The following is a 111,423-nucleotide window of genomic DNA, read 5'->3' as shown; positions in this document are numbered from 1 at the left end:
CGGCGGCCTCCCACAGCCGGGACTGCGCGTGCTGTCGGTCGCGCTCGCGTTGCGCTGGGCGTCCCCGCGCTGGGACTTCGTGGAAGACGAAGTGGCGGGTCTGCGGCCGCTGGTGCCGCCGGGCGCCGTCTGCCTGGACATCGGGGCCGAGTACGGCCTCTACACCTGGAGCCTGTCCGCGCTGGCCGGACCGTCGGGAAAGGTGCACAGCGTCGAACCGCTGCACGGCCCCGCGCACTGGCTCAGGACCGTGGCCGCCGCCCTCGGCTGCGACAACGTCACCGTGCACCGCATGGCGCTCGGCGAACGCGCCCACGAAGGAACGATGAGCCTGCCCCGGCGCCGCCTGCTGCCCGTCCACGGACGCGCCTACCTCACCGACGGCGCCTCGGGACCCGGCCCCAACGTCGAGTTCGCCACCTCCCGCCCCGTGACCACGCCGGTGCGGACGGTGGACGGTCTCTGTCACCACATGGGCCTGGACCGGGTCGACTTCATCAAGGCCGATGTCGAAGGGGCGGAGGCGGCCGTACTGTCCGGCGCCCGGCGCACGCTGCTGCGCCACCGGCCCGCCCTCTTGCTGGAGATCGAGGACCGGCACCTGGAGAAGTACGACATCGGCGCGGCCGACCTCGTCGGCCGGCTCACGGCGCTCGACTACGCCATGTACCGCTGGCGGAACAGGAGTTGGGTACGTGTGGCCGACGTTACCGACGACTGCCGCAACTACCTCTTCACGGCTTGCCCGACCCCATCCAGCTGAAGGATCCAACACATTCATGGGCTCCACCCTTGTCATCACCAACGACTTCCCGCCGCGTCAGGGAGGCATCGAGACCTTCGTGCACGCGATGGCGACGCGAATACCGGACGACGACGTGGTGATCTACACGTCGCGCGAGCCCGGCGACGCCGCCTACGACGCGGCGCTCCCGTTTCCTGTCGTACGTGACACCAGCGGCATGCTGCTGCCGACCAAGCGGGTCACCCGCAGGGCGATCGAGATAGCCAGGGCCCATGACTGCGACCGGGTCTGGTTCGGGGAGGCCGCGCCGCTCGCCCTGATGGCGCCGGCACTGCGTCGCAGTGGCATACGGCGCATGGTGGCGACCACCCACGGCCACGAGATCTGGTGGGCCAGGACGCCCGGTGCACGCCGGATGATGCGCCGCATCGGTGCGGGCGTGGATGTCGTCACGTATCTCGGCCAGTACACACGGGCCCGGATCGAGCCGTCCCTCGGTCCGCGTGCGCGGATGAGCCGCCTGGTGCCGGGGGTCGACGCGCAGGTGTACCGGCGCGACGCGGATGCCGGGTCCGCGCTGCGGGCCGAGCTCGGTCTGCAGGGCAAGCGGGTGATTCTGTGTGTGGCCCGGCTGGTCCCGCGCAAGGGCCAGGACATGCTGATCCGGGCTCTGCCACTGATCCGCCGGGAGGTGCCCGACGCGGTGCTCGTCGTGGTCGGACGCGGCCCCGACGAGGCACGGCTGCGCAAGCTGGCGCTGCGCCACGGCGAGGGGGCGGTCCGCTTCGTGGGCGGGAAGTCGCACACCGAGACCCCGGCGTACTACGCGGCGGCGGACGTCTTCGCGATGCCGTGCCGCACCCGGAAGGCGGGACTGGAGGCGGAGGGCCTCGGGATCGTGTTCCTGGAGGCGGCGGCGAGCGGTCTGCCGGTGGTGGTCGGCGACTCGGGCGGTGCCCCGGACACGGTGCTCGACGGCCGGACCGGCCGCGTCGTCGACGGCACCGACGCCACGGCGGTCGCCGGTGCGCTGACCCGGATACTCCTTGACGCCGGTCTGGCCGCCGAGATGGGAGCCGCGGGCCGCGTCTGGGCGCGGGAATCCTGGTCCTGGGACACCTCGGCCCGCCATCTGACACAGCTGCTGAACCCCGAGAACATCCCGGCGGTCACGCCGGCGCAGGAGTAGGTCCGGCGAACGGCGACGGCCCCGCGTACCGCAGCGCTCTTCGAGGGAGCCGTGGCTGTGTCCCGGCGACGGCGCCCGCGAGCCGGGGGACCGGATGTCGTGGCCGGGGCCGGGCCGACAGGGCCCGCCGGTGCCCGAGCGCGGGCCCGTGCGCGCCGGGTGACGGAGGTGCCGGGGGAGGGGAGAAGCCAGAAGTCAGGAGCGCGATCCGCGGGTTTCTTCGCCGCGGGCTGCGTCCTTCTCCTTCTTCTCCTCCTTCTTCTCCTTGATGCGCACCGCTTCCTTCCGGACCTCGGCCTGGGTGGTGCGCTCCTGCTGCAGCCAGTCGGGGTTGTCCGTCTTCAGCGCTTCGATCTGCTCCGTGGTGAGGGCCTCGGTGATTCCGCCACGGGCGAGACCCGAGATGGAGACACCCAGCTTCGCCGCGACCACCGGCCGGGGGTGCGGGCCGTTGCGTCGCAGTTCGCGCAGCCACTCGGGCGGATCGGACTGCAGTGCGTTCAGCTCGGTGCGCGAGACGACACCCTCCTGGAACTCGGCGGGGGTGGCCTCTAGGTACACACCCAGCTTCTTTGCCGCGGTAGCGGCCTTCATTGTCTGGGCGGTCTTGTGCGACGTCATGGTGTCAAGGGTATCGAGCATGTGCGCTACCTCTGACCAGGGCCGGTAACCTGGCGGAGTGACAAGCTCGGAAGAAACCCCTTCGTTCCGGCTCGCGTATGTCCCGGGGGTGACGCCCACCAAGTGGGTGCGGATCTGGAACGAGCGGCTGCCCGACGTCCCCCTGAACCTCGTCGGGGTGTCGGCCGCCGAGGCGTCCGACGTGCTGCGGGGCGGTGGCGCCGACGCGGGTCTCGTGCGGCTGCCGATCGACCGGACGGGCCTCAGCGCGATCCCCCTCTACACCGAGACGACGGTCGTGGTGGTCCCGAAGGACCATGCCGTCGCGGCGGTCGACGAGGTCTGCGCCGAGGATCTCGCCGACGACATCGTGCTTCACCCGCTCGACGACACCCTCGTCTGGGAGCAGCGGCCGGGACGGCCCGCGGTCGAGCGACCCGCCACGACGGCGGACGCCATCGAGCTGGTGGCGGCGGGAGTGGGCCTTCTGGTCGTCCCGCAGTCGCTTGCCCGGCTGCACCACCGCAAGGACCTCACGTACCGGCCGGTGTCGGACGCCCCCGAGTCACGCGTCGCGCTGTCGTGGCTGGAGGACGAGACCACGGACCTGGTGGAGGACTTCATCGGGATCGTCCGGGGCCGGACCGTCAACAGTTCACGGGGCCGCCCCAAGTCCCCGGCACAACCGAAGGAATCGAAGACCGAACGCTCCGGTACGGGCACCGCACGGCGCACGCCCGGCACCGGGAAGGCCGCCGGGAAGACAGCCGGGAGGGCCGTCGGCAAGGCGTCCGGGAAGAGCCCGCGGAGCGGTTTTGGCAGTGGCGCCAAGGGCGGCGGCAAGCGCGGAAAGCCCCGCCGCCGGTCGTAGCCACGGGCAACGCGGGTGGGCCCGCCAGGACCGTCAGCGCCTGCGCCGCACCTTCGGTTCCGGGACGAGACGCACGACCCCGTTGAGCAGATGGTCGATCAGGTCGTGCGAGGGCTTGTCCGTGAGGTTGGTGAGCAGCCGGGCCAGGGTGTCGAGCAGGAACGGCGACCCCATGACGTAACGGTTGAGGACCGGCTGGAAGCCGGACCGGCTGAAGACGAGGTCGGCGGCCGTGTTCCCCAGCCGGTAGTACCGCCCCCAGCGGCGGTTCAGCTCGACGGGGTAGCCGTGCAGCGCCCGCTCCCGCCCGGGTCCCCGCGGAAGCGCGAGAGCGAGCGTGGCGGTCTCGGCCGCGACTTCACCGGCTTCCATGGCCTGGCCGATGCCCTCGCCGTTCCAGGGGCTGATCATGCCTCCGCAGTCGCCTACGAGGAGCAGCCCCCGGGTGTAGAGGGGGTGACGGTTGAAGCCCAATGGAAGGGCCGCGCTCCGGACGGGGCCCTCGGCGTTCTCCTCGCGCAGCCCCCACGCGTGCGGGGTACGGGCCAGCCACTCGTCCAACGTGGCGCGCAGGTCCGCCTTCCCGTGCCGTCGGTGCGGCAGCGCACCAAGACCGACGTTGACGCGGCCGTCACCCATGGGGAAGATCCACCCGTATCCGGGCAGGAAGTGATCACTGCCCGGGAAGCGGAGGTCGGCCCACAGCTCCAGGTACTCCTCCCGGGAGCGTTCCGGACTGCGGTAGTAGCGGCGGGCGGCCGTCGCGATCTGCCTCTTCCTGTCCCGCTGCAGGCCCATGGCAAGGGCGAGGCGGGCGGAGGCACCGTCGGCGGCGATGACGATCGGGGCGTGGAAGGCGAGCGGCTCCTTCGCCTCGGTCGTGGCACCGACGCCGGTGATACGGCCGGCGCGGTCGGTCAGCGGATGGGTCACCTTCACGCCGCTGCGCAGCCGGGCTCCGGCGGCGACGGCGTGCCGGGCCAGGATGTCGTCGAAGTCGTGCCGGCTGCGTGAGAGTCCGAAGTCCGGGTAACGCCCGAGCGCGGGCCAGTCGATATGCACCTGATGGTCCCCGGCCACCCAGCGCATCCCGCGCGAACGCGTCCACCCCGGAGCCTTGATGTCGACGCCCATCCGGATGAGCTGGTGCACGGCCCGTGGAGTCAAGCCGTCCCCGCACACCTTCTCCCGGGGAAAGCGGGACTTCTCCAGGAGCAGGACATCGACGCCCGCCCTGGCGAGGTGGAAGGCTGCGGCCGAACCCGCCGGCCCCGCCCCCACCACGATCACCTGGGCATCCTCGTCCGAGCCGTGGACGGCCGGATCGTCCGACGGAGACCGGTCCGGCGTCGTTTCCCGCATGGGGAACCCCTTCCTGTTCCTGGGACAGCAGGTGCCGTACCGAGAACGGCGGCCCCGGGCATCATCATCGATCAAGGAGAGCCGGTACGGAACCATGCCTCGACGCCCGGAACCGGCCTGACACGACGTCAACCACCCTGGGCAGAACCCCGGGCGGGACGCCGGGTGCCGGAGAGCCGCCCCGTCCCGCCGTCACCGTCCTGGGCATCGACTGCCTGCCGGTCGTCGGCTCCGCCGCCGCCGTCCAGGCCACTGCGCGGGCCAGGGTCAGCCTCCGCGTGCCCCGGGCAGGGACGCGGACGCCGCCCTGTCGGCGCTGACGGCCCATCTGGAGAAGGCCGCCTTCTGGAACGCGCACATCCGTGTCGAGCCTGAAGGAACCGGCTCGCCCTTCCGGGCGCGGCGATGCGGGGCTGAGTCAGTACGGCAGCGGGCGGCCGGACGGGGTCCGTAGATCGAGGGGCGGCGGCTGCGACGGCCGCTGTGGGCGTCGGACGATCCTGATGCGGCCCATTGCCACCACCCCCCTGACGGTTACCCGTCATATGCCCGGTGGGCCGCCCCTTCATGCGGGTTCGGCCCGTCCAACCGATCGACCGGACACGGGAGTTGAGCGAACTGCCCACAGTGCCTGGCGAACCGCGGCAGGGCACGGGAAGCCGCTGCGGCCGTTATGGGCCGTCCGCGGTGCCGTCGTCCGTGATCGAGCGACCGAACATATTGTCATGGTCGCGTCAACGAACTGCGAAGGCTGCGGGGGGACTTGGCAAGTTTGGTCAAGCCGCGGTGGTGGGATCGCACAACGATGCCGGACCGCGGAGGGTCTGCTTCAGGCCGGAGAGCGCCCAGGCCCCGGCAGGAGAACCACCTCGCACTTGCTCGGACCCGGAGCGGAACTCAGTCCTGTTCGTCGCCTCCGCCGTCCCCGCTGCCCCTGTCGTCCTCGCCGTTCCCGTTGTTCCCGCCGTTCCCGTTGTTCTGCGCCGGCTGGCCGGCCGGTGCATCGGGTCCGGTGGTCGCGGTGGAGCCGGTGTCCGGCGTGCCGGCCGAGCTGGAATCCGGCGAGAACAGGCTCATCCCCAGGTACACGGCCGCGAGGAAGGCGACCGTACCGGCGATGGCGCTCGCCACTCTGGGCCGACGTCTGATGGCCTCGCGGGCGCCGGTGCGCCGCGGGGTGGGTGCGGCCCGCTCCGCCGCACGCCGTCTGTGCCCACCGGCCTGCGGCAGGCGGTACGTCGTCGGGCCTTCGGCCTGCTGCGCGGCGGCAGGCGCCGGGGCCGCGCCGAACGCGGCGGCGGACGCCGGGGGGCGGGGAACGCCGGGCGCCATCGGAGGAGGGGCAGGGGTGTACATCGGCAGGGGCTCCGGCTGTCCCCGCCACGCGTCGCTCTGGAACCAGTCGGCGACCTGCTGGGCGGTGGGCCGGTCTTCGGGCTGCTTCGCCAGCAGCCCCAGCAGATAGGAGTCGAAGGCCGGGGACAGGTCGACGCCGCGCTGCCCGAGCGGCACGGGCGCGGTATCGACATGCTGGTAAAGCGTGGCTGTGGCCGTATCGGAGCGGAACGGCGGCTCACCCAGCAGGAGTTGGTAGATCACACAGCCGAGCGAGTACATGTCGGACGCCGCACCGGCCGTACGGCCCAGGGCGCGTTCCGGGGCGAGATAGAGACTGGTGCCGACGATCTGTCCCGTGGTGGTCAGCGCTGCGGAAGGGTCGTCGACGAACTGGGCGATGCCGAAGTCGCCGATCTTGACGGAACCTTCGGCGTCCAGCATCAGGTTCCCGGGCTTGATGTCCCGGTGCACGATGCCCTGCCGATGGGCGGCGGCGAGCCCCGCGGCGGCCTGACCGGCGATCCGGGCGACCTGCTCGGCGCCGAGCCGCTCCTCGGCCGCGAGCAGATCGCCCAGGCTTCTGCCTTCGACGAGCTCCATCACGAGGAAGAATCGGTTCTCCCAGGACCCGAAGTCGAACACGGCCACCAGATGAGGGTGGCTCAGGCGGGCCGCCGTCTGCGCCTCCAGGCGGAACCGGGCGGTCGCCGACTCGTCCGCGTGATCGCCCAGCAGCAGCTTCACGGCCACCGCCCGGCCGAGCACTTCGTCGGAGGCTCGCCACACCTCACCCATGCCGCCGCGGCCGATGGGGGACGTCAAGCGGTACCGACCAGCTACCAGCACCTGTGCACCAATCTCGAATTGTGGGCCGTTCGACTGCCACGGCGGCGCCCCGACGGGGGTCGGGGCGGGTGGGGGGACGCGCGGCATGATCAGGATATCGGGCCGCCGCACCTCAATGGCACGCCGCGTGGGCATCCCGCTGCTCTCAGGCGCTTCACAGCGGCGCTCGGCCCCGTACAAGCTCCCCGGGAGCAAGGGACTTTCGTTCGGAACCAGGGTCCCGTCGAGGCCGAAAAGGGCCGAAGAGTGCCGAAGAGGGTTGAAGGGGGCCGAAGAGGCCGGAATGTGTGGTGAGTTCAGGGCATCCGGCAGGACGGCACGGTGATCACTTCGGGCCGCCGGGGGCCGAGCGGCCCACCGATTCGACCAGCGGCAGCAGCCGGTGCGGCACCCGCTCGCGCAGCGCCACCTCGGTACGCGTCCTGACCACGCCGGGCAGCCGGATCAGCCGCTGGATCACATCCTCCAGATGCCCGTTGTCGCGGGCCACCACGCGGGCCAGCAGATCGCCGCCGCCCGTGGTCGAGAAGGCCTCGACGATCTCCGGCACCACGGCGAGCGCCTCACCGACCTCGTCCAGATGCCCCTGGGTGACCTCCAGATGAACGAAGGCCAGCACCGGATGACCCAGCGCGGCGGGGGACAGGACCGGTCCCGTACCGGTGATCACACCGTCCCGCTCCAGCCGGTCGATCCGGGCCTGGAGGGTGCCCCGGGCGACGGAGAGGATGCGCGCGTACTCACGGACGCTGGTACGGGGTTGCTCGATGAGCAACCGCAGGATGCGGGTGTCGAGGGCGTCCACCGCCATGGTCCGTTGGTCACTTCCTGGTAGGCCGATCCGGGCTGCGACTGTACCAACGGCCCGTCGGCCGCCCGTTCACACCGATCCGGCGCAGCCCCGGCTCCCGTTTCGTGCCTGTCTCATACTCGTAGTCCTCCAGACCTACGAACGCGGTTCACACCCCGGCGTGACGCGGACTACGAGGTCCCGTCCATAGCTTCTGTACCCGAATCACCGCAAGCCGTCCGGTACGGAAGGAACCCTCGCCATGGTTTGGATCGTGGTCGCAACGGCCCTGCCCGCAGAGCCCTCGGGAGAGCGCCATGCGTGACTTCGTCCGGCGGATCGAATCCGCCACTCCCGCCGATCGCGACCGTGCCCTCGACGCCCTGCGCGCCCTCGCCATCCTCGGCGTCGTTCTCGGCCACTGGATGGTGACCGCGCTGGTCGTCGACAGCGGCACCATGCACGGTTCGAGCCCGCTGCACTACATGCCCCAATTCACCCCGGTCTCCTGGGCGTTCCAGACCCTTGCCGTCTTCTTCCTGGTCGGTGGACAGGTCGGCGCGAAGAGCTACGCCTCCGCCCGCGCCCGGGGCGAGAACTACGGCCGGTGGCTCCGCACGCGGCTGGCCCGGCTGCTACGGCCGGTGGTCGTCGTGCTGCTCGTATGGACCGTGGCGGCGGGCGCGATGCTCGCCTTCGGAGTGGACCAGGACACCGTGCGCGCGCTGTGCAAGCTCGTGTGGTCCCCGCTCTGGTTCCTGGTGGTCTTCGCGGTGCTGACCGCGGCGACCCCGCTGGTGGCGAGGCTGCATCCGCTGTGGCCGTTCGCCGTCGTGCTCATCACCGACCTCTACCGGTTCGGCCTGGACGCCCCCGGCGGGTTCGCCTTCGTCAACGTGCCGGCCGGCTGGCTCGTTCCGTACTGCCTGGGCGCGGCCTGGGCCCGGGGCGACCTGTGCGGTCGCAGGACCGGCTGGGCACTGCTGATCGGCGGCGCCGCCGCCACCACCGGACTCGTCCTCCAGGCCGGCTACCCCGCGGCGATGGTCGGAGTGCCCGGTGCGAGTATCTCCAACCTCGACCCGCCGACGCTCGCCGTGGTCACCTTCGGCCTCGCCCAGTGCGGAGCTGCGCTGCTGCTGCTCGGCCCGCTGCGCCGGGCGCTGCGACGCCCGGCCTTCTGGGCGGCGGTGGCGGTGGTGAACCTCTCGGCGATGACAATCTTCCTGTGGCACCAGACCGCGATGATCGCGGTCACCGCCACCGGCCTCCTGGTGGGCGGGACCCTGACGGGCCTGCACACCGTCCCCGACGCCCCCGGCTGGGTACTCGCCCGGCTTGTCTGGCTGCCCGCGTTCGCCGGGGCGCTGTTGATCTGCTGCGGGGCGTTCCGCGGTCACGAGCGGGGCCGGGCGCGGAGCAACAGCCTGGTCGTCCGCGAACGGCGTCCCGCACAGGCTCAGGCGGCGCGGCATGTCTGAGACCGACAGGCAACTGGGGAGCGGTCTAAGGTGCGGCTCATGAAACGGGGAGACATGGCCAAGCGGTCGGTACAGATGCTGCGGGCGGTGCCCCATATCCTGCGCACGGATCTCCTGACGTCGTCGGCCGACCCGAACGGGCAGCCGGGGCAGCCGCGTTGGCTGGACTGGCGGCCGGTGATCGCGGTGCCGCTGGGGATGGTCGCGGTGGGCATGTTCATCGTCCAGACCAACCAGTTCGCCTTCCGCTACGGGACGGGCATACAGCTCGGCATCCTGTTCGCCGGGATCCAGTCGGCGGCGGTCGTTGCCGCGCTGTTCCGCCCGGTCCAGGCGTGGTGGGCCTCGATGCTCGTCATGGTCGTGGTCACGCCGTTCGCCGCGGCTTCCGCCCCCGGTCCGTTAGCCGAGGTCCCGGTGTCCGGCGGTTTGGCGTACCCCTGGGACGCGGCCGGGATCGCACTGCAGACCGCGGTGCTGTTCCTGCTCGCCCTGCGGGTCCGGCCCCGGATCGCGGCCGAGACCTTGACGATCACCCTGCTGGTCGGACTCGCCTGCGGCGCGAGCAGACGCTGGCCCGACCACGGCGACATCCGACTCGCCGTCGCGCTCCTCATCACCACGGTGGTGGTCGGGGCCGCGCTCCGCGGTCTCGGAGTGGCCCGAACGCAGTTGGTCGTACAGGAGGAACTCACCGCCGAGGAGCGCGCGCGGCGCACCCTTCTGGAGGAACGCAGCCGGATCGCCCGCGAACTGCACGATGTGGTCGCCCACCACATGTCGGTCATCTCCATCCAGGCGCAGGTTGTCCCGCACCTGGTCGAGAACCCGTCCGACGCGCTGAAGGAGAACGTCGAGGGCATTCGCAAGAACGCGGTCGACGCGCTCACCGAACTGCGCCGGGTGCTCGGCGTGCTGCGCTCCGAGGACCCCACGCCGCACGCCGCCCGGCACGCCCCCCAGCCCACCCTCGACCGGCTGGACGAGCTGATCGCCAATGCGCGCGGCGCCGGGCTCACCGTCACCACCGAGACCACCGGAGAGCCCCGCCCCCTGTCACCGGGCGTCGAGCTTTCGGCGTTCCGCATCGTGCAGGAGGCCCTCAGCAACGCCCTGCGCCATGCCCCGGGTGCGCGGGTACGGGTGGGGATCGACCACCACGCATCAGGGGTCACGGTCCGGGTCACCAACACCCCGCCGGACCGGGCCGCCCAGCCCTCGGCGGGCGCGGGCCACGGCCTGCTCGGCATGCGCGAGCGCACCGCGATGCTGGGCGGCGAACTCGCCGCGGGAGCCACCCCCGACGGCGGCTACGAAGTGACCGCGACACTGCCCGCGCAGCCCCCCGCCAAGTACTGACGACCACCCGCCCGGTCGAGGCGGCAGCGACTCATGCGTACACGCGACGGCCACACCCGGGCCCCATCCTGCGGGTCCGGTCCCGTTCCGGTCCGTTGGCCCATCCGTGGCGCAGAAAATCGCCAGGAATTTGGGCCAATGGTTCAATGATCTACCGCCGGGTTGAGCCACGGGTCGCAGAGATGTTGTGATGGGCCCGTCGATGGCGCTGCGGATTCCCGCGGCGCCTTTTTCATGCCGGTGCGCAGGGCCGGTGTGCGGAAGCGGGAGCATGCGGTGCTCCGTAAGGTGTGACTCCTGGGTGGTGGCACGACGGCGTACTCACACGAATCCGCCGCTGCCATGAGGGGCGTAGAGATCGAGCAGACGGATCCGGGTGGCCTGCAAGCGGTGGGCGAGAACCTGCCCGACCCAATGGCCGATGGCCGAACCGAAGGCGGGATCCGCGTCCATCATCATGCGTACGGTCACCGCGTCGAACTCATGGGTACGGACGGGCGTCATCGCCTCTGCCCCGAGGTGCCAGATGTAGGGCTTGAACAGCCAGGCCCAGCCGACCAGTTCGCCGGACCCGAGACTGTCGATCACCACCGGGGCACTGCCCGGCACACGGATGTCCAGCGTGACGGTGCCCGAACGCAGGATCCAGAAGCGGTCCGCGTGGTCCCCTTCTCGGAAGAGACGGACCCCCTGGGAGAAATTGACCTCCTGCCCGATCCCCATCAGGCGGGCACGGTACCGGGCGGGCAGGGCCGCGGTGATGCGAGTCGGAGAACCGCTCATCGGTGGCCTCCTCTGTAGTTGCCGGTGTCAGCATCGCCGGGCAGCCGGTTAACGGACATGGGTCATCCGGCCCCTGCCGCAGGCCCGTCCGGCCCCGGGCGGGCTCTGCGATCCCGGAGCACTCGGCGGCCCTGTCGGCCGGGCCGCTCCTTGCGCCAGATCACAAGACCGGACCAGGCCGCCTGGTCCCTCCACTATCGCCTCCCGTGCATCGCGGGCCAACCGGATGCCGGGGCGGCGACGAGCACATCCGGCCCTCGCCGTGCTGCTGCCGAAAAGCACGTCGTGTATGTGGTCCAGCCGGACCACCAAGAGGGTCGGACGTTCCCCATCCGGGCCGAACCGGCTCTCACCGCCGACCCGCTCCGGTGCGACCGTGAAAGCAGGCGCTCTCCCTCCAGCAGGCGAACGGAAGGCGGTGGGGATGATGAAGCTGCCCCTGGTCTCGGGTGTGGACGGATCGGAGAGCAGCCTGAGGGCGGTCGACTGGGCCGCCGATGAGGCAGCCCTCCACGGGCTGTCGCTGCGGCTGGTGTACGCGTCCAGGTGGGAGCAGTACGAGGGCGCCGCACTCGCACTCGCCTTGGGCCGCCCTTCGGAGCGGGCGCTCGCCGACCGCATCGCCGAAGTCACCGCTGAGCGGGTGCGCCGCCGTCATCCGGAGGTCGACGTTTCAGCCGATGTGACACCCGAGGACGCGGTGATCGCCCTGCTGCACGAGGGGCGCAATGCCGAGGCGCTGATCACCGGAGAGCGAGGCCGTGGCGGGCTCACCGGCCTTCTGCTCGGCTCGGTCAGTCTGGCCGTGGCCGCGCGGGCCCCGTGTCCCGTCATCGTCGTGCGCGGTGACAGGGCAGGAATCGAAGGCGGGCACGGGCGGATCCTCCTGGGCGTCGGGGAACCGGAGGGAGGATCGGCGGCGGTTCGGTTCGCCTTCCGCGAGGCCGGGGCGAGGGGCTGCGAACTGGACGCCGTACGTGCCTGGCGCTGTCCCTCGCACGATCGCGCAGACCATCCGCGTACCGTCGACGAGCCGCACCTCTACTGGAAGGAACGTGCGGCGACCCTGATCGACGAAGCGGTGGCCGAGACCGTACGCGAACACCCGACGGTCCGGCTGCACTCGGCGGCGGTCGAGGGAACGGCCGCAAAAGTACTGGTCCGGCGCTCGGCCGCGGCGGACCTGATCGTCGTCGGAGCGCATCGCCGCCGGGGCTACCTCGGACTCCAACTCGGCCGAGTTGCCCATGCCCTGCTCCACCACGCCGACTGTCCGGTGGCCGTCGTTCCTCTCGCGGCCTGATCGTGTGCCGCCTCGCCTCACTTCCCGAGTCGCGACGCGTGGTCGGGGACGTAGGTCTGAAGCTCTCTCGGCGGTCGCTGGTACCCGGTGGCCGGTGGCCGCGGGGGCAGTTCGATCACCGGCGGATCGGCTGTCTCGTACGGCACGGTCGACAGGAGATGGGCGATCATGTTCAGCCGGGCCCGGCGCTTGTCGTCGCTCTCGACGACGTACCACGGAGCCTCCGAGATGTCGGTGTGGACGAACATCTCGTCCTTCGCCCGCGAATAGGCCTCCCATCGGGTGATCGACTCCAGGTCCATCGGCGAGAGCTTCCACCGGCGGGTGGGATCCTGCAGCCTGCGCCGGAACCGTTCCTCCTGCACCGCGTCGCTGACCGAGAACCAGTACTTGCGCAACAGGATGCCGTCCTCCACCAGCATCCGCTCGAAGATCGGGCACTGGCGCAGGAACCGCTGGTGTTCCTCCATGGTGCAGAAACCCATGACGCGCTCGACGCCGGCGCGGTTGTACCAGCTCCGGTCGAGCAGGACCACTTCCCCCACGGCAGGAAGGTGCTCGACGTAGCGCTGGAAGTACCACTGGCCGCGCTCGCGCTCGGTGGGCCGCGGCAGCGCGACGATCCGGGCCACCCGAGGATTGAGGTGCTCGGTGACGCGCTTGATCGTGCTGCCCTTGCCCGCCGCGTCACGTCCCTCGAACACCACGACGAGCCGTGCGCCTTCGGCGCGTACCCACTCCTGGAGCTTCACCAGCTCGGTCTGGAGCCGGTACAGCTCCCGCTCGTACAGCGAGCGCGGCAGCTTCCCGGGCGTGCCCGGGTTCTTCTCGTCCGACATGGGTCGACGTTACGGAGGAGACCATGCCCGAAGTCAAGTGTCAGCGCCGAACGGGCTCCGCCGTGCAGATCCGGTACGACGCGTTCAATGAGCCGGGTCGGCCAATGGATCGGTCCCATCAAATCGGTCCCATCAACTCGCCGATCACTCTCGACCATGCGTTCCGCCCCCCGTAGATCGCCTTGTAGCTGCCATGCCACGCTCGTAGAAGTAAGCGCCCTATGCCGGGATTGCGGCCACCGTCGGCCACCTCCACGATGAAGGCATGGCTCCTGTCGGTTCGGCGGACCGCTTCGATGCGTTTCGAGCCCTGGCAGGCCGAACTCGGCGGCGGCCTGAAGGACGGCGCCGAGTTGACCGCGCTCCAGGTGGGCGGACCGCTGGGTGGCTTCCTGGCCGCCGACGCGCTGGACGTGCCGCTGACCGAGACCGACCTCGCCGCACGGGGCGCCGCACTCGGGCACGCCGGACTGGTCGCCTTCGACCAGCACGTGGCCCCGGAGGACGTGCTGAGGCACATCTGGCAGTTCGCCGCCGACGAAAGCTGCGGCGCTTGCTCACCCTGCCGCGCGGCTCGCGCCGAGGACTTGAACTGGCGTCTGCGGGCACCCCGCCCGGCGAGGAGTACGGACGGTTGTCGCGTGTCCTGGCCGAGGCGATCCTGTGCGCCTTCGGGCGTCGGACTCCACCCGCCGTACGCAGCCTCGTCCGGGCCTACGGGGGCCGGCTGACGGGATGGGACCAGTGACCAGGATCGAGATCGACGGTGCCGCCCTCGACGTGCCCGAGGGAACATCCCTGCTCGCAGCGGTCCGCGCGGTCGGGACCGAGATGCCTGCGCTCTGTCACGACGACCGGCTCAGCCCGGCCGCATCCTGCCGCACCTGCCTGGTGTGCGCCGACGGGAGAACCGTGGCGGCATGTGTCACCCCGGCCACACCCGGAGTCCGGGTCGAAACCGCCACGGAAGACCTTCGTACGTTGCGCCGGGAAGCGGTTGAGGTCATTGTTTCCGCCCTGCCACCTCGGGTCCTGGCCTCCGACGGCCGCAGCAGAAGCTGTGGGCACCGTGACGCGATGACGGATTGGGTGGATATGCCTGCGGAATTTATGGACGCCAAGGCGACGGCGGAGTACCTGAACATGTCGATCTCCTGGGTGTACCGCGACGCCCCGTGCTCGGGCTCGTTCCGAACGAGTTCGGGCGCGGCCGCAAGGCCGAGATCCAGTTCGGCGTTGGGGACCAGCGGTACAGCCGTTGGCGCTAAGGACTTGATCTTGGTCGCCTAGCACAGGTGATCGGTGCGGTGCGGGGTTCTCCGGAAGATCCTCGATCACTGCTGGGGGCTGGCTACCGTCCGCCGCATGCCGGTGGAATTTCTGACTGATGAACAGGCCGAGGCGTACGGGAAGTTCGCCGAGGAGCCGACGAGGCGCGAGCTGGAGCGGTTCTTCTTCCTCGACGACGAGGACCGGAAGCTGATCGCGAAGCGGCGTGGTGACCACAACCGGCTCGGCTTCGCCCTCCAGATGTGGTGTGTTAACTGCACCAGTGTCTCCGATCATGGAGCGAGATGATCTCCGCCTGCAAGGAAGAGTCTGTTGCAAGACCTGCATCGCCAGCTGATCGAGGGCCGGGCCGATGTGCCGCGTGTCGGCTCGGTCGTCGAGCTGGAATCCATACCTCGGTACGCCGTTCTCGACGCTGACAGGTCCGCCGTCGCCTCCGTCGTTCCGTACCTCCGCGGCCTGATCCTGGACGACAACCGGCCGCTGACCGCCAAGAGTTACGCGTACGACCTGCTGCGCTGGTACCGGCTGTTGTGGTTCCTCGGCGTCCCCTGGGACCGGGCGACCGAGGCAGAAGCGTCCGCGTTGGTCGGATGGCTCCGGGTCGCCCCGAATCCGCAGCGCCGCCGACGGAACCCGAGCGCACCGCAGCCCGGCTCGGTGAACCCCCGCACGGGCAAGCCGTACCTGATGGCCGGCTACGCCCCCAGCACGATCAATCACTGTCTGACCGTGGTCAGCAGCTTCTACGCCTACCACAGGCATTACGGCCGGGGCCCGCTCGTCAACCCGGTTCCGGAGTCACGGGCACAGCGCCGGGCCCTCGCTCACCGGGCACCGGACAGCGAGGTCCCTCAATTCCGGCGGGCCAGACTTCGACAGAGGGTCCGGCGGACCGATCCCCGTTCGATTCCCGACTCGATGTGGGACGAGTTCTTCGGGGCGATGACCTGCGACCGTGACCGGGCCGCGGTCCTGCTCTACGTCTCCAGTGGCTCCCGCGCCAGCGAACTCCTCGGGGTCACCCCGGGAGACATCGACTGGGCCAAGCAACTGATCTGGGTGATCACCAAGGGGACCGACGACCGCGAGGCGGTCCCGGCCAGCCCGCAGGCGCTGACGATCCTGGCCGCATACCTCGACCACATCGGGCTGCCGCCGGCCGACGAGTCGGTTCTCCGCACGCGGCGGGGCCCGGACCGGCCGCTGACCTACTGGGCGATGCGGCGCGTGATCCAGCGCGCGAACGAGAAACTCGGCACGAACTGGACCCTGCACGACCTGCGGCACACCGCCGCGACTCGGATGGCGAACGACCCCAACCTCACCCTCGCCCAGGTCCGCGCGATCATGCGGCACACCGACCTGGCCACCACCGGCCGCTACCTCAATGCCCGAGTGGAGGACCTTTTCGACGCCCTGCAGGCCCACTACAACCGCCCGCGGGTACAACGGACCTTCGCCGCTGGTTACGACCCCGACGACGTCAAGGCGGTGTTCGGTGCCTAACCGCACGACGGTCGAGACCTACACGGTCCGCAACCGGCGCCAGAACTACGACTCGGCGCCCAATCAGGCGGAGCCGAGAAGGTTCACCAGCGCATCGTTGAAGGCGGCCCCGGCTCCCCGGCCCGCGAAGCCTCCGGCCCCGTTCGGGGACCTGTCGCAGGCCAGCATCGACGATCTGTGTGAGCTGGCTCGTCACGCGTGGCCGAACCAGGGCCGCTCACTGGTGGAGAAACGCACGGCCGGCATCCGGATGCTCTTCGGGCACCTAGAGTCGCTGTCGGGGCAGACCTGGCAGGAGCGCTGGGAGGCCAGCGGGTTCAACGAGGAGAACGCCCTCTCGGTCAATGTCCTGGGACGGCCAGGGGTCGGCTACGACGGCAGCAACATGGTCTCGGCGCTGAAGACGGCGTTCGCCGCCCGGATCATCCAGCCCTCGCTCTCCGGGTTCCGGGCGAACAAGTTCTCCGACTACGCCGAGCCGTTCCGGAAGATCCAGCAGGACCACCGGCTGGACGAGTTCTTCAAGACGGTCGACGCTCAAGAGCGGCTCACCACGATCCACCGGCAGCGGGCGAAGTTCGATCTGACCTGCGCGCTCACGACGCAGGGCATCGACCTGGAGGACCTGACCCCGCCGGCCCTGCTGCACTACTCGCTGGAGAACAAGCGTCTGGGGCTGACGCCCGGCGCGACCAAGAGAACCACGCGTTTCGCGGCCCTGGGCGCCTGGGAGATCCTGCACAGGATGGGGCACTTCCCTCCTGGGACGGCCCCGACCCTGAGGACGTTCATCTATGACGGTCAGCGAAGCGTCGAGGAACTCGTAGACCGCTACAACATCAAGAACGCCGCGGTCCGGCAGCTTCTGATCGACTACCTGGCACGGCGCAAGGCCGACACCGACTACATCACCCTCGAAGGTCTCGCCCGCCAGCTGGCCAGCCTGTTCTGGGCGGTCATTGAGGAACTCAACCCCGAGCAGAAGGACCTGAACCTCAGCCAGGAGCTCTACGACCAGTGGCGGGCCGAGATCCAGTACTGGCGGAAGAACGGCAGGGCCGACCGGACCCGCTTGCGCAAGGACGCCGCTTCTGTGCTGCTGGCCGTCCGCTGCCTCTACGTCGACCTTCACAGTTGGGCCGTCGCCGAACCGGAGCGGTGGGCTCGGTGGGTGGCTCCCTGCCCGATCCTGCCGCGAGATCTCAAGGGGTTCGGTAAACGGCGCCGCGAGATCAACCGGCGGATGGCCGACCGCACCCGCGCTCGCCAGCCTCTGTTGCCGGTCCTCGTCCGACATGTTGAGGACCGTTACGAGCACCTGGCGGACCTGCTGGAGGCTGCCCGTCCCGTCCCTCTTGGCGAGCCGTTCGAACACCAGGAGCGTCGTTACAGCCGCACGGATTCCCGCGAGGACCGCCGCCGGGCCAAGACCCTGGCCGAGCCGTCCGTCCGGATCATCGACCACAGCACCGGCGAGATGATCAACGTGACCATGGCGGAGGAATCGGCGTTCTGGGAGTGGGTGGCCGTTGAGATCCTGCGGCACAGCGGCATCCGGGTCGAAGAGCTCGTTGAACTGACCCACCTCAGCATTCGCCAATACGAACGGCCCAACGGCGAGGTCATCGCTCTCCTGGTCGTCGCCCCGTCGAAGAGTGAACGCGAGCGGGTTATCCCGATGTCCGCCGAGCTGTTCCATGCCATCGCGCAGATCATCCACCGCCAGACCCGCAACGGCCAGGCCATTCCCCTCGTGACCCGCTACGACTCGCACGAGAAGCTCTGGTCAGAACCCATGCCGTTTCTGTTCCAGCGTCAGCTAGTGTCCTGCGCCGGAAATCACGGTCTTAAGTTTGCTGATGGTTTTCAGTATCTGGTGGGGTGATCCTGGTGAGGTAGTCGGCGAGGGAGTTGAGGATCTCGTCGGCGGTCTTGGTCCAGGTGAACGGCCTGGGATTCTCGTTCCAGGTGTCGATCCACGCCTTGATGTCGCTTTCGAGGGCTTTGACGGAGGTGTGGACGCCGCGGCGGATGAGCTTGTCGGTCAGCAGGCCGAACCATCGCTCGACCTGGTTGATCCAGGAGGATCCGGTCGGGGTGAAGTGGACGTGGAAGCGGGGGTGCCGACCCAGCCATGCCTTGATCTCGGGGGTGTTGTGGGTGGCGTAGTTGTCGCACACCAGGTGCACGTCGAGTTCACGCGGTACGGCCTTGTCTATCGTGACCAGGAACTTCTTGAACTCGATTGCCCGGTGGCGGCGGTGGAGTTCGCCGATGACGGTGCCGTCGGCGATGTTGAACGCGGCGAACAGGCTGGTGATGCCGTGGCGCAGGTAGTCGTGGGTGCGGCGCTCGGGCATGCCCGGCATCATCGGCAGCACTGGCTGGGACCGGTCCAGCGCCTGGATTTGGCTCTTCTCATCGACACACAGCACCACCGCCTTCTCGGGCGGGTTGTGGTAGAGGCCGACGACGTCGACGACCTTATCGACGAACTGCGGGTCGGTGGACAGCTTGAACGCATCCTGCAAGTGCGGCTTGAGGTCGAACTTCTTCCAGATCCGCCCGATGGTGGACTTCGACAATCCGGTGCGCTTCGCCATCGAGGCGCGCGACCAGTGGGTGTCCTCGCCCGGAGTGGACTCCAGCGTCGCGACGACCACGTCCTCGACCCGGTCAAGCAGGATCGAGGGCGGCCGGCCCGGGCGCGGCTCGTCCGCGAGCCCGTCCAGACGACCCGCGATGAACCGCGACCGCCAGCGGCTGACCGTCGCCTGCGCGATGCCGAGTTCGGTGGCGACCTGCTTGTTCGTCCCGCCCCCCGCGCAGCGCAGCACGATCTTCGCGCGCAGCGCCAGGAACTGCGCGGTCTTCGCCCGCCGCGCCCAGCGCGTCAACTGTGCATGCTCGGCCTCGGTGAGGACCAGGTCCGGCTTGCGCCGGCCCGGCCGTGGCTCGTCGGCCAGGCCCGCCAGCCGGTGAGCCGCGAACCGGGAGCGCCACTTGCGCACCGTCGCGACGTTCACGCCCAAGTCGGCCGCCACCTGGGCACTTGACGCACCATCCGCACACGACAGGACGATCCGCGCACGCTCGGCCGGACGAGATCCCGCCCCACCACCCGCCCAACGCGACAACTCGGCGCGCTCCTCCTCAGACAGCACGACCTCGACAGCACGCGGACCCCGACGCGACATGAAAACAGCCTACAGACTTACAGCCGCAATTTCAGGCGCAGGACACTAGGGACGGTCCGCAATGTCATCGCCCCGCACACGATCCTCAACATGCTCGCGCGCAGCTGCGAGGAGATCGCCGAGAGCGCCCCGGCGTTCGCCGGCACCAAGTTCACGCCGCACGACTTCCGTCGGCTCTTCGCTACCGAGATCGTCAACGGCGGCCTTCCAATCCACATCGGTGCCGCCCTCCTTGGACACCTGAATCTCCAGACGACACAGGGTTACGTCGCGGTCTTCGCCGAGGACATCGTCAAGCACTACCAGGAGTTCCTGAACCACCGCCGAGATCTGCGTCCCGAGCACGAGTACGGCGATGTCACCCCGGAGGAGTGGGCGGAGTTCGAGGAGCACTTCGACAAACGCAAGGTCGAACTCGGCAACTGCGCTCGTCCCTATGGATCACCCTGTCAGCATGAACACGTCCCGTTGACCGAACTAGGTTGGACGCGTCCTGGGCTCGTGCTGAGGTCAACGCATAGTGACCGCAAGGTGGTTGTAGCTGCTGCTGGAGCTCGTTGTAACTGCGCGTGTCGGGGCGGATCTGGTCTGATCGCGTGTCGTCGAGCACGTACGCCCCGTGGAGGTATGGATGCCAGAGCACAGCAGGACGGTCCGGGATGTGGCGGCGTTGACGGTGGCGCGGGTCGGCCGTGTCGAGAAGAGCGGTGACCCGCTGCGGCCGTTCCGGCTCGTGGACGCCGATGGCACCGAGGTGGCAGCGGTCAGTGAGTTTCTGCATCACATGCTCGCCGACGATGCGAGTCCGGCGTCGTTGCGGTCCTACGCGTACGAGCTGTTGGCGTGGGTCCGGTTCTTACGCGCGGTGGAGGTGCCCTGGTATCTCGCGAGCCGGGTCGAGGCCCGTGACTTCACACTGTGGCTGAAGACCACGAAGAAACCGCCGCGGCAGCGCCGTCCCGATGCGCCCGCGCCGGGCTCGGTGAACCCGATTACGGGGAAGGCCGCGCCTGGCGAGAACTATGCCGCTCGGACCAGGCGGCACGCTCGCGCGGTGATCCGGTCGTTCTACGAGTACCACCGTGAGACGCACGGCCGACCGCTGATCAACCCGTTTCCCCAGGGCGGGGCAGCTGAGGAGGGGAGCCCGAATGCCCACCACAATCCGATGCAGCCGTTCCGGCGCCCCGCCCGCCGGGGGACGTATCAGCCCAAGGAACCCAAGCCAACCCCGCGGATCATTCCTGACCAGGCATTCAATGACCTGTTCGCCGCGTTGAAGTGCAACCGGGACAGGGCCCTGGTCGCGTTCTACATCTCCACCGGCGCTCGCGCCTCTGAGCTGCTCGGCGTCGAGCAGGGCCTGGTCGCGCCCGAGGGCCAGACGATCGGCGTGGTCCGCAAGGGCAGCCAGACCCTCCAGCACCTTCCTGCCTCTGCGGACGCGTTCGTGTGGTTGCGGCTCTACCAGCAGGAACTCCGCAGCATGGTTCCCAAGGGCCCGTCGGAGCCGTTGTGGTGGACGCTTCGTCGGCCCTTTCGTCCGCTGGAGTACGACGCGGCCCGGATGGTCTTCACCCGCGCCAACCAGCTGCTCGGCGCGAACTGGACTCTGCACGACCTGAGGCACAGCGCGGCCAAGAGGATGGTCCGCGATCCGAATCTGACCCTCGCCGACGTGCAATGGGTCCTGGGGCATGCCCACATCACCACCACGGAGATTTATATCGCTCCCACTCCCGACGAGGTCGTCGCTCACGTCCTGGCCCACCATGAACGGCAGCGCACCGAGCTGGCCAAGCCGCCGGCCCCGCCGGCGCCCGGCTACCGCCCCGAAGTGCTGGCAGCACTGTTCGGCACATCGACTGCCCACGGGACTCGCCGGTGAATCCGATCGCGCAGGCCGCTGTCCCCACGCCCGTCGAGTCGCCGGAGGAGGACAAGCCTCTGGAGTGGGAACCACGAGTGTGCGAAGCGAGCTGGTGGCAGACCCGTCAGAGCCGGGAGAGCCTGGCCAAACGGCTGCTGGGATTGTTCACCGACCCCAGTGCGGGCCTCACCCGTGACAAGACACGGCGGCGGGGCCTGAGTAAGGCGCTGGACTGGCTCGAAGGTCAGCCGGGAGAGACCTGGCAGGACCGCTGGATGGCCAGCGGAGCGGACACCGCCGGCTTCGAGTGGACCGATTTGCCCCTGAAGGGACGCGGCGCAACCAAACGCCACCTGCGCGATGAACTGGCCACGGGGCTGGCGCTCCTGGTCGCCGGGCAGGCGATCCGCCCCAGCTACCTGTGGCTGCTGCGGCAACGCCTGACAGTGATGCTCACCGAGACCCGGGCCGCCAGCGACCCCGACGTCTTCCAGCGGCTCGACCAACTGGCTCAACACGCGACAGCCGCAGCCAGGTCCGATGCCCTGAACAAGCTCACCTGGATCGTGATCCGCAAGGGCGGACTGGTCAGCGACATCACCGTCGGCGACTGCATCGAGCTGACAGCCGCGCTGGAGGAACACCACTTCCGCGGCAGCGCGGGCCGGCCGCTGTTCTACGCCCTACTCAAGGAGACCGGCGTGCTCCCGGTCAGTGCACCACCGCGGCTGCGGGTGCTTCGGATCGAGGGCCGTCGCAGCGTCGAGCAGATCGTCGACGGGTACGGCATCGAGTGCCGGGCCGTCCGTGATCTGCTGGTCGAGTACTTCACCGAGCGGGCTCCCGAGCTCGACCACGTCTCGCTGCGTTCCATCGCCCGCAACCTGTGCCGGTTGTTCTGGCGCGACCTGGAGATCCACCATCCGGGCATCGACTCGCTGCGACTGGCACCTGAGGTCGCGCAGGCGTGGAAAGAACGTCTGGCCCACATTCGTGACGATAAGGGCCACCCGGTGCGTCCGCGGGTGAACTTCCGCAGCGAGCTGGTGTTCATCCGGGCGTTCTACCAGGACATCGCCCGCTGGGCCGCCGACGATCCGGCTCGGTGGGCGCCCTGGGTGGCGCCGTGTCCAATCAAGGCGAGCGAGTGCGCGACGAAGAAGTCCAGGTCCCGGGTGAAGTCCCGGATGGACCAACGGACCAGGACCCAGCTGCCGTTGCTGCCTGCCCTGCTTCGCGTCGTCGACCAGCAGCGCAAGGACGCCGAGGCCCGCATCACCGCAGCTCGCGCGACACCGGCCGGTGGACGGTTCCTCATTGCCGGGGAGGAGTTCGAACGCTGCCGGTCCGGGCAGGCCGGCCGCGTCTACGTCACAGAGGTGGCCACCGACAGGCGGCGGAACCTGACGCACGAGGAAGAGGCGGCTTTCTGGTCCTGGGCAACGGTGGAGGTGCTGCGGCACACCGGTATCCGGATCGAGGAGATGCTGGAGCTCACCCACCACAGCTTCATCGCCTACGCCCTGCCCACCACCGGCGAGGTGGTGCCGATGCTGCAGGTCGCCCCGTCCAAGACCGATGCGGAACGCCTGCTGCTGGTCTCCCCGGAACTGGCGGAGGTACTGACCGCGGTCATCTTCCGGGTCCGGGCTGGGAACGTCGCCCTTCCTTTGGTGTCGGCATACGACGTGTTCGAGCAGACCTGGAGCCCGCCCATGCCGTTCCTGTTCCAACGCCGGTACGGCACCGAGGACCGACCGCTCACCCGCAGCTACATCCGCGAGTGCCTGGTCGCCACCTCGCAGTCCGCCCAGATCACCGTGGCAGGCGACCCGCTCGAATGGCGCCCCCACGACTTCAGAAGGATCTTCGTGACCGACGCCATCCGCTCCGGACTGCCCCCGCACATCGCCGCGAAGATCTGCGGCCACGCCGCTCTGGACACGACCATGGGCTATGCCGCGATCTACCCGGAAGATGTGATTTCCCACCACCGGGCATTCATCGCCCGCCGCAGAACCGAGCGGCCCAGCGAGGAGTACCGCGAGCTCACCGCCACCGAATGGGCTGAGTTCCTCTCGCACTTCGAACTCCGCAAGGTCGCTCTGGGAACCTGCGGCCGCGACTACGCGACCCCCTGCCAGCATGAAAACGCCTGTGTCAGGTGTCCCCTACTTCTCGTGGACCCGGCCCAGATGCCTCGCCTCCAGGAGATCCACGGCAACCTCATCGACCGGCTCCAGGAGGCCAAAGACCAGGGCTGGCTCGGTGAGGTCGCCGCGATCGAGACCACCCTGGCCGCTGCCGCGCAGAAGCTGGAGGCCATGCGCGACCGCGCAGCGCAACCGTCCACCGTTCACCTCGGCATGCCCGACATCCGCACGGCTGCCGGCAGGCTCACCGACCAAGGAGGGGGAACAGCCGGGTGACCGCAGCTACGGCCACGGTGCCTGCCGGGCGCGCGGCGGGTCGTTGGTCCCGTTCGCGATAGTCGGCCAGTAGGCAGCGGATGGACGTGGCGAGTTCGGCCATTTCCGCTGGAGTGAGGTGGACCACGGCGCTGAAGGACTCGTCGTGCTGCCACTCGCTCGGCGCCTGCTCTCGGTGAGCCAGCCAATGTTGATAGCTCTCATCTTCCAGTCCACGCGCGAGCGCGGCGAACTCTTCCGGCGCTTCCCGGTCGGACTGATCTGAGGACGCCCAGCGCAGCTGCCACGGCCGTGCCCGGCCGCCGTTGTGTGGCGCTTCTTCAATGAGGCCGTGCCGGGCGAGTTGGCGCAGATGAAAGGAGCAGAGGCCGGAACTGTGGCCAAGGCGGGCGGCGGCCTGGGTCGACGTGGCTGTGCCGACCTCGGCGAGCAGGTCCAGCAAGGCGACGCGCACGGGATGGTCGGGAAGTTGCTGCCGGGCGCGATGCGGCAGTGGGTCCGTGGACGCGGCTTGACGGTTTTCATCGCTCATTTTGCAAAGGGTGCTACTTTGCAAAGCATTCGGTCAAGCTGGGCCGCGGGCCGGCCGGGGCCTCAGCCCTGGCCGACTGAGGCATGTGCGGAAGGCGTTGATATTTCATGGCTGTTGGGTTCGGTGACACCTCGCAGGACCACCGGGTGCGCGTGCTGGGTGAACCCGTCGATTCCTATCCGCGGCTCGCGCCGGAGGTCGAACGGGGTTCGGTGCGCCGCATCACCGTCGTCGGGGAAGAGATTCTGCGGCAGCGGTGCCGGGAGGTCACGCAGTTCGGTACGCCGGAGCTGTCGCAGCTGGTGGACGACATGTTCGCTACGAACCAGGTGGCGGAGGGCGCGGGGCTTGCCGCCAACCAAGTCGACGTGGACCTGCAGTTGTTCATGTGGGACATCACGGACGAGTGGGGGGTGCGTCACGTCGGGCACATCGCCAACCCCGTCCTGGACGAGGTGCCGACCGAGCAGCGCAGGCTGGTCGAAGAACCCGAAGGCTGTCTGTCCGTTCCCGGCCCCTACCGGGTGGTGCCCCGCCTCGACCGTGCTGTCGTGCGAGGCCGTGACAAGAACGGCAAGCCGCTCGTGATCGAGGGCAGAGGGTACTTCGCCCGGTGCCTGCAGCACGAGACAGACCACCTTCATGGTCACCTGTATCTGGACCGGCTTGCCCAGCGGGAACGAAAGGCAGCCCTCCGCGAGATGGCTGCGTCCAAGGACGAGATGTTCGCCCGGCGTGCCGCCCTGGCCAAGAAACTGGGCAAGTAACACCGTTCCCCACATATTCAGTGATGCCGCCGACTGACGAACCGCCGAGCCCGCCTACTCCAGCGAGCGTTGAGCTATGTCCGCTCTTCCTCCACGTCTTCCTGTTTGCCAGGGTCTCGCAGGGGCGCAGGCCAAGTAAGAGGGGTGATCCTCCTCGACTCGCGACACGCCCGGCAGGGCCCGGTCGTCCAACTTGTCCACCACTACGTTCTGTGGTGGGCGCGGCCTGGAACCCCAACCCGTCTTCATGCTGGGTTAGTTCGGATAAGCCTGCGTACGATGCCCGATGCTGCAGGTCAGCCCGAAGATGCTGCCGAGGCTCGCAGAGATCGAGAAGGACCTGATCCTCCGTCGCAAGCGAGCCGAGGAGGAGCAGTGGCTCGGTGAGATCGAGGGCATCGACCTGACCCTGACCTTCGTCCGCACCAAGCAGGCCGGCGCGGCCCGCCTCACGCGCCGAACCCCCGTCGCCCTCGGCATCCCAACCGTCCCATCCCCGAACAGATGACGCCCAGGGGCGGACGCCGGCGGTGACACTCCCGAAAGACGGAGGCTACGGCGTGAGTGAATAGGGGGCATGCTCTTCGACTTCACGCACGACCACGACGGTGAACGGCTCAGCAGCGTATACGGCGGTGACCCTTCCGGGGTCACCGCCGTGGTGCTGCATGGCGCAGGCACCAGCTGCACGGAGCGACTACTCCCGCTGGTACGGGAGTTCGCGGCCCACGGCTGTCGCGGGATCGCCTTCGACTTCTCCGGGCACGGCGAAAGCACCGGAAAGCTCAGTGAGTTGAGCCTGCGACGACGGTTCGAGCAGGCCGTCGCAGTGATCGACGCGTATGCGGGAGAGGACGGACCGCTGGCCCTGGTGGGGTTCAGCATGAGCGGCCAGACCGTGGCCGATCTCGTCCGGCACTACGGAGACCGGGTAGCGGCGCTGGGGCTGTGCGCGCCCGCCGTGTACACCGCCGAGGCGTGGGACGTGCCCTTCGGGGACGGAAACGGGCGCTTCAGCGGGATCATCCGGCAGCCGGACAGCTGGCGGGAGGCACCCGCGCTTCAGGTGCTGCGGGCGTACGAGGGCCGGGCGGTGCTCGCTGTTCCGGGCACGGACACGGTAATCCCGGCCGCGGTGACCGAGGCCGTACAGGACGCGCTGGCCGCGCGCGCCCAGTACACGCGGTTCGACCTTCCGGACGCACAGCACCAGCTGGGATTGTGGTTCCGCGACAACGGCGACGACCGGCGGGAGTTCGTTGAGGCGGTGCTGACTGGCCTCGACGACCGTGGCTGGACGGCGACGCGTGCGTGGGTGGCCAAGCAGCTCGGCCACGGCCGCACGGTCGCCGACTCGCACCTGCTGTCCGGCGGCTGGAGCTCCCAGATGCGCCGGCTCACGCTCGACGACGGCACGGCTCTGGTGCAACGCACCTTCGTAAAACCGTTCTTCCGCCACCACGGACCAGGGCTGCTGGCCCGCGAGGCGTCCATTCTGGCGCTGTTCGCCGGGCAGGAAGGCATCCCGGCGCCCGGTCTCGTCGCTGTGGACGCCACGGCCGAACACTGCGACCACCCGACCCTGTTGATGTCCGCCCTGCCGGGCCGCGTCCGCGTCGACGAGGACGACCTCGACCGGCGCCTGGACCTGCTCGCGGCCCAGCTCGTCCGCGTCCACGACGTCGTACCGGCCGAAAGACCGCGCACTTACCAGGCGTGGACGTCACCGGACCGCGTCCGCACCCCGGACGGCCCCCTGTGGGAGCGGGCCGTGGAAGTGATCCGCCGCGACCCGCCGCCGTACGAAGGCTGCTTCCTCCACCGCGATTTCCACCCCGGGAACGTGCTCTTCACGGGAACCGGGCCGGGGCTGCAAATCACCGGTGTCGTGGACTGGGTCGAGACCTCGTGGGGACCTGCCGACCTCGACGTGGCGCACTGCTCGACCGCGCTCGCGCTGCTGCACGGGCCGACGTACGGGCTGGACTTCCGCGAGCGGTATGAGGCACACGGCGGCCGCGACCTCGCCGAGGACCACGACCACCTGTACTGGCGGCTGCTCGACGCCCTGCACTACTGCCCCGACGCGGCAAAGCTGGCCGGGCCGTGGCGTGACCTGGGGCGAGACGATCTGACGTCCGAGGTGCTGGGAGCACGGCTGGAGGCGTACGTGGACGGACTGCTGCAACGATACGGCTGACCGGCCCTGGATCACTCGTCTGACACCGACCCGAGGAGGCGTGCGCATTGGCCGCCGTAGTGCTCGTTCATGGCCTGTATCACCGTCCCGAACACTTCGCCCTGGTGGCAGAACGTGTACGGACCGCAGGAACTGAGGTCGTCGTTCCCGAGCTCCACCGGGGCTCATTGACCGCTGACACGGCCGCGGTCCAGGCTGTGATCGACTCGCTGCCGGAGCCTCCGACTGTGCTCGGTCACTCCTACGGCGGGTCAGTGATCACCGGGGTGCGCGGGGCGGGACACCTGGTCTATCTGGCGGCCTTCGTGCCGGATGTCGGCGAGAGCGCGGCCGGTCTGAGTGGCGCGTCCTCGCAACTCCAGGACGCGATCACCCCTGAACCCGACGGCTCGACCAGCCTGCACCCCGACCGGGCTGCCGACACCCTCTACGGCGACTGTCCCGAACCTCTCGCCGCCTGGGCTGCTGGCCTGCTGCGTGCGCAAGCCTCCGGCTGCGGGCGAGGCATCCCAGAGCGGCACAGCTGGAAACACACTCCCTCCACCTACGTCGTCTGCGCGCAGGACCGGGCCATCGACCCAGTCCTGCAGCGGAAGATGGCCTCGCGCTGCACCGACGTGCGCGAGTGGCAGACGGGCCACTCCCCGTTCGTAGGACGGCCCGATCTCGTCGTTGAACTTCTGCAGGAACTGCTCGCCGCCGATACCCCGCGCCAGCCCGATGAAGGCGTCACAACCGGTCGTTGATGTGGCAGGTACAGGCAACTGCGTGATCAGGCGCTGGACTTGGCCGCGATCCTGGTGAGCAGCTTGTCGCGCAGAGCAGGCCATTCGTCCGCAAGCACGCTGTAGTACAGCGAGTCACGACGCGTGCCGTCCTGGCGCATCATGTGGCTGCGCAACGTCCCCTCGTACACGAGTCCCAGCCGTGTGAGGGCCTGCTGGGAACGCACGTTGAGGTTGTCGGTGCGCAAGGCAATCCTGACCAGGCCCAGATCATCAAAGGCGTGCCCGAACAGCAGCAGCTTGGATTCGGCGTTGTAGGGGCCGCCCCAGCACGAACGATCGAACCAGGTGGCGCCAATCTCAGCACGCCCCTCGGCAAGATCAAGCGCATACAGGCTGGTCGAGCCGACGACCGCCTCGTCCGCCAGGCGTTGAACCGCGAAGCACCGTCGGGCCGGATCCTCCAGCATCTCGCCGATCAACGCCCGCATCTGTATCAGAGAGTCGGGGCGGGGCCGGGGCATCCACCGCCATACCTCGGGATCTGACGCAGAGGTGAACAGCGCTTCGGCATGGCTGACGGACAGTGGGATGAGGCGGACGGCGCGGCCCAGGAGAGAGTCGTTACTCACCACTGCACCGTAGCTCCGGGATCACTGTCATACAGCCGAGATGATGACCAACGCTGCCTTGGATCGACCTTGGTCTTCGGCAGCACCCCAGTCCCCTCGCATGCTCGGCCTCCGCCTTCAGGGTTCGCCTGGCTTGACTTGGTGCAGAGAAGCACCGTGCGCTACATCGGCCGGTTCCTCCCTGACGACCCGCTGGACGTTCCGTGGGGGGTGGTGGAGTACCTCGGGGAGCAGCTCGGCATCGAGGACGTCTCGTGCGTGAAGCAGTACACCGAGCGCAAGCCAACGGCGTACGAGCACGCGTGGGAGATCCGGGACGCGTACGAGTACCACGAGTACGACGACCCGGAGTGGGGGCGGAAGTTCCGTACGTTCCTGCACGGCCGGGCCTGGACGCACGCCGAGGGGCCGGTGGCGCTGTTCAACCAGGCGGTGGGCTGGCTGCGCCGGCACCGCGTGCTGCTGCCTGGGGTGTCGGTGTTGGCCCGGAAGGTGTCAGAGGTCCGGACGGTCGCGGAAAAGCGGCTGCACGCCACGGTCGCCAGGGCGGCCAGGCGCGCGGACGCGGCGCTGCCCGGGGACCTGGTGGCCACGCTGGTGACGCCGGAGGGCGCCCGGTTCTCGGAGCTGGAGCGGCTGCGCCGACCGCCGACGCGGACGACGGGCACGGCGTTCGCCCGGTCGCTGGAGCGGGTCGATGAGATCAGCGCGTTCCAGCTGGGCCGGGTGCGGCTGTCGCAGGTCCCGCCGAACCGGCTGGCCGCTCTGGCGCGCTACGGGCTGGGCTCGAAGGCGGCGAGCCTCGAGCGCGCCGAGGAGCCCAAGCGCACCGCAATGCTCACCGCGGTGATGCGGCACCTGGAAGCGAAGGCCATCGACGAGGCGCTGGACCTGTTCCAGGTGCTGATGGCGACGCGGCTGATCAGCACAGCGAAGCGGGCCACGGAAAAGGAACGGCTGTCCACGCTGCCGCAGCTGGAGAAGGCGTCACGGTTGCTCGCGCGGGCGGCGAAGGTGCTGTTCGAGGAACTGGAGCTGGTCGAGACGCACGGCGCCGATCTGGACGCCGGCGCGCTGTGGGCGGCGGTCGAGGAGGTCGCCCCGCGGGAGACGGTGATGACCGCGGCCGCGCTGGTGGTCTCCCTGGTGCCCGAGGACGAGGGCTCCGCCGACGTCGCGATGCGGGCGGCCCTGACCACCCGCTACAACACGGTGCGCCCGTTCCTGGCGCTGCTGGGAGAGTCGAAGGCCCTCCAGGCGGCGCCCCCCGGCGCGCGGGTACTGGCCGGGGTGCAGCGGCTGCCCGCGCTGGCCCGGCGGCGGGTGAAGGACAAGCCGCTGCTGCCGCGCGAGGTCGATGACAAGCTGGTGCCGGCCGCGTGGCGCAAGGCGGTGTACGCGAATGCCGACCTGCCGCAGGGGTCGGTGGACCGGGACGCGTACGTGGTGTGCGTGCTGGAGCAGCTGCACCGCGCCCTTCAACGCCGTGACGTGTTCGCCTCGCCCTCGCACCGCTGGTCCAACCCGAGGGCCCGCCTCCTGGACGGGCCGGAGTGGGAGGCGGTGTGCGAGGACGTACTGGCCGGGCTGAGCCTGGACATGCCCGTCACCGAGCACCTGGCGGAGCTGGTGCGGGCCCTGGACGCGGGCTGGAAGCAGATGGCCGAGCGCCTGGAGTCGGCGGGCGCCGTCGCGAAGGTGTCGCTGGACATCCAGCCGAACGGCCGGGTGAAGCTGAACGTGGCGAAGCTCGGCGCGCTCGGCGAGCCGAAGTCCCTGACCTGGCTGCGCAAGCGCGTCGAGAAGATGCTCCCGAAGATCGGCCTGCCGGACCTGTTGTTCGAGGTCCAGTCCTGGACCGGATTCCTCGACGCCTTCGTGCACCTTGGGGACGGCACCACCCGGATGAAGGACCTGACCACCTCGGTCGTCGCGTTGCTGGTGAGCGAGGCATGCAACATCGGCATGACCCCGGTCACCAACCCCGCGCACGAGGCCCTCACCCGCTCCCGCCTGGTCCACGTCGACCAGTTCTACCTCCGGGCCGACACCATCGCCGCGGCGAACGCGATGCTGATCGAAGCCCAGTCTCAGGTGCCGATCGTGGCGTACTGGGGTGACGGTCTGCTGGCCTCGGTCGACGGGCTCCGGTTCGTGGTCCCGGTGCGGACCATCAGCTCGGCACCGTCGCCGAAGTACTTCGGCTTCAAGCGCGGCATCACCTGGCTGAACGCCGTCAACGACCAGGTCGCGGGTATCGGGCAGATGGTCGTCCCGGGCACCCCGCGCGACTCCCTGCACATCCTGGACGCGCTGCTGAACCTGGACGGCGGGGTGAAGCCGGAGATGGTGGCGACCGACAACGCCTCCTACTCCGACATCGTGTTCGGGATCTTCAAGATCCTGGGCTACAACTTCAGCCCCCGTTTCAAGGACCTGGACGACCAGCGGTTCTGGCGGGCGACGATGCCCGGAGTGGAGACGGGGACGTACGGCGTGCTGGAACCGCTCGCGCGGAACCGGGTCAACCTGAAGAAGATCGAGACGTGGTGGCCGGACATGCTCCGGGTCGCGGGCTCCCTGGTCACCAACCAGGTCCGCGCCTACGACCTGCTGCGGATGTTCGGCCGCGAGGGCCACCCCACCCCGCTGGGACAGGCGTTCGCCGAGTACGGGCGGATCGCCAAGACCGAGCACCTGCTGCGCATGGTCGACCCGGTCGACGACACCTACCGTCGTCAGATGAACCGGCAGCTCACCGTGCAGGAGTCGCGCCACAAGCTCGCGAGGGACGTGTGCCACGGCAAGCGCGGCACCATCCACCAGGCGTACCGGGACGGAATGGAGGACCAGCTCGGCGCGCTCGGCCTGGTCCTCAACGCCATCGTGCTCTGGACGACGAAGTACATCGACGCCGCCGTCGCCCAGCTGAAGGCCGAGGGCCACGAGATCCGGGACGAGGACATCGCCCGGCTCTCCCCCTCTCAAGCACCGCAATCTGAATCTGCTCGGCCGCTACAGCTTCACCGCCTCGACCCCGGCCGCCGGCGCCCTGCGCCCGCTGCGCGACCCGGACGCGCCGGAGCTGGACGAGGACGACGACGGGGCCGGACCGGACTAGTCGTGGCCGACCAGGGCGGTGATGAGCTTGCGGGCCCTCGCTTTGGTCAGCCGCTTCGCGGCCGTCGCGCACCGCTGCCGGGGAGCCCTCGGCGCGATGTCGCTGCCCTTGATCACCTTGGCGAACTCGGCGTCGAACCGCTCCTTGCCGACCTTCTCCGCGAGCGTGGTCAGGTACTTCACCTGTGCCTCGGTGGCCGGCTCGGTCTTCGCCTGCTTCCGCCGCTCCTGTGCAGGAGCGTAGATCTGCTTGTAGTGCTCCTTGCGGGCCTCCTCCGACTCCGGGCTGCGGCAGGTGATGTGCACGCCCTCGAACCAGGTCTGGGTGCCCGGCTTGCCGGTCACCGCCTCCCACAGCGCGTCCGCCGTCAGCTTCTCCTCGTCGACGCCCTCGGTCAGGCCGGGGCCGACGAGCCCGTAGTAGCCGGTCTTGCCCCGGGGGATCACCGTGAAGCCGGCCGGGACGGCATGGGCTTCGAGCCAGTCCCGGCCGCACCCGCAGTGGCGGGCGTGGTACCCGGCCCATTTCCGTTCCAGCGGCTCGTACACCAGCCGGTCACCGTAGTACTTCGGATCTCTCGCGAACCCAGACACGGCCCGCAGTCTTCCACCGGCGGCCCCGGCGGGGACAGCCCGCCGTCAACGGCCCTCGTGGAGGATCCGGAACGACCGGTAGCGACAACTGGCCGATCTTGATTTCGGTTCGATGACTCACCCTGTTTCCGCTGTTCAGCGGTCCTACGGTCCGGGTCATGCCAGTTGATTTCCTCTCTGATGATCAGGTTTCCCGCTTCGGCCGGTTCGCTGCCGTGCCCTCTCCCGGTGAGCTGGAGCAGTTCTTCCGCCTGGACGCGCAGGCGCTCGCCCTGGCCGGTGCGAAGCGGGCTCCGGCGAACCGGCTGGGGTGGGCGGTGCAGTGGGGCTGTGTGCGGATGTTCGGGGTGTTCCCGACCGAAGACCTGTCCGTCGTACCGGCCGCGGTGGTGCGGTTCGCAGCCGAGCAGCTCGACGTCGAGCCGGAGGAGTTCGCGGCGTACCGGGCCAGGCGGCAGAACACCGGTACGAGCACGCGTGGGAGATCCGGGACGCTTACGGCTACCGCGAGTTCCCCGCTGCCGAGGGCGATCGTTATCTGGGGTTGTCAACCTGAACTCGCTGGTCAGAGAGAAATCAGGCGTTCTGTCACATGAGGCACACTCAGCCCCGTGGCGTTGCACAGGTGACCTGCGACAGCGAATCTTGAGCGGCTGTTGCCGTTCCGATCCTGTGGGGTGTTGGTCGAACGGGAGTCTCGATCGGGTGACTGTGGCTGGTGCCGCACAGAGCAGGGCCTCCTGGCAGCTCGAAGGTTGTCTACACCAACAGGCTGTCCAGAAGGCCCTGCTGCCCCGCTCTTACGCTCCCGCCGCCGATCGCGACACGTGCTGCGGCGTGTCGTGCAACCCGACGCGGCTCAGGTCGGTGCGCACGTCGGTCGGAGCGCCAAGGAGCTTCGAGTGCTTCGCAGCATCGACGGAACCGAGATCGTGGATGGTGAGCTCGAAGTCACGATGCGCCTTGGCGTCCAGGGCCAGCGGCAGGTGGATACGCCCGTCCCCGACCATGCGTCGTACCCCACTGCGGCTGAGACCGAGCCCGAGCATGAGCAGTCGTTCGACCCGGACCGGCGCGGGCAGCTCGAAGCTGACCAGGACCTTGAACGGTGCCGGGTCGTCGAGTGCGTAGAGGGGCGTGCGGGTCTCCACCTCCCACGTACCGGTCCAGTCGAGGCGGTATCCGTTCTTCGCGGCCAGCGACGCACTCATCGTCAGCTCCCGTACCACGGCTGGGTCATTGTTCTCGTACGCCACCAGGCGAGCGGGCTCCAGCGACGAGACGTGGACGCGCTCGTGGACGGGCACCTTCGAGGTCCGGTCGCACCCTGCACAGCTCAGGAGAAGCCAGACGTCGAGGAGTTTGCCGCTCGCGTTGACACGGATCTTGCCCGAGGGACGGTGCCGGCTGCCGGAGCAGTCCGGGCAGGGGCGTACGACGGTGGGCAGCGCGGACTCACGCACGGCCCACAGGGCCTTGCGGTCAGTATTCATGGATGTGGTTGCTTTCAGGACTGACCAGGAGCTCTCGCAGGCGAGGCTGCGGCTCCTGGGATATGACGGATGCACACGAGGGCGCGAGTCATCGCCTCGGGGCCGAGTCGTCAGGCTCCGGGGTCAACCGCGCGACAGATTGGCTTTGCTACGTGGCAGCCGTTACAGGTCCATGCAGGCGATCATGATCGAGGCCACGGCCCGCGAGCAACTCGTTTTCCGCGGGCCGCCCGCCGACAGGCCGTGGCAGCGCCTCGGCCTCGTTGCAGGCAAGGCCTGCCGCGAACTGGCCTTTGCCGTGCCTGGGGGTTGTCTCAGAGATCAGTGGCTGTTGTCGTTGTTCCGATGTCGAGGGGTGTTGGTCGAACGGGAATCCCCGATCGGGCGACTTCGACCGATGCTGTGCATGAGAGCAGGGCACCGCGCCATCCGAGGGTGCGCGGCCCGTGCCGCGCGCCCGCCGCGTCGGCTGTGAAAATCCGCGTGCGGTCGCACGGGGCGCAGTGATAGACATCCGGCGTGCAAAACACTCTGGACTTCCCTGACCTGCTGCGACTCATCGACGAACGGTCGGGCGCCTTCCGCGCCGCGGTCGCCGCCGCTCCCAGCCTCGATGTGCAGGTGCCGACCTGCCCCGGGTGGACGCTGTTCGATCTGGTGAAGCACCTGGGTGGGGGAGACCGTTTCTGGGCCGCCATCGTCGGCGCGGGGCCTGCCGACGCTCCCCCGGCCGAGGCCACCGCTGCGCGCGCCGCTCTGGAAGTGCCGCGGGAGCGTGAGGCCCTGCTGGCCTGGCTGGCCGCGTCGACGCAGCTTCTGGTGAGCGCCCTGCGCGAGGCAGGACCGGAGAGCGGTAGCTGGACGTGGTGGCCTGCGTCGCAGTCACCGCAAACCTCCGGCGGTATCGCCCGGCACCGGGCCCAGGAGACCGCGGTGCACACGTACGACGCCCAGCTCGCCGGGGGCGCCTCGCAGCCGCTGCCGGTCGAGGTGGCACTCGACGGTGTGGAGGAGTTCCTGTTCACCGTCTGCGCGACGCCGAGTGCCTGGCCGCACAAGCCCACGGCCTTCGACTTCCACGCCGCCGAGGGCCGCTCCTGGCGCCTCACGGTCGACGGCGACGGCGCACGCGTCACCCGCATCCCCGCGGACACTGCCGCGACCGACGAGGACTCGGACGTAGCCGGCGCCTCCGTCCATGGCACGGCCAGTGAGTTGGTCCTCTACTTGTACGACCGTATCCCGGCCGCCTCCTTGCACGTTGACGGAGACGCAGGGCTGCTCGACCTGCTCCGCGCCTGGGAGCCGGAGGAGAAGTAGGACGTAGCGGCCCGGCCGGCTGCTGTTCGCGTTCTTCGCCACGCGAGCCCGTATTTGATACGGGCGGCGCTGATGTCGGGGCAGTGCGCGATCAGCGCCAGGGCGGCGTCATCGTCGTCCAGGTGGGCCGGAGCGCGGGTCAGGTAGAGGGCGCCGAGGTCCTGCTCGTAAGGGTGGGTCATACGCGGTTCAACGCCGGACGGGAGCGGAAGGCCATCACCCATTCAGCGTCTCCTCCCCGCCGCAGCTCCTCCGCTCGGTTGAGGTCCTTGGGGAGGATCGGATCGGTCAGTAGCGACTCTCTACGAGCTGGTGGGCGCGAGCGCTGACCGCTGGCGTAGGGCCGCGAAGTCGGCCTGGGCTGCCTCGAGCCTGGGCCTTGTGGTGCTCGGCCAGGGCCCGGTAGATGCTCGCGACGGAAGGGCTCTGCCCTTTGCGCTTGCCGGTGGGGATGATCAGGTCGGGCTGGATCCCCTCGACGGACTCGCCTGCCGTCCGGCGGCGGATGACGGTATGGAGCATGTCGTCGGTGATGACCGGTGGCCAGCCACCGTGCTTGCCCTTGCGGGCGGCGGTATCGAGGCCTTCGAGGGTGGACTCCCGGATGTTCTCCCGCTCGGTCTCGGCCATCGCCCGCCATTTCGTCACGACGGGCGACACGAGCCGGATCGACGCCTACTTCAACACCGACCCTGACGCCGAGTGACTCGCACAAACGGTCATCTGTGAGAGTTCTGCGACAGGCCCCGGAATGATCACGTTTCCGCAGGTCGCCGTTCGCAGAAGTCCTCTCGAAACCGGCGTGTTGTGCGAGGCACTTCTGAGAGGCTGCCGTCATGGATCTCACGCCCGATCAGGCCGCATTGGCGGTAGAACGCCACAACTGCCCGAACTGTGACGCGCCCGCTGGCAGCGCCTGCCGCACCCGAGGCGGGAAGACCGCCGCGAAGTACCACACCCCGCGCTTCGTCCTCGTCCCCGCGCTCCGCGAGGAACTGGAGATCCCCGTCCCCGCCGACCGGCTCCCCGGCCGCGCGTGGAAGCAGGGCCCGGCGCTTGCCGTTGTGCCCGTACCCCGCACCGAGCGACCGGTCCGCATCGGGTACGCCCGGACGTCGACCGCCCGGCAGGAGCTGGCGAGCCAGCTCGAAGCCCTCCACCGCGCCGAGTGCCACAAGGTCTTTAAGGAGCAGATCAGCACCCGCGTCAAGGTCCGGCCGGAACTGGAGAAGGCGCTCGGGCTGGCCCACCAGTTCAAGGAGGCCGCCCCCGAGACACCCGTCATCCTCACGGTGCACGAGCTCAAGCGTCTGGCCAGGAACGCGGCCGAGCTGATGACGCTGTCCGCCGAGCTCCAGGCCAGCGGCATCCAGCTCGAACTCCTCACCGGCCCTCTGACCGGGATCTACGACCCCAACGGCATGGGCGCAATGTTCTTCGCCGTGCTCGCCGTAGCCGGACAGATCGAGCGAAACTACATCCGGGAGAAGACACTCGAAGGCCAGGTCATCGCCGCGTCCAAGGGCAACCACGGCGGGCGCCCGAAGGTCATCGACGACGACATGCTGATCTTCGCCGTCGCGCTGAAGGACAAGGGAGTCCCTGTCTCCGAGATCGCGAAGAAGCTCACCATCAAGGTCGGGAAGAACGCGGGTAAGTCGCCCTCGGTCGCCTCGCTCTACCGGGCGCTCGCCGAAGCCGAAGCCACCGCAGTGGACGACGGCCTGCGGCTGCGGCCCAAGCCCGTCCGCATCCGCCGGCCCGGGGAACCGCTCACCACCCGAGGAGATCGACCTGCGCGAACGACTCCAGGCCCAATCCAACCCGAACGCCGAGACCAGCAGCTGATAGCCGTGATCAAGTCCTTAGCGCCAACGGCTGTACCGCTGGTCCCCACGGTCGCAGTTCAAGGTTTCCGAGGTGACGGCCTGGGTTCGGCAGCAGAAGCTGCAGTGATCAGGTGGAGGTTCTGGGGCGGTGCCTGCCGTTCGCGCGCCGGTGTCGCGTGAGGTTGGTCCGTTGGCTCTGCTGCGGCCGGGCAAGGTGAAGCCATTTTGAGCCATTGGTCCAATGGATTGGGCATCAGTTGAACCATCAGCCCGCCAGATGCTGAGATAGGCCTGTCAATGGCGCTGCGGGCCTCCGGGATCTCTGCGGCGCCTTTCTCATGTCTGCGCTGGTCTATGGCGAAAAAGGGCGGGGTAACTTGCTGAAGAGGGTGTTCGTTGCACACGATCCGGGGCAGATGCGGCTGCGGTTCGCGTCCCGAGCTGTGCTCGGCATCGGGCTCGCCGTCGCGCTGTGCGGGGCGGCCGGGCACTCGCTGGTGGCGGCCATCACTGGTGGCCTGGCCGCGCTGCTCGCACTGTTCACGGTGACCGACCCGACGGTGCGTGAGCAGGCGGCCACGACCGCGTTTCTCCCCGTCGTCGGTCTCCCGGTGCTCACGCTCGCCGCCGTGCTGCACGATGTGCCCGTCGCGCGCGACCTGGTGTTCCTCGCCGTCGTGGGGGCGGGGGTGTACGCGCGGCGGTGGGGACCTCGCGGGCACTCGCTGGGCGTGTTCGGTTTTATGGCATATTTCTCTGCCCAGTTCCTGCACACCGTGCCCGGCCAGCTGCCCGAGCTGTACGCGGCCGTGCTGCTGTCGCTCATCGCGTCGTCGGTGGTGCGGTTCGGGGTGTGGTGCTACGAGCGGCGGCTGGCGGTACCCGTGGCAGTCGCCCTCCCTGCCGGGACAGCGGGGCTCGGTCGGATCACGACGCGGCAGGCCGTGCAAGCGACGTTGGGGGCGGGGTTCGCGCTCGCGGTGGGGCAGGTGCTCTCCGATCAGCGTTGGTACTGGGCGGTCGGCGCCACCTGGTGGGTGTTCGTGGCCACGACCTCGCGAGGCGAGGCCGTCGTGCGCGGGTTCAGGCGATTCGTGGGGACCGTGCTCGGGATCGGGTTGGGCTTCACCGTAGCTGTACCCCTGCACCATGAGCCGGTCGTGGCCGCCGTGGTGGTGGCGATGAGCGTGTTCGGAATCTTCTACACCGCCGCTGTCTCCTATACCTGGATGATGCTGGCCGTGACCGTGATGGCGAGCATGCTGTACGGGCTACTCGGCGTGCTCGACGTGGGTCTGCTGATGCTGCGGGTGGCTGAGACGGCGGTCGGGGCGCTCGGTGCCGCACTAGCGGTGCTGTTCGTGCTGCCGGTAACCACGCACGCGGTGACTGAGGCGTGGGTGGAGCGGGCGCTGCGGTGCATGCACACGTGCACGGCGGAGGTCGCCGCCCGGCTCGCCGGGAGCGAGGACGCCGACCCACCCCAGCGCGTTGTCGAGATGGAGGCGATCCTCGGCCGGGTGCGCTTGTCGCTTGCGCCGCTGGAGCATCCGCTCAACCCGATGAAGGCCCGCAAGCGACGGGCGCGGCAGGTGCTCGCGCTGCTCGACGACTGCGCACGCGAGGTGCGCGGCCTGGCCTCCGTCGCTGCCGATCCGGAGGCCTCGCACGACGTCCGGCTCGCCGCAGCCTGCTGGCGTGTGGAGGCTGCCGTCGAGGCCCTCACTGATGCGCCGACCCTCGGGCGGGACCTCCGACTCGACAACGCGACGGCTACGGAGCCTGCGGGCGTCGAACCGGTGCTCGCCCACCTCCATGCGCTGGAGCGGGCCCTGCTTGAACTTGCCGTTCCCCTGCGGAGGTCCAGCCAAATTCCGGCCGGCGCCTGAGCCGTCGCGCGCGGCGAGATTGTCGAGCACCACCCGACCCACCTTGCGCGGCCCCAGGCGGGGCGCGATGTGTACCCATGCCGCGTGCGAGGGTCCTGGCTGCCATGTACTGACTCCGTGCTCGTGCTGACGTTTTGCTGACCCCGGGGGCGTCAGTACGGCGCTGACCTGCGGCCGCGCCTGACGGACCGCGTTCATGGCCTTCTTCACCACGCAGTTCCTCCATACACTGCCCGGACAACGGCCCGAGCTGTACTCCGCGGTCGCCCTCTCCCTGCTCACCTCGTCGAGTTGGAGGCGCTCCTCGGACGGGTACGGCTGTCCCTGGCCCCGCTGGCGCACCCGCTGAGTCCGCTGCGCGCCCGCAAGGCCCGTGCCCGGCAGGTACTCGGGCTTGCTGGACACCTGCGCCCGGGAGGTGCGCGGACTGGCCTTTGTCGCCGCGGATCCGGAAGCGGCCCACGACGCCCGCCTCGCCGCCGCCTGCTGGCGCGTCGAGGCTGCCGTGGAGGCACTGACGGCCCCGGACCTGCCGGACCGGGCGAGTTCGCCGGGCGTCCCGGAAAACCGGGCCCTCGCGGAACCCGCGCTCGCCCATCTGCACGGTCTGGAGCGGGCCCTCGTCGAACTCGCCACCCCGCTGCGCAGCGATCCGCGCGCCCCGCTGATATGTGTGTGAGGCCGCCCCGAGGCCCGCCGACAGCCGAGGGTATTGGTCTAGACCTCGAAGGGCCGACTGCTACCGTCGCCCCCGGAAGATCACGGCGGCGCGAACGGCCGTGGTCACTCGGCGAAGAGGGGCAGTGCGATGACAAGCAGTGCGGTGGGCAGCGGCAACGGCGCGGGGCGGGCATTCATCGGGTCGTTCACCTCGGCGGGCGGGCGGGGAATAACCGTCGCCGCCGTGGACCGGGAGAGCGGGGCGCTGACGGTCCTCGGCGCGACGGACACCGTCCCCGATCCCTCGTATCTCGTCCTGGGTCACGGACCGGGGCCGGGCGGCAGGGTGCTCTACACGGTCAGTGAGACCGAGCACGGCGCGGCCGCCGCCCTCGACATCACCGGCGATGTGCCGCAGCCGATCGGCGAGATCCGACCGGTCGAGGGCAGCGGTCCGACCCACCTCGCGCTCGCGGGCGGGCATCTGCTCACCGCCAACTACGGCTCCGGCAGCGTGAGCGCCCTGTCCGTGCGGGCCGACGGCTCCCTCGGCGAGGTCACCACCGTGCTCCGGCACGAGGGCAGCGGTCCGAACCCCGGCCGCCAGCAGGCCCCGCACGCCCACCAGGTGCTGCCGGACCCCTCCGGGACCTGGGTGCTCAGCGTGGACCTCGGCACCGACTCCGTACGGATCTGCGCACTCGACCCTGCCACCGGGGTGCTGCAGAAGCATGGCAAGACGACCCTGCGGCCGGGCACCGGCCCACGCCATCTGGCGTTCCACCCCGCGGGCGGCCATGCCTACGTCCTGAACGAACTCGAACCGACCGTTACCGCATGCAGGTGGGACGCCACCACGGGAGTCCTCGAACCGGTCGGTGAGACCTCCGTACTGCCCGAGGAGCCGACCGGCGGCACGGACCCGGTGACGTACCCGTCGGAGGTGGTCGTCTCGCACGACGGACGGTTCCTCTGGACCGCCAACCGCGGGCACGACAGCATCTCCGCCCTCGCGCTCGACGCGACGGGCGAGCAGGCGACCCTGGTCACGACCGTGGGCTGCGGCGGGCACTGGCCGCGCGACCTCGCGCTCGACCCCACCGGCCGATGGCTGTACGCGGCCAACGAGCGGTCCGGGAACGTCAGCTGGTTCGCCGTCGACCCGGCGACCGGCATTCCGCACCACGCGGGCGCACTGGAGGCCCCGGCCGCGTCCTGCGTGATCTTCGCCTGAGATCACGGCACCACCGCGCCACGCACCGCGCGACCGCCAGGCGGGCCAGGAGATTCAAGCCCGTCCGGCGATCGAGGGCACGCGCGCCGCCAGGGCCCGCGAGCCCGGCGCGATCCGGACGAAGGGCCCCGGGCACCCCGGCACCGGGTCAGTGTGCCTGCACACCCTGCGGCGCGGCCGGCGCGATGCCGAGCGCCGTCGTGTACATCGACAGCACGAGCTTGCCGATCGCCGGATACGCGCCGAGCGGCTCGGCCGTCGCACAGCCCGCCTCCTTCGCGGCCGCGTCCAGCAGCCCCTCGGGTACCTCGGGGCCGACGAGGTACGGAGCGAGCGCGAGCTTCGCCGAGCCGGAACCCGTCAACTGCTCGGCGATCGACGCGACGGAACCCTCCACATCGAGTGCGGCGGCCATCACCGGTACGGCGAGCCGGGCGGCGAGCAGCATGCCGGTGATCCCGGCGGCCTGCACGGCTTCCTCGCCACCGACCGTGGCCAGCACGATGCCGTCGGCGGCCGTCGCCACGGTGAAGAGCCTGGCACGGTCGGCGCGGGCCAGACCGGCCTCGGAGAGCCGTACGTGCAGCGCCTCGGCGAGCAGCGGGTGGGGGCCGAGCACATCGGTCAGTTCGACCTGCGTGCCGCTGTCCATCACGGCCTGCCGTATGCGTCGGATCAGGGCGCTGTCCGGCCCCGCGAGCAGCGGCACCACGACGGCGGACGGCCCCTCGGGCTCGGCGACCTCACGGCCGACGGCCAGCGCCTGCTCGTAGCGCGCGACGCGCTCGGCGGCGCTGTGGGCGAGTACGGACGACAGCGTCGGGTACTCGGCATCGTCGCCGTCGAGGTAGCCGATCCGGGCATTGAGACCGGGCAGCTCGGAACGGGCGATGCTGATCACCTCTTCGGCCAGGCTCCGCGTGGCCGAAGAGGGGGTACCGGGAACGGCGAGAACGAGCGCGGCAGCGCCCTCGGGTGCGACCACGGGCTCCGGGCGGCGGTGCCGTCCGGACTGGCGAGGTCGCGGCATTCGTACAGGCAGGCCGGAAGCGGGCCCAGTGGGGGTGCTCATGGCGCCGCATGCTACTGGTTTTGGGTACCCCTCCGTTCGGGGAGGGGGCAGTCGGGCGTCATCTGTCCGCTTTTATCCGATGAGAGGCTTACTGGCCGACTGTCCTGCTCTGTCGGTACCTATCCGGGCGCCTGTCCCGGCTCCTTCCCGGGCCCTTCACCGGGTACGTGGAGCAGCGTCGGATGGCGGGGCAGCCGTAGATCGCCGGTGGCCAACGCCCGGGCGATGGACAGCGCCCCGGCCAGCGGATCACCCGAACCGGGGACCGGCCGTGCCTGCGGGACCTGTCGGGACAGTTCCTCACGCAGCGGTACGAGCAGCGGATCGCCCATCCGGAACAGGCCGCCCGTCAGGGCCACTTCGCATGGTTCGTCGTCGGCTCCGGCCTTGGGGCACACCGCCGCGGCCGCCTCCGCGATGTGTCCGGCGGCTTCGCGCAGAATGCCCGCGGCGACCGGATCGTGCCCGGCGCACGCGGCCACTTCGGGCGCGAACGAGGCGAGCACGGCAGCCCGGTCGGTACGCGGATAGAGCAGCCCCGGCAGCTTTGGCGCCGGTCCGAACACGGCCTCCAGCCGGGCCAGCAGCGGGGCGGACCCGCCGCGCCGCCCGTCATGGGCGCGCATCGCCGCATCGAGACCGGCCCGCCCGATCCAGGCACCGCTACCGCTGTCACCCAGCAGATGCCCCCAGCCGTCGGCCCGGCGCCAGTTCGTCAGATCCGTACCCAGCGCGATCAGGCCCGTGCCGCCCGCGACCACCGCCCCCGGACGCTGGCCGACCCCACCCGCGTACGCGGTCACCGCATCGGCGGCGAGAGCCAGTCGGCGCACCCCTAGCGCCCGCTCCAGGGCCAAGGGCAGTTCAGCACGCAACTGCCCGCCGAGCGTCGCCATACCGGCGGCGCCGATCGCCACGGCGGTGATCGCTTCGGCGCTGCCGCTGCCGTGCCGCTCCAGCAGCAGGCGGGCGGCGGGCAGCAGTTGTTCCAGCAGATGGCCCGCGTCGATGCCCGCAGGTCCGGTGCGTACCGGCTCGGCGCAAACTGTCGTACCCACCGCCGCGGACCTGTCGAGGACGCCCAGCGCCACCCGCAGCCCGGAACCGCCCGAGTCCACGCCGAGCACGAACGGCCCCGACGCACCCGCCTCCGCGCCCGGACGCACACCGACACCGCTGCTGACCGGCGAATGCCTGCGTGAGCTCATGAACCGGCTCCAGGGAGAAGAGGAATGACGGCGGCAGCCTATCCCCAGCTCCTCGGACCCGGACCGGGGGTGTGGACGACCTGCGCCACCGCCCGTCGGGGGCGGAGCGTGTACGCCGGTAGAGTGATGTGTTGTGGCACCACGACCGTTGAACGAAGTAGTCGAGTCCGGATGGGCCGAGGCGCTTGCCCCGGTGGCCGGCCGCATCGCCGCGATGGGCGATTTCCTGCGTGCGGAGGTCGCGGCCGGCCGCACCTACCTGCCTGCCGGAGCGAACGTCCTGCGCGCGTTCCAGCAACCCTTCGACGACGTACGCGTCCTGATCGTCGGTCAGGACCCCTACCCGACACCCGGGATGGCGGTGGGTCTGAGCTTCTCGGTGGCCCCCGATGTGCGTCAGCTGCCCGGCAGCCTGGAGAACATCTTCCGCGAACTGCACACGGACCTGGGGCTTCCGCGGCCGTCCAACGGCGATCTGACGCCGTGGACGCGCCAGGGCGTGCTGCTGCTGAACAAGGCGCTCACGACAGCACCCCGCAAACCGGGCGCGCACCGCGGCAAGGGCTGGGAGGAAGTGACCGAGCAGGCCATCCGGGCGCTGGCCGCGCGCGGCAAGCCCCTGGTGTCCGTGCTGTGGGGACGTGACGCCCGTAATCTGCGGCCGTTCCTCGACGACTTCCCGGCCATCGAGTCCGCGCACCCCTCGCCCATGTCGGCGGACCGCGGTTTCTTCGGCTCGCGCCCCTTCAGCCGCACCAATGAACTCCTGCTCCGCCAGGGCGCCCAGCCGGTGGACTGGCAGTTGCCGTAGCCGCGGCAGCCACCCGGGCACTCCGCCGATCCGGTAGTGGCACCGGTCCCCTCTCGGGGCCGGTGCCACACCCCCCATCACCGTGTGGCACGTCACCTGTCCGCCGGGGTCACGAACCGATGACCGCCGCCCGGACGCAGAGGACATCCGGCAGATGCGCGGCGAGCTGCTGCCAGCTGTCGCCGTTGTCCGCGCTCGCGTACACCTCGCCATTGCGGTTGCCGAAGTAGATGCCCGCCGGGTCGGCGTCGTCCGTACGGAGCGCGTCGCGCAGCACCGTGCCGTAATGCATCTCCTCGGGCAGGCCCGCCGACAGTGGCTCCCAGGTACGGCCCGCGTCCTCGGTGCGGAACACCCGGCAGCGGTGTTCGGCCGGGACGCGGTCGGCGTCGGCGTTGATCGGGAAGATGTACGCCGTGTCCGCGCGGTGCGGGTGCGCGGCCACGGCGAAACCGAAATCGGACGGGAGGTCCCGGCCGATGTCCGTCCAGTTGTCCCCGGAGTCGTCGCTCCGGAAGACTCCCCAGTGGTTCTGGAGGTAGAGCCGGTCGAGATCGACCGCGTCCCTCGCCACCTTGTGGACGCACTGGCCGAACTCCGGGTTCGGGTCGGGGAGGAACACCGCCGACACGCCCTTGTTCGCCGGGGCCCAGCTCGCGCCGCCGTCCTTGGTGCGGAACACCCCGGCCGTGGAGACCGCGACCGTCACCTCCCGGGCATTCCTCGGGTCCGTGAGGATGGTGTGCAGACCCTCGCCGCCGCCGCCCGGCACCCACTTCGAACGCGTCGGATGCTCCCAGAGCGGGCGGACCAGCTCGAAGGACTCCCCGCCGTCCTCGGAACGGAACAGTGCGGCCGGCTCCGTACCCGCGTACACGACATCGGGCGCCTCGGGGCCCGCCGGGTGCAGCTGCCAGACCCGCTCCAGCGATGCCCCGGTGAACTCCGGGAACTTCACGGTCGGTTGTTTCGGTTCGACCCAGGTGGCGCCCAGGTCGTCGGAGTGGAAGACGGACGGGCCCCAGTGTGCGCTGTCCCCGCCGACCAGCAGCCGGGGAACCTTCCTGCGGGTGTCGATGGCGATCGAATAGATCGCCTGGGAATTGAAACGTGGGTCGTCGAACTCCCACGTGCCGCCGCGCCTGCGGCCGATGAAGAGTCCCTTGCGGGTGCCCACGGTGAGCAGTACGTCGGTCATGGCCGATCCTCCCGATACGCCTTTGTGCCGGATACGGGCCAGTCTGCACCCCACCACTGACAGAGGCCCGCAGGGCGGCCCCGGACACCCGGACCCTGTTGCCGCTACGGCCGGCGACGGTACGGTGCACCACGTGTAGAAAGCGCTTGCCGGGCGCTTTCGCGGAGCGAACAGGGAGCATCTGTGCCGACCTTCGAAGGGCTGCCCGGCGCCGTCGCCGTGTCCCACCTGCGGGTCTACGACTGGCCCACCGAGGACGGCCTGCGCGGCGGGACGCCCCATCTCCACCTCACCTGCTCCGAGGGGTATGTGGTGGTCGGGGGCACGGGCTCGGTGCAGACCCTCACCACGTCCGGGTTCCGGCAGACGCCACTGACCCCCGGAGCACTCGTCTGGTTCACGCCGGGCACGATCCACCGCCTCGTCAACGAGGACGCGCTGCGCATCGTCGTCCTCATGGAGAACAGCGGACTGCCCGAGGCAGGTGACGCCGTCCTCACGCTGCCGCCACGCCACCTGGCGGACCCCGAGACCTACCGGGCGGCGGTCGCCCTTCCCGCCGACGGTTTTGAAGCGGGACAGGAAAAGGCCGCCCGCGCCCGCCGGGACCTCGCCATAGAGGGTTTCCTCGCGCTGCGCCGGGCCACCGAGGCGGGCGACCCCGAACCGCTCGCCGCCTTCCACAAGGCCGCCGCCGCACTCGTACGCCCGATGACAGGGGACTGGCGGGAGCGCTGGCGGAAGGGGGCCGCTGCCGCGTCGAAGGTGACCGGCGGCCAGCTCGACGCCCTGACCCGCGGCGACGGCGGATACCTCGCCGACGCCTGCGTACACGCCGAACATCCCTCCACGCACGGGAAGTTCGGCATGTGCGGGCGCCTGGACGTCTACTGCGGCTGACCGGCCCCGGCGCCGTCAACACCGGCGGAGCAGCTCAGGACCCGGGTCGTGCTGCCGTCGTCCTCCACCGCGTCCCGGACGTGCCGGAAGCCGATCCGGCCCAGCAGCGCCAGGGAGGCGGTGTTCTCGGCGGCCACCGTCGCGTGCACTTCGGCGAGCCCGAGGGCGCCGAACCCGTACGAGGTCAGGGCCTTCGCGACCTCGGTGCCGAACCCCTGTCCCCACGCGGCCGGAGCCAGGGCGTAGACGATCTCGTGACCGTCCACATCCGGGGACGGGGAGGGTTTGATCTCCGCGTGGCCGACCAGACGGCTGCCGCGGCGCACGGCCCATACGCCGAAGAGTTCCTGGGCGTACACCTTGCTGAAGACCCGCCCGAACAGGGCACGGTCCTCGGCCTCGGTCTGCGGCCCGTCGCCCATCCAGCGGGACACCCTGACGTCCTGGAAGAGCGCCACGAAGCCGTCCTCGTCCGCGGGTGTGTACGGCTCCAGGAGCAGCCGTCCGGTGTGCAGGGTGGGGGTGGTCGTCATGACGGGGGACGGTACGCGGGTCGGGCCCGGCCCACAACGGAAATAAGTGCAGGCCGGGCCGGGTGAGCGGGGTGCGGGGTCAGCGGCTGGGGGCGGCGGTGCTGCTGCGGAGGCGCGCCAGATCGCCGACGTCATCCTCCCGCCCTTTGAGATGGCATTGCGCCCGCACGGTCCGGGCGGTCAGCCGTGGACGTACCTCCAGCCGCCGCTGGGCCTGGCGAACGAGGTCAGCAATCGACCCGACACCGCTGCACCCCTTCGGGCACGGGCTCTCGTACACCACCTTCGGCTGGGAGCCCGGTGAGCCCGTACCGGCGGAGATCCGCACCGACGGATCCGCCGACATCGAGGTCACCGTACGCAACACCGGAGACCGCGAAGGGGCCGAGGTCGTGCAGCTCTACGTCCACGACCCGGTCGCCCAGACCACCCGCCCGCAGGCACAGCTGATCGGCTACGCCCGGGTGGAACTCGCGGCCGGACAAGCCCGGAAGGTCCGCTTCCGGTTCCATGCCGATCTGGTCTCCTTCACCGGCATCGGCGGCCGGCGGATCGTCGAACCCGGCGACCTGGAACTGCGGCTCGCCGCGTCGAGTGCCGTCCGCGACATCCGGCAGACGGTACGGCTGCGGCTCACCGGCCCCGAGCGCACGGTCGATCACCGACGCCGGCTGGTCTGCGAAACCACCGTCGAGGAGGCGGCGCAGTTCCCGGCCGCGGCCGGGAACTGACGCACCGCCCTCTTCCTCGTTCCGAGAGCCTCCCCGCACAGAAGTCCGGCCTTTCCGTCAGCTGTGCGGGGAGCTTCTCGAAACTTTCGAAATCGGGTCACCTTGCGCGTCGACCGGTCACGGGCTCCCGGGGCATCACGAAGGTGCCGGTCGCGATCAGCGGACCGGACGGCCGTGAGGTGACCGTCCGGGCGGCGATCGACCGGCCGGAGGTGTCCCGCTCGCAGCTCGAAGGCTTCGTCGAGGCCCATGGGTACGTTTCCATCGAGGCGGACCACTACTCCCGCTCCGTCGGCGGTGGCGGGATCACCTGCCGGCGCATCCCCGCAGCCCCGCATCGGCCGGACCGGCGCCGGCATGGAACCCTTCCCGGTCACTGCGGCCCGGCAGTCCCCGGGCGGCAACGGCCTGCGGCTGGAGTGCCGGGCCTCGCTGTTCACCGCCGGCCCGGTCACCGTCCACGCCTACCTGTCACCCCGTAACAACGCCCTGGTCTCCGACGGGCTCACGTACGCCGTCTCCTTCGACGACGACGCACCGCAGCGAGTGAACGTCACCGCGGTGACGGGCTCCGACGACGGCACCATGAACGTCCAGTGGGCCCGTAACACCTCGGACAACGTCAACGTCACCAGTACGGTGCACCGGATCGGCCGGCCCGGGGGTCATGTGCTCAAATTCTGGATGGTCGACCCGACGGTGGTGCTGCAGAACCTGGTGGTCGACACCGGCGGCCTCAAGCCCAGCTACCTGGGCCCGCCGGAGAGCCTCCGGCTGCACTGAGCCGAAGGGCGTACGGGCAAGGGGAGAGCAGAGCGATGACGAGTGGGATCGAGGACCGCGACGGACACGTCGCGTCCCTGGAGGTGACCCCCGTCGGGGCGGGGGTCCGGATCCGGGGCGTGGCACCGTCGGGCGAGATCGCTGTGATCTGCACCCCTGCCCGCGCCCGGGAGCTGGCGGCGGCTCTCGCCCTCGCGGCGGACGAGGCCGAGAGCGCGCAGTCGGCGGAGCCCGTCACCGTGAAGGCGGGGGAGCTGCGCCGCGGGGACGTACGGGACGGCGACCGGGCCATGACGGTGGAGAGCGTCAGGACCGACGGCGCCACGGCCCGGGTCACCTGGAAGTCGGGCGCCGGACGCAACTGGACCCAAGAGTACGACGCGGACGCCGCGATCACGCTCAGACGGCGCGGGTAGACCGGGAACGGCGGCTTGCTTGTACGAGGAACATCGTAATTTCGGTTCCCGGCATCCAGTATGTCTAAACCAGCTGAGGTAACTATCATGTCACCATGACGAGCACTAAGGTGGGGGCGCCCCGCGTCGTCGGGGCGTTGCGAATCAGCCGGTACACAGACGCGTCGACGTCGCCAGAGATCCAGCAGCAAATGGTGGAAGCCGCCGCGAAGCGGATCGGCGGGGACTTCGTCGGGTGGGCCAATGACCTGGAGGTGTCCGCCCTTAAGACGACGCCGTGGGAGCGTGAGGAGCTACGGCACTGGCTGGACCGTCCCGACGAATGGGACGTGATGATCTGGCAGCGCATGGACCGTGCAGTGCGCTCCATGGCTGACATGGTGGACCTGGGACGGTACGCGAAGACCCACGGGAAGCGGCTGATCTTCGCTAGTGGGCCCGGAGGCGACAGGCTGGAGCTGGACTTCAGCTCTCCGATGTCGGAACTCATCATGCTCATCCTGGCCTTCGCCGCTCAGCTCGAAGGCCAGACCATCATGGAGCGAAACCAGGGGGCTGCCGCGCACTTGCAGTCAATGGGCCGATGGGCTGGCGGAGTAGTGCCATACGGCCACGCACCCGGACGCATGGTGTTCCCTGACGGCAATGAGGGGTGGTGGCTTTTTGCGCACACCGACGAGGACCCCGTCAAGTCCACTGCCGACATTCGCCGCTCCATGGTCGCCCGCGCTATTGCCGGCCGGAACTACAGCGAAATCCTGCGGTGGCTCGAAGAAATGGGTGCGATTACACCGAAGAACCACCGCGCCATGCTTGCCACTCCGCCGCGGGAGCAGGACGAAGAAAGTACGTGGCAGTTGACGGTGGTGCGCGACATGCTCCTGTCGCCGGTCATGCGTGGCCACATCGTCAAGAAGGACGGGACCATTGTGCGCGACGCGAACGGCGCACCTGTGCTCCAGGGAGAGCCGCTGATCGACGATGACACCTGGCACAAGCTCCAGGACGCACTGAAGTTGCTCGCCACAGGTCACACCGGGCCACGTCGAAAAGACGGCCACCCCCTGCTAGGTGTCCTCGTCTGCGGAATCTGCGACCAGAACATGTTCGTCAACTGGTATCGCGAGAAGAAGGGTGCACAGGCGGGAGTGAAGAAGGAGGTGTTCCGTTGCTTCGGAAAGCTCCACGCCAAGGGGGTCCCCGCGCTCAGCATCCAAGCCGCGGGCGTTCTGGAGTACGCGGAGACGCAGTTTCTGGCGCACATGGGCCCCTTCCGTCGCACACAGGTCGTCCGCGTCCCTGGCGTCGACCACCGCGCGGAAATCGCGGACCTGGAAGCCGACGTGGAAGAGCTGGCGATGCGCCTGGGGCGGCTGAGAGGGCCGGCGGCCGACGTCGTCATGAAGCAGCTCCAGGGCCGCTCCGACCGGCTGGAGGAGCTGCGGGCCACACCCGTCGTGCCTGCGCGGGAAGAGGCCGTGAAGTTGGACTCCACATGGGCCGACGACTGGCATGCCGCAGCCGATCCTCTGGCGCGTCGGGAGATGCTCGTCGAAGCCGGGGTGCGGATCACTGTGCGGCCTCCTGAGCGATGGAGGGCGCCAGTTGAGGAGCGGCTGACGTTCGAAGTGGGCACCCACGTTGACCCGGAACAGGATGCGCTGGACGACGTGGTCTACCAGGAGGTAGCTGTTCAGCGGGGTGCGGCCGGTTCGCTGGACGGACGGCGTGATCGCTAGGGTGTCCGGGTGGGGCATCCCGACTGGTCCGTGAAGGACCTCTTCGCCGAGTTGGCCGCGGTACGCGGCGAGTTGGCGGCTGCACGGAGCCGGGAGGCCGCGAAGGATGAGCGGATCGACCAGCTGCTGATCCAGATCGCTGAGTTGACCACGCAGGTGCAGGCTCTGGTGCTGCGGTTGTCGAAGGACTCCTCGACCTCCTCGAAGCCACCGTCGTCGGACGGGCCGGGCAAGCGACCTCGTGGTGGGTCCTCTCGTACCCGTTCGGGACGCAAGCCGGGCAAGCAGCCGGCGATCCGGGTACCACCTTGCGGCAGGTCGAGGATCCGGACGAGCGGTACGTCATTCCGGCTCCGGCTGGCTGCGAGGGCTGTGGGTCCTCGCTGATCGAGGTGCCGGTGTCCGTAGTACGTCGCCGTCAGGTCCTCGACCTGGCCGTTCCGCCTCCGCCGCGGGTTGTCGAGTACGCCGCCGACGTCAAGTGCTGCCCCGGGTGCGGGAAGAAGGCGATGGGTGTCTTCCCGGCCGGGGTGGAATCGGCCGTCCAGTATGGTCCCGGCACCACCACGAAGGTCGCCGACGCGGTCCTGGGCCACCACATCCCAGTGCACCGCTCGACCCTACTGGTGATGGAACTGTGCGGGATGAAGGTCTCCACCGGCTTCGCCGCCTCCCTGCGCGGCAGGGCCGCCCGCCTGCTGGAGTCCGGGTTCCTGCCCGCGGTCCGCGCCCTGATTTCCGGCGCGCCCGTGGTGCACGCCGATGAGACCTTCACCCGCACCCAGGCCAGGACCGTCTTCCTGCACGTGGCCTCCACCGCGCACCTCACCCTGATGCACACGGGTGACCGCTCGGCGCACGCCATCGATGCCGGAGACGTGCTGCCGCACCTGAGCGGCGTCCTGGTCCGTGACGGATATGCCGGCTACACCCACCTCGACCAGGTGCTGCACGCCTGGTGCGGTGCCCACCTGCTGCGGGACCTGCGCGGCATCCATGAGGCCGATCCGGAAGGCTAGTTGTGGGCCCGCGCGATGGCCGACACCCTCCTGGAAGCCAACCGTCTCGCGTCCGCCGCCCGGGATGCCGGGCGCGAGGAGCTCACCGCCGACGAACTGCGCACCATCCACCGGCTCTACACCGGAGCGCTGGCCCGATCCCGCCAGGACAACCGGAACAAGAACACCGAACTTGCCCGGCATGCCCGCACCCTGGCCAGACGTTTCGAGGAGCACCGAGAGGTCATCCTCCGCTTCACCACCGACCTCACCGTCCCCTTCACCAATAATCAAGCGGAACGCGACATCAGACCCGCCAAGGTCCAGCAACGCTCCTCCGGAGGCTGCTGGCGAACCCTCCAAGGACTGGCCGACTTCGCCATCGTCCAGTCGTACCTGTCGACCGCGACCAAGTGGGGCATCAGCCGCTACGACGCACTCCAGCGCCTCTTCACCACTGGAGCGTGGATCCCGCACGCCCTCACACCCGACACCGCAGCTGCCTGAGCCGGCCGCTCAACTCCGCTGAATAGCTACACCAGGAGAGCCTCTGAGGCAACGGGTTGATAATAGCGATGGGTGTGGAATATCGTGCCGTCGCCCCTTGCTCGGCCGCTCGTCGCCCGCCTCCGCCCTCCTTGTCGACGTCGCCCGGAGCCTCCGCCGTCCACAGGTGACTGTGGATAACTATAAAGAGGTGCTGACTAAGGCTCAAAATTTGGCTCTGCGTAGCCACTTGAGTCCAAGTCTGGCCAGAACGACAAACTAACCCCCTATTTCCTTTTTCTACTACGCGCGTTAGAGAGAAAAGAAAATAGGGGGTTAGTTTGTACTTTGGACCAGAGCTGTCCGAAGGGGGAGGAGGACCAAGATCACCGAGTATGCGACTGGTGCGGGAGCGACATGCCCCTTGCCGCCAGGGCGCCCGCGCGGACGTGCTCCACCCGCTGCCGCGTAGCGTTCCACCGCGCGGCAAAGAAGAACGCACTGCCCACGGAACTGACGACCCGAGACAGGTGGGTCCGGCGGTCCGCGACGAAGGTCCCGCTCACGGTCGACGGCATGCCGGCCAGCAGCACGGACCCGCGGACGTGGAGCACGCACAAGGGCGCCGCCGCTTCGACGGTCGGCGCCGGTCTGGGCTTCGCCCTCTCGGACGTCGATGACATCGTCTGTCTCGACCTGGACCACTGCATCAACACGCTTACCGGGCGAGTCGCCCCGTGGGCAGCAGCCATTCCCCGCGACGCGGGCGCCACCTACGTAGAGTTGTCCCCGTCCGGCGACGGACTGCACATCTGGGGCCGCACTGACGTCCGGCATGGACGGTGCATCCGACGCCCGGACGGTACGGCCGTAGAGATCTACGGAACCGGCCGCTACATCGCAATGACGGGACGCCGACATGGCAACGCCCCGTCGCTGCTGGGTGACCTCTCGGCGATCATTTCTCGATTGAGCGGCTGACCTCGTCCGCCTGTGGAAGCTCCCGCGGGTCCGTTGGCGGAGCTTCGCGCGGTCGGCGCACCTCGTCGCGTGCCTGGCGGAGCGACCTGACTGCCTTGACGAACTTGCGGCTCAATGGCGGAACTTGGTCAAGCGCGTGTCCGAGGACCCACACCACGCCACTCATGAACATGACGGTGGCAGCAGCCCATCCGACGGTTTCCATGTGCCCGACGAACCTTCCCCTTTGGGGTGGTCGGGCTAAGCAATAGGGCGCGCTCGGCCCGACCACATCTTGAATGGTCGAAACCGAGATCCGCGCTCAACACAACGCGCAGCGGGTTACAACCCACCGCACGTCCGACGAGTCTCGTCGTCGTTCTAGACACCAGTAAAGCTAGTTACTACACCCCGTCCCCCAGGGACGGTTGAGGTATCCCTGGGTGCCGAGTTCTCAAGGGAACTCGATAGTGATGAGCAGATTACACGAGCAGACTCCTGGACGGAGGCCCGATGGTCGGACGTGGACCCGCCCCAAAGGGCGCCCATCCAAGCGCCGCCGGCGCAACGCCGCCGAACCGGAGACTGTCATCACCCCTGACGACGAACTCCGCGGTCCTGAGCTGCCGGAGGGCGTTCTAGGCGTCAACACGAAGACGGGCGAACTCACCGAGTGGCACCCCATGACTCTCGCGTGGTGGCAGACCTGGCGGGAGTCCCCGCAGGCACAGACCTTCACCGAGACTGACTGGGCTTTCTTGATCGACACTGCCCTGATGCGCCACGCGATGTGGGACAAGGGCCAGCGGACGCTTGCCGCGGAAGTGCGCCTCCGCGCCGCCAAATTCGGCGCTACGCCGGAGGACAGAGCGCGCTTGAAGCTGAAGGTCGACGACCCCGTTTCACGCCCGCAGGCGCCCGTACAGAGCGCTGGGAACGTCTCGGACATCAATTCACGGCGAGCTAGTACTCCAGCTGTAGATCGTGATCTTCATGTTTGAGTTGCGACTTGTCGCCGGTAGTGACTGGTGCGTGATCGGGCTTGATGACGTCGTCTCCACTCGGACCAGCTGAGGCGGTGGGCCACGCTGGACAGCGGCTGGACGACGAGCGCGATGAACAGGTGCTGGATCTCACGGCCCCCTGGCTGGGCGGCGGCCCCGTCGGTCCGGAGGCGCACGGCTGGACGCCTGTCGCCCCCAGCCCGCTGCCGTTCGACGACGGTCACCCCGTGCCGCACGAGCTGACGGTGGATGAGATCCAGGGCATCGTCGGCCGGTTCCGTGAGGCGGCCCGCCGCGCCGTCGACGCGGGCTTCGAGGTCGCCGAGGTGCACGGAGCCCACGGATACCTCATCGGCCAGTTCCTCTCCCCGCACAGCAACCGGCGGACGGACGAGTTCGGCGGCAGTTTCGAGAACCGCGTCCGCTTCGCGCTGCAGGTCGTCGACGCGGTGCGGGAGGTCTGGCCGCAGGAGCTGCCCGTCCTCTTCCGGATCTCCGCCACGGACTGGCTCACGGAGAACGACGAGGACGAGCGCGAGGGCTGGACCGTCGACGAGACCGTGCGGCTGGCGGAGGAGCTGAAGGCCCATGGCGTCGACCTGCTGGACGTCTCCAGCGGCGGGAACGCCCCGCGCGCCCGCATCGAGACCGGGCCGGGCTACCAGGTTCCCTTCGCCGAGCGGGTCAGGGCGGAGACCTCGCTGCCCGTGGCGGCCGTGGGCCTGATCACCGATCCGCAGCAGGCCGAGAAGGTCATCACCGAGGGTCGGGCGGACGCGGTCCTCCTCGGCCGCGAGTTGCTGCGGAGCCCGTCGTGGGCCCAGTACGCGGCCCGCGAACTGGGCGGCGAAGTCCGTACGCCGGAGCAGTACCTCCGCGCGGTCTGACGCGCGGTCCGCCCCGACCGCCCCAGCACCGAGCCGCGCCCCGGCGAAGTCGCCCGCAGCCGCACCGAGTTCGGATTCCCCCACCTCGCGCCGCACCCGGTCCGAGCCCGGGTCCCGCGACTGTCAGATGGGAATGCCGGAATGCGCGGTGATGTTGGGACGTCCATGACCTTTTCTGTGGACGTGACCGTCCGGGGCTACGAGCTCGACACGCAGGGGCACCTGAACCAGGCCGTCTATCTGCAGTACGCCGAGCACGCGCGCTGGGAACTGCTGCGCGTTGCCGGCCTGTCGCAGGAGAAGCTGCTGGCCAGCGGTGTCGGGCCGGTGACCCTCGAGGCGACGGTGAAATTCCTGCGGGAGCTCCGCGGCGGTGACCGGGTGCGGGTGACCTGCCAGTTCGTATACGGCGAGGGGAGGACGTTCAAGGTCGCGCAGAAGATCCTCAAGGAGGACGGCACGGTCGCGGCGCAGGTCACGGGCGTGGCGGGGATGCTCGACCTGACGGCCCGCAAACTGATCGCCGACCCGGCGGGACACCTCGCCTCGCTCGCCGAGAACCCGGACCTGCTGAGCGGCTGACCGGCTGCCGAATCCGGCGTACGGCGGATCCCGAACTACGATGGGTCTCGTATTATGGGATGCCGGACCGGACCAGGAAGTGGAGCCATCGTGACCCCAGTCAGCGCCCCCGCACCAAGCGCCGCTGCGGTCGGCGGCCGTGCGCTCGACCACCCCACGCGGGACGAGATCCGCATCGAGGCTGTGCTCCACGCGCTCTCCGACCCGATGCGGCTGCGCGTGGTCCGCGAACTGGCCGCCGCAGACGCCGAGCTCACCTGCTCCCGCATCGAACTGCCGGTGTCCAAGTCGACGACCACGCACCACTTCCGGGTGCTGCGCGAGAGCGGCATCGTCCAGCAGATCTACCGCGGCACGGCCAAGATGAACGGGCTGCGCCGCGACGATCTGCAGGCGCTGTTCCCCGGGCTTCTGGACAGCGTCCTCGACGCCGCGAACCGGCAGGTGCAGCGCATCGGCGAGGACCGATAGGTCTCACGCTCCGCCCCAGTCACCACTCTCCGCGGCGCTCAGCAGCCCTTCCCAGTCCGGGATCTTCACCGGCCCCCGGCCCAGCGACCGCCCCAGCGCCGCCTCCGCCCGCTCGATGGACAGCCAGCCGTCCCATTCCACCGGGCGCAGCCCCCACGCCCGCAGCGCGGCCACGGGGTCGGGAGCCGACGGGCGCGCGGCGAGCAGCGGGGCGTCGTCGAGCAATGACCCCACCGTCTCCTTCGCGCACGACCGGTTCGAACCGATCACCCCGGTGGGCCCTCGCTTGATCCACCCGGCGACGTACTCCCCGGGCGACGGCACCCCGTCCCGCACTACCCGCCCAGCCAGATTCGGCACCGTCCCACACACCGCGTCGAACGGCAGGCCGGGCAGCGGCAGCCCGCGGTACCCGACGGCCCGCAGCACGAGCTGGGCGTCGATGTCCTCGTACCTGCCGGAGTCGCGTACGCCCCCGCTGCCATCCGGAACGGTACGGGCGAACCGCACCCCGGACACCCGGCCGTCCCGTTCCAGGAGCTCGACGGGGCGCAGGAAGAACCGCAGGTGGATCGTGCGCACCGGGTCTCCTTCCATGCCAGCACCCGTGGTCCCGGCCGCGGCCCATCCGCGCAGCACCTCGACGTTGCGCCGCGCCGCCGCCGTCAGGGGCGGTGCGTTCGGCGGTGAGGACAGGGCCGGCGACGACCGGGGGGACGGATCGACGTACGACGGGTCGAGGGCCAGCTCCGCCTCGTCCACCACCACCCGCGCCCGTGGCAGCGCGCCCAGCTCGCGCAGTTCCTTGGTGGTGAACCTGGCCTGGGAGGGTCCGCGCCTGCCCGCCATGTGGACCTCGCGCACCCGGCTTCCGGCCAGCGCGCCGAGCGCCCCGTGCGGTACGTCGGTGGGGCGCAGCTCCTCCGCGCTGCGGGCGAGGATCCGCGCCACGTCCACCGCCACATTGCCGACCCCGATCACCACGACCGAACGGGCCCGCAGCGCAAAGCTGTTGGCGGCGGCGTCCGGGTGCGCGCTGTACCAGGAGACGAACTCCGTCGCGGAGCAGCTGCCGGGCAGGTCCTCGCCGGGGACGGCGAGGCCGCGGTCGGTCGCCGCCCCGACGCAGTACACGACCGCCTGGTACAGCTCACCGATCCGTTCGGGTGGGATCCCGTCGCCGCCCACCTCGACATTGCCCAGGAAGGTGATCCGCTCGTGCTCCAGAACGGTCCGCAGACTGTTCTGCAGCGATTTGATCTTCTCGTGGTCGGGGGCGACGCCGTAGCGCACCAGGCCGTACGGGCAGGGGAGCCGGTCCAGCACATGGACCCGGACATCGGGCACCCGGTCCTGCTCGACCAGGGCCTGGGCGGTGTAGACCCCGCTGGGACCGGAGCCTACGACGGCGACACGGAGCACGGCGCACCTCTTCCCGCAGGATGCCTCCAGCATGGCACCGGCGGCCGGGGTGAGGGAGAGGCGCGCCGCCGGGGTGTGCTCAGGAGGTCATCGCGCGCATTCTGTCGATCTCCACCGTCTGCTGGGCGACGACGTCCCCGGCCATCTCCTCGACCTGTACGTCGTTGCCCTGCGAGAGTACGTCGGTCGCCATCGTGATCGCCCCCTGGTGGTGGGTGATCATCAACTTCAGGAAGAGCTTGTCGAAGGCCGCGCCGTCCGCCGTCCGCAACTGCTCCAGCTGCGCCGGGGTCGCCATTCCTGGCATCGCCGAGTGATCGTGGCCGGTCCTGCGCTTCTCTCCGCCGTTGTGCGTGAGCCATCCCTCCATCGCGCCGATCTCCGGCTTCTGGCCCGCGGTGATGCGTTCGGCGAGGCGCTTGACCGCGGCGGAGTCGGAGCGGGCGGCGACGAGGCCGGTCAACTCCAGTGCCTGGGCGTGGTGTTGGATCATCATCTGCACATACCGGAAGTCGGCCGAATTGGGGGCATTGTTCCCGGCGGCCTTCACCGCCTCCTCCGCGGACAGGGTCCGCGCGGGCTCTCCCGGTTTGCCGGGCGCCACCACCGAAGGACCCCCGCCCGCCTGCGTGTTCGTACGGCCGTCACCGCTTCCCGCATCGCACGCGCCCAGCGCGAGAACGGCGGACGCGACGGCCGCGACGAGCACGGAACTGCGTACGCACCTGGTCTGACGGCGGATCAACAAGGGAACCTCCATTGTCATATGGGCGTTTGCCAACCGTCCTAACACGCTTCCGCACGACAGCGATCAGAAACTTTCATTACGTCTCTGTTGCCATCTGTTGGGGCAGCCCTGGGAAGGACGATACTGCCGGGGTCCGTGAACCGTTCAACTACGTTCGGATCCATGGGAGGACGCAGTGATTTCGTTGCACAAGAGCCCGGTGCGGCGCAGACGCCTGGGCGTGGCGGCAGCGGCCGCCGGCCTGCTGGCCACTCTGCTGATGGCCGGCCCCGCAGCCGCGACACCCGACCCGGGTGACGCGGGCGCCGCCCGTACCGATGTCTCCGCCGCTCAGGAGGCCGCAGCCGCAGCCGCCATCACGAGCGGCGAAATACCCGGCGTGGACGAGATCGTCCACAGCAGCAACATCACCCATCTGGCCAACGTCCCGAAGGGCGCGCTCAAGGGGCTGAACACGGACCTGGCCTTCCAGGGGAAGTACGCCTACGCCGGAAACTACGACGGCTTCCAGATCTTCGACATCAGCAATCCGAAGGCCCCGAAGACGGTCGCGCAGGTTCTCTGCCCCGGCTCGCAGAACGACATCTCGGTCTCGGGGAACCTGCTCTTCCTGTCCACCGACTCCTCGCGCAGCGACAACTCCTGCACCAGCACCACCCAGCCCGCCACGGAGAAGTCCTCCTGGGAGGGCATGAAGGTCTTCGACATCAGCGACAAGCGCAACCCGAAGTACGTCGCCGCAGTCGAGACCGCCTGCGGATCGCACACGCACACGCTGGTCCCCGACGGCAAGAACGTGTACGTGTACGTCTCCTCGTACTCGCCGAGCGAAGCCTTCCCCGACTGCCAGCCGCCGCACGACGGGATCTCCGTCATCAAGGTGCCGCGCAACGCACCGGAGAAGGCCGCGGTCGTGAACTTCCCGGTGCTCTTCCCGGACGGCGGCAATCCGGGCGCTCCGACCAATCCGGGTGTCTCCAAGACCACCGGCTGCCACGACATCACCGTGCTGCCCTCGAAGGACCTGGCGGCCGGTGCCTGCATGGGGGACGGCCTGCTGTTCTCCATCAAGGACCCGGAGAACCCGAAGATCATCGACCGGGTGCAGGACAACGTGAACTTCGCGTTCTGGCACTCCGCTACGTTCAACCAGAGGGCGGACAAGGTCGTCTTCACCGATGAGCTCGGCGGCGGTGGCGCGGCCACCTGCAACGAGGAGATCGGCCCGAAGCGCGGCGCCGACGGCATCTACGACATCGTCGGCAAGGGAGACCACCGCAGGCTGGTCTTCCGCAGCTACTTCAAGATCGACCGCCCGCAGGCCGACACCGAGGTCTGCGTCGCGCACAACGGTTCGATCATCCCGGTCAAGGGCCGCGACGTGATGGTCCAGGCCTGGTACCAGGGCGGGGTCTCGGTGTGGGACTTCACCGACTCCTCGAAGCCGAAGGAGATCGGCTACTTCGAGCGCGGCCCCGTCAGCACGGACGCGGTCACCACGGCCGGCCCCTGGTCGGCGTACTACTACAATGGCTACATCTACTCCAACGACATCGCCAAGGGCTTCGACGTCCTGAAGCTCGACGATCGGCGGACCGACCCGGCGAAGCGGGTGCGGCTGAACGAACTGAATGTTCAGACGCAGCCGGACTACTTCGACCGCTGATCCCGTCCGGTCAACCGCTCGACCGGCACCCTCCTGCTCCATCGCGCGCCACGTGCGTCCCGCCGGGCCGATTTCACGGCCCGGCGGGACGCGCCGCAGCCGACGGCGCTCGGCACAGGAGTACGGCACCCGGGTCAGGCGGCGGACCTGGCGCTCCCGCCGGTCACTGCCGCCCACTCCACGAGCAATCGCTGGTACTGCTCCTCGTCCTCCGGGGACAGGCAGCCGTTCGAGCGCTCCCACAGGTCACGGATCTCTTTGTTCACCACGGCAGCGGTGCGCACGGATTCGGAAGAGTCGGGTCGACGGGGCATGCCTACAGGCTAAGGCCACGATGTGATAATCCGACCCATTGCGCGTCAGGGACATCTCTCACATGTTCCTCAGGCAGCGCCCGGTACCAGTCCGAGCGTCCGCAGCCCGTCGGGCCGCTGCTCCACCGGCAGATGCTGGACAAAGCGTACGTCGCACCCCAGCGCAGCCGCCCCGCCATCGGCGCGCCGATCGTCGCCGACCATCACCATATCCGCCGGATCCTGTCCGAGAAGTGTGCAGGCTATGTGGAAGAGGCGTGTGTCCGGCTTCTGGACGCGGTGCTCGTACGAAAGGACGTAGGCGTCGATCAGGGCGTCCAGGCCGTGCGCCCGGAAGACCGGCCGCAGGTCCCAGCCGATGTTGCTGACGACACCGATACGGATGCCGCTGTCGCGGAGCGCGCCGAGCACCTCCGCCGCGTCCGGGTACGGCCGCCAGGCGGCGGGTGACCTGTGCCGCTCGTACAGCGCGTCGTACAGCCCCGGATCCGGCAGAGCCACTTGCCGGGCCAGCCCGGTGTACGCCTCCCGGTGGAGTTCCGCGCTCTCGTCACGGGTGGCCCATACATCGGCGAGCCGGGCGGGAACGTGTTGGGGAAGCGGACCGCCCGGCAACGCCCCGGCAGCCTCCAGTTCCCGCGCGTACCGCTCGAAGTCGGCCTCGTTCACCGCCACCTCCCGCTCGGCGAGGACCGCGCGCAACCAGGATGGGACGGACTCGATACGGAAGAGAGTTCCGGAGAAGTCGAATAGCACACCCTTGATCTGCATGGACGCGATCCTCGTCGGTTCAGGAGCGTCGCGGCAAGGCCGGTCCGCCGCGCTTCTCGTACCGGGCGAAGCCGGCGATGGAGAACCCGACCAGGGCCGCCCCCAGCAGCCAGCCACCCAGTACGTCGCTCGGCCAGTGCACCCCCAGGTAGAGCCGGGTGACGCCCACCCCGAGCACCGAGACCCAGGCCACGACCAGCGCCGCCCGCCACACCCGGGGCCCCGTGCCGTGCCTGCGCAGCAGCCAGAGCAGCAGACCGCAGCTCACCACCGCCGTCATCGCGTGACCCGAGGGGAACGCCGCGTAGTGAGCGGAATCCACCGGGTCCGGCCACCGCGGCCGCTCCCGGCCGACCGTCGACTTCAGCCCCTGCTGCAGGAGAGTCGACAGCGCGCTCGTCACGGCGATCCACACCGCGAGCGCCCGCGCCCCGCGCCACCACAGCACCACCACGGCCACCGTGATCAGGGCACGCATCGTCCATGGATCCCACACCCAGTCGGTCAGGACCCGGTTGGCGTGGACGAGGCCGGGTTCGGTGACCGCCCTACGGTGCAGGGCGTCCGCGACCGTACGGTCCAGCGTCATCAACGGCGACCAGCGCACGGCGACCAGGACCAGCAGGACCAGGGCGAGAGCGGCGCAGACCACGGCCGTGCCGAAGGGGGTCACGCGGGAACGGGTGCGGGCCGGGGGGAGCGGCGACGGGGATGACATGGGGCGATCTTCGTGGAAGTTCCGTGTCCCCGGCTATCCCAGGGCCGTGAGTCCCGGAAGGAAGGCCACCAGCAGGGGAACCACCGGCACCAGGGCGGCCGCCGCGGTCAGCCGGAGCCGACGGCCGACCGTGAGCCGCTCCACCGGGGTCAGCAGCCGGTTCACCCGCAGCGGGAGCTCGGCGTCCGGCGTCGGGCAGGGGCCGAACACGCCCCGGTCCTCGTTGAGTTCCACCAGGGCCAGCGCGATCGTCAGCCGTCCGAAACGCCTCGACGCCACGTCGTCCGCGGCCAGTTCGACCAGCCGGTGCATCTCGTCGCGGAAGGCCGCGAACACCGGCACCTGCGGAAACCCGGTCGCGAGCGCGCCGGAGCAGTGCAGCAGCCAGTCGTGCCGGGCCTTCGCATGGCCCTGCTCATGAGCGAGCAGCGCGTCCAGCTGACGGCCCTTCAGGCGGCCCAGCGCCGCAGTGGTGATGACCAGTTGAGGCGCCGCACCCGGCAGCCACCAGGCATCCGGACGCTCTCCCTCCAGTACGACGAGCGGGCCGCTGCCGGGCTCCTCCCCGGGCATCAGCGGGGAACGCACCAGCAGTTCGGCCCGGCGCCGCCTGCGACGCACCCGGGCACGACGGATCTCCCGGGTCAGCATCGCCGCCGTCCACACCCCGCCGAGCGCCAGCAGCACGGCCATGGCGGCGGACCACTGCCCGTGTCCGCCCAGCGCATACGCCTCCACCACGCCACGCGGCGCCGGCGCGAACACATGCCCGCGCACCGCTTGCCAGGCCGCGGCCGCGCTGAACGTCATGGAGAGCGCGAAAGAGAGCAGCACCCCGGCCACCACGCACTGCCACACCCACAGCGCGACAACGGGCTCGCGCTCCGGCCACTGCGCCCGCGCCATCAGACGTGGGGTCACGACGGCGGCCAGTGCACCGAGCAACAGCAGCGCGAGGGAGACCAACATGGCGCCAGCCTATGAGCGGCGCGGTACCCACGGGTATGGCTCTGCACGGCAAGTGACGTACGCCACGGTTTGGCCCACTCGCTGTTCCCGCAGTTCTCTTCGGATCGCTCAGAGAGTGAGCAGCATCGCGAACATGGCTATGCCCATCGTCAGCCGACAGGCGAGAGCCAGCTCGGGACGAGCGGTCCAGCCACTGACCGGCCCACCCGCGACCGGCCCGCCGCCGACCGGCCCACCCGCGACCGGCCCGCCGCCGACCGGACCGCTACCGCCCGCCATGGCCGCCACCGGTATCAACCGGGCCCCCGACCGCAGTACGTACGCCGCGTAGTAGGCCAACAGCAGCCCGGTCAGCAGGGGCACACCCCCGGCCGTCGCCGCGACACCGTGGCCCGCGTGCCCGCCGTGCCCACCATGGGCCCCTCCACCGCCCGGTGCCATCGCCACCGCCATGTACACCATCGCCGCCGACCCGACCAGATGGTGCAGGTGGTGCGCGCTGTGCCGGGAGAACCACAGCGCGCGCAACGAGGCCACGCCGAACAGCACCGCGTACACCGCCCACCCCCACTGCGGTGGCGTCACGACCGCAGCCGGCACCGCCATGGCGGCCATGCCGAAGCCCATCAGCGCCTCGGCTCGCGCCGCCCTGCGTTCCCCCCTGGTCTCGCCGCGCGTGCGCAGCAGGCAGTACGCACCCGTCACCCCGCACAATGCCATCAGCAGCCAGCCGGACACCGCCGGTCCATGCACAGCGCACCTCCCCCTGGACGTACGACTCGGGTCCCCCCTTGGTCGATGCCCGGACCGGGACCGTCATACGCGGCGCACTGGGGTACAAGGGAGCGCGCGGTGGGGGTGTTCCCCCCGCCGCGCGCCGTACCCGCCTTGGTGGTCAGCCCGACATGCGGTACGAGGACGTCCGCACCGGCCCGCGCCATTTCGGCGGCCTGCTCGGGGTCGCACACGTAGGGCGCGGTCAGCAGATCGCGTTCGTGGGCCTGGCGGATCATGTCGATCTCCAGCCCGAAGCCCATGCCGGTCTCTTCCAGGTTCTCGCGGAACTCTCCGTCGTACAGGCCGACCGTGGGGAAGTTCTGTACGCCGGTGAAGCCGACGCCTTCAACTGGTAGAGGAAGTTGCCCGTGATCCGGAACGGATCGGTGCCGCACACTCCGGCGAGTACGGGGACGTCCCGCACCATGGGAAGGACGTCGTCGGCCATGTCCGGCACGATGGCGTTGGCGTCCCCATAGGGCAGCAGGCCCTCCGGCGAGCCCCGGCCGGCCATCCGGTGCTCGTCGACTGCGCGGAGAGAAGCCGCGCCCCACGTTACGAGAAGCCGCGCCCCGCGCTGAGAGAAGCCGCGCCCCGCGCTTGCAGCGTGAGCTGTGGTTCTAGGGGCGGTAGCGCAGCGGATGGTCCGCCGGTACTTCCACCATGACGATCCGGTGCCCGTCCGGATCGCGGATCCACATCTCGACGAGCCCCCACGGCTCACGCACCGGCGGCCTCAGTACCTCGACGCCGCGGGCCGACACCTCCTCGTGCGCCGTCCGGATGTCCGCGACCTGCATCCACAGTTCGAGTCCGGGCATCGGCGGGGTGGCAGCGCGTCCGGAGACCTCCAGGAAGCCGCCGCCGAGGAAGTAGACCGTGCCTCGCTCGGGACCGGTGCCGAACTCCCGGTAGACGGGCAGCCCGAGCGACTCCCCGTAGAAGCTCCGTGACCGCTCGGGATCGGCCGGACGCAGCAGGATCCGGCTGCTCAGCACATGAACCATGCGCCCGACCATAGGCCCTGAGCACGCGGGATACGCTGCTCCGGCACGGCCACACCAGAGAAACGGAGAGCCACCGCCATGGACACAGCCCCTGCCCAGGACCCGGGACAGCTGACCTTCCGCGACGCGGCCGACGCCGATGTGCCGGCACTGGTGACGCTGATCGAGTCGGCGTACCGGGGGGACCCCAGCCGGGCCGGATGGACCACCGAGGCGGACATCCTGCAGGGGCAGCGGACGGACCCGGACGGTGTCCGCGCGGTCGTCGAGGCGCCCGGCAGCCGACTGCTCGTGGTGGAGCGCGACGGCGCGCTCGTCGCCTGCTGCCAGCTCGAACACCGCGGTGACGCCGCCTACTTCGGGATGTTCGCGGTCCGTCCCGAGCTGCAGGGAGCCGGACTCGGCAAGGTGATCATCGCGGCGGCCGAGCGCACCGTCCGGGAGAGTTGGGGGGTGAGCGAGATGCACATGACCGTGATATCGGTGCGTGAGGAGCTGATCGCCTGGTACGAGCGGCGCGGCTACCGCCGCACGGGAAAGCTCAGCCCGTTCCCGTACGGCGACGAGCGCTTCGGCATCCCGCAGCGCGACGATCTCGCGTTCGAGCTGCTCGTCAAGGACCTGGTCTGACCGGACGGACGACCGACCGGACCGGGTCGGTGGCCGATCCGGCAGAACCGGACACCGGACCGGCCGGTCCAGCCGGTCCGGTGATCAAGCGGTGAAGCGGCCGGCGCGGCGGATCTCCGGGTAATCGGTGGTGGCGCCGTCCAGCCGCAGGGCGCGTACCAGCCGCAGATGGTCCTGGGTGTTCACCACCCAGCCGATGACCTTCAGCCCCTCGGCGTGCGCCTGCTCGACCACCTCCAGGGTGAGGCGGCGGATGTTCAGCGCCAGCGTCGCCGCCCCCACCGCCTTCGCCCGCTCCACCACATCGCTCCGCCAGCGGCTCGCGATGAGTACGGTCCGTACCCCCGGCACCAGCTGGGCGATCTCGGCGACCGCCTCGTCGTGGAACGACGACACCTCCACCCGGTCGACGAGACCGCGCCGCAGCATCACTTCGGCCAGGGCGCGGGCCGCGGCCACATCCTTGATCTCCGCCTGCACGGGGGACCGTACGGCGTCGAGCACCTCCTCGAAGACCGGCACCCGCTCACCCTGCCCGGCGTCGAGCTCGCGCAGCTCGGACAAGGTCTTCTCGGCGATCGGACCGCTGCCGTCCGTCGTACGGTCGACATCGGCGTCGTGCATGACGGCCAGCGCGCCGTCCTTGCTCAGATGAAGGTCCAGCTCGATGGCGTCCATCCCGGCCCGTTCCGCATGGACGAACGACCGCAGGGTGTTCTCCGGCTCCACACCCATCACTCCGCGATGACCGATGGTGAGAAAAGACAAGGCAACTCGCTTCCGTCGACGGTGTCCTGCCCGCGTGCGGCTCCTACCCACCAGGCGGCACAGCACTACGGCAGCCTAGTGGCCCACCTCCTGCCGACAGCCACCGAACCACGTCCCGTCGACGGAAGTGGTCGCGGAAAAGATGTGGCACAGGAAGAATCGCGGTGACCACGGGGGGTCGGCAGGATAATTTCCTGAAGCCCACTTGTCCAAAGGAACTGCACATGGATACGGTTGCTTGACGCGAGGTTCTCCCGTGGAGGAAGAGTTATGACGGAAATTCTTGTGCACGACGTTGCCACAGGTGACATATGTACGGACCAGCGGGTGGTCGAGCACCCAGCCTGGCCCACGCTCAAGAATGCCGTGGAGGAGATCCGGCCCTGGCAGTCGAAGGACGGTTCCATCGACTTCGACGCCGAGGGCGCACCGTCCGGGAAGGCCGCCCGGGCCACGCTGGACCGCGTGATCGCCGCGATCGAGGAGCTCTCCCCGCTGCTCCCGCACGACGCGGCCTACCACCGTGCTCTGGTCGTGGACCTGCGTCGCTGGGCCGCGGACGGTTTCGGTGTACCGGACTTCCTCGACTCGCTGCTCGCCTTCCAGCCGGCCAAGGGCCGCGCCGACGGGCTGCAGCACCTGGTCGTCTTCGCGATGTACACCCAGAACGGCAACCCGGACCGCAACCTCGAAGCGGTCGTGCTGCGGATGGTCTGGCCGGACTGGCTGGCCGAGCTCGAAGCCACCCGCTACGACAACCCGCTGTTCTGCGGCATCACCTTCGAGGACTTCACCTCGGGCTACGACACCAACTCCGCGGTGCTCTTCCCGGAGACCGTCGCCATGCGCGAGGCCCCCGAGCGCTTCAGCTGGGGCGGAATCTTCTGCGATCGCGAGGCTGCCCGGTTTCGCCGGGTCACCGAGGCGGCGGTCGAGCTGCTCGGCGTCGAGCTGCCCGACGACATCCGCGAAATGGTCGGCGACCAGCAGCGCTGCGAGCAGGCCTTCGTGCTCTGGGACATGGTCCACGACCGGACGCACAGCCACGGCGACCTGCCGTTCGACCCCTTCATGATCAAGCAGCGCCAGCCGTTCTGGATGTACGGTCTCGAGGAACTGCGCTGTGACCTCACCGCCTTCAAGGAGGCCGTGAAGCTGGAGGCCGACGGCTTCCCGCAGGGCCGCGACGTGCAGTACGCCGTGCTGTTCGACCGGATGTTCCGCTTCCCCGTCACCGGCGAGCGCGTCCGCAACTACGACGGCCTCGGCGGCCAGCTCCTCTTCGCGTACCTCCACAAGCACGACGTGCTCCGCTGGACGGACAACACGCTGAGGATCGACTGGGACCGTGCCCCGCAGGTCACCAATCAGCTGTGCGCCGAGATCGAGAAGCTCTACCGGGACGGCATCGACCGCCCCAAGCTCGTCCACTGGTTCGCCGCGTACGACCTGGTCGCCGGCTATCTCGCCCCGCACCCGGGCTCCCGCTGGGCCAAGGGTCCGGACGCGCTGGATCTGTCCCAGCCGCCGCGTAAGCTCGTCGACGATGTGCTTCCGGACGAGTTTCCCCTGAGCATGTTCTATGAGGCGCTCTCCAAGAAGCTGAAGAACGTGATCGCCTCGACCAAGGGGATCACCGCCGCGGATGCCGAGCAGGCAGCCGCGTGAGCGCCGAGCTTAAGGAGGCGGTGGCCATGAACGGAAACGGCAGGGGCAACGTGAGCGGTGCTCTCGAAGGTGCCGTGATCGCGGTCGCCGGAGCTGCGGGACCGGCCGGGCGGGCCACGTTGCTGAGGCTCGCCGAGGCCGGTGCGACCGTCGTCGCCTCCGACGCGGACGCCACCCGCCTGGCCGAGGCGGTCGACGCGGCGCGCTACGCCCACGGCGGAGCGACCGTCACGGGCGACACCGTCGATCTGCTGGACCTCGCCGCCGCCCGCGAATGGGCGGACAGGACCGAGAAGGAATTCGGCCGGATCGACGGCTTGGTCCACCTCGTCGGCGGCTGGCGCGGCAGCGCGAGCTTCGCCGAGACCGACCTCGCCGACTGGAACCTGCTGGAGAAGCTGCTGATCCGTACGGTCCAGCACACCTCGCTGGCCTTCCAGGAGGGGCTGCAGCGCAGCGACCGAGGTCGCTATGTGCTGATCAGCGCGGCCGGGGCGAGCAAGCCCACCGCGGGAAACGCGGCCTACGCCGCGTCGAAGGCCGCCGCCGAGGCCTGGACCCTGGCCCTCGCGGACGCCTTCCGCAAGGCGGGGGGCGAAGAAGGGCCGAGGACCGCGGCTGCGATCCTGGTCGTCAAGGCACTGGTGCACGACGCGATGCGCGCCGAGCGCCCGAATGCGAAATTCGCGGGCTTCACCGACGTCAAGGATCTGGCCGAGGCCATCGCCGGCGTCTGGGACCGGCCCGCCCCGGAAGTGAACGGAAAGCGCCTGTGGCTGACCCCACAACCGTAAGGACCGACGCGCGACGCCACCACGACCCGCAGGTACGCGGCTTCGCCAGTGACAACTATGCGGGCACGCACCCGGAGATTCTTGCGGCCATCGCCCTGGCCAACGGCGGTCACCAGATCGCCTACGGCGAGGACGACTACACCGAGCACCTCCAGCGGGTCATGCACAGTCACTTCGGCCCTACCGCCGAAGCCTTTCCGGTCTTCAACGGAACCGGCGCCAACGTCGTCTCCCTTCAGGCGATGACCGACCGCTGGGGCGCGGTGATCTGCGCCGAGTCCGCCCACATCAACGTCGACGAGGGGGGCGCCCCGGAGCGGGTCGGCGGCCTCAAGCTGCTCACCGTGCCGACCCCGGACGGCAAGCTCACTCCCGAGCTCATCGACCGGCAGGCGTACGGCTGGGACGACGAGCACCGGGCCATGCCGCAGGTCGTCTCGATCACCCAGAACACCGAACTGGGCACGGTCTACACACCCGACGAGATCCGCGCCATCTGCGACCACGCCCACGGGCACGGCATGAAGGTCCACCTGGACGGGGCCCGGATAGCCAACGCCGCGGCGTCGCTGGACGTACCGATGCGTACGTTCACCAACACCGTCGGCGTCGACGTCCTCTCCTTCGGCGGCACGAAGAACGGGGCGATCTTCGGCGAGGCCGTGGTCGTTCTGAACCCGGACGCCGTCCGGGCCATGAAGCACCTGCGCAAGCTGTCGATGCAGCTCGCCTCCAAGATGCGTTTCGTCTCCGTGCAGTTGGAGGCGCTGCTCGCCGGAGACCTCTGGCTGCGCAACGCCCGGCACGCCAACACCATGGCCCAGCGGCTCGCGGAAGGTGTGCGCGCGGTGGACGGTGTTGAGATCCTCCACCCGGTCCAGGCCAACGCCGTCTTCGCCCGGCTGCCGCACGACGTGAGCGAGCGGCTGCAGAAGCGCTTCCGCTTCTACTTCTGGGACGAAGCAGCCGGCGATGTGCGCTGGATGTGCTCCTTCGACACGATGGAGCACGATGTCGACGCATTCGTCCTGGCGCTGAAGGAAGAAATGGCGAAGTAGTTCTGTCGAACAGAGCCGAATGGATATGCGGTCGTCTGGAAAGTCATTGACATTCGGCCGGCCGCATATCTACGCTCGGCGGCCATGGAGCTGATCCAGCAGATCCCGCAACTCTCCGCCTATCTTGCCGCGGACGAGGCTATCGACCACGAGCATCCGCTGGTACGGGAGACGGTCGCCGGTCTCCGTAGTGACACTGCCGATGCATACACATACGCAGCCGCCGCCTACGCCTTCGTGCGGGACACCATTCCCCACTCCGCCGATTCGGGCGACATGCGGGTCGCTTGGCGCGCCTCCGACGTCCTCGCGACGCGCAACGGAATCTGCCACGCCAAATCCCACGCCCTGGCAGCCCTGCTCCGTGCGGCGGGTATCCCGACCGCGCTCTGCTATCAGGCGCTCGGCGAGGAGAACGGGGATCCGGGCCCCGTACACGGACTGATCGCGGTACGGCTGCCCGGCCGCGACCGCTGGGACCGCCTGGACGCCCGGGGCAACAAGCCGGGCGTCGACGCCCAGTTCTCGCTCGACGCGGAGCGGCTGGCGTGGCCCGTCCGGCCGGAGTTCGGTGAAGTGGACTATCCAGTACTCTATGCGGTACCGCATCCAGCGGTGCTGCGTGGCCTCAAGTCCGCTGAGGACCGTTCGCAGTTGTGGCGCACTCTGCCCACAGAGCTCCGAGATCCCGTCCCGAGGCAAGGCAGTCGATGACCCTGACGTTCACCGTCTCCGATGACGTACGCACCCTCGCCCCCGGCTTCACTCACCTCGCCGTCGAAGCGCGCGGCCTGGTCAACGGGCCCAGCAACGACGAGAGTTCGGCCATCCTGGACGAAGCGGCCCGCCGTCTGTCCGAGCGCCTCGACGGCCGGGCCCCGCACGAGGACCCCCACCTGGCAGCCTGGCGCGACGCCTACACCGCCTTCGGCGCCAAGCCCTCCCGCACCCGCAACTCCGCCGAAGCCCTGGCCCGACGCGCGCTCACCGACGCCGGGCTGCCGCGCATCAATCTCCTGGTCGACCTCTACAACGCCATCAGCGTCGCCCACCTGATCCCGGTCGGTGGCGAGGACACCGACCGGATCAAGGGCGCCATGCGGCTCGTACGTTCCACCGGACAGGAGTCCTTCTCCACCGTCGCGGGCGGCGAGGAGACCGTGGAGCACCCCGAGCCCGGCGAAGTCGTCTGGTGCGACGACGAGGGCGTCACCTGCCGGCGCTGGAACTGGCGACAGGGGGTGCGCACCCGGCTCACCGAGGAGTCCGTGAACGCCGTATTCCTGCTGGAGCGCCTTGCGCCCATGACGCTCGGCGAACTCGAGGCTGCGGGCGCCGAACTCGCCGAACGGCTGGCGAAGCTCAGCCCCGGAGCGCAGATCACCGTCGGTATCCCGGAGTGACGTTTCGGCCGGGGCCGTGAGCCGGCCGCGTCAGCTCCTCTCGCGTACCTCGGCCGGCGTCGGAGCCGTACCGCCGAGGTGCGCGGGCACCCACCAGGTGTCACTCGCGTCCTTCGGGCGCACGGGATAGGCGCGCTGGGCCGCTTCCAGGAGCTCCTGGACCCGTTCCCGCAGCCGCCGGGTGATCGCGCCCGCGTACTGGTCGGTGGGCGCCTCCACCGGCTCGCCCACCCGGATCGTCACCGGGATGTGATTGCGCTTGAGATTGCGCGGCCGGCCCTTGGTCCACAGCCGCTGAGTCCCCCAGAGCGCCATGGGGATCAGTGGCACTCCGGCCTCCTGGGCCAGCCGTGCGGCGCCCGACTTGAAGCTCTTCAGCGTGAACGACTCCGAGATGGTGGCCTCGGGGAAGACGCCCACGATCTCTCCGGAGCGCAACGATTCGAGCGCGTGCGCATACGCGTCCTCGCCCTGCTTGCGGTCGACGGGAATGTGCTTCATGCCGCGCATCAGCGGCCCGGACACCTTGTGCCGGAAGACCGATTCCTTCGCCATGAACCGGACGAGCCGCTTCTGCGGCAGCGCCGCGAGCCCGGTGAAGATGAAGTCCAGATAACTGATGTGGTTGCTTACTAGGACCGCGCCACCGGTCTTCGGGATGTGCTCGGAACCCTGAGTGTCGATCTTCAGGTCAAGCGCCTTGAAAAACGTACGAGCGGCGCCGATGACCGGTCGATAGACGAGTTCTGCCATCTCGGGAAGACCCTTCTTCAGCGCCTGGGGAGGATTCTCCCGGCGGAAGTTACGCAGCCGTAGGTTTGCGGCATTGGGCCGATCGTGCCCCATGCGCGACGCGGTGGCCAGTCTTGGAGGGCGCGGGGCGCGAGATTCTCGTCACGTGGAACCGCCGGGAATGTCTCGTCGCCCGGTGGCGCTGACCCCTTGCGAAGAGCTCTGACAGGAGGCCGAAGGTGGACGGGCGGACACACCGGGGAACGCTGAACGCGGCCCAACTTGGCGCGGAATTGGGGGAGCGGGCAACCCTGGTGCAGTTCTCCAGCGCGTTTTGCCAGCCCTGCCGGGCCACCCGGCGCACCCTCGTCGAGGTGGCACGCATGGTGGACGGCGTCGCGCACGTGGAGATCGACGCCGAGGCGCATCTCACTCTCGTGCGCGAGCTGGAGATCAGCCGGACGCCGACCGTACTCGTCCTCGACGCCACCGGCCGGATCGTCCGCCGGGCCGTGGGACAGCCACGCACCGTCGACGTGGTCGCCGCCCTGGGAGCGGCGATGTGACAGACCGTGATGCATCTCCCACATTGCGGAACACTCTTGACTGCACCGGCCACGCATCGCCAGTGTGACGCCATGCCGCCGGAACTCCTTCTCTATGGCCGGGTCCACGTGGATCTCGCCCGCTACGCGAGTGCGTGCTGTTCGGGTGTCTGAGCAACCACGGCCCGGTACGCCATCCTCCGTAGAAGGACCTCCCCATGACGGCATCGCCCGAGCTCGGTACCTCCCGCACGGCATCCCCCGGACTTCTCCGCGCGGTCTTCCGGCAGCACGCCGCCGGTGTGGCAGTGATCACCGCCGCAGGTGACCGGCCGGTCGGCTTCACCGCGACCTCTCTCAACTCCGTGGCCGCCGAGCCGCCACTGATCTCGTTCGGTGTGGGGACCTCGTCCTCCAGTTGGCCGGTCGTGGCCGAGGCCGAGCACATAGGTGTCCACATACTCGGCGAGCACCAGCGGGAACTGGCCGCCACATTTGCCCGCAGCGGCGCCGACCGGTTCGGTCCGTCCACCTATTGGCGCAGTGGGCCCGAAGGTGTGCCGGTCCTCGACGGCGTGCTGGCTTGGCTGGTCTGCCGCGTGGTGGCCCGGGTCCCGGCGGGCGACCATCGGATCGTGATCGCACAGGCCGTGGTCGGTGACCCGGCCGGAGGCGGTCGCCCGCTGCTCTACCACCAGGGCCGCTTCACCGGCCTGCGGGACTGAGAACTCCCAAGCGGCACTTGGGGGCCGCACGTTGGCCAGATCACAGTTCCAAGCGCTTGCTCACGGGTAAAGCAATGGGTGTACTGACTAGTAATATCTCCGGTCGGAGCGTCGCTCGCTCCGACCGGAAACCGCCCCATCAGGCGCCTATGCTGCGTGCAACAAGGCAGCCCAGAAATGACGATGCAGTAGGAGAGCCGGCGTGAGCTTGAGGATCGTTGTCTGTGTGAAGTACGTGCCCGACGCCACGGGGGACCGGCATTTCGCCGATGACCTGACGCTGGACCGTGAGGATGTCGACGGTCTGCTGTCGGAGCTCGACGAGTACGCGGTGGAGCAGGCGCTGCAGATCGCGGATGCGGCGGACGATGCGGAGATCACTGTGTTGACGGTGGGTCCGGAGGATGCCAAGGACGCGTTGCGCAAGGCGTTGTCGATGGGTGTGGACAAGGCTGTTCATGTCGAGGACGACGATCTGCACGGCACGGATGTCATGGGTACGTCGTTGGTGCTGGCGAAGGCGGTCGAGAAGGCGGGTTACGACCTGGTGATCGCCGGTATGGCGTCGACGGACGGGGTGATGGGTGTGGTTCCGGCGCTGCTGGCGGAGCGTCTGGGTGTTCCGCAGGTGACGTTGCTGTCGGAGGTTTCGGTGGCGGACGGGGTCGTGCGGGGTCGGCGTGATGGGGACATGGCGTCGGAGCAGCTGGAGGCTTCGCTTCCGGCGGTGGTGTCGGTGACGGACCAGTCGGGTGAGGCGCGGTATCCGTCGTTCAAGGGGATCATGGCGGCGAAGAAGAAGCCGGTGGTGTCCTGGGATCTGGAGGATCTGGAGATCGGGGCGGACGAGGTCGGTCTGGCGGGTGCGTGGACCGTGGTCGATGCGGTGGCGGCGCGTCCGGCGCGTACGGCGGGCACGATCGTCAAGGACGAGGGCGAGGGCGGCAAGCAGCTGGCCGAGTTCCTGGCGGGCCAGAAGTTCATCTGACCGCGGCACCGGCCCCCGGCCCCGGTTCCGGTCGGTCGCCCAGTCCCTCCGTTCCTGTTCTCGTTTTCTTCGCAACTCGCAGGAGATTGAAGTCTGATGGCTGAAGTTCTGGTTTTTGTCGATCATGTGGATGGTGCTGTCCGTAAGCCCACGCTGGAGCTGTTGACGCTGGCGCGTCGGGTGGGTGAGCCGGTCGCGGTGGCGTTGGGTGCGGGTGCCGCGGGTACGGCCGGTGTGCTGGCGGAGCATGGTGCGGTGAGGGTTCTGACGGCTGATGCGCCGGAGTTCGGTGAGTATCTGGTGGTGCCGAAGGTCGATGCGCTGCAGGCGGCGGTCGAGGCGGTGTCGCCGGTCGCGGTGTTGGTTCCCTCGTCCGTGGAGGGCAAGGAGATCGCGGCGCGTCTCGCGGTGCGGATCGGTTCGGGGATCATTACGGACGCGGTGGATCTGGAGGCCGGTGAGCTGGGCCCGGTCGCGACGCAGTCGGCGTTCGCGGCGTCGTTCACGACCAGGTCCCGGGTGTCGAAGGGTGTTCCGGTGATCACGGTCAAGCCGAACTCGGCTGCGGTGGAGGCCGCTCCGGCCGCGGGTGCGGTCCAGGAGCTGGTGGTGTCGTTCTCCGGGCAGGCGACCGGTACCAGGGTCGTCTCCCGTACTGCGCGTGAGTCGACGGGGCGTCCGGAGCTGACCGAGGCCGCGATCGTCGTCTCGGGCGGCCGGGGTGTCAACGGTGCGGAGAACTTCGCGGTCATCGAGGCGCTGGCGGATTCGCTCGGTGCGGCGGTCGGTGCGTCGCGGGCGGCGGTGGACGCGGGCTGGTACCCGCATTCCAGCCAGGTCGGCCAGACCGGCAAGTCCGTCTCGCCGCAGCTGTACATCGCGTCCGGTATCTCCGGGGCGATCCAGCACCGGGCGGGCATGCAGACGTCCAAGACGATCGTCGCGATCAACAAGGACGCCGAGGCCCCGATCTTCGACCTCGTCGACTACGGCGTCGTCGGCGACCTCTTCCAGGTCGTGCCCCAGCTCACCGAAGAGGTCAGGACCCGCAAGGGCTGACCCACCCCCATCGAAACAGCGTCCCGACGGTCCGGGGCCGCGTGGTGTCCCCCACCGCACGGCCCCGGACCGTTTTGGATCAGCATTGACGCAGGTCCGACGGCCTTATAACTTCACCATACGGATTGTTGATTCCGGTAAGCGGAAACAACGTGACTGTGGAGGGTGTGGAAATGGGACAGCAGGAGAAGGTGGCAACAAGTCTCGCCGGTGCGGTCAGCGAGGAGATCAGTGCTTCCCTCACCGCGGTCGACGCCGAGCTCGCCCGTCGCTACCCGGGAGACCCGGGCACGCGCCAGCCGGTCCACACGGTCTACGTCCCCGGTGACGTGTTCACCTCCGGCACCATCCGGTCCTGGGGTGACCAGGCGCTGAAGGCCCTCGACGAACACGCCCCCGACGCGGCCTCGTTCGCCACCGCACTCGGCATCCCGGACGAGCTCGCAGCCCCCGTCCATGAGCGAGTACGCGCCAAGCTGGAGCGCGAGCCCGTCGAAGACCTGCGCATCGACTTCGAGGACGGTTACGGCCCCCGCCCCGACGCCGAGGAGGACGAGGCCGTGGCCCGCGCCGCCCGGCTCGTCTCGGAGGCGTACGAGAACGGAACGGCCGCCCCGTACATGGGCATCCGGATGAAGTGCATGGAGGCCGCCGTACGCGACCGGGGCATCCGCACCACGGACATCTTCCTCACCGGCCTGATGCAGGCGGGCGGCCTCCCCGACGGACTGGTCCTCACCCTTCCCAAGGTGACGTACCCCGAGCAGGTCACCGCCTTCGTCCGGCTCCTCGAAGCGTTCGAGCAGGCGCACGGCCTGCCGGCCGGGCGGCTCGGTTTCGAGATCCAGATCGAGACCAGCCAGTCCATCCTCGCCGCCGACGGCACCGCGGCCGTCGCCCGCATGATCGACGCCGCGCAGGGCCGCGCCACCGGTCTGCACTACGGCACCTTCGACTACAGCGCCTGCGTCGGCGTCAGCCCCGCCTACCAGGCCGGCGACCACCCCGCCGCCGACCACGCCAAGGCCGTCATGCAGGTCGCCGCCGCGGGCACCGGCGTACGGGTCTGCGACGGCTCCACCAACGTCCTCCCGGTCGGCCCCACCCACCAGGTCCACGACGCCTGGCGGCTCCACTACGGCCTCACGCGCCGCGCGCTGGCCCGCGCCTACTACCAGGGCTGGGACATGCACCCGGGCCACCTGCCGACCCGTTACGCGGCCGTGTACACCTTCTACCGCGAGGGCCTGGAGCAGGCCGCCGGGCGGCTCGCCGCGTACGTCGGCCTGGAGCAGGCCGCCGGGCGGCTCGCCGCGTACGTCGCGAAGGCGGGCGGCGACGTCATGGACGAACCCGCCACCGCCAAGGCGCTCAGCGGATATCTCCTGCGCGGCATCGACTGCGGTGCCCTGGACACCGCCGAGGTCGCCCGGCTGACCGGGCTGACGCGCGCGGACCTGGACGGCTTCGCGTCGCCGCGGCGGGGCGGGCTCACGGTGACCGCGCCGTAATTGCGGCGCCCGTGGCTCAGGCGGGCGGCAGCTCGCCCGAGCCACGCGGGACGAGCGTCGTGGGCAGCTCCACGCGGGCCGGGGGGTGGTCGGCGCCGTCCAGACGGCGGAAGAGGTGCTCCGTGGCGGTGCGGCCGACGGCGGCGGCGTCCTGGGAGATGACGGTGATGCCGAGCAGGTCGGCCAGCTCGATGTCGTCGAAGCCGACCAGGGCGACCCGTCGTTCCTGCTCCGCCAGGACACGTACCGCCGTCACCGTCACCCGGTTGTTGCCCGCGAACAGCGCGGTGACGGGCTCGGGGCCGGACAGCATCTCCTCAGCCGCGGCCCGGACCCGGTCCGGGGCGGTCGAGCCGAGGGAGACCCAGGAGCCCTTCACCGCCGTCCCGGCGTCCGCCATGGCCGCGTGGTAGCCGCGCAGCCGCTCGGTGGCGGTGTGGATGCGCGGCTGGTCGCCGATGAAGCCGATCCGGCGGTGGCCGTGCGCGATCAGATGCGCGACGCCCTGGCGGGCGCCGCCGAAACTGTCGGAGAGAACCATGTCGGCGTCGATACGGCCCGCCGGGCGATCCACGAAGACGGTGGCGATGCCCGCCTTTATCTCCGGCTCCAGATAGCGGTGGTCGTCGCCGGCCGGGATCACGATGAGACCGTCCACCCGGCGCGCGCACAGGGCCAGGACGAGCTCCTGCTCACGTTCCGGGTCCTCGGCGCTCGACCCGTTGATGAGCAGGGCGCCGTGCGCCCGGGCGACCTCCTCCACCGCGCGGCTCAGGGGCCCGTAGAACGGATCGGCGAGATCCTCCAGGACGAGGCCGATGGAGGCGGTGCGGCCCTTGCGCAGGACGCGTGCGCTGTCGTTGCGGCGGAAGCCGAGCGCCTCGATGGCATCCTGGACCCGGCGTTCGGTGTCCGGCGTGACTCCCGGCTCGCTGTTGACGACACGGGAGACCGTCTTGAGACCCACTCCGGCGCGGGCGGCCACGTCCTTCATGGTCGGCCGGTTGCCGTAGCGGGTCTCGGAGTGACGGGCGGTCTCGGCCACGGTGCGCTGTCCTGTCGTCGGCTGCGGGAGCTCCGGCGGGCCCGCGAACGGTGCCGTGGAGAGGCCGGAGGCTGTGCCGCCGAGCATAGGCCCTGGACAACGTTGTCAGCGGAATGGAGACTGGGCAGACCGATTACTGAAGCCGCAGGTCCCGCACCCGACCCATCACGGAGCCACACCGATGCCTACCGACCTCGTCGCCGCGCTGGACATCGGCGGCACCAAGATCGCCGCCGCGCTGGTGGACGGCGGCGGCGCGCTTCTCGTACGGGCGCAGCGGCCGACGCCCGCCCGGGAGAGCGCCGAGACGGTGATGGGCGCTGTGACGGAGATCCTGGCCGAGCTGTCCGGCTCACCGCTGTGGGGACGGGCTTCGGCCGTCGGAGTCGGCAGCGCGGGCCCGGTGGACGCCTCGGCCGGCACGGTCAGTCCCGTCAACGTCCCCGCCTGGCGCGACTTCCCGCTGGTGGAGCGCGTCGGCAAGGCGGTCGGCGGACTGCCCGTCGAACTGGTCGGCGACGGCGTCGCGATGACGGCGGCCGAGCACTGGCTGGGCGCGGCCCGCGGCTATGACAACGCGCTGTGCATGGTCGTGTCGACCGGTGTGGGCGGCGGACTTGTCCTCGGCGGAAAGCTGCACCCCGGCCCCACGGGCAATGCCGGGCACATCGGCCATGTCAGCGTGGATCTGGACGGTGATCCGTGCCCGTGCGGTTCGCGCGGCTGCGTCGAGCGCATCGCCAGCGGACCGAACATCGCCCGCCGGGCGCTGGAGACCGGCTGGCGTCCCGGACCGGACGGCGACGCCTCGGCCACCGCCGTGGCCGCCGCCGCGCGGGCCGGGGACCGTATCGCCATCGCCTCGTTCGAGCGTGCCGCGCAGGCGCTGGCCGCCGGAATCGCCGCCACCGCCACGCTCGTCGAGATCGACATCGCGGTGATCGGTGGGGGAGTCGCCGGTGCGGGCGACATCCTCTTCGCTCCGCTGCGCCGGGCCCTGCGCCGGTACGCCACGCTCTCCTTCGTCCAGCAGCTCACGGTGGCCCCGGCGGTGATGGGCACGGACGCGGGGCTGGTGGGTGCGGCGGCCGTGGCGGCGCGGGTGGGTCCGGGCGGGGCCATGGCCGTTCGGGCCTGACCGACGGCGGGCGGTGAGAAGCGCCGGACGGGCCCCGGGACCGATGTCCTGGGGCCCGTCCGGCGTCCGTCCGTCGGGGTTCGTCCGGCGTCCGTCCGGCGTCCGTCCGGTGTTCGTCCGTCGGGGTTCGTCCGGCGTCCGTCCGGCGTCCGTCCGGTGTTCGCAGGCGCGGTGTGGCCGTGACCGCGACTCCGTGTCGGCTGTCCCGCCCGCTGCTTCCGTCAGCAGGAGATCCGCAGGTCCGCCCAGTCCGCGTGGTCGAAATCGATGCCGTCTCCGCCGTCGGTGACCAACAGACGGACCATCTGCGCGCCGCTCACATCCGCCGAGAGCGGCTGCGCGGGCATCGCATTGGTCAGTACGCCGGTGGACGCCACCTTCGTACCGTCGGCCCAGACCTCGAAGACGACCGTGCCCTTGGTCCCCGTCTCGTCGTCGACCCCGACCTGGGCCGTCACGGCGCTGCATGCCCCGCCGGTGTAGTACTCGACGGCGCTGTCGGCGTGCACGCCGAGCCCCTTGGTGAAGACCGTGCCGCCGATGGTGAGCGGATTGCCGTCCCCCGCCTTGCTCTCACCGTTGCTGGTGTCCTGTTCGACCGGGCCCCAGCCGTTGGTGGCGGAGAGTCGGGGCAGAGCGCTCAGGTAGCTGCTGCCGACCGGTGGCGCGACGACCACATGGGCCCGGAACGGGACCGTGGACGTCACCCGTGTCCCGGTCGGTGAACGGTACTGGGCGGTGAGCGTCAGGTCGTACGTGCCGGTGGCCGTGCCCGCGGGGGCCGTCACCTGCCAGCGGGTGGTCAGGGCCTGGCCGGTCGCCAGGGCCGGTGAGCCGGTCGGCGACGCCGCCTTCACCTGCCAGCCCGAGGGGCCGGTGAGAGCCGCGGACACCGATGTGGCGGCGGTACGGCCGAGATCGGTCACCGTCGTCGTCAGCGTCGCTGTGCGACCCGCTTCGACCAACGGGCTTCCCTTCAGCCCGAGTTCCACGGCGGGCGGGTGCGCGGCCCACTTGTCGTCGGCGGCGATGCGCAGCAGTACGGTCCCGTGTGCCGGGACGGTCGCCGAGACGCTGCCCGCCGTGTTGTGCGTCGTGTGCTCCCACAGGTCACGCATCGTGTATGCGGTGGCCTTCGGCAGCCCCGCCGCCTCGGCCGTCGTCGAGATGCGCTGGGCGCTGCCCGTCTCGTTGAACAGGGCCACGACGCGGCTGCCGTCCTGCATCTCCTTCGTGACGACCCAGCGGCCGTCGGCGGATGAGAGGACGGTGCCCTGCTTGCCCAGCGGATCCTGATCGACCGCGATGACCTCGTGGTTGGAGAGGATCTCGAAGGTTTCCGGGCTCGCCTTGCGCAGATCGGAACCGATGAGCAGCGGCGCCGCCATGACGGACCACATGGAGAAGTGGGTGCGGTACTCCGTGTCCGTCATGCCGCCGTTGCCGACCTCCAACATGTCCGGGTCGTTCCAGTGTCCGGGGCCCGCGGCGGCCGCGAGGGGAAGATTCTGCTTCATGATCGACAGCATGCTTCCCCAGCTGTCGTTGATGTCGCCCGTCGTGCGCCAGAGGTTGCCGAGCTCGCCGGCCCACTCCCAGGGCTTGTTCTGGCCCCACTCGCAGATGCTGTAGACGATGGGGCGGCCGGTCGCCGCGAGCGCGTCCCGCATCGTCGTATAACGCTGTTTCGCGTCGATGCCCTGATTGTTGCAGTTGTCGTACTTGAGGTAGTCGATTCCCCAGTCCGCGAACTGCCGCGCATCGCTGTACTCATGGCCGAGCGCCCCCGGAAGGCCCACGCTGTCGCAGGTCTTGGTACCGGCGCTGGTGTAGATGCCGATTTTCAGGCCCTTGGAGTGGACGTAGTCCGCGACGGCCTTGATGCCGTTCGGGAAGCGCTGTGGATCGGCCTCCAGCTTTCCGTCCGCATTGCGCTGCGGCTTTGCCCAGCAGTCGTCGAGATTGACGTATTCGTAGCCGGCGTCCTTGAGGCCCTTCTTGACGACGGCAGAAGAAGACCATCCGGCGGGCTCGTCCTGCTGTTGCTCTTCACCGCCGGGAACCTGCTGCCGCAGCAGGTGATCGTCACGCCCCTGTACGTCGTGTTCAACCGCATCCCGCTGCCCTACTGGATGTCCGACTCGATGACGATGCTCGACTCGTACTGGGCCGTCGTCGTCGTCCAGATCGGCTTCCAGCTCGGTTTCTGCGTCTTCGTCCTGGCCAATTTCAGGCGTACCCTGCCGCAGGAGATCCTGGAGGCCGCCATCGTCGACGGCGCGGGCGTCTGGACCCAGTACTGGCGGATCACCCTGCCGCTCTGCCGTCCCGCCCTGGCCGCACTCGGCACGCTCCAGTTCACCTGGATGTACAACGACTTCCTCTGGGCACTGGTATTCATCTCCGACGGCGACAAGCTCCCCATCACCTCGGCGCTGAACAACCTCAGGGGGCAGTTCTTCACGGACTACAACCTGCTCGCCGCAGGCTCCGTGATCGTCGCGCTGCCGACGCTCGTGGTCTTCCTGCTGCTCCAGCGACACTTCATCGCGGGCCTTACCCTGGGCTCCAGCAAGGGGTAGCCGATGGCCGGTGAACAACCGGGCGCGGGCGAGTGGTGCAACCAGGTAAATGCCCTCGGGGTGCGCTTCTCGCAGGGTGATGTCTAGGCTTGATCCAGTGGTCCATGAGGCATGTCGGAGCGGTGCGTACGGCACCCCGGCGGTCGGACACATTCTTCGTCCTACGAGGGTCGCCATCGACACCTCACGGACCTCCTCCCAGAGGGAAGAGGAATCGGCATGAGTTCACATCGCATCCGCACGAGCGCCGCAGCGATCACCGCTGCGGTGGCCCTCCCGCTCTCGCTCGGCGCGTTCGCCCCGCAGGCGTTCGCCGACAACACGGCGTCCAGTCCCTCCAGCACACCGAGCCCGTTCGGCCCGGGATGTTCCTCGCTGCCGCACAAGGGCAAGGGCAGTGCCACCAGCATGTCCAAGGAACGCGTGGCCACCGCAGCGGCCAACAACCCCAAACTGACCAAGCTGGCACTCGCGCTGAAGGACGCCGGGCTCACCACCAAGCTCAATGACGCGAAGCACGTCACGCTCTTCGCTCCCACGAACGCGGCCTTCGACAAGATTTCCAAGATGCAGCTCGCCGGCCTGCTCAAGGACAAGGCACAGCTGAAGAAGGTCCTGACCTACCACGTCGTGGACAAGACCATCACCCCCAGCGAGCTTCCCAACGGCAGTTTCAAGACGCTGGAGGGCTCCACGCTCAAGACCTCGGGGTCGGGCACGTCGTTCAAGGTCAACGACACCGCGAAGATCGTCTGTGGGGACATCAAGGTGGCCAACGCCACCGTCTACCTCGTCGATACGGTCCTCATGCCGCCGTCCTAGGGTGCCGCACCGGGACGACGATCGGTCATTGTCGTGAAGAGGGCATCGGCAGGTGTCTATTCACAGCCGATCCCGTCGCCGTCCCGGTCCAGGTGCCGCCCGTAGCCGGGCTCTCCCGCATGAATGGGGGCGGCGCCGGCTGCGCGGACGGCGGTGCAGTTGGCGTAGTACGCCGAGCCGCTGCCGCCTCCGTTTGAACCGGATCCACCGGATGCGCCGCCGTCCCCGTCCCCGTCCGCCGGCGCGACGCTCACCTTGATGGTCCTGGTCTTCGTGACGGTCGACACCGGCTCCGGGCTCGCGGTCACCGTCTCGGTGGCGGCCGGTGCCGGAGTGGTGGTCACCGTGGCCGTCGCGGTCACGGTCGCGGACGGCAACGAGTGAAGAAGCGGCCGTGGTTCTCAGTGGTCTCACAGAACCCGTTGAGCGAATGAGGTGCGACCCGTGGTGCCACCACGCAACGCTCAACACACTTCATCCAAGGGCACATCGGGACAGGCGGACTCGTGCAAGGGAACGTCGCACGCGGGCATCCGGCGGGTCCTTTCGGGTAACAGCCACCACAGGCGGGTTTTCGCGGCAGGGTGTTGCGGGCAAGCCACAGGGGGCTACGGAAGAGGGGGAACCGTGATCGTCTGGATCAACGGTGCGTTCGGCGCGGGAAAAACGAGCGCCGCGCGCGAGCTGGTCGATCTGATCCCGAACAGCACGTTCTACGACCCCGAGCTGATCGGCGCGGGGCTGCGGTATCTGCTGCCCCAGAAGAGACTTGCCGAGGTGACCGACTTCCAGGACCTGCCGATCTGGCGGCGCCTGGTGGTGGACACCGCCGCGGCTCTGCTCGCCGAGGTGTCCGGGGTGCTGGTGGTGCCGATGACTCTGCTGCGACAGGAGTACCGCGACGAGATCTTCGGAGGGCTCGCCTCGCGGCGCATTCCGGTGCGCCACGTCGTGCTCTCACCTGAGGAAACGATCCTGCGCAAACGGATAGCCGACCGGGTGGAGTACGCCGACGACCCGGAGCACAGCGAACGGATCCGGCAGTGGGCCTACGAGCACATCGAGCCCTACCGGGCGGCACTCGGCTGGCTGACCCGGGACGCCCACACCATCGACACCAGCGCGCTCACCCCGTACGAGACCGCCGAGCGCATGGCCGAGGCGGTCCGCACCGGAGCGGCCACCGCGTGCGAGATCGTGCAGACGCCCGAGCCGACCGCAGAAACCGTTGCGGCCGGTGTACTGCTCTTCGACGAACGCGATCGGGTGCTGCTCGTCGACCCGACGTACAAGCCCGGCTGGGAGTTCCCGGGCGGAATAGTCGAGGCCGGCGAGGCACCCGCACAGGCCGGGATCCGTGAAGTGGCCGAGGAGATAGGCATTCACCTCGACCGGGTGCCCAAACTCCTCGTCATCGACTGGGAGGAGCCGAAACCACCCGGCTACGGAGGGCTGCGGATGCTCTTCGACGGCGGTCTGCTGCCCCGCGCGGACGCCGAACGGCTGCTGCTGCCCGGCTCGGAGCTGCGCGGCTGGCGGTTCGTCACCGAGGAAGAGGCGGCCACGATGCTGCCCCCCACCCGGTACGAACGGCTGCGCTGGGCGCTACGAGCCCGGGAGCGGTCAACCGTGCTCAACCTGGAGGCCGGAGTCCCGGTCGGCTGAGGCGCGCAGCGTCGTGGCGGCGTCGACAGTGAGCGGATCGCCGTGCCCGAAGCAGACCGTGGCCGGTTCCAGTGCGGCCAGCCGTCGGAACGAAGTCACGGCCTGCGCCCGGTCGATGTTGAAGACGCCCAGCATCACCCGGTCGACCGCGGCCACGCAGTCGCCGGTGAACAGCACACCGTGGTGCGGCAGATGGATACCGATGGAGCCGGGGGTGTGGCCGGGGGAGTGGACCACCCGGGCCCCCGAGCCGAACCCGATCTCGTCGCCATCGGCCAGCTCGCGGTCGACACGGGTCGGCGGGGCCGGCGGCACGGTCAGCCCGTGCTCGTACAACGGGCGTTCCCAGTCCAGCAGGACCGGGTCGGCGATCTCCTCCTCGCCACGGATCACCGGGGCGTCCAGGCGATGGGCCAGGACCTCGGCGTCGTGCCGATCAGCGAGCTCCTGGGCGGCGCCGTAGTGGTCGCGGTGCCCGTGGGTGACCACGATCCGGGAGATGCGGCCAGGGTCCAGGCCGAGGCTGCGCACGGCGTCCTCGATCGCGGGCGCGGCGTCGATGTCGCCCGCGTCGATCAGGGTCAGGTCCGCGCCGTCGCGCCACAGATATGCCTGGCCGATGCGGAAGCGGAACATGTGCAGTTGGGGAAGTACCTCGACGAGATCCATACGTCGAACGTACGTGACCCCGCCCGCCCGGCGACCGGATCTACGCTCTGGGCGAGCTTCGCTCAGCGCGTAGCCCGGCTGCGTGGACGGCCCGGAACCCCGCAAGCCCCGGGCATGAGCCGGAAGCCTGCGGGGTCGAACGGATGACGGGAGATCAGATCTGCTTGGATGCCGCGTAGTTCCGCAGGAACAGCGCCTCGGCGAGCGACAGCCGCTCCAGCTCCTCGGGTGACACGCTCTCGTTCACCGCGTGGATCTGTGCCTCCGGCTCACTCAGGCCGATCAAGAGGATCTCGGCCTCCGGGTAGAGAGCGGCGAGGGTGTTGCAGAGCGGGATCGAGCCGCCCATGCCGGACGTCTGCATCTTCTCGCCGGGGTACGCGGCCTCCATCGCCTGAGCCATCGACGTGTACGCCGGGCTGGAGGTGTCCGCGCGGAACGGCTGGCCCTGGCCGACCTGTTCCACCGACACCCTCGCCCCCCAGGGGGCGTGCGCCTTGAGGTGGGCGGTCAGGAGCTCGGTCGCCGCAGCCGCGTCCTGGCCCGGCGGCACGCGCAGGCTGATCTGTGCGCGTGCGCTCGCCTGGAGCGAGGGGGTCGCGCCGACAACCGGGGGGCAGTCGATGCCGATGACGGTGACGGCGGGCCGGGCCCAGATCCGGTCGGCGACCGTGCCCGTACCGATCAGACCGACGCCGTCGAGGACCTTCGCGTCCTTGCGGAACTCGGCCTCCGGGTACTGCAGTCCGTCCCATTCGGAGTCCGTGGCGAGACCGTCGACGGTCGTGGTGCCGTCCTCGGCGCGCAGCGACGCCAGCAGCTGGATCATCGCGGCCAGTGCGTCCGGGGCGGCGCCGCCGAACTGACCGGAGTGCAGGTTCCCTTCGAGGGTGTCGAGCGTGACGCGCAGCATCGTCATGCCGCGCAGCGTCGCCGTGACCGTCGGCAGACCGACCCGGAAGTTGCCCGTGTCGCCGATGACAATCGTGTCGGCGGTCAGCAACTCGGGGTGCGCCTCCGCGTAACGTTCCAGACCGCCGGTGCCCTGTTCCTCGGAACCCTCGGCGATCACCTTGACGGAGACCGGGACGCCGCCGTTCGCCTTGAGGGCGCGCAGGGCGAGGAGGTGCATGACGAAGCCGCCCTTGCAGTCCGCGGAGCCGCGGCCGAACCAGCGGCCGTCCCGCTCCGTCAACTCGAACGGCGGGGAGAGCCAGGCGGACTCGTCGAGCGGCGGCTGCACGTCGTAGTGCGCGTAGAGCAGTACGGTCGGGGCACCTGCCGGGCCGGGCAGGAAGCCGTACACCGATTGGGTGCCGTCGGGGGTGTCGAGCAGGGCGACGTCCTGGAAGTCCTCTGCGCGCAGCGCGTCGGCGACCCAGTTCGCGGCCGCCTCGCACTCGCTCTTCGGGAACTGCGCGGGATCCGCCACCGACTGGAAGGCCACCAGCTCGGCCAGCTCCGTCTTGGCGCGGGGCATCAGCGAGGCAATGGTCTCGGAGATCGGACGGGCGGTCATGGGCACGCTCCTTGTGGGTGCGATGTTACGTGTACGAATCCGGCTACATGTACACCAATTGTGCGGCGTTGCATGGAGGACGAACGTACGGTCGATCCTCCCACAGAGGGGGGCGGGCCCGGCGCGCCGTAGGATGCCGTGAGCAGCATGGGCCATTGGTGGGATCGGGAGCAGAAGCACATCGTGAGCAGCGAGAACGCAGACGCCGGGCATGAGCACGAAGAGTCGTCCGTGTGGGACGTCGTCGTAGTCGGTGGCGGACCGGCCGGAGCATCCGCGGCATACGCGGCGGCGGTCGCCGGCCGACGGGTACTGCTCCTCGAAAAGGCGGAGCTGCCCCGCTACAAGACGTGTGGCGGCGGCATCATCGGGTATTCGCGTGATTCGCTGCCGCCCGGATTCGAACTGCCGCTGCGGGACCGCATCCACGCGGTCACGTTCTCGCTCAACGGCAGGCTGGCGCGCACCCGTCGCTCCAAGCGGATGCTCTTCGGGCTCATCAACCGCCCCGAGTTCGACGCGGGACTGGTCGAGGAGGCGCAGAAGGCGGGCGCCGAACTCCGTACCGGAGCGACGGTGACAAGGGTCGAGCAGCACGGCGCCGCGGTGCCGGACCGGCGCACGGTCGCCCTGGTGCTGTCCGGCGGTGAGACGGTGCTCGCCCGCGCGGTCGTCGGCGCGGACGGCAGCGCGGGGCGGATAGGCGCTCATGTCGGGGTGAAGCTCGACCAGGTGGACCTCGGCCTGGAGGCGGAGATCCCGGTTCCGGAGACGGTCGCGGAGGACTGGGCGGGGCGGGTGCTCATCGACTGGGGGCCCATGCCCGGTAGTTACGGCTGGGTGTTCCCCAAGGGTGATCTCCTCACCGTCGGTGTGATCTCGGCGCGGGGCGACGGCGCGGGCACCAAGCGGTACCTGGAGGACTTCATCGCCCGGCTCGGTCTCGCCGGTTTCGAGCCGAAGATCTCCTCCGGGCATCTGACGCGCTGTCGCAGCGACGACTCGCCGCTGTCGCGCGGGCGGGTGCTGGTGTGCGGCGACGCGGCGGGACTGTTGGAGCCGTGGACCCGCGAGGGCATCTCCTTCGCGCTCCGGTCGGGGCGGCTCGCGGGTGAGTGGGCGGTGCGCATCGCGGAATCGCACGATGCGGTGGACGCCCGACGCCAGGCGCTGAACTACGCCTTCGCCATCAAGGCCGGTCTGGGTGTCGAGATGGGCGTCGGACGGCGCATGCTGAAGCTCTTCGAGCGCCGCCCCGGGGTGCTGCACGCGGTGCTGACGGGTTTCCGCCCGGCCTGGAACGCATTCGCCGGGGTCACCCGGGGCACGACCTCGCTGGCCGAGCTGGTCCGTACGCATCCGCTGGCGCAGCGGGCGCTGTCGGCGATGGACCGTTAGGCCCTGACACCCGGGGTGCTCGGGGTGCTTGGAGTTCTTGGAGTGCTTGGAGTTCGGGAACCCGGGTGCCGGGTTGCCCGGGAGGGGCCGGCCGCTACGGGTCAGTCCTCCACGGTGATCCGGAAGACGGGGTGGTCCGGGCAGGCTGCCAGGAGTTCGGCGTCCGTGGACTTCGCAGCGACGCCCTGGAAGTACTGATTGACCTGCCATCCCCACCGCTCCAAGTAGGTGCGGACGACGAGCGCCTTCTGCTCGTCGTCCGCGATCTCCACGGCTGTGAATGTGCGGACCCTCCGGCCCACCCGCAGTTCGCCGCCGCCGGCCGCCCGCATGTTGCGCACCCACTGGGAGTGGCCGCGCGCGGAGACCAGGTACTGCGCGCCCTGGTGGGTGTGGGGGTTCACGGGTATGCGCTGCGGCTGCCCGCTCTTGCGGCCGCGTACCGACAGTTCGACCGAGCCCTGAAGGCTGACGCCGTGCCGGGCCAGCCAGCCGATGACGCCGTTCATCCGGACGTTGAAGGCGTTGCCCTGAAGGTAGTACGGCTGAGACATGGTGACTCCCTCACGTTTTGAGAGCGGTGCTCTCGCTTGAGAGTAGTGTGCACGGGGGCGGTGCTCAAATGCAAGAGCGCTGCTCTCGTCATTGGTCGGTGCTCTCTGTTCGTGGCAGACTGAAGCCCATGAGCACTGTCCGAGGAGCCAGGGAACGGGCCCGTATCGAGGTCACCGCCGCCATCAAGGGCGAGGCGAAGAATCAGTTGGCGGCCGAGGGCGCCGCGAAACTCTCACTGCGCGCCGTCGCACGGGAGCTCGGCATGGTGTCCTCCGCGCTCTACCGCTACTTCCCCAGCCGGGACGAGCTGCTCACGGCCTTGATCGTCGACGCGTACGACGCCGTGGGCGAGACCGCCGAGGCCGCTCACCGGGCCGCCGTCGCCGACGCCGCCCCGCACCTCGCACGCTGGACCGCGGTCGCCGGCGCCGTACGTGACTGGGCCCTGGCCCACCCCCACGAGTACGCCCTGATCTACGGTTCGCCCGTGCCCGGCTACACCGCACCGCAGGCCACGATCGGACCCGCCTCCCGCGTCGGCCGCGTCCTGATCACCATCGTCGGCGACGCCTACCGCACGGACGGCCTCGCGGTGCCGCCACTCGCCGCCGAACTGCGCGCCGAGGCCGGACGGATGGTCGCCGAATTCGCTCCCGGCCTCCCTCCGGGCGTCGCGGCCCCGCTGATCGCCGCCTGGTCACAGCTGTTCGGGCTGATCTCCTTCGAGATCTTCGGCCAGTTCAACCGGGTGGTGGAGGCCCGGGAGGTCTTCTTCCGGGAGGCCGTCACCGAACTGGCCCGCACGGTCGGGCTGCTCGGCCCCCGCGGCAGCTAGGGTCCGCCAGCGGTGCGTATATCGTCCTCGACCGGTGCGTATATCGTCCTCGACCGGTCCGTCCGTCGTCCTCGACCGGTCCGTCCGTCGTCCTCCGCCCGTCCGTACGCCGTACTCCACAGGGAGTACGGGTGATCACCACGCCCGGCTGACGCCTGCGCCGCGGTCCGCCGTCTAGCGTGGCCGCCATGGAAGAGCAACGCTCACACTGGGGCCACGGGGAGCCGCCGCGGTGGCTGACGGGGGAGCCGGGACACTCCGCCTCCCGGCTGCCCTGGCCGTCGACGATCCTGCTCGGTGCCGTCGTCATGATCGGTTCGACCATCGCGGCCCGGGGACAGGTGGACGAGCGGGCGCCGCTGGACCTCTTCGCGCGGCTGCTGCTCTTCCTGGCCGTCGCCGTGCTCGTGCTGCGCCACCGCCACCCCGTGGTGGCTGTCTTCGGGGCGTCGGCCGCGGCGATGGTCTATCTGGCCGCCGGATATCCGTACGGGCCGGTCTTCCTGGCCGTCGCCGTGGGCTGCTTCAGTGCCGTCGTCGCCGGCCACCGGGGGGCCGCCTGGTCGGCCGTCGGCATGGTGTGGCTGGGGCACGTCCTGGTGGCCCACTGGCTCTACCGCTGGCTTCCGCCGACCGGCGGCCACGCCGCTCCCTGGGGACAGGAGCTGGGCATCGCCGCCTGGGTGGTGGCCATCGTCGCCGCCGCCGAGTTCGTCCGCGTACGCCGTGAGCAGTGGGCGGACCAGCGCGCGGAACGGGAGGCTGCCCAGCAGCGCCGGGCCGACGAGGAGCGGCTGCGGATGGCGCGTGAGCTCCATGACGTCCTGGCCCACAGCATCTCCGTGATCAACGTCCAGTCGAGCGTCGGGCTCGCGTTGCTGGACTTTGACCCCGAGCAGGCCCGTACCGCCCTCACCACCATCAAGGCCGCCAGCAGGGAGGCGCTGGGCGAGGTCCGTCAGGTCCTCGACACACTGCGTACCCCCGGAGACGCTCCCAGGGCCCCGGCTCCCGGACTCGACCGGCTCCCCGAACTCGTCGAACAGGCGGCGAGCACCGGACTGACCGTCACCGTCGAGACCGACGGGGTACGGGGCGCCGTACCGCCCGGCGCGGATCTCGCCGCCTTCCGGATCGTCCAGGAGGCGCTCACGAACGTGGTCCGGCACTCCGGATCGCGCACCGCGCAGGTCCGGATCGGCTACGAGCCCGGCCGCATCCGGCTCCGTATCGACGACGAAGGACCCGCCACCGGCAACGACGCGGGCGGCAGCGGCAACGGACTGGCGGGCATGCGGGAGCGCGCCGCCGCACTGGGTGGCACGATCGAGGCGGGCCCCCGGTCCTACGGCGGCTTCCGGGTGCTGGCCGAGCTTCCACTGTTGTCCGACTCACCCGGCGCGGCGGCGCCCAAGGAGGAGACACCGTGATCCGCGTACTGCTCGCCGACGACCAGCTGCTGGTCCGGGCCGGTTTCCGGGCCCTGCTGGACGCCCAGCCCGGCATCGAGGTGGCGGGCGAGGCCGCCGACGGCGAGGAGGCCGTACGCATGGTGCGCGAACTGCAACCGGACACCGTGCTGATGGACATCCGGATGCCGTGTCTCGACGGCCTCGCCGCCACTCGCGCCATCACCGAGGACCCCGGACTGCGCGACGTGAAGGTGGTCATGCTCACCACCTTCGAGCTCGACGAGTACGTCTTCGAGGCGATCCGCTCCGGCGCCTCCGGCTTCCTCGTCAAGGACACCGAACCGGAGGAACTGCTGCGGGCGGTACGCGCGGTGGTGGCCGGCGACGCCCTGCTCTCACCTGGGGTCACCCGCCGGCTGATCGCCGAGTTCGCGGCCCGGTCCAAGGAACCCGCGGCGGCCACCGGGCTGAGCGAACTCACCGAACGGGAACGGGAGGTGATGGCGCTCGTCGGCATAGGGCTCTCCAACGAGGAGATCGCCCGACGGCTGGTCGTCAGCCCGCTCACCGCCAAGACCCATGTCAGCCGCACCATGGTGAAGCTCGGCGCCCGCGACCGGGCCCAACTCGTGGTGTTCGCCTACGAGTCGGGGCTTGTGCGCCCCGGCTGGCTCGGCTGACCGCACGCCCCCGGGCCGAGCGTCACGCACGCGGTGGCCGACAGGGGAGGACTCCCCGTCGGCCACCGTGTGTTCCTCCTCGGGAGATCAGTCCCGCACGGACACCTTCTGCGCGGTAGGTACCGCAGATGCCTCGGCCGCAGCCGCCCGGTCCCGCGCGGACGAGGCGACCAGCACGGTGTGCTGCACGGGCCGGCCGCTCCGCAGCCCGGTCAGCGTGATCAGCAGCCCGGCGAGGGCGACCGCGGTCACCACGACCAGACCCGGCCGGTAGCTGTCCAGGACTTGCCTGCCGGGATCCGTCACCGCTGCCGTGCGCCGTGATCACCGCGGTCACGATCGCCAGGAAGATCGCCCCGCTGACCTGGATCGAGGTGTTCAGCAGGCCCGAGACCATGTCCTGCTCGTCGTCGTCCACCCCATTGGCCGCCTGAATGTTCAGCGAGGGGAAGGTCAGCGCGCTGTCCCGCCTCGTCGCGCGGCTGGAGAAGGACGGGCTCGTGTGCCGGGGGATGTGCAGCGAGGACCGCCGGGGCGTCAGGGTCGAGCTGACGGCGAAGGGCCGGGCATGGCACGCCGAGGTGAAGCCGCTGCAGAGGTCCGTGCTCGCCGGATACTGAACGGGCCGGGGGGCTGAGCGCCTCGTCCGGCGTCGTCCCGCCCCGGCCCGCCGGTGTGATCAGATTCCGGAGTTCTTTGACCAGATCCGCGCCGGTTCCGGGTCTCCGGTCACGGTGATCGCCGTGAGTGGCAGCCGGTTCCACAGCGTCAGATAGAGTTCTTCGGCCGTGGCGATCAACTCGCAGTCCACGGAGGCTACTTCGGAAGACGCGTCATCCCGTACGGTCTGCGGCGGTTGTGTCGAGAGCCGCACGGTCCAGGCGGTGTCGGTGTCGGTGGCCCGCACTCGCAGGGAGCGTGGTGTGTCGGTACGCACCCTGCTCCTCGGGCGGCTGTGGAAGCCGCGCAGCAACTCGTCGATGCCGTCCGCCGCGTGATCGGCAGTCACCGCTGACAGCCGTCCACCGCGTGCCGACTCCGCGTCCACCCGGTGGATCGTGGTCTCGTGCGCCTGTCGACGGGCCCAGAACGCCAGCGGCGACGGGGCGGGCATGATGGTCCAGCACTCCAGTCCGGCCGGTGCGGTCTTCAGAGCGTCGACCAGGAGGCCGTGGCCCTCGCGGAACCAGTCGAGCAACTGGGGCCCGTCCAGATCCGGTTCCTCGCCGTAAGGGTGGAACGAGGTGTGGCCCTCGACGACGAAGGCGGTCGCCCAGCGGTGCACCAGCCCGGTGTGCCGGAGCAGATCGCGTACCTGCCAGTCCGGACAGGTCGGCACGGGCGCGTCGGTTCCCGCTTCCTCGGCGGCAGCCGCCAGCAAGTGGCCCTCGGCGGCAAGGGTGTTGATGTGATCCGTGATCTCCATGGTTCTGATTGTGTCAGCGACCCGGGCTGCCCGGCGGGGCCTTTTGTGCGGCAGGGCAGGCCTCTCGGGCGTGCGCGGCGTTGCGTGCTCCGTATCCCAGCGCGGCGGCAGCGGTGGCCAGCAGCGCCACCGTGGTGAGGGCCAGCGGTAGGGAGAACCAGTCGGCCAGGAAGCCGATCGCGGGCGGCCCGAGCAGCATCCCGCCGTACCCGAGCGTCGACGCGGCGGCCACTCCGCCGGGCCCGGCCAGCTCGCCCGCCCGGCCCACCGCGACGGGGAAGATATTGGCCAGTCCGAGACCGGTGACGGCGAAACCGAGGAGTGCCGACCAGGTGGTCGGGGCGAGCGAGCCGAGGAGCATCCCGGCGGCGGCCGTCGTGCCGCCGGCGACGAGGGTCCGGGTCTGGCCGAGCCGTTCGAGCAGTACCGTGCCGCTGAGCCGACCGGCCGTCATGGCCAGCGCGAACAGGGAGTATCCGGCGGCGGCGACGCCCGGGTGGGCGTGCAGGTCCTGTTCCAGATGGAGGGCGCCCCAGTCGGCCAGCGCGCCTTCGCCGTACGCCGTGCAGAGCGCGATCACACCGAACAGGAGCACCATGCGACGGGCCCGCCCGGCCGGCCGCCGCGCTACCTCGGCGGCGTCGGCCGTGGACACGGGCTCCGGTGCCGGAGTGCGCAGCAGCACCGGGCCGGCCGCCGCGGTGACCAGGAGTCCGACCCCGGTGAGGACGAGGAGATGCGTGGCGGGGGAGAGGCCGCCCGCGACCAGGCCGCCGAGCCCGGCGCCGACCATGCCGCCGAGGCTGAACGCGGCGTGGAAGCTGGGCATCACGGGGCGCCGCAGGGCGGCGATCAGGTCGACGGCCGCGCTGTTCATCGCCACGTTCATCCCGCCGTACGCGGCGCCGAAGACCAGCAGCACCAGGCCGAGCGCGAGCGCCGAATGCGTCCGCGCGGGCAGGGCGATGCTCAGGGAAAGGAGAACGCCGCAGACCACGGTCACCGGATGACTGCCGAAGCGCCGGCACAGCCGGCCGGTGAGCATCATGGTCACCACGGCCCCGGCGGATACGCCGAGCAGGGCGAGCCCCAGAGTGGCGGCCGAGGCACCGGTCTGGTGCTTGATGGCCGGGATACGGACCACCCAGCCGGCGAAGAGGAAGCCGTCGAGGGCGAAGAACACGGTCAGCGCGGTACGGAGGCGGGCCGACGAAGGCGGGGCGGTGTTTGCGCCCGGTCCCCCCGGCAGGGCCGTCCGCAATTTGTTCACTTGCGGCACAAATTCAGCATAGGGGCGTCCGGACAACGGGCGCAAGACGGCCGCCCGCCGGGGACGCGCGAGGCGCACGTGCGCCACCGGGGCGTCGGCAACGCCCGCGGACCATGGGAGACTCGCCCCCATGAACGGCAAGGTGACCACCACCCGGACAAAGTTGGAGAGGGGCCGCAGCGCGCTCGGACCCGCGCTGGAACTGGTCCACACCGGACGCGCGCCCACCCGCGCCGTCCTCACCTCCGAGCTCGGCGTCACCCGCGCGACGGCCGGTGCGGTCGCCGCGGAACTGGAGGCGCTCGGCCTGATCCGGGTCGACTCCCGCCCGGGCTCCGCCGCCGGCTCGCAGGGCCGCCCCTCGCACCGGCTGGCCATCCGGGAGTCCGGCCCCGTCGCGATCGCCGCCCAGGTGCACGCCGACGGGTTCCGGGCCGCGCTCGTCGGGCTCGGCGGACGGCTCGTCGCCACCACCCCGAGCTGTGCCACCGTCACCGCGGACCCGGCCCAGGTCATCGGTGACGTCGTCGACGACTGCGCCCGGCTGCTGAGGGAGAGCGGACTGCGCTGCGTCGGCGCGGGTCTCGCGGTGCCCTCCGCAGTCGCCGAACCGGAAGGCACCGCGCTGAACCCGCTGCACATCGCCTGGCCCGCGGGCGCCCCGGTGCGCGAGATCTTCGCCGACCGGGTACGGGAAGCGGGCATCCCCGGACCGGCGTTCACCGGGAACGACGTCAACCTCGCCGCACTCGCCGAGCACCGGCACGGTGCGGGGCGCGGCGCCCAGCACCTGCTGTGTGTGGCCACCGGGCACCGCGGCGTGGGCGGCGCACTGGTCCTCGACGGCCGTCTGCACACCGGGAGTTCGGGACTCGCCCTGGAGGTCGGTCATGTCACGGTGAACCCGGAGGGCCGGCCGTGCTACTGCGGCGGTCGCGGCTGCCTGGACGTCGAGACCGACCCGCTGGCCTTCCTGATCACCGCCCGCCGCGAACCCGGTCCGGAGGAGTCACTGCTCAAGCAGGCCGGCGATCTGCTGCGTACGGAGTACGACGACGCGGCGGTGCGGGGCGCGGCCGAGGAGCTGATCGACCGGCTCGGCCTCGGGCTCGCCGGGCTGGTCAACATCCTCAACCCCGACCGCATCATCCTCGGCGGACTGCACCGCGCCCTGCTCGACGCGGATCCGGAGCGGCTGCGCGCGGTGGTTGCCGACCGCAGCCTGTGGGGGCGCAGCGGCAGTGTGCCGATCCTGCCGTGCACGCTCGACCACAACAGCCTGGTGGGCGCGGCGGAACTCGCCTGGCAGCCGGTGCTGGACGATCCGCTGGCCGCGCTTGCGTGACGGGCCAGGGGGGCGGCCGTCGGTGCTCAGCCGCCGCGGTTCGCGGGGTCGGGGCTGCACAGCCAGCCGTTGATGGCGAAGCGGCTGTCCGCGTGCTGCTTGCTCGGGCAGCCGACCGGCCGTACCTCGTGCCAGGCGGTGGGCCGGAAGAACACGATGCTGTCGTGCTCGGGCTCCCAGTCCCGCCAGGTGCGCTCCTCCCACTTCCCGGCTGTCTCGGTGTGCAGGGGCAGGGCTACGTCGAACACCCGCAGTTCGCCCCCGTCGAAAGGCCGGGGTGTGCGATGCAGGTAATAGACGAACGTGAGCAGTCGCCGGGGGGCGTACTCGGCGCTGGTGTCCTGGTGCGGCCGGTAGAAATCGCCGTCGTTGTGCACGTTGAGGCCGTAGCTGGGTTCGGTGTACTGGCAGGAGACGCCCAGAGTGTGCTCGACCGCCTCCAGCACCTCATCGACGGCTGCCGTCAACTCGGGCGCGGCGAAGTCCTGGCACGACCGGGACCGGCGAAGGTCGGGGACCACCTCCCGGTCTCCGATCATGGAGGGCTTCAACGTGTCGCCGGTGGAGGCGATGGCGCGCTCCAGCAAGGCGCCGGCCGTCCGCTCACCCAGGAACTGGGTGATGCGACAGACCGTCACCGGAAGCCGCCAGATCGCGTCCGTACACACCGGTGACGGCGGATCCGTCACCTCGGACGGTTCCGTCACGGTGTCGCGCCGTGTCAAGGTGTCCGGTCCTGTCATGGGGTCCTGCCTTCTGGATCGCGATGAGTGTCCCGCAGCGGCCGACTTCCTGAAGCCCTCTCAGGGATCGGGCGGCGCCCCTGGGACGGTGCCCGGCCTGGAACGCGGCCGTGGGCACTGGCCGCCCGCCCCTCCTACCGCTGGAGCATCACGGCGGGTCGTCCGGCGTCGTCACGCGGCCTCGGGCGTGTTCACGCTCGTGGCTTCTCGCAGACGATCCACTTCGGCCGTGAGTTCTTCCACGCGGCGGTGCAGTGCCTGGACGCACACCAGGGCGACGCCGAGACCGTCGACGACGGGGATGGTGGTGTCGTCCTGGTTGAAGCCGAAGGCGGCCTGCCAGTCCTGGGCCATCGGCCCGAGGTGACGTACGTCCTCGGGCTCCCAGAGATAGCGCCAGGTACTGATGGGCAGCGCGGCCACGGTCGCCAGGACCGCGTGACCGTTGACCGCACCGACGGGGGCCGCGGCGCCACTCTCCCGCGCCCCGGCCCGACGACGGGCCGGGGCACCGTGGTCGGCCGCCCGGGACCGCCGGTGGAAGAGCCGCATCCTCACCGGCTCCAGTCGACCGGGACCACGTCCTGCTTGAGCCCGCGGTCACTGCAGATGGCGCACGGTGCGTTCGGGACACCGGGACCCTGGTCGGTGCCGACGGTGATCGCTCCGTGGGCCCCGACCGGGGCGTGGATGCCGTCGCCGACCAGCGCGGCTTCGTAACCGCCCAGCAATTCCTGAAGGGTTCCGGGACCCAGGTTCTCCGGGGCGGTGATCGACGCCACGCCGTCGTAGTCGGTGTACGCCGCCCCCAGCGTCCGGCCGCCGATGGTGGCGAACACGATCTTCGCACCGCGGATGGGCTCCCCGGTCACGGCGTCGGACGCCATCGCCTGGATGTTCTCCAGTTGCATCTGGGTGACATTCAGGGTGGCCTGGCTGGTCGTGAGCCTGGCCGGCTTCAGGCTGGGGCACTCGGCCCCGCTGCACGACGTGGCGGCCGGGGTGGCCGCGGACGCGGCCACGCCGCTCCCCGCGCCCAGCGACGCCAAAGCCGCGGCCATCACCGCGACGGTCTTACGACCTACAGAACTCCTGTCCACTCCCATGGAGCCGCCCGAGCGTGATCCGTACCAGCGCATCACGGCCGGGACGGCCGGGGTGCGCGCAGCACACGACGGGTGCCGCCCTTCCCGGACGACGCGAACGACCGTATCCACGCCCAACCGGCCCGACCAGCTGACAATCGCGAGTTCGCGCCATCTGATGAACCGCCATCAGCACGGTGACGAACGCGATCGACGCATTCAAACCGATGAACGACCGGCCTTCCGGCACATCTGCCCCGGTGCTCCCGGCCCGACAACGGGAGCAGCCGCCGATCCGGCGCGTACTCCCGAGGGGGTACGCGCACGGCCGCTGGCCGTACGACGACTAGGGACCCCTTCCGGGGCCAGGCTCGGAGTCGTCAGGAAAACCTGACCGCGAACCCTGAACCGAGGGAGCTGACCGAGATGAACACCCTGGCGTACAGCGGTGGACCCGGACCCTGGATCCTCCTCTTCCCGCTCTTCTGGGCGGCCGTCGTCATCGGCGGCGTCACTCTCCTGCGCCGCACGGTCCTGCGCGGCCGACGCGGCCCCTGGCAGGCCCGTGCCACCCAGGAGCGCCCCGCCGAACCGTCACCGATCACACTGCTCGGCCGCCGCTTCGCGGCCGGGGAGATCGAGGAGGACGAGTACTGGCGCCGGATCTCCGTCCTCGACGAACAGTTCGGCCGCGGCAGCAAGGGGGGAGTGGTATGACGACCACCGTCCCCACCTCCGAGCCCACTCCCACCCCCACGTCCGCCGCCGCAGCCCGGGTCGTCGACGCCGTGAAGCTCTACGGCACGGGAGACACCCGGGTCAGGGCCCTGGACAGGGTGAGCGTCGACTTCCCGGCCGGCCGCTTCACAGCGATCATGGGGCCCTCCGGCTCCGGCAAATCCACCCTCATGCACTGCGCGGCCGGACTCGACCCCCTCACCTCCGGCTCCGCCTTCATCGGCGACACCGACCTCAGCGCCCTCGACGACCGCAGGCTCACTCTGCTGCGCCGACAGCGGATCGGCTTCGTCTTCCAGTCCTTCAACCTCCTGCCGACGCTTACCGTCGCGGAGAACATCACCCTTCCTCTGGATCTCGCGGGCGAGCGCCCCGACCCGGAGTGGCTCGACGCACTGATCGACACCGTCGGACTGCGGGACCGGCTGCACCACCGGCCCGGCGAACTGTCCGGCGGACAGCAGCAGCGGGTGGCCGTGGCACGGGCCTTCGCGGGCAGCCCCGATGTCGTCTTCGCAGACGAACCGACCGGCAATCTCGACTCCCGCTCCAGCCAGGAGGTGCTCCGGCTGCTCGGCCGCACCGTCCGGCAGACCGCCCGTACGGTCGTCATGGTCACCCACGACCCGGTAGCCGCCGCCCACGCCGACGAGGTCGTCTTCCTCGCCGACGGCAGACTCGTCGACCGGATGCCCGACCCCACGGCGGAGCGCGTACTCGACCGGTTCAAGTCCTTCGCCCCCCACCCCTCACGAAGGCGTTGACGCCATGACTAGCCCCAGGGCCTCCGTGCGCCTGACCATCTCCTCGCTCCGCGCCCACAAGCGCCGCTTCTGCGGCACCTTCGTCGCCGTCCTGCTCGGCGTCGCGTTCCTCACCGGGACGCTCGTCATGGGCGACACCCTGCGCGCGAGCTTCGACACCATGTTCGGCAACGCCACCGCCGGCACCGACGCCGTTGTGCGCGGGACCGACGTCATCACCGTCGCCGGCGAGTCCCGGGGCACCCGGCAGCCGGTGAGTACCGCACTTGTGAAGAGGATCGAGCAGATCCCCGGGGTCGCCGCCGCGGCCCCCGACATCCAGGGCGCCGGCCAGCTCATCGGCTCCGACGGCAAACCCGTCGGCGGCCAGGGGCCGCCCACCCTCGCCGGCAACTGGATCGACGACCCGCAGCTCAACCCGTACCGACTCGCCGCCGGACGCGCCCCCGCCGCACCCGGTGAGGTCGTCGTCAACCGCGGCACCGCCGACCGGGGCGGGCTCAGGATCGGCGACACCACCGTGCTGCGCACCCCCGACCCGGTACGCGTCACGATCGTCGGACTGGCGACCTTCGGCGGCCAGGACGGCATGGGGCAGGTCACCTACACCGCGATGACGCAGGCCGACGCCGAGAAGCACCTCACGCCGAAGCCCGGCGAGGCCTCGACCATCCAGGTGCGCGCGGGCCCGGGCGTCAGCCAGCAGGAACTCGTCGACGCACTGCGCCCCGTACTGCCCAAGGGCGTCGAGGCCATCACCGGACAGGCCTCGGCCGCCGAGGACCGGGACATGATCTCCGGCGCCTTCCTCAGCCTGTTCACCACGTTGCTGCTGGTGTTCTCCGGGATCGTGCTGCTCGTCGCCACCTTCTCCATCCACAACACCTTCGCGATCGTCGTCGCCCAGCGGACTCGCGAGAACGCCCTGCTGCGCGCGCTCGGTGCCTCCCGCGGCCAGGTCGTCGGAGCGAGCCTCGTCGAGGCGGGCGCGGTCGGCGCGATCGCCTCCGCCGCGGGTCTGGCCGGCGGCCTCGGCATTGCCGCCGGGCTGCGGGCGCTCTTCCCGGCCATCGGATTCCCGTTCCCCGGGGGCCCGCTGGTGATCGGTGCCGGATCCCTGCTGCTGCCGCTCGCCGTCGGTGTCCTCGTCTGCCTCGGCTCCGCCCTCCTGCCCGCCGTCCGGGCCGGTCGCACCGCTCCGCTCGCCGCCCTGCGCGAGAGCGCCGTGGACGACTCCGCGGCATCCCGGACCCGTACCCTGACCGGGCTCGTACTGCTGGCCGCTTCCATCGGCACCATCCTGACCGGCGTGTCGGCCGGCCCGTCCGGCCCGCTGTCGGCCGCCGGTGCGGTACTCGTGCTCGCCGCGTTCGTGGTGCTCGGACCGGTCGCCTCCTCGTACGCCGTACGGTTCCTCGGAGCTCCGCTCGACCGGCTGCGCGGCGTCACGGGGCGGCTGGCCCGGCGCAACGCCCTGCGCAACCCCCGACGGACCGCGTCCACCGCGACCGCGCTGATGATCGGCGTCGCCGTGGTCTCCCTGTTCACCGTCTTCGGCGCCTCGCTGAAGGCCACCATGAACCAGACGGTGGACCGCTCCTTCGCGGGCGACGTCGCCATCAGCGCCCCCGCCTTCGGTGCGGGCGGCAGCGGCCTCAGCGCCCGGCTCGCCCCGGCCGTCGACCGGCTGCCGGAGGTCGCGACCGCCGTCGGCCTCGGGAAAGGCGTCGCCGAGGTCGACGGGGCCGGACGCGCCCTGACCGTCACCGACCCGGCCGCGCTCGGCAGGGTCTTCGACCTCGGCCGGGTCGACGGATCGCTGAACGGGCTGGGCGCGAACGGGATCGCGGTGTCCGCCGCCGAGGCCGGCAAGCGCGGACTGCACACCGGCTCCACCGCCCGGCTCACCTTCACCGACGGCACCCGGCAGAACTTCGCGGTCCGCGCCGTCTACGACCGGCCGGAACTGGCGGGCGACTACGTCATCTCCCGCCAGGCCTGGGCCCCGCACCGCGCCCAGGACTCCGACTCGCTGATCGCCGTCTCCTTCAAGCCCGGCGTGTCCACCGCCGACGGCAAGGCGGCGGTCGCGAAGACCGCGGCGGCGTACGGCAACCCGGACGTACAGACCCGCAGCGAGTACGCACAGTCCTCGGCCGGCGGCATCGACATGATGCTCACCCTGGTCTACGCCCTGCTGGCCCTCGCCGTACTGATCGCCCTGCTGGGCATCGCCAACACGCTCACGCTGGCCGTCCACGAACGCACCAGGGAACTGGGCCTGTTGCGGGCCGTCGGGCAGACCAGGAGCCAGCTGCGGTCCATGGTCCGCTCGGAGTCAGTCATGGTCGCCGCGTTCGGCACGGCGGGCGGTCTGCTGCTCGGCGGCTTCCTCGGCTGGGTGCTGGTCGAGGCATCCGCGGGCGGCACCGCTTTCACCTTCGCGCTGCCGCCGCTGCGGCTCCTGGTGATCGCCCTCGTGGGGATCACCGCCGGGGCGCTGGCGGGCCGGCGGCCCGCCGCCCGGGCGGCACGGCTGGACGTGCTCCGCGCGATCGCCACCGACTAGCGCACGGACAAGCGCCGAACAGCGCACGGACAAGCGCCGAACAGCGCGCGGAAATGGAGGAGCGGGGCGCCGTTCGACGCCCCGCTCCTCCATTTCCGCTACCCGACCACCGCCGACCGGGCGACGGAGGGCGTACGGCTCTCCAGATACGTGACGGCGTCCGGCTCGAACGGCCCGTCCGTGGTCGCCCCGTACACCGAGTGCGGTGGCCGCCCGGTGAACAGGGGAGGAGGTGCCGGAAGGGTGAACCAGACGACCTTCCCGGCCCCGCCGCTCGGGCGGACGCCCCAGCTCTCGCTGACCGCGGCGATCAGCGCGAGCCCGCGCCCCGACGTGCTGGACGTACTGGGGTCGCGCACGGTCGGCAGCCGTGGGTCGTGGTCGTGGACGGAGACCGTCAGCCGTTCGAGCAGCAACTCGATCTCGACGGTGCATGACTTGTCCGGCTGGGCATGCCGATGGACATTGGTCAGCAGTTCGGTGACGCCGAGCGCCGCATGGTCGATCAACGGATCGAGATGCCAGTAGCGCAACTGCGCCGAAACGATTCTGCGGACCTGACCGATCCGCGACGGCAGGGCCTGGAGCTCCACCGTGCAGTGCCTGCTTGGCTCGCTGATCACGGCTGCGACTCCCCGAAATTAGGTCCGGAAGAAGACGAGAGGGGCGGATCCAGCGGTTGGCGGACTGCTGAATCCGGACCGGCGGTGGCAGATCTCAGTGTCACCACTGGTGAACCATGAGTGACGTGTGACCAATGTCGCTCAGGGGTCACGGCTCCGCAACTCGCGCTGCCCCGGCGGGGTTGCCCGTCAGATCATCCGGCCGCCCGCGCTCCGCAGCGTTTCGAGGAAACGGCGGGCCGGTCCGGCCGTGTCCTGACCGTGGTTGCGCTGCCCCATCGTCAGCCGGTACCGCGTCCCGTTGAAGCGCGCCACGGCAGCCCCCGCTCCGGCGAACCACGGCCTGCCCGCGCTCACCGCCACCACCGGGGCGCTGTCGATCTCCCGTCCGTAGCTTGTCAGCAGGGCCAGCCTGCCGTCCTTGACGATCACCTGCCCGGCCCTCGTGAGCGAGCGGGCCCACCGCTCGATCCGTACCCCCGTCGCGCTGAACTCCGTTTCCGGCATGGCTGCTTCGCCCCCTTCGCAACGCTTCTGTCGGGAAGTCTGCACGCATCCGGGACCGGCGCGCCAGGCCGCGTCCCGGAGCAATGCGGCGGCCGTCCCGTCCGGCCGGGCCAAGGCCGGGCTATGGGGAATCAAAGTGAACGTTTCTGCAGGTAGGGGGAATATCGTTGAGGGCGAGAGTCCGGCGATACGAGGAGGAACGCGTTGATGGGCACCGCAAAGCACACGGACGACGGTCGGATCGCGGCGACCATCGACATCGACCGCTCCGATCCCGAGTACCGGGCCTGGCTCAAGGAGGCCGTCCGCAAGGTCCAGGCCGACGCCAACCGTTCCGCCGACACCCATCTGCTGCGCTTCCCGCTGCCCGAGACCTGGGGCATCGACCTCTACCTCAAGGACGAATCGACACACCCCACCGGCAGTCTCAAGCACCGGCTGGCCCGCTCGCTCTTCCTCTACGGGCTCTGCAACGGCTGGATCCGGCCGGGCCGGCCGGTGATCGAGGCGTCCAGTGGCTCGACGGCCGTCTCGGAGGCCTACTTCGCCAAGCTGATCGGTGTGCCGTTCATCGCCGTGATGCCCCGCACCACCAGCCCCGAGAAGTGCCGGCTGATCGAATTCCACGGCGGCCGCTGCCACTTCGTCGACGATTCGCGGAAACTGTACGAGGAGTCCGCCATGCTGGCCGCCGACACCGGTGGTCACTACATGGACCAGTTCACCTACGCGGAACGGGCCACCGACTGGCGCGGCAACAACAACATCGCCGAGTCGATCTACCAGCAGCTGAGGCTGGAGCGCTACCCGGAGCCGACGTGGATCGTCGCCACGGCCGGAACCGGCGGCACCTCGGCGACCATCGCCCGCTATGTGCACTACATGCAGTTCGACACCCGAATCTGTGTGCCCGACCCGGAGAACTCCTGTTTCTTCGACGGCTGGACGAACCACGACCTCCTGGCCACCAGCGACTGCGGCTCCCGGATCGAGGGCATCGGCAGGCCCCGGATGGAGCCGAGCTTCGTGCCCGGGGCCATCGACCGGATGATGAAGGTGCCGGACGCGGCCAGTGTCGCGGCCGTGCGCACCCTGGAGAGGGCGATCGGCCGGAAGGCGGGCGGCTCCACCGGCACCGGGCTGTGGAGCGCGTTCAAACTGGTCGCGGAGATGGTCGAACAGGGCACCGCCGGCAGCGTCGTCACCCTGTTCTGCGACCCGGGCGACCGCTACCTCGACAAGTACTACTCCGACAGCTGGCTCGCCGAACAGGGCCTGGACATCGCGCCGTACATGCGGACCATCGACTCCTTCCTGAGCAGCGGCAACTGGCCCGAATAGTACGGACGGAGCGCGTCGCGCCCGGCCTGCGGGCGCGCTCAGGCTGCAGGCGCGCTCAGGTCGCGGTCGCACTCAAGCCCCAGTCGCCCTCAGGCCGCGGGCGCGGCCAGCCGCCGGTCGAGATTGCGTACCGCGTTCCGGAACGCCCGGCCCATTCCCGGCCGGGCCAGCCGCAGGGCGAACCGGAAGGGCGCGGAACCGTCGGCGGCGAACGTCCACCGCACCCGCGTCCCGGTCCCGGCCGGGGTGAGCCGCCACTCCTCCACCAGGGCTTTCGGGCCAGGGGCGTTGGACTTATCGACCCGGTAGGCGTACCGCTCGCCGGGCTCCGCCGCGAGGATCGACTCGCGCAGCACCGTGCCGCCCCTGAGTCGGACCTCGCGGCCCGCGCCCTCCTCGGTGGGCCGGGCCGCCGTCACCGAGGTGAACCAGCTCGGCCAGCCCGCCACATCGTCGGCGAGCGCGCGGTAGACCGCCTCGGGAGGCGCGGACACCTCGGCGGCGAAGACCAGTCGCAGTGCGGCGGACTCGACGAAATCGAGGCCCACGGAACGGAGTCGGCGTGGCACGGATCGCACCTCCCATGAGGTCGGTCGACGGCGTACGGCACCGTACGGGTTGCGCACACCATAGCTGTCGCTCTATCAGATGTCGCTGCATGTAAGGGAGTTATGCGGAATGGTGTTGCGGGACGGTCCGTGCGGCCGCGGTGATGTTGCGGGCCATACCGCCGAACACCGCCGAGTGGAACGGCCATACGCTCCACCAGTAGGCATGGCCGAGCAGGCCGTGCGGATGGAACAGGGCCCGCTGCCGGTAGACGGTCCTTCCCTGCTCGTCACGGTCCACCGACAGTTCCAGCCAGGCCGGTCCCGGCAGCCGCATCTCGGCGCGCAGCCGCAACAGCGTGCCCGGCACGATCTCCTCCACGCGCCAGAAGTCCAATGAGTCGCCCACCCGCAGCCGCTGCGCGTCCCGCCGCCCGCGCCGCAGTCCGACGCCGCCGACGATCCGGTCGAGCCAGCCGCGTACGGCCCAGGCGAGAGGGAACGAGTACCAGCCGTTCTCGCCGCCGATGCCCTCGATCACCCGCCACAGCGCGTCCGGCGTCACCGGCACGGTCAGTTCCCGCTCGTCGCGGTAGAGACTGCCGCCGGACCAGTCGGGGTCGGTGAGCAACGGGTCACTGGGGGCGCCGGGTACCGCGGCGGACGACCAGCGGGTGTCGACCCGGGCATCCTTGATCCGCTGAAGCGCCAGCCGCAGTGCCTGGTCGAAGCCGATGGTGCCGCCGGGCGGAGCAGGTGCATAACCGTCGATATCATGTTCGTGACAGATCACCTCATGGCGCAGCGACTCCGCCAGCGGCCGGGCGATGGAGGGCGGCACCGGTGTCACCAGCCCGATCCAGAGGCTGGAGAGCCCCGGGGTGAGCACCGGTACGGGAAGGATCACCCGATGCGGCAGGCCGGCGACCTTGGCGTAACGCTGCATCATGTCCCGGTACGTCATGACCTCCGGGCCGCCGATGTCGAACGTACGGTTCACCTCGGCCGGCAGGCGGACGCAGCCGACGAGATACCGCAGCACGTCCCGTACCGCGATCGGCTGGATCGACGTGCGCACCCAGCTCGGGGTGATCATCACCGGCAGCCGTTCGGTGAGATACCGCAGAATCTCGAATGAGGCCGAGCCCGATCCGATGACGACCGCGGCCCGCAGCACGGCCGTCGGCACCCCGCAATCCAGCAGAACGCGCCCCACCTCGGCCCGCGACCGCAGATGCGGTGACAGTTCCCGCTCGGGCACCCCGGCCGGGGTGAGCCCGCCGAGGTACACGATCCGGCCGACCCCCGCCGCCCGCGCCTGCTCACCGAAGATCCGGGCCGCCTCGCGGTCCCTCGCCTCGAATCCGGGTCCGGAACCGAGCGCGTGCACCAGGTAGTACGCCACATCGATGTCCCGCATCGCCACCCGCACCGAAGCGGCATCGAAGACATCGCCCTTCACCACCTCGACCCGGTCCGCCCACGGATGGTCACGCAGCTTCTGCGGGGTCCTGGCGAAGGCACGCACCCGGTGGCCGGCTTCGAGAAGTGCGGGCACCAGTCTGCCGCCGATGTACCCGGAGGCACCGGTCACCAGACAACGCAGCCCCGCAGCACCGGAGGATTCGGTCACTCGCCGAGTCTTCCACCGGATCACCGCACGGGCCCGTCGGAGGGCGCCGAACGGCGGTACGCGGACCACCCCGCCGCAGCGCGCCGTCGTGGGCCCCATGTCCGGCCCGTGCGCCACGGGCGCGGCCGGGCCTAACGACCGAGCATGCTGTCGAGTACCCGGCCGAAGACCCGGCGGCCCGCCGCGGCGATCAGCGGATCGACCCACCGCGGCAGCAGCCGGACACTCAGCTCTTCCACCCACACCACATGGGATCCGGAATCCGTCGGATACACATCGATCGACGCCCGGCCCAGCACCAGCGAACCGCGTTTCTCCAGCCGGCACAGCCCCGCGCGCCCGGCGGTGGGCGGGGTCCAGCGCACCACTTCCATCGGATCGTCGAAACCCAGCGGACCCACGCCGGTACGCGCCACGAAGACAGTCCCCATCCTGGTAGGCAGCCCCGTGGGGACGGTGATCTTGGTCAGCGGCACCGTCGCCGCGTGCCGTCCCCAATCCGTCACCCGGCACCAGGACTCGGCCGTGGGCAGATGCGTGAAGCGCTCGATCCGGAAGACGGCCACAGCCCGATCCTAGGCCGTGCACCGCCCGTTCCGGGGCTGGGCGGAACCGACACACCGCCCGGCCGCTCCTCAGGAAGCGTCGTCCGCGCTCCGGCCCGCCACCAGCAGGCCCGGCAACTGTTCCTCGATCTCCGCACGGGCGGCGGCCGACAGACCCGCGTCCGTCACGAACGTGTCCACCTGCTCCAGGGTCGCGAACGAACTCAGTCCCACCGTGCCCCACTTGGTGTGGTCGGCGACCACCACGACACGCCGCGCCGACTGGACGAAACGGCGGTTCGTCTCGGCCTCCGCAAGATTCGGCGTCGACAGACCGGCCTCCACCGAGATCCCGTGCACCCCGAGGAACAGCACATCGAAGTGGAGCGAGGCGATCGCCTGATCCGCGACCGGGCCGACCAGGGAGTCCGACGGCGTCCGTACCCCACCGGTGAGCACCACCGTGGCGGCCCCGGCACGCGCCCCGCCCGCGGCCCCCGAGCGCTGCGCGCCGTGGAACACATCGGCGACCCGCACCGAATTGGTCACCACCGTCAGATCCGGTACGTCCAGCAGATGCTGGGCGAGCGCGTACGTCGTCGTACCACCGGAGAGCGCGATGGCGGTGCCGGGCACCGCCATGGCCGCGGCGGCCCGCGCGATGTCCTCCTTGGCGGTCAGCTCCAGCGCCGACTTGGCCTCGAAACCGGGCTCGTGCGTACTGGCCTCGACCACCGGAACGGCCCCGCCGTGCACTTTCTCGATCACACCCTGGCGGGCCAGCGCGTCCAAATCCCGGCGGACGGTCATGTCCGAGACGCTCAGCCTGCGGGTCAGCTCATTGACCCGGACCCCGCCACGCCTGCGCACCTCGTCGAGGATCAGGGCACGCCGCTGCTCCGCGAGCAGGTTCTGATTCTCGCTCAACGCCGGTCCGGTCCTTCCCTCAGGCCGTGCAACAGTCTCCTCGGACGGGGTCATCCTGCCACGCGGTGTCGTCGGCCGTCGCACTGGGGAGATTCCGTGAGAGCGGTGCGTACACCGGCCCTCGTCCGTGATCCTGGTGACCGCGCATCAGCGCCTTCCCCCCCACGACCGAGAGAGCGAGTCACTCCAGTGCCACCTGCCACCCAGACCCCGCAGAGTCCGGGGCCCGCGCTGGAACTGCTGGTCCACGGCGTGGGCGGAGCCACCCCGCAGGAGATGCTCGACGACCCGCGGCCGGTCCGGGTCACCGGCGACGCGACCGCCGCCATGTACCGGCGGGCCGGGGACATGGACGCCGAACAGCACCCGGAGCGATATCGCGACCGGCCCATCGCCGAGGCCTACTGCTGGTCCAACCTCACCTCCGGCAACGGCTCCCGCGCCCTGTGGCTGCTGCTGCTCCCGTTCATGGTGGTCAACCTCGCCCACTGGATGCGCCCCACCGCCCGGAGCCGCACCCGCACGGTGCGCCTGTACGGGGTCCTCGTCCGGCTTGTCGCCCTGAGCCTCACGGTCCTGCTGACCGCGGCAGCCTGCGAGGTCGCGCTCGACCTGACGGCCTGGCAGTGCGCGGGCGTACCGGGCTGCTCGGACAAGCGGTCCTGGCTCGGCTTCCTGTCGACGGCACAGGGCGGCTGGTGGTCCCAGCCGGGCCGGCGCCTCGCCCTCGCCGCGCTCGTGCCCACCGCGCTGGTCGGGCTGCTCTGGTTCCTGTCCAACCGGACCTGGAGCGCGTACGAATCGCAGCGCCCGCTCACCGGCTCCGGACCGGACGACGCCGACCCGGAGACCGCCCCCGATCCGAACACCTCCGGCACCCCGGCCGGTGGCCGCCCGGCCCTCGCCCGGCCCGGGTTCTGGTACGGCCGCCGGCTGGTCGCCCGGCTGCGCGCCGCCCACACCGCCGCCGGATTCCTCACCGTCGCCGCGTCGGTCGCGGGTGCCGCGGCCCGCCACGACCGCGCCGCCACCGGCCCCGTGCCCGGCGTCCTCGGATCGCTGATCGAAGCGGCGCTGGTCCTGGGCGCCCTCGTCGTGCTGTGGGTGGTCTGCCGCCGCGGCCGCAGCGAACGGAGTCTCGACAACCGGCTCGACCGTGCCCTCATCACCTGGCTGCCCGGCACCGCCCTGGCCCTGCTCGTCCTCGCCGCGGTGTACGCCGCCTGGTCGCGTCCCGCCTGGGTCTCGGCGGGCGCCCTGCCCGGCGACGTCACCTTCAGCATCGTCACGCTCGGCCAGGGAGCGCTCGTCGTCGTCCTCGCCGTGGTGTCGCTCGGCCTGTACCGCAGGACCCCCGAACACCGCACCGTCATGTACGGACTCGGCGGACCGGTGGTCGCCATGCTTGCCTGCGCTCTCGGCGGCATCATGACCGGCGGGGTCGCCCAGCGCGTCGCCGACTGGCTCGACGGCTCCGGCACCCCGGGCATGGGCCGCGGCGCCCTCATCGAGGGGCCCCCGGTGCTGCTCAGCTGGCAGGCCTCGGTCATCCCCGTGCTCCTGGTGCTGTTGGCGGTCCCCGGCGCCGTGCTGCTCGTACGCACCTGGCTCGTCGCGCGCGCCCTGGAGCCCGAGATCGACCGGGAGTACGGGCAGGAGCGGCCGGACCCCGCCCGGACCCGGCAGATCGCCCGGATCCGGGCCACGGCTGCCCTCACCGACTCCGCGCCCTGGATCCTCGGCCCGGTCTCCGGCGCCACGCTGCTGCTCGGTGCGGCGGCGGTCGGCGGGGCCTGGGCGAGCGGTGAGGTGCCCGGCCTGGCGATGAAGGGCAGCGGCCCGTTCATCGAGTCCGTCGCCGAAGCGGCCCAGTCGGCCGGCTCCTGGATGATCGGGCTCGGCTTCATACTCTTCGTCACCTGGGGACGGCGCGCCTACCGTGACGCCTCCGCCCGGCGCACCATCGGCATCCTCTGGGACGTCGGTACGTTCTGGCCGCGCGCCGCCCATCCCTTCGCACCGCCCTGCTATGCCGAGCGTGCCGTCCCCGACCTGGCGTCACGGATGTCCGGCTGGACCGGGCTCACCCGCGGCAGGCTCGTCATCTCGGGCCACTCCCAGGGCAGCGTCCTCGCGGCGTCCGCGGTCTGGCAGCTGCCGCCGGAGACCCGGAGCCGGGTCGCCCTGCTCACCTACGGCTCGCCGATCGAGCGGCTGTACGCGCGCTGGTTCCCGGCCTACTTCGGCCCCGGACCGCTGCACGGGCTGCACCGGTCCGTGCACTGCTGGCGCAACCTCTGGCGGGCTACCGACCCGATCGGCGGCCGGGTCCGGCTCGAGGAGGGACCGGGGCCCGAGGTGGACCGGGGGCCGCTGAAGGACCCCCTGGTTTACGGGCGGACCCCCGAACATCCGCTGCCCGAACCGGTTCTGGGGCACTCGGACTACCAGGCCGACCCGGTCTTCGCCGAGGAACGGGCCGCACTGCTGGAGCGGCTCGACCCGGTCCTGCCCCGCCAGGCGGACGGGGAGGAATCCCCGAAGGCCCTGCGGGGTCAGGGGAGTTCGGGAAGATCCTCGGGGTAGAGCAGGCTGAGGTCGTCCGTGCTCGGATCGGCGAGCTGGGCGACCCGGCCCGCATGCCGCTCCACCATCGACTCGAACGTCTGCCGCGCGGTACGGCCGTTGCCGAACGCCGGGCCCTTGGGGAGCTCCGTGAAGTACTTCAGCAGCGCTTCCCCGGTCCCGGAGGCCAGGCTGTACTCGTGCTCCTCGGCCTGCTGCTCGATGATCCGCAGCAGCTCGTCGGGCTCGTAGTCGCTGAAGGTGATGGTCCGTGAGAAACGGGACGCCACACCGGGGTTGACGGTGAGGAACCGCTCCATCTCGTGGGTGTAGCCGGCGACGATGACGACCACCGCGTCCCGGTGGTCCTCCATCAGCTTCACGAGCGTGTCGATCGCCTCCCGGCCGAAGTCCCGGCCGGAGTCCTCGGGCGACAGGGCGTACGCCTCGTCGACGAACAGCACCCCGCCGCGCGCCCGGTCGAAGGCCTCCTGGGTGCGGATGGCGGTCGAGCCGATGTGCTCGCCGACCAGGTCGACGCGGGACACCTCGACCAGATGGCCCCGCTCCAGCACGCCGAGCGAGGCGAGGATCTCGCCGTACAGCCGGGCCACGGTGGTCTTGCCGGTGCCGGGGGAGCCGGTGAAGACGAGATGCCGCCGGACCGACGCGGCCTTGAGCCCGGCCTCCCGGCGCCGACGGCCGACCTCGATCATGTCGGTGAGGGCGCGCACCTCCCGCTTCACGCTGTCCAGGCCCACCAGCGCGTCCAGTTCCCCGAGAACGGCGTCCGACGGGCGCACCGGCTCGGGGGCCGGCGGCTCGGCCGGGGCGGGCTCCGCGGCCCGCTGACCCGGGACCGCGCCGAGCAGCCCGGGGGTCGACTGGGTCGCTGTCAGCACGGCCGGGGCCGGGGGAGTGGGGGAGCGCAGCGCGCTCTCGTCGCTCGTGCAGTCCTCCACGACGGGTCCCGCTCCCTGTCCGTCGCCGTGGGCGCCGCCTTCGGCGAACTCGTAGCCGCCGCGGGCGCACCGCTCGGTACGGCAACGGGTCAGCGTCGTACGGCAGCCGTCCATCACGTGGAAGCCGTAACCGTCGCTGCCGGTGACCCGGCAGCTGTGGAAGGTGCCGCGGCCCTCGGCGGAGACGTAGAAACCGGCCTCGGTGGGCGAGGTGACCGTGCAGCGCTCGATCGTCGGGTCGGCGCCCTTGGTGACGATCACTCCGGTCTGCGCGGTGTCGATGGTGCAGTTGTTCAGCGTGCCGCCACTGCCGTGGTCGCGGAACCAGGCGCCGGTGGACGCCTCGCGGATGCGGCAGTCGTCGAGCTGGGCGGTCGCCCCGTCGCTCACCGACACCGCCGTATTGCGGACCTGGGAGAGATCGCTGTCGACCACGTCGGCGCGCGAGCCCCGGTCGAGCACGAAGATGGCGTCCGGCACGTCATGGACCCGGCAGGAGTCCAATATCACCGTCGCTCCGTCGCTCACCCAGACGGCCGGGTAGTCGCCCGTACTGTCATGTATCTCGCACTGGTTGGCGTCGACGCGGGTGCCGGGATCCCAGACGGAAAGGCCGTTGCGGCCGAACCGGCGCACCGTGGAGCGGGTCAGGGTGAGGACCGAACGGGAACGCAGATCCACCGCGTTCTCCGGGATGTCGTGGATGTCGCAGTCGGCCAGCGTCAGGACGGCATCGGTGTCGAGCGTGACGCCGTCCGCCGAAGTGCGGTGCACCGTGCACTCGGTGAGGTGGGCGGCGGCACGAGCGGTGACCTGGACCCCGCTGCCCTTGATCTCGTACACCTCGCAGCCGACGGCCTCCAGACCGCTGCCCTCGCCGGTGACGCTGAGCCCCGCGCCCGACGCGTGGTGGATCCGGCAGCGTTCCAGCCGCGGGTGCGCACCGTCGCGCACCGAGACGCCGGACTGGCCGGCCGAGACGACCTCGCACTGCTCGAACACGCCGCCCGCACCGTCGAGTACGGCGATGCCGGCCCCGGCCGGGTTGTCGACCGTGCAACGGCGCACGGTGGGCCGGGCCGCACCGCGTACCTCGATCCCCGCGGCGGAACGCGTCACGATCCGCAGATCCGCGAGCTCCGGTGCGCCGTCCTCGACGAGCAGCGCCGGGGCCGTCGAGTCCTGGCCCTCCACCTGCAGGTCCGAGACGACGGCGGAGGCACGGACCGTCAGCGGCACGCCGTCCACCGGCGCTATCCGTACGGAACCGGCCGAGCCCTCGGGCCCGCGCAGGGTCACCGCCCGGTGCAGAACCAGATTCTCCCGGTAGGTGCCGGGCGCGATGGTGAGGACGTCACCGTCCGCCGCGGCCTCCAGGGCTGCGGTGAGGGAGGCGTATTCGCCTGTGCGGCGCCGCCACCGCGATGTGCCGGTGTGCGTCACCTGGACCGTGCCCTGTGCCATGGCGCTGTTGTGCCCCCACCTCGTGCGTGTGTGATGCCCGGGTCCACCGGCCTTCCGGCCATGGCGAAACCAGGGTCCGCCCGCCGAGGAAGCGGGCGGGCCGGTCCACCGTAGCGCGCGCGGCGGGCGGGAGTTGACCCGATCACCCGCTGATCAGCTGCCGGTCCCGGTCCTGCCCC

104 protein-coding genes and 13 pseudogenes (1 of these 117 running past the window's edge) are annotated in these 111,423 nt (G+C 70.1%); 67 read left to right on the top strand and 50 right to left on the bottom strand.

Annotated features, from left to right (window positions below; all coding sequences use genetic code 11):
- The first annotated feature begins 28 nt into the window (after window positions 1-28).
- Window positions 29-763, top strand: a complete 735-nt coding sequence (locus tag OH735_RS03490; protein WP_406379358.1) for an FkbM family methyltransferase — start codon at window positions 29-31, stop codon at window positions 761-763.
- Window positions 764-779: 16 nt separating this feature from the next.
- Window positions 780-1,934, top strand: coding sequence for a glycosyltransferase family 4 protein (locus tag OH735_RS03485; RefSeq protein ID WP_406379356.1), 1,155 nt, complete (start codon window positions 780-782; stop codon window positions 1,932-1,934).
- A gap of 195 nt (window positions 1,935-2,129) precedes the next feature.
- On the opposite strand, the gene OH735_RS03480 is transcribed toward OH735_RS03485, so the two are convergent.
- Entirely contained in the window at window positions 2,130-2,555 is a 426-nt protein-coding gene (locus tag OH735_RS03480) for a DUF5997 family protein (protein WP_406379355.1), read from the bottom strand.
- A 58-nt stretch (window positions 2,556-2,613) separates the two neighbouring features.
- On the opposite strand from OH735_RS03480, the gene OH735_RS03475 reads away from it, so the two are divergent.
- Complete coding sequence (locus OH735_RS03475; RefSeq protein WP_406379353.1) at window positions 2,614-3,426, top strand: LysR family substrate-binding domain-containing protein; 813 nt, start codon at window positions 2,614-2,616, stop codon at window positions 3,424-3,426.
- Window positions 3,427-3,459: 33 nt separating this feature from the next.
- Here OH735_RS03475 and OH735_RS03470 read toward each other — a convergent pair whose 3' ends face one another.
- On the bottom strand, window positions 3,460-4,788 hold the full coding sequence (locus OH735_RS03470) for a geranylgeranyl reductase family protein (RefSeq protein ID WP_406379351.1): 1,329 nt from the start codon (window positions 4,786-4,788) through the stop codon (window positions 3,460-3,462).
- 182 nt (window positions 4,789-4,970) lie between these two features.
- Here OH735_RS03470 and OH735_RS03465 point away from each other — a divergent pair.
- Window positions 4,971-5,188: pseudogene (locus OH735_RS03465) on the top strand (dipeptidase); the annotation flags it as partial.
- A 497-nt stretch (window positions 5,189-5,685) separates the two neighbouring features.
- On the opposite strand, the gene OH735_RS03460 reads toward OH735_RS03465, so the two are convergent.
- Together OH735_RS03460 and OH735_RS03455 are read right to left on the bottom strand one after the other, a co-directional pair.
- On the bottom strand, window positions 5,686-6,921 hold the full coding sequence (locus OH735_RS03460; protein ID WP_406386394.1) for a serine/threonine-protein kinase: 1,236 nt from the start codon (window positions 6,919-6,921) through the stop codon (window positions 5,686-5,688).
- Window positions 6,922-7,297: 376 nt separating this feature from the next.
- The gene (locus OH735_RS03455; RefSeq protein ID WP_406379349.1) at window positions 7,298-7,783 is read right to left on the bottom strand and encodes an Lrp/AsnC family transcriptional regulator; all 486 of its coding nucleotides are present in this window, start codon (window positions 7,781-7,783) and stop codon (window positions 7,298-7,300) included.
- A gap of 296 nt (window positions 7,784-8,079) precedes the next feature.
- Here OH735_RS03455 and OH735_RS03450 point away from each other — a divergent pair, with 296 nt between their 5' ends.
- The gene (locus OH735_RS03450) at window positions 8,080-9,243 is read left to right on the top strand and encodes an acyltransferase (RefSeq protein ID WP_406379347.1); all 1,164 of its coding nucleotides are present in this window, start codon (window positions 8,080-8,082) and stop codon (window positions 9,241-9,243) included.
- Between the two features lie 39 nt (window positions 9,244-9,282).
- The gene (locus OH735_RS03445; protein WP_406379345.1) at window positions 9,283-10,602 is read left to right on the top strand and encodes a sensor histidine kinase; all 1,320 of its coding nucleotides are present in this window, start codon (window positions 9,283-9,285) and stop codon (window positions 10,600-10,602) included.
- Between the two features lie 321 nt (window positions 10,603-10,923).
- Here OH735_RS03445 and OH735_RS03440 read toward each other — a convergent pair whose 3' ends face one another.
- Window positions 10,924-11,385, bottom strand: coding sequence for a cyclic nucleotide-binding domain-containing protein (locus OH735_RS03440; RefSeq protein WP_406379343.1), 462 nt, complete (start codon window positions 11,383-11,385; stop codon window positions 10,924-10,926).
- Between the two features lie 427 nt (window positions 11,386-11,812).
- Here OH735_RS03440 and OH735_RS03435 point away from each other — a divergent pair, with 427 nt between their 5' ends.
- Window positions 11,813-12,688 (top strand): universal stress protein, encoded by an 876-nt coding sequence (locus tag OH735_RS03435; RefSeq protein ID WP_406386393.1) that lies wholly within the window; start codon window positions 11,813-11,815, stop codon window positions 12,686-12,688.
- A gap of 17 nt (window positions 12,689-12,705) precedes the next feature.
- Here OH735_RS03435 and ppk2 read toward each other — a convergent pair whose 3' ends face one another.
- On the bottom strand, window positions 12,706-13,527 hold the full coding sequence (ppk2, locus tag OH735_RS03430) for a polyphosphate kinase 2 (RefSeq protein ID WP_406379341.1): 822 nt from the start codon (window positions 13,525-13,527) through the stop codon (window positions 12,706-12,708).
- Window positions 13,528-13,823: 296 nt separating this feature from the next.
- Between ppk2 and OH735_RS03425 the strand changes: the two genes are divergently transcribed.
- The 5 genes and pseudogenes from OH735_RS03425 (at window position 13,824) to OH735_RS03405 (ending at window position 18,211) form a co-directional block, all read left to right on the top strand.
- Entirely contained in the window at window positions 13,824-14,258 is a 435-nt protein-coding gene (locus tag OH735_RS03425; protein WP_406379339.1) for an NADH-ubiquinone oxidoreductase-F iron-sulfur binding region domain-containing protein, read from the top strand.
- A 4-nt stretch (window positions 14,259-14,262) separates the two neighbouring features.
- Complete coding sequence (locus OH735_RS03420) at window positions 14,263-14,817, top strand: 2Fe-2S iron-sulfur cluster-binding protein (protein WP_406379337.1); 555 nt, start codon at window positions 14,263-14,265, stop codon at window positions 14,815-14,817.
- Between the two features lie 75 nt (window positions 14,818-14,892).
- Window positions 14,893-15,084 (top strand): annotated as a pseudogene (locus OH735_RS03415) (DUF4158 domain-containing protein); the annotation flags it as partial.
- Window positions 15,085-15,129: 45 nt separating this feature from the next.
- Window positions 15,130-16,326 carry a tyrosine-type recombinase/integrase gene (locus OH735_RS03410; protein WP_406379335.1) on the top strand — a complete coding sequence of 399 codons (1,197 nt, stop codon included), beginning with the start codon at window positions 15,130-15,132 and terminating at the stop codon, window positions 16,324-16,326.
- Window positions 16,319-18,211, top strand: coding sequence for a site-specific integrase (locus OH735_RS03405; protein WP_406379333.1), 1,893 nt, complete (start codon window positions 16,319-16,321; stop codon window positions 18,209-18,211). The genes OH735_RS03410 and OH735_RS03405 overlap by 8 nt, the downstream gene beginning before the upstream one ends.
- Here OH735_RS03405 and OH735_RS03400 read toward each other — a convergent pair.
- Window positions 18,174-19,523 (bottom strand): IS630 family transposase, encoded by a 1,350-nt coding sequence (locus OH735_RS03400; RefSeq protein ID WP_406379331.1) that lies wholly within the window; start codon window positions 19,521-19,523, stop codon window positions 18,174-18,176. The genes OH735_RS03405 and OH735_RS03400 overlap by 38 nt on opposite strands.
- 90 nt (window positions 19,524-19,613) lie before the next feature.
- Here OH735_RS03400 and OH735_RS03395 point away from each other — a divergent pair, with 90 nt between their 5' ends.
- Genes OH735_RS03395 through OH735_RS03385 form a run of 3 tightly spaced genes read left to right on the top strand, consistent with a single transcriptional unit; the run spans window position 19,614 to window position 23,822 of the window.
- On the top strand, window positions 19,614-20,234 hold the full coding sequence (locus tag OH735_RS03395; protein WP_406379330.1) for a site-specific integrase: 621 nt from the start codon (window positions 19,614-19,616) through the stop codon (window positions 20,232-20,234).
- Entirely contained in the window at window positions 20,155-21,411 is a 1,257-nt protein-coding gene (locus tag OH735_RS03390) for a tyrosine-type recombinase/integrase (protein WP_406379328.1), read from the top strand. The genes OH735_RS03395 and OH735_RS03390 overlap by 80 nt, the downstream gene beginning before the upstream one ends.
- A complete protein-coding gene (locus tag OH735_RS03385) occupies window positions 21,408-23,822 on the top strand; it encodes a tyrosine-type recombinase/integrase (protein ID WP_406379326.1) in 2,415 nt (804 codons plus the stop codon). The genes OH735_RS03390 and OH735_RS03385 overlap by 4 nt, the downstream gene beginning before the upstream one ends.
- On the opposite strand, the gene OH735_RS03380 is transcribed toward OH735_RS03385, so the two are convergent.
- The gene (locus OH735_RS03380; protein ID WP_406379324.1) at window positions 23,791-24,354 is read right to left on the bottom strand and encodes a helix-turn-helix domain-containing protein; all 564 of its coding nucleotides are present in this window, start codon (window positions 24,352-24,354) and stop codon (window positions 23,791-23,793) included. The genes OH735_RS03385 and OH735_RS03380 overlap by 32 nt on opposite strands.
- Window positions 24,355-24,461: 107 nt before the next feature.
- Here OH735_RS03380 and def point away from each other — a divergent pair, with 107 nt between their 5' ends.
- From def to OH735_RS03360, 4 genes are all read left to right on the top strand, one after another.
- A complete protein-coding gene (def, locus tag OH735_RS03375; protein WP_406379322.1) occupies window positions 24,462-25,121 on the top strand; it encodes a peptide deformylase in 660 nt (219 codons plus the stop codon).
- A gap of 286 nt (window positions 25,122-25,407) precedes the next feature.
- Entirely contained in the window at window positions 25,408-25,629 is a 222-nt protein-coding gene (locus OH735_RS03370) for a recombinase (protein WP_406379320.1), read from the top strand.
- 69 nt (window positions 25,630-25,698) lie between these two features.
- Window positions 25,699-27,321 (top strand): alpha/beta fold hydrolase, encoded by a 1,623-nt coding sequence (locus OH735_RS03365; RefSeq protein WP_406379318.1) that lies wholly within the window; start codon window positions 25,699-25,701, stop codon window positions 27,319-27,321.
- A gap of 47 nt (window positions 27,322-27,368) precedes the next feature.
- Window positions 27,369-28,067: an alpha/beta hydrolase gene (locus tag OH735_RS03360; protein ID WP_406379316.1), complete on the top strand. Its 699-nt coding sequence runs from the start codon at window positions 27,369-27,371 to the stop codon at window positions 28,065-28,067.
- A gap of 26 nt (window positions 28,068-28,093) precedes the next feature.
- Here the strand turns inward: OH735_RS03360 and OH735_RS03355 are convergent, their stop codons facing one another.
- Window positions 28,094-28,678, bottom strand: coding sequence for a GNAT family N-acetyltransferase (locus OH735_RS03355; RefSeq protein ID WP_406379314.1), 585 nt, complete (start codon window positions 28,676-28,678; stop codon window positions 28,094-28,096).
- A 144-nt stretch (window positions 28,679-28,822) separates the two neighbouring features.
- Here OH735_RS03355 and OH735_RS03350 point away from each other — a divergent pair.
- Window positions 28,823-31,799: pseudogene (locus tag OH735_RS03350) on the top strand (Tn3 family transposase); the annotation flags it as partial.
- On the opposite strand, the gene OH735_RS03345 reads toward OH735_RS03350, so the two are convergent.
- On the bottom strand, window positions 31,796-32,392 hold the full coding sequence (locus OH735_RS03345; RefSeq protein WP_406379313.1) for a hypothetical protein: 597 nt from the start codon (window positions 32,390-32,392) through the stop codon (window positions 31,796-31,798). The pseudogene OH735_RS03350 and the gene OH735_RS03345 overlap by 4 nt on opposite strands.
- A gap of 158 nt (window positions 32,393-32,550) precedes the next feature.
- Here OH735_RS03345 and OH735_RS03340 point away from each other — a divergent pair, with 158 nt between their 5' ends.
- Entirely contained in the window at window positions 32,551-32,988 is a 438-nt protein-coding gene (locus OH735_RS03340; RefSeq protein ID WP_406379311.1) for a DUF4158 domain-containing protein, read from the top strand.
- Between the two features lie 204 nt (window positions 32,989-33,192).
- On the opposite strand, the gene OH735_RS03335 is transcribed toward OH735_RS03340, so the two are convergent.
- Entirely contained in the window at window positions 33,193-33,885 is a 693-nt protein-coding gene (locus OH735_RS03335; protein ID WP_406379309.1) for a DUF1062 domain-containing protein, read from the bottom strand.
- A gap of 519 nt (window positions 33,886-34,404) precedes the next feature.
- Between OH735_RS03335 and OH735_RS03330 the strand changes: the two genes are divergently transcribed.
- Window positions 34,405-35,205 carry a maleylpyruvate isomerase family mycothiol-dependent enzyme gene (locus OH735_RS03330; RefSeq protein ID WP_406379307.1) on the top strand — a complete coding sequence of 267 codons (801 nt, stop codon included), beginning with the start codon at window positions 34,405-34,407 and terminating at the stop codon, window positions 35,203-35,205.
- Window positions 35,206-35,493: 288 nt separating this feature from the next.
- Here the strand turns inward: OH735_RS03330 and OH735_RS03325 are convergent, their stop codons facing one another.
- Window positions 35,494-35,865 (bottom strand): hypothetical protein, encoded by a 372-nt coding sequence (locus OH735_RS03325; RefSeq protein ID WP_406379305.1) that lies wholly within the window; start codon window positions 35,863-35,865, stop codon window positions 35,494-35,496.
- A gap of 176 nt (window positions 35,866-36,041) precedes the next feature.
- On the opposite strand from OH735_RS03325, the gene OH735_RS03320 reads away from it, so the two are divergent.
- The 4 genes and pseudogenes from OH735_RS03320 (at window position 36,042) to OH735_RS03305 (ending at window position 40,817) form a co-directional block, all read left to right on the top strand.
- The gene (locus tag OH735_RS03320) at window positions 36,042-37,214 is read left to right on the top strand and encodes a recombinase family protein (RefSeq protein WP_406379303.1); all 1,173 of its coding nucleotides are present in this window, start codon (window positions 36,042-36,044) and stop codon (window positions 37,212-37,214) included.
- Window positions 37,215-37,411: 197 nt separating this feature from the next.
- Window positions 37,412-38,923 carry an FUSC family protein gene (locus tag OH735_RS03315; RefSeq protein WP_406379301.1) on the top strand — a complete coding sequence of 504 codons (1,512 nt, stop codon included), beginning with the start codon at window positions 37,412-37,414 and terminating at the stop codon, window positions 38,921-38,923.
- A 267-nt stretch (window positions 38,924-39,190) separates the two neighbouring features.
- Window positions 39,191-39,602, top strand: a pseudogene (locus tag OH735_RS03310) (FUSC family protein); the annotation flags it as partial.
- A gap of 129 nt (window positions 39,603-39,731) precedes the next feature.
- A complete protein-coding gene (locus tag OH735_RS03305; protein ID WP_406379298.1) occupies window positions 39,732-40,817 on the top strand; it encodes a lactonase family protein in 1,086 nt (361 codons plus the stop codon).
- A 148-nt stretch (window positions 40,818-40,965) separates the two neighbouring features.
- Here the strand turns inward: OH735_RS03305 and OH735_RS03300 are convergent, their stop codons facing one another.
- Both OH735_RS03300 and OH735_RS03295 read right to left on the bottom strand, forming a co-directional pair.
- A complete protein-coding gene (locus OH735_RS03300; RefSeq protein ID WP_406379296.1) occupies window positions 40,966-41,889 on the bottom strand; it encodes a sirohydrochlorin chelatase in 924 nt (307 codons plus the stop codon).
- Between the two features lie 119 nt (window positions 41,890-42,008).
- A complete protein-coding gene (locus tag OH735_RS03295; RefSeq protein WP_406379294.1) occupies window positions 42,009-43,097 on the bottom strand; it encodes an N-acetylglucosamine kinase in 1,089 nt (362 codons plus the stop codon).
- A gap of 133 nt (window positions 43,098-43,230) precedes the next feature.
- Between OH735_RS03295 and OH735_RS03290 the strand changes: the two genes are divergently transcribed.
- Complete coding sequence (locus OH735_RS03290; protein ID WP_406379292.1) at window positions 43,231-43,908, top strand: uracil-DNA glycosylase; 678 nt, start codon at window positions 43,231-43,233, stop codon at window positions 43,906-43,908.
- Window positions 43,909-44,017: 109 nt separating this feature from the next.
- On the opposite strand, the gene OH735_RS03285 is transcribed toward OH735_RS03290, so the two are convergent.
- On the bottom strand, window positions 44,018-45,106 hold the full coding sequence (locus OH735_RS03285; RefSeq protein WP_406379291.1) for a WD40/YVTN/BNR-like repeat-containing protein: 1,089 nt from the start codon (window positions 45,104-45,106) through the stop codon (window positions 44,018-44,020).
- A 183-nt stretch (window positions 45,107-45,289) separates the two neighbouring features.
- Here OH735_RS03285 and OH735_RS03280 point away from each other — a divergent pair, with 183 nt between their 5' ends.
- Window positions 45,290-46,006 carry a cupin domain-containing protein gene (locus OH735_RS03280; protein ID WP_406379289.1) on the top strand — a complete coding sequence of 239 codons (717 nt, stop codon included), beginning with the start codon at window positions 45,290-45,292 and terminating at the stop codon, window positions 46,004-46,006.
- Here OH735_RS03280 and OH735_RS03275 read toward each other — a convergent pair.
- Window positions 45,994-46,539, bottom strand: coding sequence for a GNAT family N-acetyltransferase (locus OH735_RS03275; protein WP_406379287.1), 546 nt, complete (start codon window positions 46,537-46,539; stop codon window positions 45,994-45,996). The two genes, OH735_RS03280 and OH735_RS03275, sit on opposite strands and share 13 nt — an antisense overlap.
- 58 nt (window positions 46,540-46,597) lie before the next feature.
- On the opposite strand from OH735_RS03275, the pseudogene OH735_RS03270 reads away from it, so the two are divergent.
- The 4 genes and pseudogenes from OH735_RS03270 to OH735_RS03255 all read left to right on the top strand — a co-directional run.
- Window positions 46,598-47,270 (top strand): annotated as a pseudogene (locus tag OH735_RS03270) (fibronectin type III-like domain-contianing protein); the annotation flags it as partial.
- Between the two features lie 87 nt (window positions 47,271-47,357).
- Window positions 47,358-48,053, top strand: a pseudogene (locus tag OH735_RS03265) (glycosyl hydrolase); the annotation flags it as partial.
- A gap of 35 nt (window positions 48,054-48,088) precedes the next feature.
- Complete coding sequence (locus OH735_RS03260; protein WP_406379285.1) at window positions 48,089-48,469, top strand: hypothetical protein; 381 nt, start codon at window positions 48,089-48,091, stop codon at window positions 48,467-48,469.
- A gap of 95 nt (window positions 48,470-48,564) precedes the next feature.
- Window positions 48,565-50,208: a recombinase family protein gene (locus tag OH735_RS03255; RefSeq protein WP_406379284.1), complete on the top strand. Its 1,644-nt coding sequence runs from the start codon at window positions 48,565-48,567 to the stop codon at window positions 50,206-50,208.
- Here the strand turns inward: OH735_RS03255 and OH735_RS03250 are convergent.
- Complete coding sequence (locus OH735_RS03250) at window positions 50,205-50,441, bottom strand: hypothetical protein (protein WP_406386941.1); 237 nt, start codon at window positions 50,439-50,441, stop codon at window positions 50,205-50,207. The two genes, OH735_RS03255 and OH735_RS03250, sit on opposite strands and share 4 nt — an antisense overlap.
- On the opposite strand from OH735_RS03250, the gene OH735_RS03245 reads away from it, so the two are divergent.
- The 3 genes and pseudogenes from OH735_RS03245 to OH735_RS03235 all read left to right on the top strand — a co-directional run bounded on the left by OH735_RS03245 (window position 50,365) and on the right by OH735_RS03235 (window position 52,673).
- Window positions 50,365-50,595 carry a DUF6444 domain-containing protein gene (locus OH735_RS03245; protein ID WP_406386392.1) on the top strand — a complete coding sequence of 77 codons (231 nt, stop codon included), beginning with the start codon at window positions 50,365-50,367 and terminating at the stop codon, window positions 50,593-50,595. The genes OH735_RS03250 and OH735_RS03245 overlap by 77 nt on opposite strands.
- A gap of 122 nt (window positions 50,596-50,717) precedes the next feature.
- Window positions 50,718-51,713: pseudogene (gene tnpC / locus OH735_RS03240) on the top strand (IS66 family transposase).
- Between the two features lie 555 nt (window positions 51,714-52,268).
- Window positions 52,269-52,673, top strand: a complete 405-nt coding sequence (locus OH735_RS03235) for a hypothetical protein (protein WP_406379282.1) — start codon at window positions 52,269-52,271, stop codon at window positions 52,671-52,673.
- 970 nt (window positions 52,674-53,643) lie between these two features.
- On the opposite strand, the pseudogene OH735_RS03230 reads toward OH735_RS03235, so the two are convergent.
- Window positions 53,644-53,787, bottom strand: a pseudogene (locus OH735_RS03230) (IS701 family transposase); the annotation flags it as partial.
- A gap of 3 nt (window positions 53,788-53,790) precedes the next feature.
- Between OH735_RS03230 and OH735_RS03225 the strand changes: the two are divergent.
- From OH735_RS03225 to OH735_RS03215, 3 genes and pseudogenes are all read left to right on the top strand, one after another.
- Window positions 53,791-54,543 (top strand): annotated as a pseudogene (locus tag OH735_RS03225) (tRNA-dihydrouridine synthase); the annotation flags it as partial.
- A 165-nt stretch (window positions 54,544-54,708) separates the two neighbouring features.
- On the top strand, window positions 54,709-55,125 hold the full coding sequence (locus OH735_RS03220) for an acyl-CoA thioesterase (protein ID WP_406379281.1): 417 nt from the start codon (window positions 54,709-54,711) through the stop codon (window positions 55,123-55,125).
- A gap of 90 nt (window positions 55,126-55,215) precedes the next feature.
- Window positions 55,216-55,596, top strand: a complete 381-nt coding sequence (locus tag OH735_RS03215) for an ArsR/SmtB family transcription factor (RefSeq protein ID WP_406379279.1) — start codon at window positions 55,216-55,218, stop codon at window positions 55,594-55,596.
- 3 nt (window positions 55,597-55,599) lie between these two features.
- On the opposite strand, the gene OH735_RS03210 is transcribed toward OH735_RS03215, so the two are convergent.
- Together OH735_RS03210 and OH735_RS03205 are read right to left on the bottom strand one after the other, a co-directional pair.
- On the bottom strand, window positions 55,600-57,018 hold the full coding sequence (locus OH735_RS03210) for an FAD-dependent oxidoreductase (RefSeq protein WP_406379277.1): 1,419 nt from the start codon (window positions 57,016-57,018) through the stop codon (window positions 55,600-55,602).
- A 79-nt stretch (window positions 57,019-57,097) separates the two neighbouring features.
- A complete protein-coding gene (locus tag OH735_RS03205) occupies window positions 57,098-57,784 on the bottom strand; it encodes a DUF305 domain-containing protein (protein ID WP_406379275.1) in 687 nt (228 codons plus the stop codon).
- Between the two features lie 157 nt (window positions 57,785-57,941).
- On the opposite strand from OH735_RS03205, the gene OH735_RS03200 reads away from it, so the two are divergent.
- Complete coding sequence (locus OH735_RS03200) at window positions 57,942-59,432, top strand: LVIVD repeat-containing protein (RefSeq protein WP_406379273.1); 1,491 nt, start codon at window positions 57,942-57,944, stop codon at window positions 59,430-59,432.
- A 134-nt stretch (window positions 59,433-59,566) separates the two neighbouring features.
- On the opposite strand, the gene OH735_RS03195 is transcribed toward OH735_RS03200, so the two are convergent.
- From OH735_RS03195 to OH735_RS03165, 7 genes and pseudogenes are all read right to left on the bottom strand, one after another.
- Window positions 59,567-59,746, bottom strand: a complete 180-nt coding sequence (locus OH735_RS03195; protein ID WP_406379271.1) for a hypothetical protein — start codon at window positions 59,744-59,746, stop codon at window positions 59,567-59,569.
- A 69-nt stretch (window positions 59,747-59,815) separates the two neighbouring features.
- Window positions 59,816-60,517 (bottom strand): HAD family hydrolase, encoded by a 702-nt coding sequence (locus tag OH735_RS03190; RefSeq protein WP_406379269.1) that lies wholly within the window; start codon window positions 60,515-60,517, stop codon window positions 59,816-59,818.
- A gap of 19 nt (window positions 60,518-60,536) precedes the next feature.
- The gene (locus OH735_RS03185; protein ID WP_406379267.1) at window positions 60,537-61,235 is read right to left on the bottom strand and encodes a phosphatase PAP2 family protein; all 699 of its coding nucleotides are present in this window, start codon (window positions 61,233-61,235) and stop codon (window positions 60,537-60,539) included.
- Window positions 61,236-61,268: 33 nt separating this feature from the next.
- Window positions 61,269-62,204, bottom strand: a complete 936-nt coding sequence (locus OH735_RS03180) for a M56 family metallopeptidase (RefSeq protein ID WP_406379265.1) — start codon at window positions 62,202-62,204, stop codon at window positions 61,269-61,271.
- A gap of 108 nt (window positions 62,205-62,312) precedes the next feature.
- Window positions 62,313-62,957: a DUF5134 domain-containing protein gene (locus OH735_RS03175; RefSeq protein WP_406379263.1), complete on the bottom strand. Its 645-nt coding sequence runs from the start codon at window positions 62,955-62,957 to the stop codon at window positions 62,313-62,315.
- Window positions 62,924-63,495 (bottom strand): annotated as a pseudogene (locus OH735_RS03170) (phosphoenolpyruvate hydrolase family protein). Before OH735_RS03170 ends, OH735_RS03175 begins: the two are co-directional and overlap by 34 nt.
- A 106-nt stretch (window positions 63,496-63,601) precedes the next feature.
- Complete coding sequence (locus OH735_RS03165; RefSeq protein ID WP_406379261.1) at window positions 63,602-63,988, bottom strand: VOC family protein; 387 nt, start codon at window positions 63,986-63,988, stop codon at window positions 63,602-63,604.
- A gap of 78 nt (window positions 63,989-64,066) precedes the next feature.
- On the opposite strand from OH735_RS03165, the gene OH735_RS03160 reads away from it, so the two are divergent.
- Window positions 64,067-64,618, top strand: coding sequence for a GNAT family N-acetyltransferase (locus OH735_RS03160; protein WP_406379259.1), 552 nt, complete (start codon window positions 64,067-64,069; stop codon window positions 64,616-64,618).
- A gap of 84 nt (window positions 64,619-64,702) precedes the next feature.
- On the opposite strand, the gene OH735_RS03155 is transcribed toward OH735_RS03160, so the two are convergent.
- Window positions 64,703-65,386 (bottom strand): glycerophosphodiester phosphodiesterase, encoded by a 684-nt coding sequence (locus tag OH735_RS03155; RefSeq protein WP_406379257.1) that lies wholly within the window; start codon window positions 65,384-65,386, stop codon window positions 64,703-64,705.
- A gap of 270 nt (window positions 65,387-65,656) precedes the next feature.
- Between OH735_RS03155 and OH735_RS03150 the strand changes: the two genes are divergently transcribed.
- The 5 genes from OH735_RS03150 (at window position 65,657) to OH735_RS03130 (ending at window position 70,309) form a co-directional block, all read left to right on the top strand.
- Complete coding sequence (locus OH735_RS03150; RefSeq protein ID WP_406379256.1) at window positions 65,657-67,054, top strand: DUF6421 family protein; 1,398 nt, start codon at window positions 65,657-65,659, stop codon at window positions 67,052-67,054.
- 26 nt (window positions 67,055-67,080) lie between these two features.
- Window positions 67,081-67,848: an SDR family NAD(P)-dependent oxidoreductase gene (locus OH735_RS03145; RefSeq protein WP_406386391.1), complete on the top strand. Its 768-nt coding sequence runs from the start codon at window positions 67,081-67,083 to the stop codon at window positions 67,846-67,848.
- A complete protein-coding gene (locus OH735_RS03140; protein ID WP_384446390.1) occupies window positions 67,827-68,906 on the top strand; it encodes a threonine aldolase family protein in 1,080 nt (359 codons plus the stop codon). Before OH735_RS03145 ends, OH735_RS03140 begins: the two co-directional genes overlap by 22 nt.
- An 84-nt stretch (window positions 68,907-68,990) precedes the next feature.
- A complete protein-coding gene (locus tag OH735_RS03135) occupies window positions 68,991-69,620 on the top strand; it encodes a transglutaminase domain-containing protein (protein ID WP_406379253.1) in 630 nt (209 codons plus the stop codon).
- The gene (locus OH735_RS03130; RefSeq protein ID WP_406379252.1) at window positions 69,617-70,309 is read left to right on the top strand and encodes a B3/4 domain-containing protein; all 693 of its coding nucleotides are present in this window, start codon (window positions 69,617-69,619) and stop codon (window positions 70,307-70,309) included. The genes OH735_RS03135 and OH735_RS03130 overlap by 4 nt, the downstream gene beginning before the upstream one ends.
- Window positions 70,310-70,339: 30 nt before the next feature.
- Here the strand turns inward: OH735_RS03130 and OH735_RS03125 are convergent, their stop codons facing one another.
- Window positions 70,340-71,062: a lysophospholipid acyltransferase family protein gene (locus OH735_RS03125; protein WP_406379250.1), complete on the bottom strand. Its 723-nt coding sequence runs from the start codon at window positions 71,060-71,062 to the stop codon at window positions 70,340-70,342.
- Window positions 71,063-71,280: 218 nt separating this feature from the next.
- Between OH735_RS03125 and OH735_RS03120 the strand changes: the two genes are divergently transcribed.
- The 6 genes from OH735_RS03120 (at window position 71,281) to OH735_RS03095 (ending at window position 75,869) form a co-directional block, all read left to right on the top strand.
- Window positions 71,281-71,607 (top strand): TlpA family protein disulfide reductase, encoded by a 327-nt coding sequence (locus OH735_RS03120; RefSeq protein ID WP_406379248.1) that lies wholly within the window; start codon window positions 71,281-71,283, stop codon window positions 71,605-71,607.
- Window positions 71,608-71,616: 9 nt separating this feature from the next.
- Window positions 71,617-71,760, top strand: coding sequence for a putative leader peptide (locus OH735_RS03115; protein WP_406386389.1), 144 nt, complete (start codon window positions 71,617-71,619; stop codon window positions 71,758-71,760).
- Between the two features lie 44 nt (window positions 71,761-71,804).
- Window positions 71,805-72,311 carry a flavin reductase family protein gene (locus OH735_RS03110; protein WP_406379246.1) on the top strand — a complete coding sequence of 169 codons (507 nt, stop codon included), beginning with the start codon at window positions 71,805-71,807 and terminating at the stop codon, window positions 72,309-72,311.
- A gap of 202 nt (window positions 72,312-72,513) precedes the next feature.
- Window positions 72,514-73,299 (top strand): electron transfer flavoprotein subunit beta/FixA family protein, encoded by a 786-nt coding sequence (locus OH735_RS03105; protein ID WP_406379244.1) that lies wholly within the window; start codon window positions 72,514-72,516, stop codon window positions 73,297-73,299.
- A gap of 96 nt (window positions 73,300-73,395) precedes the next feature.
- A complete protein-coding gene (locus OH735_RS03100) occupies window positions 73,396-74,358 on the top strand; it encodes an electron transfer flavoprotein subunit alpha/FixB family protein (protein ID WP_406379242.1) in 963 nt (320 codons plus the stop codon).
- A gap of 173 nt (window positions 74,359-74,531) precedes the next feature.
- Window positions 74,532-75,869, top strand: coding sequence for a DUF6986 family protein (locus OH735_RS03095; RefSeq protein ID WP_406379240.1), 1,338 nt, complete (start codon window positions 74,532-74,534; stop codon window positions 75,867-75,869).
- A gap of 16 nt (window positions 75,870-75,885) precedes the next feature.
- Here OH735_RS03095 and OH735_RS03090 read toward each other — a convergent pair whose 3' ends face one another.
- Window positions 75,886-76,914 carry a LacI family DNA-binding transcriptional regulator gene (locus OH735_RS03090; RefSeq protein ID WP_406386387.1) on the bottom strand — a complete coding sequence of 343 codons (1,029 nt, stop codon included), beginning with the start codon at window positions 76,912-76,914 and terminating at the stop codon, window positions 75,886-75,888.
- Window positions 76,915-77,095: 181 nt separating this feature from the next.
- Between OH735_RS03090 and OH735_RS03085 the strand changes: the two genes are divergently transcribed.
- A complete protein-coding gene (locus OH735_RS03085; RefSeq protein ID WP_406379238.1) occupies window positions 77,096-78,052 on the top strand; it encodes an ROK family protein in 957 nt (318 codons plus the stop codon).
- A gap of 221 nt (window positions 78,053-78,273) precedes the next feature.
- On the opposite strand, the gene OH735_RS03080 is transcribed toward OH735_RS03085, so the two are convergent.
- Together OH735_RS03080 and OH735_RS03075 are read right to left on the bottom strand one after the other, a co-directional pair.
- Window positions 78,274-79,044: an NPCBM/NEW2 domain-containing protein gene (locus OH735_RS03080; protein WP_406386385.1), complete on the bottom strand. Its 771-nt coding sequence runs from the start codon at window positions 79,042-79,044 to the stop codon at window positions 78,274-78,276.
- Between the two features lie 48 nt (window positions 79,045-79,092).
- Window positions 79,093-80,001 (bottom strand): annotated as a pseudogene (locus OH735_RS03075) (glycoside hydrolase family 27 protein); the annotation flags it as partial.
- Here OH735_RS03075 and OH735_RS03070 point away from each other — a divergent pair.
- A complete protein-coding gene (locus tag OH735_RS03070) occupies window positions 79,909-80,634 on the top strand; it encodes a carbohydrate ABC transporter permease (RefSeq protein WP_406386384.1) in 726 nt (241 codons plus the stop codon). The pseudogene OH735_RS03075 and the gene OH735_RS03070 overlap by 93 nt on opposite strands.
- Window positions 80,635-80,853: 219 nt before the next feature.
- A complete protein-coding gene (locus OH735_RS03065; protein ID WP_406379236.1) occupies window positions 80,854-81,456 on the top strand; it encodes a fasciclin domain-containing protein in 603 nt (200 codons plus the stop codon).
- 56 nt (window positions 81,457-81,512) lie between these two features.
- Here the strand turns inward: OH735_RS03065 and OH735_RS03060 are convergent, their stop codons facing one another.
- A complete protein-coding gene (locus tag OH735_RS03060; RefSeq protein ID WP_406379234.1) occupies window positions 81,513-81,710 on the bottom strand; it encodes an excalibur calcium-binding domain-containing protein in 198 nt (65 codons plus the stop codon).
- A gap of 4 nt (window positions 81,711-81,714) precedes the next feature.
- Between OH735_RS03060 and OH735_RS03055 the strand changes: the two genes are divergently transcribed.
- Together OH735_RS03055 and OH735_RS03050 are read left to right on the top strand one after the other, a co-directional pair.
- A complete protein-coding gene (locus OH735_RS03055; RefSeq protein ID WP_406379232.1) occupies window positions 81,715-81,840 on the top strand; it encodes a hypothetical protein in 126 nt (41 codons plus the stop codon).
- A 243-nt stretch (window positions 81,841-82,083) separates the two neighbouring features.
- Entirely contained in the window at window positions 82,084-83,121 is a 1,038-nt protein-coding gene (locus OH735_RS03050; protein WP_406379231.1) for an NUDIX domain-containing protein, read from the top strand.
- On the opposite strand, the gene OH735_RS03045 is transcribed toward OH735_RS03050, so the two are convergent.
- Entirely contained in the window at window positions 83,080-83,790 is a 711-nt protein-coding gene (locus tag OH735_RS03045) for an MBL fold metallo-hydrolase (protein ID WP_406379230.1), read from the bottom strand. The two genes, OH735_RS03050 and OH735_RS03045, sit on opposite strands and share 42 nt — an antisense overlap.
- A gap of 154 nt (window positions 83,791-83,944) precedes the next feature.
- Complete coding sequence (locus OH735_RS03040) at window positions 83,945-85,309, bottom strand: dipeptidase (protein ID WP_406379228.1); 1,365 nt, start codon at window positions 85,307-85,309, stop codon at window positions 83,945-83,947.
- 183 nt (window positions 85,310-85,492) lie between these two features.
- Here OH735_RS03040 and OH735_RS03035 point away from each other — a divergent pair, with 183 nt between their 5' ends.
- On the top strand, window positions 85,493-86,707 hold the full coding sequence (locus tag OH735_RS03035; RefSeq protein ID WP_406379226.1) for a geranylgeranyl reductase family protein: 1,215 nt from the start codon (window positions 85,493-85,495) through the stop codon (window positions 86,705-86,707).
- 101 nt (window positions 86,708-86,808) lie between these two features.
- On the opposite strand, the gene OH735_RS03030 is transcribed toward OH735_RS03035, so the two are convergent.
- Window positions 86,809-87,261 (bottom strand): nitroreductase family deazaflavin-dependent oxidoreductase, encoded by a 453-nt coding sequence (locus tag OH735_RS03030; protein WP_406379225.1) that lies wholly within the window; start codon window positions 87,259-87,261, stop codon window positions 86,809-86,811.
- A 128-nt stretch (window positions 87,262-87,389) separates the two neighbouring features.
- Here OH735_RS03030 and OH735_RS03025 point away from each other — a divergent pair, with 128 nt between their 5' ends.
- The 3 genes from OH735_RS03025 to OH735_RS03015 all read left to right on the top strand — a co-directional run bounded on the left by OH735_RS03025 (window position 87,390) and on the right by OH735_RS03015 (window position 90,189).
- Window positions 87,390-88,097, top strand: a complete 708-nt coding sequence (locus OH735_RS03025; RefSeq protein WP_406379223.1) for a TetR/AcrR family transcriptional regulator — start codon at window positions 87,390-87,392, stop codon at window positions 88,095-88,097.
- A gap of 188 nt (window positions 88,098-88,285) precedes the next feature.
- Window positions 88,286-89,527, top strand: a complete 1,242-nt coding sequence (locus OH735_RS03020) for a sensor histidine kinase (RefSeq protein ID WP_406379221.1) — start codon at window positions 88,286-88,288, stop codon at window positions 89,525-89,527.
- Window positions 89,524-90,189, top strand: coding sequence for a response regulator (locus OH735_RS03015; RefSeq protein ID WP_406379219.1), 666 nt, complete (start codon window positions 89,524-89,526; stop codon window positions 90,187-90,189). Before OH735_RS03020 ends, OH735_RS03015 begins: the two co-directional genes overlap by 4 nt.
- A gap of 87 nt (window positions 90,190-90,276) precedes the next feature.
- Here the strand turns inward: OH735_RS03015 and OH735_RS03010 are convergent.
- A pseudogene (locus OH735_RS03010) lies at window positions 90,277-90,649 on the bottom strand (MFS transporter); the annotation flags it as partial.
- Between OH735_RS03010 and OH735_RS03005 the strand changes: the two are divergent.
- Window positions 90,645-90,809: pseudogene (locus tag OH735_RS03005) on the top strand (MarR family winged helix-turn-helix transcriptional regulator); the annotation flags it as partial. The pseudogenes OH735_RS03010 and OH735_RS03005 sit on opposite strands and share 5 nt — an antisense overlap.
- Window positions 90,810-90,868: 59 nt before the next feature.
- On the opposite strand, the gene OH735_RS03000 reads toward OH735_RS03005, so the two are convergent.
- Together OH735_RS03000 and OH735_RS02995 are read right to left on the bottom strand one after the other, a co-directional pair.
- A complete protein-coding gene (locus tag OH735_RS03000) occupies window positions 90,869-91,615 on the bottom strand; it encodes a maleylpyruvate isomerase family mycothiol-dependent enzyme (protein WP_406379217.1) in 747 nt (248 codons plus the stop codon).
- A gap of 13 nt (window positions 91,616-91,628) precedes the next feature.
- Window positions 91,629-92,894, bottom strand: a complete 1,266-nt coding sequence (locus OH735_RS02995) for an MFS transporter (protein WP_406379215.1) — start codon at window positions 92,892-92,894, stop codon at window positions 91,629-91,631.
- A 121-nt stretch (window positions 92,895-93,015) separates the two neighbouring features.
- Here OH735_RS02995 and OH735_RS02990 point away from each other — a divergent pair, with 121 nt between their 5' ends.
- Window positions 93,016-94,230, top strand: coding sequence for an ROK family protein (locus tag OH735_RS02990; RefSeq protein ID WP_406379214.1), 1,215 nt, complete (start codon window positions 93,016-93,018; stop codon window positions 94,228-94,230).
- Window positions 94,231-94,256: 26 nt separating this feature from the next.
- Here OH735_RS02990 and OH735_RS02985 read toward each other — a convergent pair whose 3' ends face one another.
- The 3 genes from OH735_RS02985 to OH735_RS02975 all read right to left on the bottom strand — a co-directional run bounded on the left by OH735_RS02985 (window position 94,257) and on the right by OH735_RS02975 (window position 96,034).
- Entirely contained in the window at window positions 94,257-94,973 is a 717-nt protein-coding gene (locus OH735_RS02985) for a 2OG-Fe(II) oxygenase (protein WP_406379212.1), read from the bottom strand.
- 171 nt (window positions 94,974-95,144) lie between these two features.
- On the bottom strand, window positions 95,145-95,525 hold the full coding sequence (locus OH735_RS02980) for a tail fiber domain-containing protein (RefSeq protein ID WP_406379210.1): 381 nt from the start codon (window positions 95,523-95,525) through the stop codon (window positions 95,145-95,147).
- 2 nt (window positions 95,526-95,527) lie between these two features.
- Entirely contained in the window at window positions 95,528-96,034 is a 507-nt protein-coding gene (locus OH735_RS02975; RefSeq protein ID WP_406379208.1) for a hypothetical protein, read from the bottom strand.
- A gap of 450 nt (window positions 96,035-96,484) precedes the next feature.
- Here OH735_RS02975 and OH735_RS02970 point away from each other — a divergent pair, with 450 nt between their 5' ends.
- From OH735_RS02970 to OH735_RS02960, 3 genes are read left to right on the top strand one after another with little or no spacing between them, the layout of a single operon-like run.
- The gene (locus OH735_RS02970; RefSeq protein WP_406379206.1) at window positions 96,485-96,775 is read left to right on the top strand and encodes an SHOCT domain-containing protein; all 291 of its coding nucleotides are present in this window, start codon (window positions 96,485-96,487) and stop codon (window positions 96,773-96,775) included.
- The gene (locus OH735_RS02965) at window positions 96,772-97,560 is read left to right on the top strand and encodes an ABC transporter ATP-binding protein (protein ID WP_406379204.1); all 789 of its coding nucleotides are present in this window, start codon (window positions 96,772-96,774) and stop codon (window positions 97,558-97,560) included. The genes OH735_RS02970 and OH735_RS02965 overlap by 4 nt, the downstream gene beginning before the upstream one ends.
- Window positions 97,561-97,564: 4 nt before the next feature.
- Entirely contained in the window at window positions 97,565-100,129 is a 2,565-nt protein-coding gene (locus OH735_RS02960) for an ABC transporter permease (RefSeq protein WP_406379203.1), read from the top strand.
- A 98-nt stretch (window positions 100,130-100,227) separates the two neighbouring features.
- On the opposite strand, the gene OH735_RS02955 is transcribed toward OH735_RS02960, so the two are convergent.
- Both OH735_RS02955 and OH735_RS02950 read right to left on the bottom strand, forming a co-directional pair.
- On the bottom strand, window positions 100,228-100,752 hold the full coding sequence (locus OH735_RS02955; RefSeq protein WP_406379201.1) for an ATP-binding protein: 525 nt from the start codon (window positions 100,750-100,752) through the stop codon (window positions 100,228-100,230).
- A gap of 189 nt (window positions 100,753-100,941) precedes the next feature.
- Entirely contained in the window at window positions 100,942-101,259 is a 318-nt protein-coding gene (locus tag OH735_RS02950; RefSeq protein ID WP_406379199.1) for a hypothetical protein, read from the bottom strand.
- A gap of 207 nt (window positions 101,260-101,466) precedes the next feature.
- Here OH735_RS02950 and OH735_RS02945 point away from each other — a divergent pair, with 207 nt between their 5' ends.
- Window positions 101,467-102,600 carry a PLP-dependent cysteine synthase family protein gene (locus OH735_RS02945; protein ID WP_406379198.1) on the top strand — a complete coding sequence of 378 codons (1,134 nt, stop codon included), beginning with the start codon at window positions 101,467-101,469 and terminating at the stop codon, window positions 102,598-102,600.
- Window positions 102,601-102,689: 89 nt separating this feature from the next.
- Here the strand turns inward: OH735_RS02945 and OH735_RS02940 are convergent, their stop codons facing one another.
- The 4 genes from OH735_RS02940 to OH735_RS02925 form a co-directional block, all read right to left on the bottom strand.
- Entirely contained in the window at window positions 102,690-103,169 is a 480-nt protein-coding gene (locus tag OH735_RS02940; protein ID WP_406379196.1) for an SRPBCC family protein, read from the bottom strand.
- A 100-nt stretch (window positions 103,170-103,269) separates the two neighbouring features.
- Window positions 103,270-104,880, bottom strand: a complete 1,611-nt coding sequence (locus tag OH735_RS02935) for an SDR family oxidoreductase (RefSeq protein ID WP_406379194.1) — start codon at window positions 104,878-104,880, stop codon at window positions 103,270-103,272.
- 32 nt (window positions 104,881-104,912) lie between these two features.
- Window positions 104,913-105,347 (bottom strand): SRPBCC family protein, encoded by a 435-nt coding sequence (locus OH735_RS02930; RefSeq protein ID WP_406379192.1) that lies wholly within the window; start codon window positions 105,345-105,347, stop codon window positions 104,913-104,915.
- A gap of 69 nt (window positions 105,348-105,416) precedes the next feature.
- The gene (locus OH735_RS02925; RefSeq protein ID WP_406379191.1) at window positions 105,417-106,253 is read right to left on the bottom strand and encodes a DeoR/GlpR family DNA-binding transcription regulator; all 837 of its coding nucleotides are present in this window, start codon (window positions 106,251-106,253) and stop codon (window positions 105,417-105,419) included.
- Between the two features lie 189 nt (window positions 106,254-106,442).
- Between OH735_RS02925 and OH735_RS02920 the strand changes: the two genes are divergently transcribed.
- Window positions 106,443-108,839, top strand: a complete 2,397-nt coding sequence (locus OH735_RS02920) for a hypothetical protein (RefSeq protein ID WP_406379189.1) — start codon at window positions 106,443-106,445, stop codon at window positions 108,837-108,839.
- On the opposite strand, the gene OH735_RS02915 is transcribed toward OH735_RS02920, so the two are convergent.
- Window positions 108,809-111,244 carry a right-handed parallel beta-helix repeat-containing protein gene (locus tag OH735_RS02915; protein WP_406379187.1) on the bottom strand — a complete coding sequence of 812 codons (2,436 nt, stop codon included), beginning with the start codon at window positions 111,242-111,244 and terminating at the stop codon, window positions 108,809-108,811. The two genes, OH735_RS02920 and OH735_RS02915, sit on opposite strands and share 31 nt — an antisense overlap.
- 153 nt (window positions 111,245-111,397) lie before the next feature.
- Window positions 111,398-111,423: the final stretch of a hypothetical protein gene (locus OH735_RS02910; protein WP_406379185.1), read on the bottom strand. 565 nt of this gene lie beyond the right edge of the window; 26 of the gene's 591 nt are visible here — the last part of the coding sequence; its start codon lies off the right edge, out of view — the gene reads right to left on this strand; the stop codon is at window positions 111,398-111,400.

The sequence above is a fragment of the Streptomyces sp. NBC_01618 genome (genome assembly GCF_045209435.1).
GTDB lineage: Bacteria > Actinomycetota > Actinomycetes > Streptomycetales > Streptomycetaceae > Streptomyces.
The sequence above is the reverse complement of the archived record's forward strand: the minus strand, read 5'-3'. Positions and strand labels throughout refer to the sequence as shown.

What these genes read in the sequence shown, in the direction of transcription:
- OH735_RS03485 (WP_406379356.1), top strand. Translation starts at nt 780, where the DNA reads ATGGGCTCCACCCTTGTCATCACCAACGACTTCCCGCCGCGTCAGGGA.
- OH735_RS03480 (WP_406379355.1), bottom strand. Translation starts at nt 2,555, where the DNA reads ATGACGTCGCACAAGACCGCCCAGACAATGAAGGCCGCTACCGCGGCA.
- OH735_RS03470 (WP_406379351.1), bottom strand. Translation starts at nt 4,788, where the DNA reads ATGCGGGAAACGACGCCGGACCGGTCTCCGTCGGACGATCCGGCCGTC.
- OH735_RS03460 (WP_406386394.1), bottom strand. Translation starts at nt 6,921, where the DNA reads ATGGGTGAGGTGTGGCGAGCCTCCGACGAAGTGCTCGGCCGGGCGGTG.
- OH735_RS03455 (WP_406379349.1), bottom strand. Translation starts at nt 7,783, where the DNA reads ATGGCGGTGGACGCCCTCGACACCCGCATCCTGCGGTTGCTCATCGAG.
- OH735_RS03450 (WP_406379347.1), top strand. Translation starts at nt 8,080, where the DNA reads ATGCGTGACTTCGTCCGGCGGATCGAATCCGCCACTCCCGCCGATCGC.
- OH735_RS03445 (WP_406379345.1), top strand. Translation starts at nt 9,283, where the DNA reads ATGAAACGGGGAGACATGGCCAAGCGGTCGGTACAGATGCTGCGGGCG.
- OH735_RS03440 (WP_406379343.1), bottom strand. Translation starts at nt 11,385, where the DNA reads ATGAGCGGTTCTCCGACTCGCATCACCGCGGCCCTGCCCGCCCGGTAC.
- OH735_RS03435 (WP_406386393.1), top strand. Translation starts at nt 11,813, where the DNA reads ATGAAGCTGCCCCTGGTCTCGGGTGTGGACGGATCGGAGAGCAGCCTG.
- ppk2 (WP_406379341.1), bottom strand. Translation starts at nt 13,527, where the DNA reads ATGTCGGACGAGAAGAACCCGGGCACGCCCGGGAAGCTGCCGCGCTCG.
- OH735_RS03425 (WP_406379339.1), top strand. Translation starts at nt 13,824, where the DNA reads ATGCGTTTCGAGCCCTGGCAGGCCGAACTCGGCGGCGGCCTGAAGGAC.
- OH735_RS03420 (WP_406379337.1), top strand. Translation starts at nt 14,263, where the DNA reads ATGGGACCAGTGACCAGGATCGAGATCGACGGTGCCGCCCTCGACGTG.
- OH735_RS03400 (WP_406379331.1), bottom strand. Translation starts at nt 19,523, where the DNA reads ATGTCGCGTCGGGGTCCGCGTGCTGTCGAGGTCGTGCTGTCTGAGGAG.
- OH735_RS03395 (WP_406379330.1), top strand. Translation starts at nt 19,614, where the DNA reads ATGCTCGCGCGCAGCTGCGAGGAGATCGCCGAGAGCGCCCCGGCGTTC.
- OH735_RS03390 (WP_406379328.1), top strand. Translation starts at nt 20,155, where the DNA reads ATGCCAGAGCACAGCAGGACGGTCCGGGATGTGGCGGCGTTGACGGTG.
- OH735_RS03380 (WP_406379324.1), bottom strand. Translation starts at nt 24,354, where the DNA reads ATGAGCGATGAAAACCGTCAAGCCGCGTCCACGGACCCACTGCCGCAT.
- def (WP_406379322.1), top strand. Translation starts at nt 24,462, where the DNA reads ATGGCTGTTGGGTTCGGTGACACCTCGCAGGACCACCGGGTGCGCGTG.
- OH735_RS03370 (WP_406379320.1), top strand. Translation starts at nt 25,408, where the DNA reads ATGCTGCAGGTCAGCCCGAAGATGCTGCCGAGGCTCGCAGAGATCGAG.
- OH735_RS03365 (WP_406379318.1), top strand. Translation starts at nt 25,699, where the DNA reads ATGCTCTTCGACTTCACGCACGACCACGACGGTGAACGGCTCAGCAGC.
- OH735_RS03340 (WP_406379311.1), top strand. Translation starts at nt 32,551, where the DNA reads ATGCCAGTTGATTTCCTCTCTGATGATCAGGTTTCCCGCTTCGGCCGG.
- OH735_RS03335 (WP_406379309.1), bottom strand. Translation starts at nt 33,885, where the DNA reads ATGAATACTGACCGCAAGGCCCTGTGGGCCGTGCGTGAGTCCGCGCTG.
- OH735_RS03320 (WP_406379303.1), top strand. Translation starts at nt 36,042, where the DNA reads ATGGATCTCACGCCCGATCAGGCCGCATTGGCGGTAGAACGCCACAAC.
- OH735_RS03305 (WP_406379298.1), top strand. Translation starts at nt 39,732, where the DNA reads ATGACAAGCAGTGCGGTGGGCAGCGGCAACGGCGCGGGGCGGGCATTC.
- OH735_RS03300 (WP_406379296.1), bottom strand. Translation starts at nt 41,889, where the DNA reads ATGAGCACCCCCACTGGGCCCGCTTCCGGCCTGCCTGTACGAATGCCG.
- OH735_RS03295 (WP_406379294.1), bottom strand. Translation starts at nt 43,097, where the DNA reads ATGAGCTCACGCAGGCATTCGCCGGTCAGCAGCGGTGTCGGTGTGCGT.
- OH735_RS03285 (WP_406379291.1), bottom strand. Translation starts at nt 45,106, where the DNA reads ATGACCGACGTACTGCTCACCGTGGGCACCCGCAAGGGACTCTTCATC.
- OH735_RS03275 (WP_406379287.1), bottom strand. Translation starts at nt 46,539, where the DNA reads ATGACGACCACCCCCACCCTGCACACCGGACGGCTGCTCCTGGAGCCG.
- OH735_RS03260 (WP_406379285.1), top strand. Translation starts at nt 48,089, where the DNA reads ATGACGAGTGGGATCGAGGACCGCGACGGACACGTCGCGTCCCTGGAG.
- OH735_RS03255 (WP_406379284.1), top strand. Translation starts at nt 48,565, where the DNA reads ATGACGAGCACTAAGGTGGGGGCGCCCCGCGTCGTCGGGGCGTTGCGA.
- OH735_RS03235 (WP_406379282.1), top strand. Translation starts at nt 52,269, where the DNA reads ATGCCGGCCAGCAGCACGGACCCGCGGACGTGGAGCACGCACAAGGGC.
- OH735_RS03220 (WP_406379281.1), top strand. Translation starts at nt 54,709, where the DNA reads ATGACCTTTTCTGTGGACGTGACCGTCCGGGGCTACGAGCTCGACACG.
- OH735_RS03205 (WP_406379275.1), bottom strand. Translation starts at nt 57,784, where the DNA reads ATGACAATGGAGGTTCCCTTGTTGATCCGCCGTCAGACCAGGTGCGTA.
- OH735_RS03195 (WP_406379271.1), bottom strand. Translation starts at nt 59,746, where the DNA reads ATGCCCCGTCGACCCGACTCTTCCGAATCCGTGCGCACCGCTGCCGTG.
- OH735_RS03190 (WP_406379269.1), bottom strand. Translation starts at nt 60,517, where the DNA reads ATGCAGATCAAGGGTGTGCTATTCGACTTCTCCGGAACTCTCTTCCGT.
- OH735_RS03185 (WP_406379267.1), bottom strand. Translation starts at nt 61,235, where the DNA reads ATGTCATCCCCGTCGCCGCTCCCCCCGGCCCGCACCCGTTCCCGCGTG.
- OH735_RS03180 (WP_406379265.1), bottom strand. Translation starts at nt 62,204, where the DNA reads ATGTTGGTCTCCCTCGCGCTGCTGTTGCTCGGTGCACTGGCCGCCGTC.
- OH735_RS03165 (WP_406379261.1), bottom strand. Translation starts at nt 63,988, where the DNA reads ATGGTTCATGTGCTGAGCAGCCGGATCCTGCTGCGTCCGGCCGATCCC.
- OH735_RS03160 (WP_406379259.1), top strand. Translation starts at nt 64,067, where the DNA reads ATGGACACAGCCCCTGCCCAGGACCCGGGACAGCTGACCTTCCGCGAC.
- OH735_RS03150 (WP_406379256.1), top strand. Translation starts at nt 65,657, where the DNA reads ATGACGGAAATTCTTGTGCACGACGTTGCCACAGGTGACATATGTACG.
- OH735_RS03145 (WP_406386391.1), top strand. Translation starts at nt 67,081, where the DNA reads ATGAACGGAAACGGCAGGGGCAACGTGAGCGGTGCTCTCGAAGGTGCC.
- OH735_RS03135 (WP_406379253.1), top strand. Translation starts at nt 68,991, where the DNA reads ATGGAGCTGATCCAGCAGATCCCGCAACTCTCCGCCTATCTTGCCGCG.
- OH735_RS03130 (WP_406379252.1), top strand. Translation starts at nt 69,617, where the DNA reads ATGACCCTGACGTTCACCGTCTCCGATGACGTACGCACCCTCGCCCCC.
- OH735_RS03125 (WP_406379250.1), bottom strand. Translation starts at nt 71,062, where the DNA reads ATGGCAGAACTCGTCTATCGACCGGTCATCGGCGCCGCTCGTACGTTT.
- OH735_RS03115 (WP_406386389.1), top strand. Translation starts at nt 71,617, where the DNA reads ATGCATCTCCCACATTGCGGAACACTCTTGACTGCACCGGCCACGCAT.
- OH735_RS03110 (WP_406379246.1), top strand. Translation starts at nt 71,805, where the DNA reads ATGACGGCATCGCCCGAGCTCGGTACCTCCCGCACGGCATCCCCCGGA.
- OH735_RS03100 (WP_406379242.1), top strand. Translation starts at nt 73,396, where the DNA reads ATGGCTGAAGTTCTGGTTTTTGTCGATCATGTGGATGGTGCTGTCCGT.
- OH735_RS03095 (WP_406379240.1), top strand. Translation starts at nt 74,532, where the DNA reads ATGGGACAGCAGGAGAAGGTGGCAACAAGTCTCGCCGGTGCGGTCAGC.
- OH735_RS03085 (WP_406379238.1), top strand. Translation starts at nt 77,096, where the DNA reads ATGCCTACCGACCTCGTCGCCGCGCTGGACATCGGCGGCACCAAGATC.
- OH735_RS03065 (WP_406379236.1), top strand. Translation starts at nt 80,854, where the DNA reads ATGAGTTCACATCGCATCCGCACGAGCGCCGCAGCGATCACCGCTGCG.
- OH735_RS03055 (WP_406379232.1), top strand. Translation starts at nt 81,715, where the DNA reads ATGGTCCTGGTCTTCGTGACGGTCGACACCGGCTCCGGGCTCGCGGTC.
- OH735_RS03045 (WP_406379230.1), bottom strand. Translation starts at nt 83,790, where the DNA reads ATGGATCTCGTCGAGGTACTTCCCCAACTGCACATGTTCCGCTTCCGC.
- OH735_RS03040 (WP_406379228.1), bottom strand. Translation starts at nt 85,309, where the DNA reads ATGACCGCCCGTCCGATCTCCGAGACCATTGCCTCGCTGATGCCCCGC.
- OH735_RS03030 (WP_406379225.1), bottom strand. Translation starts at nt 87,261, where the DNA reads ATGTCTCAGCCGTACTACCTTCAGGGCAACGCCTTCAACGTCCGGATG.
- OH735_RS03025 (WP_406379223.1), top strand. Translation starts at nt 87,390, where the DNA reads ATGAGCACTGTCCGAGGAGCCAGGGAACGGGCCCGTATCGAGGTCACC.
- OH735_RS03020 (WP_406379221.1), top strand. Translation starts at nt 88,286, where the DNA reads ATGGAAGAGCAACGCTCACACTGGGGCCACGGGGAGCCGCCGCGGTGG.
- OH735_RS03000 (WP_406379217.1), bottom strand. Translation starts at nt 91,615, where the DNA reads ATGGAGATCACGGATCACATCAACACCCTTGCCGCCGAGGGCCACTTG.
- OH735_RS02990 (WP_406379214.1), top strand. Translation starts at nt 93,016, where the DNA reads ATGAACGGCAAGGTGACCACCACCCGGACAAAGTTGGAGAGGGGCCGC.
- OH735_RS02985 (WP_406379212.1), bottom strand. Translation starts at nt 94,973, where the DNA reads ATGACAGGACCGGACACCTTGACACGGCGCGACACCGTGACGGAACCG.
- OH735_RS02980 (WP_406379210.1), bottom strand. Translation starts at nt 95,525, where the DNA reads ATGCGGCTCTTCCACCGGCGGTCCCGGGCGGCCGACCACGGTGCCCCG.
- OH735_RS02975 (WP_406379208.1), bottom strand. Translation starts at nt 96,034, where the DNA reads ATGGCCGCGGCTTTGGCGTCGCTGGGCGCGGGGAGCGGCGTGGCCGCG.
- OH735_RS02970 (WP_406379206.1), top strand. Translation starts at nt 96,485, where the DNA reads ATGAACACCCTGGCGTACAGCGGTGGACCCGGACCCTGGATCCTCCTC.
- OH735_RS02965 (WP_406379204.1), top strand. Translation starts at nt 96,772, where the DNA reads ATGACGACCACCGTCCCCACCTCCGAGCCCACTCCCACCCCCACGTCC.
- OH735_RS02960 (WP_406379203.1), top strand. Translation starts at nt 97,565, where the DNA reads ATGACTAGCCCCAGGGCCTCCGTGCGCCTGACCATCTCCTCGCTCCGC.
- OH735_RS02950 (WP_406379199.1), bottom strand. Translation starts at nt 101,259, where the DNA reads ATGCCGGAAACGGAGTTCAGCGCGACGGGGGTACGGATCGAGCGGTGG.
- OH735_RS02945 (WP_406379198.1), top strand. Translation starts at nt 101,467, where the DNA reads ATGGGCACCGCAAAGCACACGGACGACGGTCGGATCGCGGCGACCATC.
- OH735_RS02935 (WP_406379194.1), bottom strand. Translation starts at nt 104,880, where the DNA reads ATGGGGCCCACGACGGCGCGCTGCGGCGGGGTGGTCCGCGTACCGCCG.
- OH735_RS02915 (WP_406379187.1), bottom strand. Translation starts at nt 111,244, where the DNA reads ATGGCACAGGGCACGGTCCAGGTGACGCACACCGGCACATCGCGGTGG.